Annotated in this window: 86 protein-coding genes, 3 tRNA genes, 3 rRNA genes and 1 pseudogene (2 of these 93 running past the window's edge); 66 read left to right on the forward strand and 27 right to left on the reverse strand. The window is 45.6% G+C overall.

Annotation, left to right across the window (positions count from 1 at the left end):
* Together NQ542_RS15550 and NQ542_RS15555 are read right to left on the reverse strand one after the other, a co-directional pair.
* Positions 1-784, reverse strand: the 5' portion of a protein-coding gene (locus NQ542_RS15550; RefSeq protein ID WP_005635596.1) for a sensor histidine kinase. 503 nt of this gene lie to the left of the window's left edge; only the first 784 of its 1,287 coding nucleotides appear in the window; its start codon is at positions 782-784; its stop codon lies off the left edge, out of view.
* A gap of 12 nt (positions 785-796) precedes the next feature.
* Positions 797-1,483: a response regulator transcription factor gene (locus NQ542_RS15555; protein ID WP_005635597.1), complete on the reverse strand. Its 687-nt coding sequence runs from the start codon at positions 1,481-1,483 to the stop codon at positions 797-799.
* A gap of 171 nt (positions 1,484-1,654) precedes the next feature.
* On the opposite strand from NQ542_RS15555, the gene NQ542_RS15560 reads away from it, so the two are divergent.
* A complete protein-coding gene (locus NQ542_RS15560) occupies positions 1,655-3,295 on the forward strand; it encodes a fumarate hydratase (RefSeq protein WP_005635598.1) in 1,641 nt (546 codons plus the stop codon).
* A gap of 691 nt (positions 3,296-3,986) precedes the next feature.
* Here NQ542_RS15560 and pnp read toward each other — a convergent pair.
* A complete protein-coding gene (gene pnp, locus NQ542_RS15565; protein ID WP_005635603.1) occupies positions 3,987-6,218 on the reverse strand; it encodes a polyribonucleotide nucleotidyltransferase in 2,232 nt (743 codons plus the stop codon).
* 198 nt (positions 6,219-6,416) lie between these two features.
* Between pnp and NQ542_RS15570 the strand changes: the two genes are divergently transcribed.
* The 3 genes from NQ542_RS15570 to NQ542_RS15580 all read left to right on the forward strand — a co-directional run bounded on the left by NQ542_RS15570 (position 6,417) and on the right by NQ542_RS15580 (position 8,673).
* Entirely contained in the window at positions 6,417-7,574 is a 1,158-nt protein-coding gene (locus tag NQ542_RS15570; RefSeq protein ID WP_036724802.1) for a redoxin domain-containing protein, read from the forward strand.
* Between the two features lie 220 nt (positions 7,575-7,794).
* Positions 7,795-8,265, forward strand: a complete 471-nt coding sequence (gene greA / locus NQ542_RS15575; RefSeq protein ID WP_005635609.1) for a transcription elongation factor GreA — start codon at positions 7,795-7,797, stop codon at positions 8,263-8,265.
* A gap of 12 nt (positions 8,266-8,277) precedes the next feature.
* The gene (locus tag NQ542_RS15580; protein ID WP_005635611.1) at positions 8,278-8,673 is read left to right on the forward strand and encodes an HIT family protein; all 396 of its coding nucleotides are present in this window, start codon (positions 8,278-8,280) and stop codon (positions 8,671-8,673) included.
* Positions 8,674-8,894: 221 nt separating this feature from the next.
* Here the strand turns inward: NQ542_RS15580 and NQ542_RS15585 are convergent, their stop codons facing one another.
* The 3 genes from NQ542_RS15585 to NQ542_RS15595 are packed head-to-tail and all read right to left on the reverse strand — an operon-like array spanning position 8,895 to position 11,077.
* A complete protein-coding gene (locus NQ542_RS15585; protein WP_005651456.1) occupies positions 8,895-9,626 on the reverse strand; it encodes a head GIN domain-containing protein in 732 nt (243 codons plus the stop codon).
* Between the two features lie 20 nt (positions 9,627-9,646).
* The gene (locus NQ542_RS15590; protein WP_005635615.1) at positions 9,647-10,738 is read right to left on the reverse strand and encodes a PspC domain-containing protein; all 1,092 of its coding nucleotides are present in this window, start codon (positions 10,736-10,738) and stop codon (positions 9,647-9,649) included.
* 12 nt (positions 10,739-10,750) lie between these two features.
* Complete coding sequence (locus NQ542_RS15595; protein ID WP_005635619.1) at positions 10,751-11,077, reverse strand: PadR family transcriptional regulator; 327 nt, start codon at positions 11,075-11,077, stop codon at positions 10,751-10,753.
* 187 nt (positions 11,078-11,264) lie between these two features.
* Here NQ542_RS15595 and NQ542_RS15600 point away from each other — a divergent pair, with 187 nt between their 5' ends.
* From NQ542_RS15600 to NQ542_RS15610, 3 genes are all read left to right on the forward strand, one after another.
* Positions 11,265-13,100 (forward strand): AMP-dependent synthetase/ligase, encoded by a 1,836-nt coding sequence (locus NQ542_RS15600; protein WP_005635620.1) that lies wholly within the window; start codon positions 11,265-11,267, stop codon positions 13,098-13,100.
* Between the two features lie 76 nt (positions 13,101-13,176).
* A protein-coding gene (prfB, locus tag NQ542_RS15605; RefSeq protein WP_121955699.1) for a peptide chain release factor 2 occupies positions 13,177-14,302 on the forward strand; the annotation gives its coding sequence in 2 pieces (ribosomal slippage) (positions 13,177-13,239 and positions 13,241-14,302; 1,125 coding nt in all).
* Between the two features lie 77 nt (positions 14,303-14,379).
* Positions 14,380-14,453, forward strand: a tRNA-Ile gene (locus NQ542_RS15610).
* 63 nt (positions 14,454-14,516) lie between these two features.
* Here NQ542_RS15610 and NQ542_RS15615 read toward each other — a convergent pair.
* Together NQ542_RS15615 and NQ542_RS15620 are read right to left on the reverse strand one after the other, a co-directional pair.
* Positions 14,517-15,498 (reverse strand): annotated as a pseudogene (locus NQ542_RS15615) (MFS transporter).
* Positions 15,499-15,510: 12 nt separating this feature from the next.
* Entirely contained in the window at positions 15,511-16,080 is a 570-nt protein-coding gene (locus tag NQ542_RS15620) for a hypothetical protein (RefSeq protein ID WP_005635627.1), read from the reverse strand.
* 138 nt (positions 16,081-16,218) lie between these two features.
* Here NQ542_RS15620 and NQ542_RS15625 point away from each other — a divergent pair, with 138 nt between their 5' ends.
* Complete coding sequence (locus NQ542_RS15625) at positions 16,219-17,415, forward strand: DUF4272 domain-containing protein (protein WP_005635629.1); 1,197 nt, start codon at positions 16,219-16,221, stop codon at positions 17,413-17,415.
* Positions 17,416-17,999: 584 nt separating this feature from the next.
* Here NQ542_RS15625 and NQ542_RS15630 read toward each other — a convergent pair.
* Positions 18,000-19,952, reverse strand: a complete 1,953-nt coding sequence (locus NQ542_RS15630; RefSeq protein ID WP_039849806.1) for an SGNH/GDSL hydrolase family protein — start codon at positions 19,950-19,952, stop codon at positions 18,000-18,002.
* Positions 19,953-20,106: 154 nt separating this feature from the next.
* Here NQ542_RS15630 and NQ542_RS15635 point away from each other — a divergent pair, with 154 nt between their 5' ends.
* The 6 genes from NQ542_RS15635 (at position 20,107) to rrf (ending at position 27,290) form a co-directional block, all read left to right on the forward strand.
* A complete protein-coding gene (locus NQ542_RS15635; protein WP_005635633.1) occupies positions 20,107-21,549 on the forward strand; it encodes an MFS transporter in 1,443 nt (480 codons plus the stop codon).
* 659 nt (positions 21,550-22,208) lie between these two features.
* Positions 22,209-23,739 (forward strand): 16S ribosomal RNA (locus NQ542_RS15640).
* 155 nt (positions 23,740-23,894) lie between these two features.
* Positions 23,895-23,971, forward strand: a tRNA-Ile gene (locus NQ542_RS15645).
* A gap of 10 nt (positions 23,972-23,981) precedes the next feature.
* Positions 23,982-24,055, forward strand: a tRNA-Ala gene (locus NQ542_RS15650).
* A 149-nt stretch (positions 24,056-24,204) separates the two neighbouring features.
* Positions 24,205-27,080, forward strand: a 23S ribosomal RNA gene (locus NQ542_RS15655).
* Between the two features lie 99 nt (positions 27,081-27,179).
* A 5S ribosomal RNA gene (gene rrf / locus NQ542_RS15660) occupies positions 27,180-27,290 on the forward strand.
* Together the 16S, 23S and 5S rRNA genes with 2 tRNA genes alongside form the textbook arrangement of a ribosomal RNA operon.
* 197 nt (positions 27,291-27,487) lie before the next feature.
* Here the strand turns inward: rrf and NQ542_RS15665 are convergent.
* Positions 27,488-27,808 carry a heavy metal-binding domain-containing protein gene (locus NQ542_RS15665; RefSeq protein ID WP_005640492.1) on the reverse strand — a complete coding sequence of 107 codons (321 nt, stop codon included), beginning with the start codon at positions 27,806-27,808 and terminating at the stop codon, positions 27,488-27,490.
* Positions 27,809-27,902: 94 nt separating this feature from the next.
* Positions 27,903-30,164: a GH92 family glycosyl hydrolase gene (locus NQ542_RS15670; RefSeq protein ID WP_005640494.1), complete on the reverse strand. Its 2,262-nt coding sequence runs from the start codon at positions 30,162-30,164 to the stop codon at positions 27,903-27,905.
* 378 nt (positions 30,165-30,542) lie between these two features.
* Between NQ542_RS15670 and NQ542_RS15675 the strand changes: the two genes are divergently transcribed.
* From NQ542_RS15675 to NQ542_RS15685, 3 genes are read left to right on the forward strand one after another with little or no spacing between them, the layout of a single operon-like run.
* A complete protein-coding gene (locus NQ542_RS15675; protein WP_005640498.1) occupies positions 30,543-30,938 on the forward strand; it encodes a hypothetical protein in 396 nt (131 codons plus the stop codon).
* Between the two features lie 13 nt (positions 30,939-30,951).
* Positions 30,952-31,230, forward strand: coding sequence for a LysO family transporter (locus tag NQ542_RS15680; protein WP_005640500.1), 279 nt, complete (start codon positions 30,952-30,954; stop codon positions 31,228-31,230).
* Complete coding sequence (locus NQ542_RS15685) at positions 31,227-31,853, forward strand: LysO family transporter (RefSeq protein ID WP_005640502.1); 627 nt, start codon at positions 31,227-31,229, stop codon at positions 31,851-31,853. Before NQ542_RS15680 ends, NQ542_RS15685 begins: the two co-directional genes overlap by 4 nt.
* 536 nt (positions 31,854-32,389) lie before the next feature.
* Here NQ542_RS15685 and NQ542_RS15690 read toward each other — a convergent pair.
* Complete coding sequence (locus NQ542_RS15690) at positions 32,390-35,641, reverse strand: S41 family peptidase (protein WP_005640507.1); 3,252 nt, start codon at positions 35,639-35,641, stop codon at positions 32,390-32,392.
* A 129-nt stretch (positions 35,642-35,770) separates the two neighbouring features.
* On the opposite strand from NQ542_RS15690, the gene NQ542_RS15695 reads away from it, so the two are divergent.
* From NQ542_RS15695 to NQ542_RS15725, 7 genes are all read left to right on the forward strand, one after another.
* Positions 35,771-36,346, forward strand: a complete 576-nt coding sequence (locus NQ542_RS15695; RefSeq protein ID WP_005640510.1) for an RNA polymerase sigma factor — start codon at positions 35,771-35,773, stop codon at positions 36,344-36,346.
* A 221-nt stretch (positions 36,347-36,567) separates the two neighbouring features.
* Entirely contained in the window at positions 36,568-37,554 is a 987-nt protein-coding gene (locus NQ542_RS15700; RefSeq protein ID WP_005640512.1) for a FecR family protein, read from the forward strand.
* Positions 37,555-37,641: 87 nt separating this feature from the next.
* Complete coding sequence (locus tag NQ542_RS15705) at positions 37,642-40,983, forward strand: TonB-dependent receptor (RefSeq protein WP_005640514.1); 3,342 nt, start codon at positions 37,642-37,644, stop codon at positions 40,981-40,983.
* 23 nt (positions 40,984-41,006) lie between these two features.
* A complete protein-coding gene (locus NQ542_RS15710) occupies positions 41,007-42,809 on the forward strand; it encodes a RagB/SusD family nutrient uptake outer membrane protein (RefSeq protein WP_005650780.1) in 1,803 nt (600 codons plus the stop codon).
* Positions 42,810-43,321: 512 nt separating this feature from the next.
* Positions 43,322-43,732: a hypothetical protein gene (locus tag NQ542_RS15715; protein ID WP_005640522.1), complete on the forward strand. Its 411-nt coding sequence runs from the start codon at positions 43,322-43,324 to the stop codon at positions 43,730-43,732.
* Between the two features lie 46 nt (positions 43,733-43,778).
* A complete protein-coding gene (locus tag NQ542_RS15720) occupies positions 43,779-47,018 on the forward strand; it encodes a S41 family peptidase (RefSeq protein ID WP_005640524.1) in 3,240 nt (1,079 codons plus the stop codon).
* Between the two features lie 113 nt (positions 47,019-47,131).
* On the forward strand, positions 47,132-47,656 hold the full coding sequence (locus tag NQ542_RS15725; RefSeq protein ID WP_005640526.1) for a 3'-5' exonuclease: 525 nt from the start codon (positions 47,132-47,134) through the stop codon (positions 47,654-47,656).
* 21 nt (positions 47,657-47,677) lie between these two features.
* Here NQ542_RS15725 and NQ542_RS15730 read toward each other — a convergent pair whose 3' ends face one another.
* The 5 genes from NQ542_RS15730 to NQ542_RS15750 all read right to left on the reverse strand — a co-directional run bounded on the left by NQ542_RS15730 (position 47,678) and on the right by NQ542_RS15750 (position 53,940).
* Positions 47,678-48,865, reverse strand: a complete 1,188-nt coding sequence (locus NQ542_RS15730; RefSeq protein WP_005640528.1) for a dicarboxylate/amino acid:cation symporter — start codon at positions 48,863-48,865, stop codon at positions 47,678-47,680.
* Positions 48,834-50,300 (reverse strand): Na+/H+ antiporter NhaC, encoded by a 1,467-nt coding sequence (gene nhaC, locus NQ542_RS15735; protein ID WP_005640529.1) that lies wholly within the window; start codon positions 50,298-50,300, stop codon positions 48,834-48,836. The genes NQ542_RS15730 and nhaC overlap by 32 nt, the downstream gene beginning before the upstream one ends.
* 92 nt (positions 50,301-50,392) lie before the next feature.
* Entirely contained in the window at positions 50,393-51,088 is a 696-nt protein-coding gene (locus NQ542_RS15740; RefSeq protein ID WP_005640531.1) for an SIR2 family NAD-dependent protein deacylase, read from the reverse strand.
* Positions 51,089-51,265: 177 nt separating this feature from the next.
* The gene (locus NQ542_RS15745) at positions 51,266-52,735 is read right to left on the reverse strand and encodes a glycoside hydrolase family 125 protein (protein ID WP_005640532.1); all 1,470 of its coding nucleotides are present in this window, start codon (positions 52,733-52,735) and stop codon (positions 51,266-51,268) included.
* Positions 52,736-52,746: 11 nt separating this feature from the next.
* Complete coding sequence (locus tag NQ542_RS15750) at positions 52,747-53,940, reverse strand: glycoside hydrolase family 76 protein (RefSeq protein ID WP_005650777.1); 1,194 nt, start codon at positions 53,938-53,940, stop codon at positions 52,747-52,749.
* A 389-nt stretch (positions 53,941-54,329) separates the two neighbouring features.
* Here NQ542_RS15750 and NQ542_RS15755 point away from each other — a divergent pair, with 389 nt between their 5' ends.
* From NQ542_RS15755 to folE, 14 genes are all read left to right on the forward strand, one after another.
* Complete coding sequence (locus tag NQ542_RS15755; protein ID WP_005640536.1) at positions 54,330-54,917, forward strand: FKBP-type peptidyl-prolyl cis-trans isomerase; 588 nt, start codon at positions 54,330-54,332, stop codon at positions 54,915-54,917.
* 14 nt (positions 54,918-54,931) lie between these two features.
* Positions 54,932-55,657, forward strand: a complete 726-nt coding sequence (locus NQ542_RS15760; RefSeq protein WP_005640538.1) for an FKBP-type peptidyl-prolyl cis-trans isomerase — start codon at positions 54,932-54,934, stop codon at positions 55,655-55,657.
* 170 nt (positions 55,658-55,827) lie between these two features.
* Positions 55,828-56,295: an Lrp/AsnC family transcriptional regulator gene (locus NQ542_RS15765; protein ID WP_005640540.1), complete on the forward strand. Its 468-nt coding sequence runs from the start codon at positions 55,828-55,830 to the stop codon at positions 56,293-56,295.
* 96 nt (positions 56,296-56,391) lie between these two features.
* Positions 56,392-57,762: a S8 family peptidase gene (locus tag NQ542_RS15770; protein WP_005650774.1), complete on the forward strand. Its 1,371-nt coding sequence runs from the start codon at positions 56,392-56,394 to the stop codon at positions 57,760-57,762.
* On the forward strand, positions 57,743-59,080 hold the full coding sequence (gene xseA / locus NQ542_RS15775) for an exodeoxyribonuclease VII large subunit (protein WP_005640544.1): 1,338 nt from the start codon (positions 57,743-57,745) through the stop codon (positions 59,078-59,080). The genes NQ542_RS15770 and xseA overlap by 20 nt, the downstream gene beginning before the upstream one ends.
* 37 nt (positions 59,081-59,117) lie before the next feature.
* Positions 59,118-59,306, forward strand: coding sequence for an exodeoxyribonuclease VII small subunit (gene xseB / locus NQ542_RS15780; RefSeq protein ID WP_005640546.1), 189 nt, complete (start codon positions 59,118-59,120; stop codon positions 59,304-59,306).
* Positions 59,306-60,001 (forward strand): 2-C-methyl-D-erythritol 4-phosphate cytidylyltransferase, encoded by a 696-nt coding sequence (locus NQ542_RS15785; RefSeq protein ID WP_036724446.1) that lies wholly within the window; start codon positions 59,306-59,308, stop codon positions 59,999-60,001. Before xseB ends, NQ542_RS15785 begins: the two co-directional genes overlap by 1 nt.
* A 10-nt stretch (positions 60,002-60,011) precedes the next feature.
* Positions 60,012-62,108: an ATP-dependent DNA helicase RecG gene (recG, locus tag NQ542_RS15790; RefSeq protein ID WP_005640548.1), complete on the forward strand. Its 2,097-nt coding sequence runs from the start codon at positions 60,012-60,014 to the stop codon at positions 62,106-62,108.
* A 211-nt stretch (positions 62,109-62,319) separates the two neighbouring features.
* Positions 62,320-63,564: a peptidoglycan DD-metalloendopeptidase family protein gene (locus NQ542_RS15795; protein WP_005650771.1), complete on the forward strand. Its 1,245-nt coding sequence runs from the start codon at positions 62,320-62,322 to the stop codon at positions 63,562-63,564.
* Between the two features lie 142 nt (positions 63,565-63,706).
* On the forward strand, positions 63,707-64,264 hold the full coding sequence (locus NQ542_RS15800; protein ID WP_005640556.1) for a DUF1599 domain-containing protein: 558 nt from the start codon (positions 63,707-63,709) through the stop codon (positions 64,262-64,264).
* Between the two features lie 3 nt (positions 64,265-64,267).
* Positions 64,268-65,548: a BT_3928 family protein gene (locus NQ542_RS15805; RefSeq protein ID WP_005640558.1), complete on the forward strand. Its 1,281-nt coding sequence runs from the start codon at positions 64,268-64,270 to the stop codon at positions 65,546-65,548.
* Between the two features lie 32 nt (positions 65,549-65,580).
* On the forward strand, positions 65,581-66,339 hold the full coding sequence (tpiA, locus tag NQ542_RS15810) for a triose-phosphate isomerase (RefSeq protein WP_005640560.1): 759 nt from the start codon (positions 65,581-65,583) through the stop codon (positions 66,337-66,339).
* A 103-nt stretch (positions 66,340-66,442) separates the two neighbouring features.
* Entirely contained in the window at positions 66,443-66,934 is a 492-nt protein-coding gene (locus tag NQ542_RS15815; RefSeq protein ID WP_005640561.1) for an SPOR domain-containing protein, read from the forward strand.
* Position 66,935: 1 nt separating this feature from the next.
* Positions 66,936-67,529, forward strand: a complete 594-nt coding sequence (gene folE / locus NQ542_RS15820; RefSeq protein WP_005640563.1) for a GTP cyclohydrolase I FolE — start codon at positions 66,936-66,938, stop codon at positions 67,527-67,529.
* 650 nt (positions 67,530-68,179) lie between these two features.
* Here the strand turns inward: folE and NQ542_RS15825 are convergent.
* The 5 genes from NQ542_RS15825 to NQ542_RS15845 all read right to left on the reverse strand — a co-directional run bounded on the left by NQ542_RS15825 (position 68,180) and on the right by NQ542_RS15845 (position 75,057).
* On the reverse strand, positions 68,180-69,388 hold the full coding sequence (locus NQ542_RS15825) for a hypothetical protein (protein WP_005640574.1): 1,209 nt from the start codon (positions 69,386-69,388) through the stop codon (positions 68,180-68,182).
* Between the two features lie 131 nt (positions 69,389-69,519).
* A complete protein-coding gene (locus NQ542_RS15830) occupies positions 69,520-71,433 on the reverse strand; it encodes a DUF349 domain-containing protein (RefSeq protein WP_005640577.1) in 1,914 nt (637 codons plus the stop codon).
* A 174-nt stretch (positions 71,434-71,607) separates the two neighbouring features.
* Complete coding sequence (locus tag NQ542_RS15835; RefSeq protein WP_005640579.1) at positions 71,608-72,843, reverse strand: sodium ion-translocating decarboxylase subunit beta; 1,236 nt, start codon at positions 72,841-72,843, stop codon at positions 71,608-71,610.
* The gene (locus NQ542_RS15840) at positions 72,843-74,753 is read right to left on the reverse strand and encodes a biotin/lipoyl-containing protein (RefSeq protein ID WP_005640582.1); all 1,911 of its coding nucleotides are present in this window, start codon (positions 74,751-74,753) and stop codon (positions 72,843-72,845) included. Before NQ542_RS15840 ends, NQ542_RS15835 begins: the two co-directional genes overlap by 1 nt.
* A gap of 22 nt (positions 74,754-74,775) precedes the next feature.
* Positions 74,776-75,057, reverse strand: a complete 282-nt coding sequence (locus NQ542_RS15845) for an OadG family protein (RefSeq protein WP_070103922.1) — start codon at positions 75,055-75,057, stop codon at positions 74,776-74,778.
* Between the two features lie 182 nt (positions 75,058-75,239).
* Here NQ542_RS15845 and NQ542_RS15850 point away from each other — a divergent pair, with 182 nt between their 5' ends.
* A complete protein-coding gene (locus NQ542_RS15850; protein ID WP_005640585.1) occupies positions 75,240-76,205 on the forward strand; it encodes a tetratricopeptide repeat protein in 966 nt (321 codons plus the stop codon).
* A gap of 194 nt (positions 76,206-76,399) precedes the next feature.
* Here the strand turns inward: NQ542_RS15850 and NQ542_RS15855 are convergent, their stop codons facing one another.
* Positions 76,400-76,543, reverse strand: a complete 144-nt coding sequence (locus NQ542_RS15855; protein ID WP_154647510.1) for a hypothetical protein — start codon at positions 76,541-76,543, stop codon at positions 76,400-76,402.
* A gap of 459 nt (positions 76,544-77,002) precedes the next feature.
* Entirely contained in the window at positions 77,003-78,043 is a 1,041-nt protein-coding gene (locus NQ542_RS15860) for a hypothetical protein (protein ID WP_005640589.1), read from the reverse strand.
* A gap of 218 nt (positions 78,044-78,261) precedes the next feature.
* Here NQ542_RS15860 and NQ542_RS15865 point away from each other — a divergent pair, with 218 nt between their 5' ends.
* The 24 genes from NQ542_RS15865 (at position 78,262) to NQ542_RS15980 (ending at position 100,554) form a co-directional block, all read left to right on the forward strand.
* Positions 78,262-78,489 carry an NVEALA domain-containing protein gene (locus NQ542_RS15865; RefSeq protein ID WP_005650753.1) on the forward strand — a complete coding sequence of 76 codons (228 nt, stop codon included), beginning with the start codon at positions 78,262-78,264 and terminating at the stop codon, positions 78,487-78,489.
* A gap of 1 nt (position 78,490) precedes the next feature.
* Complete coding sequence (locus tag NQ542_RS15870; protein WP_005640592.1) at positions 78,491-79,546, forward strand: BF3164 family lipoprotein; 1,056 nt, start codon at positions 78,491-78,493, stop codon at positions 79,544-79,546.
* 7 nt (positions 79,547-79,553) lie between these two features.
* On the forward strand, positions 79,554-80,432 hold the full coding sequence (locus NQ542_RS15875; RefSeq protein WP_005640593.1) for a DUF1573 domain-containing protein: 879 nt from the start codon (positions 79,554-79,556) through the stop codon (positions 80,430-80,432).
* A gap of 188 nt (positions 80,433-80,620) precedes the next feature.
* Entirely contained in the window at positions 80,621-80,875 is a 255-nt protein-coding gene (locus tag NQ542_RS15880; protein ID WP_005640595.1) for an NVEALA domain-containing protein, read from the forward strand.
* A gap of 387 nt (positions 80,876-81,262) precedes the next feature.
* A complete protein-coding gene (locus NQ542_RS15885) occupies positions 81,263-82,060 on the forward strand; it encodes a 6-bladed beta-propeller (RefSeq protein ID WP_224204192.1) in 798 nt (265 codons plus the stop codon).
* A 93-nt stretch (positions 82,061-82,153) separates the two neighbouring features.
* On the forward strand, positions 82,154-83,152 hold the full coding sequence (locus NQ542_RS15890) for a 6-bladed beta-propeller (protein ID WP_227945699.1): 999 nt from the start codon (positions 82,154-82,156) through the stop codon (positions 83,150-83,152).
* A 296-nt stretch (positions 83,153-83,448) separates the two neighbouring features.
* The gene (locus tag NQ542_RS15895; RefSeq protein ID WP_005640599.1) at positions 83,449-83,682 is read left to right on the forward strand and encodes an NVEALA domain-containing protein; all 234 of its coding nucleotides are present in this window, start codon (positions 83,449-83,451) and stop codon (positions 83,680-83,682) included.
* Between the two features lie 64 nt (positions 83,683-83,746).
* Positions 83,747-84,763 (forward strand): BF3164 family lipoprotein, encoded by a 1,017-nt coding sequence (locus NQ542_RS15900; protein WP_039850169.1) that lies wholly within the window; start codon positions 83,747-83,749, stop codon positions 84,761-84,763.
* A gap of 7 nt (positions 84,764-84,770) precedes the next feature.
* On the forward strand, positions 84,771-85,859 hold the full coding sequence (locus tag NQ542_RS15905) for a 6-bladed beta-propeller (protein ID WP_005640601.1): 1,089 nt from the start codon (positions 84,771-84,773) through the stop codon (positions 85,857-85,859).
* A gap of 27 nt (positions 85,860-85,886) precedes the next feature.
* Entirely contained in the window at positions 85,887-86,078 is a 192-nt protein-coding gene (locus NQ542_RS15910) for a DUF1573 domain-containing protein (protein ID WP_005640602.1), read from the forward strand.
* A 232-nt stretch (positions 86,079-86,310) separates the two neighbouring features.
* Positions 86,311-86,550 carry an NVEALA domain-containing protein gene (locus NQ542_RS15915; protein ID WP_005640603.1) on the forward strand — a complete coding sequence of 80 codons (240 nt, stop codon included), beginning with the start codon at positions 86,311-86,313 and terminating at the stop codon, positions 86,548-86,550.
* Between the two features lie 547 nt (positions 86,551-87,097).
* Positions 87,098-88,171, forward strand: a complete 1,074-nt coding sequence (locus NQ542_RS15920) for a 6-bladed beta-propeller (RefSeq protein WP_005640605.1) — start codon at positions 87,098-87,100, stop codon at positions 88,169-88,171.
* A 334-nt stretch (positions 88,172-88,505) separates the two neighbouring features.
* A complete protein-coding gene (locus NQ542_RS15925) occupies positions 88,506-88,742 on the forward strand; it encodes an NVEALA domain-containing protein (RefSeq protein ID WP_005640609.1) in 237 nt (78 codons plus the stop codon).
* Between the two features lie 105 nt (positions 88,743-88,847).
* Positions 88,848-90,005 (forward strand): 6-bladed beta-propeller, encoded by a 1,158-nt coding sequence (locus NQ542_RS15930; RefSeq protein ID WP_005640610.1) that lies wholly within the window; start codon positions 88,848-88,850, stop codon positions 90,003-90,005.
* 43 nt (positions 90,006-90,048) lie between these two features.
* Positions 90,049-90,294, forward strand: a complete 246-nt coding sequence (locus NQ542_RS15935) for an NVEALA domain-containing protein (protein ID WP_005640611.1) — start codon at positions 90,049-90,051, stop codon at positions 90,292-90,294.
* A 2-nt stretch (positions 90,295-90,296) separates the two neighbouring features.
* A complete protein-coding gene (locus NQ542_RS15940) occupies positions 90,297-91,460 on the forward strand; it encodes a DUF4221 family protein (RefSeq protein WP_005640612.1) in 1,164 nt (387 codons plus the stop codon).
* A 23-nt stretch (positions 91,461-91,483) separates the two neighbouring features.
* A complete protein-coding gene (locus NQ542_RS15945) occupies positions 91,484-93,439 on the forward strand; it encodes a discoidin domain-containing protein (protein WP_005640613.1) in 1,956 nt (651 codons plus the stop codon).
* A 52-nt stretch (positions 93,440-93,491) separates the two neighbouring features.
* Positions 93,492-94,355 (forward strand): signal peptidase I, encoded by an 864-nt coding sequence (gene lepB / locus NQ542_RS15950; RefSeq protein ID WP_005640614.1) that lies wholly within the window; start codon positions 93,492-93,494, stop codon positions 94,353-94,355.
* 13 nt (positions 94,356-94,368) lie between these two features.
* Positions 94,369-96,201 carry an O-antigen ligase family protein gene (locus NQ542_RS15955; protein WP_121955697.1) on the forward strand — a complete coding sequence of 611 codons (1,833 nt, stop codon included), beginning with the start codon at positions 94,369-94,371 and terminating at the stop codon, positions 96,199-96,201.
* Positions 96,202-96,338: 137 nt separating this feature from the next.
* Complete coding sequence (gene rpmH, locus NQ542_RS15960) at positions 96,339-96,491, forward strand: 50S ribosomal protein L34 (RefSeq protein ID WP_005633099.1); 153 nt, start codon at positions 96,339-96,341, stop codon at positions 96,489-96,491.
* Positions 96,492-96,611: 120 nt separating this feature from the next.
* Positions 96,612-97,244, forward strand: a complete 633-nt coding sequence (locus NQ542_RS15965) for a PASTA domain-containing protein (RefSeq protein ID WP_005633103.1) — start codon at positions 96,612-96,614, stop codon at positions 97,242-97,244.
* Between the two features lie 2 nt (positions 97,245-97,246).
* The gene (locus NQ542_RS15970) at positions 97,247-98,326 is read left to right on the forward strand and encodes an RluA family pseudouridine synthase (protein WP_005633104.1); all 1,080 of its coding nucleotides are present in this window, start codon (positions 97,247-97,249) and stop codon (positions 98,324-98,326) included.
* 3 nt (positions 98,327-98,329) lie between these two features.
* Positions 98,330-99,307, forward strand: a complete 978-nt coding sequence (locus NQ542_RS15975; RefSeq protein WP_039849613.1) for a D-alanine--D-alanine ligase — start codon at positions 98,330-98,332, stop codon at positions 99,305-99,307.
* 89 nt (positions 99,308-99,396) lie between these two features.
* A complete protein-coding gene (locus NQ542_RS15980; protein WP_005633106.1) occupies positions 99,397-100,554 on the forward strand; it encodes a 1-acyl-sn-glycerol-3-phosphate acyltransferase in 1,158 nt (385 codons plus the stop codon).
* Positions 100,555-100,662: 108 nt separating this feature from the next.
* On the opposite strand, the gene NQ542_RS15985 is transcribed toward NQ542_RS15980, so the two are convergent.
* The gene (locus tag NQ542_RS15985; RefSeq protein WP_005633107.1) at positions 100,663-104,631 is read right to left on the reverse strand and encodes a hybrid sensor histidine kinase/response regulator transcription factor; all 3,969 of its coding nucleotides are present in this window, start codon (positions 104,629-104,631) and stop codon (positions 100,663-100,665) included.
* 222 nt (positions 104,632-104,853) lie between these two features.
* Here NQ542_RS15985 and NQ542_RS15990 point away from each other — a divergent pair, with 222 nt between their 5' ends.
* The 3 genes from NQ542_RS15990 to rocF all read left to right on the forward strand — a co-directional run bounded on the left by NQ542_RS15990 (position 104,854) and on the right by rocF (position 108,821).
* The gene (locus tag NQ542_RS15990) at positions 104,854-106,086 is read left to right on the forward strand and encodes an MFS transporter (RefSeq protein WP_005633115.1); all 1,233 of its coding nucleotides are present in this window, start codon (positions 104,854-104,856) and stop codon (positions 106,084-106,086) included.
* Between the two features lie 623 nt (positions 106,087-106,709).
* Positions 106,710-107,918, forward strand: coding sequence for an ornithine--oxo-acid transaminase (gene rocD, locus NQ542_RS15995; protein WP_005650729.1), 1,209 nt, complete (start codon positions 106,710-106,712; stop codon positions 107,916-107,918).
* 6 nt (positions 107,919-107,924) lie between these two features.
* Entirely contained in the window at positions 107,925-108,821 is an 897-nt protein-coding gene (gene rocF / locus NQ542_RS16000; protein WP_005633117.1) for an arginase, read from the forward strand.
* Positions 108,822-108,927: 106 nt separating this feature from the next.
* On the opposite strand, the gene tamL is transcribed toward rocF, so the two are convergent.
* Together tamL and NQ542_RS16010 are read right to left on the reverse strand one after the other, a co-directional pair.
* Positions 108,928-111,231 carry a translocation and assembly module lipoprotein TamL gene (gene tamL, locus NQ542_RS16005; protein ID WP_005633118.1) on the reverse strand — a complete coding sequence of 768 codons (2,304 nt, stop codon included), beginning with the start codon at positions 111,229-111,231 and terminating at the stop codon, positions 108,928-108,930.
* A protein-coding gene (locus tag NQ542_RS16010; RefSeq protein WP_039849609.1) for a translocation/assembly module TamB domain-containing protein crosses the window boundary here: on the reverse strand, positions 111,228-115,343 show its 3' portion. Its footprint extends 513 nt past the window's final position; the window shows 4,116 of its 4,629 coding nt (coding positions 514-4,629); its start codon lies off the right edge, out of view; it ends in the stop codon at positions 111,228-111,230. Before NQ542_RS16010 ends, tamL begins: the two co-directional genes overlap by 4 nt.

The following is a 115,343-nucleotide window of genomic DNA, read 5'->3' on the forward strand; positions in this document are numbered from 1 at the left end:
GTGTATGCTTGGTCTTGAACAGTTCTTCCATTTGTTCCTCCGTCAGTTCCGTATTGTCGAGCAGCCATTCGATACGGTTGTTGCAAACGGCAAGTGGTGTCTGAAGTTCGTGCGATGCATTGCCGATAAATTGCTTCTGCTGTTTGAATAGTTGTTCCGAGCGTTCGACGGCTTGGGCTGCTGCTTCGTTCAACCTGCGGAATTCCGGAATACGGGTGTCGTTGGGAACAGGTCCGTGCTGTTTGCCCGGCAAATAACTGTCCAGCCAGTTCAGTAGCGCGTACAACGGGCGCAGGCTCCGATAGAACACCCAAATGCAGACCGTAAGCAGGGTGACCAGTAAAACAATATAAAGAAAGAGAATCCAGTTGGCGACGGCCTCACGTAAATCTTCTTTTTCAAAAGAGGGAGTCGAGACTTCCAGTAGGAAATAATTGTCATCTTTATCGGCGAAGATGGTCCGCAGCACACGTGCCGGTTCAGTCTCTTCCTTTTCCTTTATATATATGTCGGCATCGTAGTATTCGATCGCCGGGTATTGTCTGGCTTCTTCCCTTGTTATGGGACGGATGGAATAGCTGTTGTTACTCCCGTCGTTTTTCGAAGGAAGCTCTTTGCCGGCAAGCGAACGGATGATGATCGTCTCGGAGTAGTCTTCCAGCGCGTCGTCTACTTCATCGTTGATCTCGTCGATCATGGTGAAATAAAAGAAAACCGTCCATACCGTCAGGACGGCTAGCAATGCCAGGGATAGGCGAAGCAATATACGGTAAATCAATTTCATATTTGTTGTGCCTTATTCCTCTTCGTTGATGACTAATTTATATCCGAAGCCATAGATAGAGCGGATTTCAATTGTCGCGCCTGCCTTCTTTAGCTGCTGGCGCAGATTCTTGACTTGTGCATAGACGAAATGGAAACTGTCCGCCTGATCGATATGGTCGCCCCAGACGGCTTCGGCCAGTACGGCCTTGTCAATGATATGGTTCGGTCGGTTGGCAAAATAGAACAGGATGTCGTATTCTTTCTTGAGAAGTTCCAGTTCCTTGTCGTCAACGAATACCCGGAAACTATCTGGTTCGATCCGTAGGTTTCCCAGCCGTAGGGAACGCGAACCGTCGCTGCGTTGTCGTCTCAGCACACTTTTGATACGGGCGTTTAGCTCGGCCAGGTGGAAGGGTTTCGGGAGATAGTCGTCTGCTCCCTGTTCCAGCCCCAGGACTTTGTCCTCGATGGAGTCGCGGGCAGAGATGATGATGACGCTCTCACGCTTCTGCTGTTCCTTGAGCATCTCCAACAACTTCAAACCGTTCCCATCTGGCAACATGATGTCGAGCAGGATACAGTCGTAGCTGTAGTCCGCTATTTTCAGGCTCGCTTCATGGAAGGTGCCTGCCGTTTCCACTACATATCGCTCTTTTGCCAGTGTTTTCTGCATCAGTTCCCTGAGCGAAGGTTCGTCTTCAACTATTAATATCTTCATAAATATAGCCTTATCAGTATCCAAAGATACGAAGTGAATTTAAAATAAACTTGAAATGATCATTTTAAAAAGGCAAACAACCGTCGAATCTCATGATTTTTATATAAGTTTGCCTGTCCGTATCGAGGATACGATTCAAAAACCAATATTATAAATTAAAATACAAACGCTATGGCAACAACTCCTTTCAAGTATCAGGCTCCGTTCCCATTGGGTCCGGATACAACAGAGTATTATTTGCTTACAAAAGATTATGTTTCGGTTTCCGAGTTCGAAGGAACCCCGGTTCTGAAAGTAGAGAAAGAAGGTCTTACGGCAATGGCTAATGCCGCTTTCCGTGATGTTTCCTTTATGCTTCGCCGCTCGCACAACGAGCAGGTGGCTAAGATCCTGAGTGATCCGGAAGCAAGTGATAACGATAAATATGTAGCGTTGACTTTCCTGCGTAACGCAGAAGTTGCTGCTAAGGGTGTACTTCCTTTCTGCCAGGATACCGGTACGGCTATCATCCACGGCGAAAAGGGACAGCAGGTATGGACTGGCTACTGCGATGAAGAGGCACTTTCGTTGGGTGTATATAAAACCTATACGGAAGAGAACCTGCGCTATTCGCAGAACGCTCCCCTGAACATGTACGACGAAGTGAACACCAAATGCAACCTCCCCGCCCAGATCGATATCGAAGCTACGGAAGGTATGGAATATAAGTTCCTGTGTGTGACAAAGGGTGGCGGTTCCGCCAATAAGACTTACCTGTATCAAGAAACAAAGGCGATCCTGAATCCCGGCACTTTGGTCCCCTTCATCATCGAAAAGATCAAGACATTGGGTACGGCTGCTTGTCCCCCTTATCATATCGCAGTGGTTATCGGCGGTACTTCTGCCGAAAAGAACCTGCTGACGGTGAAGTTGGCTTCTACACATTATTATGACGAATTGCCTACGACTGGCAACGAGTATGGCCGTGCTTTCCGGGATATAGAACTGGAAAAAGAAGTGCTGGCCGAAGTGCACAATATCGGTTTGGGAGCACAATTCGGCGGAAAGTATCTGGCACATGATATCCGTATCATCCGTCTGCCGCGGCACGGCGCTTCCTGTCCGGTCGGTTTGGGTGTCAGTTGTTCGGCCGACCGTAACGTGAAGTGTAAGATCAACAAAGACGGTATCTGGATCGAGAAGCTGGACAGCCATCCGGGCGAACTGATCCCGGCAGAACTGCGCGAGGCAGGCGAAGGCGATGCTGTCAAGATCAACCTGAACCAGCCGATGACAGAGATCCTGAAAGAACTGGATAAATATCCGGTGGCTACCCGTCTGTCTCTGAATGGTACGATCATCGTAGGTCGCGATATCGCTCACGCCAAGTTAAAAGAACGTTTGGACCGTGGTGAAGACCTACCTCAGTATATCAAGGATCATCCTATCTATTATGCCGGTCCGGCCAAGACTCCGACTGGTATGGCTTGCGGTTCTATGGGTCCGACGACTGCCGGCCGTATGGACCCGTATGTCGGTTTGTTCCAGAGTCATGGCGGTAGCATGATCATGTTGGCGAAAGGTAACCGTAGCCAACAGGTGACGGATGCTTGCCAGAAATATGGTGGTTTCTATTTGGGAAGTATCGGCGGCCCGGCTGCAATTCTGGCCCAGAACAACATCAAGAGCATCGAATGTGTGGAATATCCCGAATTGGGCATGGAAGCGATCTGGAAGATCGAAGTGGAAGATTTTCCAGCATTTATCCTGGTAGACAACAAGGGTAACGATTTCTTCAAACAGATCAAACCGCGTTGCACTTGCAGCAAGTAAGACGTGCTTTGCATTCATATAAAAAGGGAGGGAGTGAAAAAATCATTCCCTCTTTTTATAGAGAGCCGTTATGTGTAGTCTGATACCTTTATAGATGCGGTTTTCGTTAATTTTTTCTGTTTCGATGGTAATTGTATCGAAATGGATTCTGTATTCTTTACTGGTTATGCTACATATTCTATATAGTATACATTCAGTTTCTGTTGATTATCTCACCCAATTTTACAGCTTCCGTAGCTGATAATACAGATAGTAGTTGCTTCGTCCGTATTTCTTTCAGACCGAATAGGCAAGAGTATGGGTCGGCGGGTCGAACTTGTCCGGTTGGCGTTTGTCCGGAAGCGATGCTTGTCCTTTCCAAAAGGATATAGGCTTGCTTGGAACAGGCTATACCTTTTTTGTTTACAGCCTATATCCTTTTTCCGGATAGGTTATAGGCTATTTTGATTAAATGTTGCGGATAGTTATTGCTTTCTCATTCACCTATTTATTCTGTACTTTGTTTTTTTAATGCTTATAAAAGGTGAAGGCAAGTGTTTTTGGGCCTTCACCCTGGGGGTGCTTGAAATATATGGTATACAGATAGAAGGTGAAGGATAAAAAGAGTGTTGCGTATAAAAAACAACTCCCGTCCCCCAAAATATGGAGCGGGAGCTGTTGGGAAATTATACACGTAGGTGTTTACCGATTCTTAATCCTGACGTTCGCGGCGAGGACCACGGTCTCCACGATCCTGACGGGGGCCACGGTCTCCACGTTCCGATCTCGGACCACGTTCTGGTCTCGGCGGGCGTTCTTCGTAACCTTCTGGTTTCGGCAGCAGCACTTTGTGGGATAATTTGAATTTACCAGTCTTGGCATCGATGTCTACCAACTTGACGCTGATAGTGTCGCCTTCTTTCAAACCTGCCTGTTCAACTGTTTCCAGACGTTTCCAGTCGATTTCGGAAATGTGGAGCAAACCGTCTTTACCCGGCATGAATTCAACGAATGCACCGTAAGGCATGATAGAAGAAATCTTTCCTTCGTAGATTTCGCCGATTTCGGGAACGGCAACGATAGCTTTGATGGAGCGGATAGCGGCATCGATTGTTGCTTTATTCGTTCCGGAAATTTCGATTTTACCCACTCCGTCTTCTTCTTCAATTGTAATAACGGCACCTGTCTTTTCCTGAATACCTTGGATGATCTTGCCGCCCGGGCCGATTACCGCACCGATAAATTCTTTACCGATTGTCATCGTTTCGATTCTCGGAGCATGAGGTTTCAGATCCGGACGAACTTCTGGCTGAGCTTCCATTATCTTGCCCAGAATGTGCATACGGCCTTCTTTTGCCTGTGCCAATGCGTTTTCAAGAATTTCGTATGACAGACCGTCTACCTTGATATCCATCTGAGTGGCAGTGATACCGTCTTTTGTTCCTGTTACCTTGAAGTCCATATCGCCCAAATGGTCTTCGTCTCCTAAGATATCGGACAGGATAGCGTAGTTCTGGCCTTTGTTTTCAGAGATCAGCCCCATTGCGATACCGGATACCGGCTTCTTCATCGGAACACCTGCGTCTCTCAATGCCAGCGTTCCGGCACATACGGTTGCCATTGAAGAAGAACCGTTAGACTCTAAGATATCGGAAATCACACGTACCACATAAGGATAATCTGTCGGGATCATCCGTTTCAATGCACGATGAGCCAGGTTTCCGTGACCGATTTCACGACGTCCCACACCGCGAGAAGCTTTTGCTTCGCCAGTAGAGAACGGAGGGAAGTTATAATGTAATAGGAAACGTTCTTTTCCGTGGTTCAGTACATCGTCGATCATCTTTTCATCGGCTTTTGTACCTAAGGTAACAGTCGAAAGCGACTGTGTTTCGCCACGCGTGAAGATTGCAGAACCATGAGGACCTGGCAGGCAGTCTGTTTCGATCCAGATCGGACGGATTTCAGTAGTCTTACGACCATCCAGACGCTTCCCTTCGTCCAGGATAGCGCGGCGCATCGCTTCTTTTTCTACATCGTGGTAATAGCGGCCGATCATTTCAACTTTCTCGTCTGTCAATTCTTCTTCTGAAAACTGAGCTTTATACTCTTCGACAACTGCTTCGAATGCTTCGGCACGCTGATGTTTGTCGGTGCCGGAGGTTGCAACGGCGTATGCCTTTGCATAACATTTTTCGTGTACATCTTTGCGCAGTTCGTCATCATTGACTTCGTGGCAGTATTCGCGTTTAACCAGTTTACCGCAAGCTTCGGATAGTTCAAGCTGTGCCTGGCACTGTACTTTGATTGCTTCGTGTGCTACTTTGATCGCTTCCAGCATTTCTGATTCTTGAACTTCATCCATTTCGCCTTCCACCATCATGATGTTGTCAAGTGTAGCACCCACCATAATATCAATATCTGCTTTTTCCAATTCAGAGAACGTGGGGTTGACTACGTACTTGCCATCGATGCGTGCGACGCGGCATTCGGAGATCGGTCCGTTGAAAGGAATATCTGATACGGCCAATGCGGCTGAAGCAGCCAGTCCGGCAAGTGCATCCGGCATGTCTTCACCGTCTGCGGAGAATAATATAACGTTTACATATACTTCGGCATGGTAATTGTCAGGGAAAAGAGGGCGGAGGGCACGGTCGACCAAACGAGAAGTCAAGATTTCGTAGTCGGAAGCTTTACCTTCTCTTTTTGTAAAACCGCCAGGAAAACGGCCAAATGCCGAGAATTTTTCTTTGTACTCTACTTGTAACGGCATGAAGTCAACACCCGGGTTTGCATCTTTAGCGGCACAAACAGTAGCCAGCAACACGGTGTTGCCCATACGTACGGTAACTGCACCGTCCGCCTGTTTCGCCAATTTCCCGGTTTCGATGGTGATGGTTCTTCCATCAGCCAATTCGATCGTCTTGTTAATTGGATTAAGCATAATCTTTTTCTTATTTTTCTATCTGTAAAATTGGTGCAAATGTAATGAAAGTTTGTCTGTAAACATGTGAAAATGAAAATAAAAAACATGAGAAAAGCTCTTTTTTATAAAAATAGCGGGAAGATTTAGCGAATAATGGTGCCACAATTGTAAATTAATGTATATTTGCAGCGGATTAAAACAAGAAGTAAAGATATGATGAAACAAATATCCACACGACTGTTGACTGTTTTAGGACTGTGCATGTTCTTTCTCTCAGCTTGTAACAACTCCTCGGATTTCACTGTGAAGGGAGTCGTGGCTGGGGCTGATGGTCAGCTTATGTATTTGGAAAATGTCGGAATCTCTAATGTGGTGACACTCGATTCCATCAAGCTAGCTCCCGGCGGGAAGTTCAAGTTTACGGAAAAGCGTCCTGAGTATCCGGATTTTTATCGTTTGCGTCTGAACAATCAGCTGATCAATTTCGCGGTCGATTCGACCGAAACCATATCCTTCGTCGCTGATGCTGGTACTTTCGCGACTTCTTATTCTGTGGAAGGGTCTGAAAACTCAAAGGCGATAAAGGCGATCACTTTGGCACAACTGGATGCAAACCAGGCTATCAGCCGTCTACGGAAGGAATATGAGGATAAGATGATTTCAGATACGACCTACCGTATGAAGGTTTTGGCTGCTGCCGATGCCTATAAAGAAGTCGCTCGGAAATATATTTATTCGGCGCCGATGTCCACAGCCGCCTATTTCGCTTTGTTCCAGCAGATCGATGGCTTGTTGTTCTTTGATTTGTATGACAGGAAAGATGTCAAGGCATATGGGGCGGTTGCGACCAGCTACAATCATACTTATCCGGAAAGTCCGCGTTCGAAGCATTTGTACAATCTGACATTGCAATCCATGAAGGTCTTGCGTGCGCAACGTCCTGTCGATTACAGCAATGTGGAAACAAAAGAAATTTCATTCCTTGATATCGAATTGCCGGATGTTCGGGGTGAAGTGGTAAAACTGTCTACGGTTGCTCCCGGCAAGGTGGTGTTGATAAACTTTACGGCTTATCAGACGGAATGGTCGCCGGCTTTGAATATGGCATTGGGTGAATTGTACACAAAATACCATGACCAAGGACTTGAAATTTATCAGGTGTCGTTGGATAGTGATTTCCATTTCTGGAGAAACGGGGCCTCTAATTTGCCGTGGGTTACTGTCCACGATCCGCAGTCTGTTTATTCGCAGGTGGCAGGTTTGTACAATGTAAAACAATTGCCCGCTCTTTTCATCCTCGATCGCAAAGGAAACTTGGTTAAGCGTGTCGAAGACGTGAAGAAACTGGAAGCAGACGTAAAAGCAGTACTTTGATTTGTGAATTATAATTTATACGTTGATGAAATCATAATTCATAGGTCCTAACATGTTGTAAAGCACTTCAAAAGGATTTGCGTTCTTAAAAAAGATCGTTTATCTTTGCAAAGTCTAAAAATACAGAGAAAGAGGAGTTCCGGCCAAGCAGTTGGTCGGGATTCTTTTTTTATTATGCAATAATCAATAATAACATTTTAAATAAATAGGAGGATTTAGTATGGCAGTGAGCTATATGACGAAAGATGGCTATGATAAGATTTTAGCTGAAATCAATTATCTGGAAACAGTGAAACGTCCGGAAATATCTGCCCAGATTGCAGAGGCCCGTGACAAAGGTGATTTGTCTGAAAATGCTGAGTATGACGCAGCAAAGGAAGCACAGGGCATAATGGAAGCAAAGCTTTCCCAGTTGAAGGGCTTGATTTCAAATGCCCGCCTGATAGACGAAACCCGTGTTCAAACAGATGAAGTCCAGATCCTGAACAAGGTTAAGATCAAGAACACAAAGAACAATGCAGTCATGACGTATACTCTGGTCTCAGATTCGGAAGCAAACCTGAAAGAAGGCAAGATTGCGGTCAGTACTCCGATTGCGCAGGGGCTGATGGGAAAAAAGGTCGGTGACATTGTGGAAATCAAAGTCCCATCCGGCATGATGAGCTTTGAAATTATGGATATATCGATTTAATAATATAACATTATGGCATCAATATTCAGTAGAATTGTGGCAGGTGAGATCCCTTGTCATAAAGTGGCGGAAAACGAAGAATTCTTTGCTTTTCTGGACATTAATCCGGTTGCTGTCGGTCATACGTTGGTGATTCCGAAAAAAGAAATCGATTATATTTTCGACATAGAAGATCCCATGCTTGGACGTATGATGGCATTTGCCAAACGGGTGGCTCGTGCACAAGAAGCTGTTATACCTTGCAAACGGGTAGGTTTGGCAGTTATGGGACTGGAAGTTCCTCATGCGCATATTCATTTAATTCCGATCCAGAAGGAGTCTGATATGTATTTTGGCGGAAAGAAAATGGAGGTTACTCAGGACGTGCTCGCAGACACCGCTGCACGGATAAGAAATGCCTTTAAATAAATGAGGTAAAGTCTTTTTTGGTAAAAAACTTTATGTATATTTGTAACCGCTTCTTCCTCTGTATGACAATATTGAGAGGAAGAAAGCGGTTTTTTATAAAGATTCATTAGTGGTTTTTACTCATAAATTTGTTAACCTTAGAAGAAAGGCCCCCCTTGTGAAAGGACGGCCTTCTTTTTTTAACACACAATTATTGTTATACGCAATTTTATTTGGGGTTTTTAATCAACTTTGGTTATGGAACCGCTCCCGATAATGCTCTTTTCCTTTATGTTCGGATTTCCTTTGTATCGGATAGTCCCGCTCCCGGCTATTTTGGTGGATATTGCCTTGTTTGCGGTGATTTCGATATGGGTGCTTCCGGCCGCTTTGCAAGTAAGTTCTTCTGTCTCCAGACCGAACGCTTTGATCTTGCTGCTACCGGCGCTTTTAATATTCATCTTTTCTGTTTTACCGCTTAGAGAGACAGTGCCGCTACCCGCGATTTCGCAATCTAAACGGGTGATGGCAATGGAATCGGCTTTTATAGTTCCTCCTCCTGCAAATCTAATTTCCAGTTTTTTGCCGTTGAGACCTTTGCCTAAATCACAATTGCCTCCGCCTGCCATTTTGAACTCTTTCAGTGCAGTCGAGTTGGTTATCACGATAAAGCGGGTGGGGTTGATTCCGGTATGCCTATTTTTGGGGCGGACAACCAACACTTTGCTATCGGTATTGATATCCAGAAGATCCATGATATTTTGGTCTGTCTCGACTTTCAGATAGGGAACGTCATCCGATTGCATATATTTGAAGTCGACGTTTTCTCCCTCGATTTGTATCTCGTCGTAATCCTTTATCGGGATTTCCTTGCTTACGACATTGCCGTCACCGGAAACCTTGTTTATATGGCAGGAGCATAAAAGCCCTGCTATGAGTATGAGTACCAGTATGAATGAATATGATTTTTTCATGATTCTGTTGTTTTTATAGATTATATATTGAAGAAGTTGTACCAGGGCAATGTGCTCCATCCGTTTATTCCGGTCTGGTAGAAGTAGATGACGCACAGCACTACGGATACTAACCATAAGATCAGCAACGTCCATTTGGCCGTATTGGGCAATGGCTTGGCTTTGAATAGTTGCATGCAGATTGCATATACCAGGGCAAAAATAGGAATTCCAATCAGTAGAATGAATCCGATGCATCCCATGATGGCCAATGAAATAGGTGCTCCCGCTATCAGGTTGGCCCCGAACGGCGACAATTGATATAGGAAGCCTGTGCCTCCGGCAATAAGGGCAAAGGTGACGACGACCAATATAAAGGCAACGAGCAATAATGGCGGTAGCAGGATGATTCCGATCAGTATGGCCAGGAATTTGAGGATGAAGCCTACCACACCGACAAACAAGTCCGCCAGTTTTTGCAGAAAGCTTCTCGGTTTGTCGGAACTCATATAATCATTTACATTATTGCTGACCTTCTCGAAGCCATCCGTAACTGTTTTGCCTATGTTTTCGAGGGTGACGCTTTGTCCGCGCATCATCAGCTTGTCGGCTGCGGTCCGGGCCAACGGCATTACCAGCCATAGTATAAGGTATAAGATGATGATCGGTGCATAAGGAATAAAAAGCAGGATGATCATAGCAAGGCGTACAGCCGTCACGTCCCATCCCATATAAGCGGCGATACCACCGGCTACACCTCCCAATACCCGGTTGTCCGGATCGCGCATCAGCTTTTTCGGGCCTCTGGGAATCTCTTCTTCCTGAAAAGCTTGTGTCCTGGCTTCTTCCTTATATTCTTTTTCTTCTTCACCTTCAAACAATTCTTCCGGCTTGCCCATACGCTTGATTACTTCTTCGACATGTTCGATTGTGATCACTTCGTAGCCCAGTCGAACCCGCTCGTTGAATAGTTCGGAGATACGCATTTCAAAATCGTTCATAATCTCTTCCGAACCTTCTTCCTTGCGGAAGTGGATGCGGAGGTTTGCTAGATATTTATCGAGTAGTTGATATGCATCTTCGTCAATGTGGAAAACCGTTCCTCCCAAATTAACTGTCAGTGTCTTCTTCATTGTTTTCTGATTTTAATTGTTTCTGATGTGGTTTATTGTATCATTCAGTTCCTGCCAGGATGTTTCCAGCTCTCCAAGAAATTCTTCTCCCTTCGGGGTGAGCTGGTAATACTTGCGAGGCGGTCCTTGAGTAGATTCTATCCACTGGTAGCTTAACAATTCGCTGTTCTTTAGTCTTGTTAACAGAGGATATAGGGTACCTTCCACTACAATCAATTTAGCTTCCTGTAACTTCTGGATAATGTCAGAGGTGTACGCCGGCTCTTTTTTGAGAAGCAATAGAATACAATATTCCAATGTTCCCTTTCTCATTTGTGATTTTACGTTCTCTGCATTCATTTTTATTTTGTTTTACGCTACAAATATATGCATTGCCTGTGTACTATGCAATACATACTACTATGTTTATCCTAATTTAACATTAATATTGCACAAATCCGGCACTTTTGTGTAAAAAAGGGGCTAATCTCGTGACAAATAGAATAGAAAACCGTACTTTTGCAACATCAATTCAAAACAAAGAATTATGATTTACTACCATTATGCCGAGTTGGTTCATCGACAGGCAGAAAAATATGGCTCCCGTACCGCATTGAAATATCGTGATAATGCAACCGGGAAATGGTTAAAAATATCTTGGAAGGAATTTTCTGAAAAAGTTATGCTTACGGCCAAGGCAATGGCCGAATTCGGGATAGAAGTACAGGATAATATCGGGGTTTATTCACAGAATATGCCGCAATGCTTTTATACGGATTTCGGGGCATATGCGAACCGTGTGGTTTCTATTCCGATGTACGCAACGAATTCTCCGGGGCAGATCGAGTATATAATCAATGATGCTCATATACATACTTTGTTTGTCGGCGAGCAGTTGCAGTACAATAATGCATTCAAGGTGCAGAAAGAATCTCAATACCTGAAGCGCCTGGTGGTGTTTGATCCGGCTGTCAAGTTGAACCCGGAAGACAAGACCTCGATTTATTTTGACGATTTTTTGCGGCTGGGCGATAATGCGCATGCCGAGACAACGGTAAAGATCCGTACGAACGAGGCGGTGCCGGAAGACTTGGCTACCATAATATATACTTCCGGGACGACCGGAGAATCCAAAGGTGTCATGCTCCATCATTCCAATTATTTGGAAGCCATGCGTATCCATGACATCCGCCTCCCGATGGTGACGGATAAAGATCTTTCTATGTGTTTCTTACCACTGACTCATATTTTTGAAAAAGCGTGGTCTTACTATTGCCTGCATAAGGGAGTGACGATTGCGATCAACCAGGATCCTAAAATGATTCAGAAGACATTGCCGGAGGTACACCCTACATTGATGTGCAACGTCCCTCGGTTCTGGGAGAAGGTATATGCCGGCGTGCATGAAAAGATCAACTCGTCATCTTCTACCATGAAGAAAATCTTTTTGGATGCCATCGAGACCGGGCGCAAGTATAACTTGGAATATAAAAATAAGAGCATCCCGGCTCCTTTCGGGTTGAAATTGAAGTTCGAAATGTATAATAAGACTGTTTTCAATTTGCTGAAACGGGTGTTGGGGATCGAACGCGGTCGTTTTTTTCCGGTGGCCGGTGCGCCGCTCTCGGATACGGTCAATGAATTTTTGCAGTCTGTTAATATCCCTATTGTGTATGGTTACGGTTTGAGCGAGACGACAGCAACCGTCTGCTTCTATCCTGAAATCGGATTTCAGTTCGGTTCGATCGGAGAAGTCATGCCAGATGTACAGGTACGGATTGATCCGGAGAATAGCGAAATTCTGGTAAAAGGCAAGACTGTGATGTCCGGTTATTATAATAAGCCGGCCGAAAATGAAAAGGCGTTTACGGAAGATGGTTATTTTCGTACAGGAGATGCCGGAAGGATGGAAGGGAACACGTTGTTCTTTACTGAACGTATCAAGGACTTATATAAGACATCGAACGGCAAATACATCGCTCCGCAAGCGATTGAAATGGTTATGAGCGGCGATCAGTATATCGAACAGATTGCTGTTATCGGTGACCAGCGTAAGTTTGTCAGCGCGTTGATTGTTCCCGCTTATCCATTACTGGAAAAGTATGCCGAAGAAAAGGGGCTGGCTGTCGGTAGCCGGGAAGAACTTGTCCGGAATAAGGAAATCCTTCGCCTGATCGAGACACATATTGAGGAAAACCAGAAGAACTTGGCTTCTTATGAGAAGATCAAGCGTTTCACCTTGTTGTCCGAACCTTTTACGATGGGGTCTGAACTGACGGATACACTTAAGCTCCGTCGTTCTGTCATTCTGAAGAAATACGCAGATCCGATCGAAAAGATGTACGAAGAAGCTTCGAATATGTGGGGTAGTAATCCGGTTTAGATGGGGTAGCTGTGACATTTTGATAGTCAGGAAAATTGAGTATCTTTGCGGGACAAATTTAAAAACAAGAATTTTTATGATCACATCAGACCAACTACACAATGTGTTGGAGCGCGAGCAAGCGCTGAGGGGGTATCTTTGACATAGATGGTAAGACCATCCAGTTAGAAGAAGAAGAGTTACGCACTCATGATCCTGGTTTCTGGGAAGATGCTAAACGGGCGGAAGTCCAGATGAAGAAAGTAAAAGAACTGAAAAAGTGGATCGAACTTTATAACGAGGTTCATGCTGCAGCAGAAGAATTGCAGTTGGCTTATGATTATGTAAAAGAAGGAATCGTCAGCGAAGAAGAAGTTGACGAAGCTTATGGCAATGCCATCCAGTTGGTGGAAAGCCTGGAGTTCCGCAATATGTTGCGTCAGGAAGCCGACCAGATGAGTTGTGTGCTGAAGATCAACTCCGGTGCCGGCGGTACGGAAAGCCAGGACTGGGCTTCCATGTTGCTCCGTATGTATACGCGTTGGGCGGAGGCGAATGGATATAAGATTTCCGTAGCCAACTATCAGGAAGGGGATGAGGCCGGTATTAAAACGGCGACTCTCAACATCGAAGGCGACTATGCTTACGGATATTTGAAGGGTGAAAACGGTGTGCATCGTCTGGTACGTGTGTCTCCTTATAACGCGCAAGGCAAGCGAATGACTTCATTTGCTTCTGTTTTTGTCACCCCGCTGGTCGACGACACGATCGAGGTGAAAATCGATCAGGCTGCCATCTCTTGGGATACGTTCCGTTCGGGAGGTGCCGGTGGGCAGAACGTGAACAAGGTGGAATCCGGAGTGCGTCTGCGTTATCAATTTAAAGATCCTTACACGGGTGAAGAAGAAGAGATCCTGATCGAGAATACGGAAACCCGCGACCAGCCTAAGAATCGGGAGAATGCGATGCGTCAGTTGCGTTCAATCTTGTACGATAAGGAATTGCAACATCGTATGGAAGAGCAGGCAAAGGTGGAAGCCGGAAAGAAAAAGATCGAATGGGGTTCCCAGATCCGTAGCTATGTGTTCGATGATCGTCGTGTAAAAGACCATCGTACCAATTTCCAGACATCCGATGTCAACGGTGTGATGGATGGTAAAATTGATGATTTCATCAAGGCTTACCTGATGGAGTTCGGTGCTGAGGAATCTGCGGAAAAGTAAGATTTCTACTTTAACATTTGCATATCTCGATTATAAATCGTAATATTGCACCCGATTTCAGAGCTACGCTTTGAACAGGTCCTATAGCTCAGTTGGTTAGAGCACCTGACTCATAATCAGGGAGTCCTTGGTTCAAGCCCAAGTGGGACCACACAAAAGGTTTACACATTGAGTGTAAACCTTTTGTGTTTTTAAGTACTTGCCGATTTCCATCTTATGCCGGTGCGGATGTTGCCCTTTTCCGCATGATGGGAGATACTTCCCGGAACGCGTTGATCTTCCTTGCCCAAAGTATGCAACCCAAAGAGCAAGTTGCGCATGCCATGAAGACAATACCCGTCGTGACCATCGTATCGCCCAATCCGACTAAAGGAGATACCAGTCCTCCGAACCCAAAGCCGACTGCACTCGATAAAGCCGAAGCTGTGCCGGCATGTTCACGTTCACATTCCATAGCCAAGGCGGTAGTCGAGGTGAAAGAGAAGCCCATCATGAATAGTAAGGTGATTAGCAATCCCTCGTAAATCCAGAAATTGCAATTTAGGATCATGGCTATACATACGATAATGGAAAGGGCGAGCATGCCTATGCTACTGGCGAGCGTGCTGTTTTCCGGCTGGCGGAATCTGACGGATAAGTCGGCATCCCAATAGCAGGATAATTCCTAATGCCAGTAATACCCAGAAGATCCCTTTCCAGTCAATCCCTTCTGTTAAGCCTCCTCCGATGATCGGAGCGGCTACAGGAGCGACTCCGTTGATTGCTCCGATTATCGCAAGTGTCTTTGCCAACTCTTTACCGGTGAACATATCTGTCGCGACGGAACGGGAGATTACGATACCGCCGGCACCCGCAATCCCTTGTAGCAAGCGCAGTATTGCAAATATCTCGATAGTGGGAGCAAAGATGCAACCTATCGTGGAAATGATAAAAAGATACATGGCTGCCAACATTGGAGAGCGACGCCCATACTTATCACTTAGCGGGCCGAAAAAGATTTGTCCTGCCGCCAGTCCGATCATACTGGCTGTCAAACCTAATTGTACCAATGAAGGTGTTGTCTTGAAATATTCTCCCATCGAAGGCAGGCTAGGGAGATACATGTCTGTGACAAAAGGCCCGAATGCCGTCAACATCCCTAACAGGGTAAGGAGAAAAAACTTGGAGTTTCCATTCTTACTTTGTATGTCAATCATCTTTTTTCTTTTTTATCTGATAAAACATGCAAAAGTACATTCAAACGGGCAAGTACGATTGTTTAAAATATCCGTTTCTTTGGTTATTATCGGTAGCTTTTCAATATCGGATTTCCGGTCGCCCTCTTCGATCTGTTTTTCTTGGTTCGCCCCTTGTTGGAAAATGCCGGTGAAGGTTACTCTGACGGGCAAGCCGTTTGTATCGAGTGTCACCTCTTCTCGGTAATCTATGTCCATTGACGGTTCACCTCCACGGCTGACTTCGTAGGTTTTGTCTCCGATTTTGTTAAAATGTACCCAGGCATGTCCGTCAGCCATATCTTTGGGAGGCGTGTAGAATATGCCGGATAATTCCCCTTCCTCATAACTGAAATGAGTCGCTTGCCCATCCGGATATTGGATCCCGGCAAACTGGTTGCCAGAGTAAATGAATGAAGCGGTAACTAGCCCGTTTGAAAGAAGGACACTGGGCCGCCCGTCTATGCCTGTCAGCTTGATGTCGTCATTATCGCTGCAGGAAGATTGGCACAATCCGTCCATCAATAAGACGGCGGATAGAATAGTCGAAAGTAACTTGTTCATAATAATATCTGGTGTTTGTTTCTAATATGATGAATGGAGAGGAAAAAGGGTGCAGCATTTTCTTTGCGGATGTTTATAATTTGCTATTTTTGTAAAATGCTATAACCATCCGGTGGCTCGGATATAAAAAAGTAAAAAATGGAAAAAGCGAATGTTACTTTGTACACGGTCATCGGAGATTCTAACCGTATCGTGGAAGCAATCCGGGAACGTTTTAAAGAGATGACCAAAGAATTTGTTTGTGAAGACGAAACGATCGACTTGACTTTGCCGGATGGAACACATGTCATCTTCTCGATCAAGCACCGGATGAGCAAGCCGGACTTTATTGCTTCCCATATATCTGGTATGGCCAATTATTTTTCGCAGGTGAAGACGCCATTGGTTGGACTAAAAGAAAATGTCTTGCTCCAGATACGTGTGTTCAACTGTGTGACTGGGATCACTTTCGATCTGAACGACAATGAAGACCGGACGAACTATATCCTGAACCGTTTATTCGAGATTGCCGGAGACGTGAACGGTTTTCTGCTCTATCCGAGCATGCAGATCTTTACCGGTGAAGGGAAACTCCTCTTCTCTGCCAAAGGCGAAAGTCAGTTGACCGAATTTATCCCGGTCGGGAATGCCGATTTATTGGACGGGAACTACCAGGAAGAAACTCAGGCTGATGTGGAAAGACGTTTGCGTTCGATTGCGTTGCTCGAAGAGAAACATATCCCTTATATGGAATATTTGCGTAGTGAAGCATTGGAAAGTGAAGCCCATTTGAGAAGCCGAAAGGAGATGGTGCAACGTGCCGCCGCGTTGTTTGCTGTTGCTGTCTATTCGGAAGTCATGCTTTCGGGAGGTTCGGGACGGGAAGAAGCCTTGTTCTATTTTAATAAGATGGAACAGTTGTACGAGGTGGAATCTTACCTGTCACCGGCCGAAGCTGCTTATATCGATAATCCTGATCCGGAAGAACAGGAATGTATTCTGTTCGGATGGCGCTATGAATGTGCCGGTGTTTTGCTTTGGGCGGCAGGTGTTGTGGATGATTTGCCTTATCCGTCTGAGATTATTGATGTCCCTGTTTTGGCTGCTATTTTCTGGCAACATAAAGGTATCGGTGGATTGCTTTCGAAAGGTTTCTCTCGTTCGCAGTCCGAAATATTGGATGCTGCCGATATTACACTTCGGTATGATTGGGCTTGTGTGGAAGCACGAGTTCATGGAAAAGAAGCTCCTGCTTCGCTGAATGGGGACGTTGTCATGGAACGGCATTATGCTTTTAATTGGATTATCGGAGCGAATGGCGGTGCAGACTGGGATGATATCCAACCGAATACATGATGCTAGATCTATCACGATTTTGAAAATGTCTTGGATGAAGATATCAGTCTTTGCTCTTGATGGCAAATATCCCTTTGTCTCTATGCAGATTTCTTTTGCGAAAACTACCTTTATACTATTATGATTTGTTGTCAATTCATTAAAAATCAATGAGCGTAGAATGATAGATGGTATGAAAGTTGCTTTTCCTATAATCATGCTATCATAAAACAAGCACATTTTTTTCGAAAGCATATGACTTATTTTAAAGTAATTACCTACTTGTCTCTCTTGACATCCGGGTCTCACCACCTTTCATATCCAGGTCCTGCGACTGTACAGATGGGGGTGGAATCTTGTTAAAACGAGGGTATTTGTGAATAGATCTGCCTGTTTTTAGTTAAATTAGTCCGTTTCTTTTGGAAAAATCCCAAAGTGGCAGACAACTATGATTGTGGAATGATAGTAGCATGATAGTCAAATTTGCTACTATCATTCCTATACTTATTGATATTCAATAGATATATTCGAATTATGATAGTATGATAGTCCTTTTCGAAAACTTATGTAAGAAGAAGGTCTTCTTTTTGCCGAATGGAGAATCTTTATCTGCCGTTTACCACGAAATTTCGTATCTGGCATTCCGTTCCCTGTGAGGCGGGGTTCTTCTTTTTCGATATGCGGAGAACCAGTTTGTGATCCGTGTCTTTCAGTTCCGTTTCCAGCATGTAGACCCAGGGAATATAAAGATTGTGGCTCCATTCAGTGAAAGTATCCAGTTCTTTGAACGGGGCGCCGTCGACACTATATTCCAAGATTCCGGCAGAAGGTCCGCTGACGCAGAAAATACCGATCGCTTTCCCCCGGAAATCCAGTGTTAGTCGGTCTCCTGGACGTGTAGCTTCTAACATAGGAACATCGACAAAGCCGTTCCGCTTGCCGGCCTTGTTGTCGGGATGCCAGTTGTCTACTAATTTCCAACCTTTGTTCAAGTGGGCTTTTTCGAGAGCGATGAAGTCTCCGTTATAATAACTGTAGGCATCCAGCGGCTTGGCCGGAATGTCGTGTGCCGCAATTGTCCCTTCCGGCGAAACTCCTTTCCACATCTCGTCGAAAAGATGGCCGATAGCGGCAGCATAAAACTTATGGCCGAAAGGTTTCGGATGAGTGCCGCCGAACTCGTCCCAGGTAAATTCGCCGTTTTGCATCCGTTCGCCGATCTCCTGGCAGAGATTAATCGAAGGAATAAGATAGTGATTCGCCACCCGTTCGTGATTCAGGATAACATCCGGCATCTGGCGGCGGGCGATCATCGGGATAAACGGGTCATAGATGAAATGCAACATGACGATATCCATTTCCGGGTTGCTTTCCAAAGCATGGCGCACTTCCCCTTCCATGCCGCGTACCTGTTCGAGGGCGCTGAATCTATTCGTGTCGTCGTTTACGGCGGCTTCGACAAAAAGAAGGTCGACTTTCCCTTTCGAAAGGATGTCATGTTGCAGGCGGAAGGAACCCGGAGTCGTCCCGGTCGAACCGATGCCTGCTTCTACCCATTCGAACTGTGTATAAGGGAAACGTTGCTGTAGTTGTCGCTCTATCATATTGCGCCATCCGTCCATTTCCGTGATGGAACCTCCCAGGAAGGCAACCCGCGCCCGGCGTTCTTTCTCGAATTTACGGAACGAGTTTTGCAAGCTGCCACGTACATTGTAATGTATATACTTTTCGTACTCCGGCTGCTGGCGAAGGATGAAGTCTACTACCGGTTCCGGATTGTCCAAACTATGTGGATGATGGTCGCACCCTTTCTTTAGGATAACTTCCACCGGACCTCCTGCCGCAAGGTAGCGTGAACGTACGACATCCATGTTTTCCTTGTAGGGGACGGTCTGATCGCTGTCGCCGCATACACTGATGATCGGTATACCTGCGGCTGCAATCGGGGCGAGGTTGTCGATCGGGTTCCCTTTGAAATGTTCCATTCCTGCATCTGTCAGGTTCCATTCCTTCAACAGATCATTCCACAAAGCCGTGTTTTTTCTTCTCGGCCAGCTAAACACGTCGCAAACAGGAGCGTCTACATATATACAAGCCACTTTCTCTGTATTTTGAGCCGCCCAGTTGAAGACGAACAAACCGCCGCGGCTGAATCCTTCCAGCGTGACTTTTTCGGAAAGATTATAAAGATCCGTCATATTCTCATAGAATTCGGTGCCCAGAGAAACTGCCCTTGGACTTCCATATAGATGAGTTACATCGTAATAAACAATGTGGAACCCTTTTTCCAGTAACGCTTTGTCCACACTTGGAAAAGCATCGAAGAACGCCGGACGCCAGATCCACGGATTTCCTTTGGCTGCTTTTTTAGGTACGACAATGGTTGCCTGGCGATCCTTGAAGGTGAAATCGTAGCGGTCGCATCCGTTCCATTCGCCTGTTTTTTCATGGGCTTGGGCGACCAGACCGGTTATCAGGGCCAGAAGTACCAAATAAATAATCTTTTTCATAATAATCATGGTATTTATAAAGTTTACATTGGAGAAACAAACGTACATAAAATGCTTATTTTATGCAAATCAAACCTCTAAGAATCGGAGGTGGGATGTGAAAGAAATAAAAATACTTCGTGTATTCGCACACACAAACTTGTGTAGAACAAAAAAAATGCCTTATATTTGCCCCGTATTATGAAAAACGAATATTAATATCATGAACACATTTCAAAAAGCAAGTGAGAAAATGACAAATTACAGATGGACAATCTGTGCGATGTTATTTTTTGCAACAACAGTGAATTACCTCGATCGCCAGGTTCTTTCTTTGACCTGGGATGAATTTATCAAACCGGAGTTCCATTGGGATGAATCCCATTACGGTACGATAACATCAGTTTTCTCAATTGTGTATGCAATCTGTATGCTGTTTGCCGGCCGTTTTATCGACTGGATGGGTACGAAGAAAGGATATCTTTGGGCTATCGGTGTTTGGTCGTTCGGAGCCTGTCTCCATGCCGGTTGTGGTATTGCAACCGAACATTATGTCGGAATGAATAGTGCAGCCGAATTGATTGCAGCGACAGGAGATGTTGTTGTGATATTGGCAACCGTGAGTATGTATTTCTTTCTGGCTGCCCGTTGTATTCTGGCATTGGGTGAAGCAGGTAACTTCCCCGCTGCTATCAAGGTTACGGCTGAATACTTTCCAAAGAAAGACCGTGCTTATGCGACTTCGATCTTCAATGCCGGTGCTTCTATTGGGGCTTTGGTCGCTCCTATCTCTATTCCCTTGTTGGCAAAAGCTTGGGGCTGGGAAATGGCTTTTATCGTGATCGGTGCGCTCGGTTTTGTCTGGATGGGTTTGTGGGTATTCATGTACACGACCCCGGACAAGAGCAAACATGTGAATAAAGCCGAGTTGGAGTATATTGAACAGGATAAAAACGAAAAAGACGTTGTCGTCGTTGAAGAAGAACACGAGAAGAAGATCGGTTTTTTGCAATGTTTCACGTTCAAACAGACTTGGGCCTTTGTTGTCGGTAAATTCATGACGGACGGGGTTTGGTGGTTTTTCCTTTTTTGGACTCCTTCTTATCTGAATACGCAGTTCGGTATCAAGACCTCCGATCCGTTGGGCATGGGGTTGATCTTTACTTTGTATGCCATCACGATGTTGTCTATTTACGGAGGTAAACTGCCGACGATTTTTATTAACCGAAGTGGAATGAACCCATATGCCGCTCGTATGAAAGCGATGTTGATTTTTGCTTTCTTTCCTTTGTTGGTACTGTTGGCGCAGCCGTTGGGTACGATTTCTCCGTGGTTTCCGGTTATCATGATTGGTATCGGTGGTGCAGCTCACCAGTCATGGTCTGCCAATATTTTCTCTACTGTCGGTGACATGTTTCCGAAATCGGCTATTGCAACCGTTACGGGTATCGGAGGTATGGCCGGTGGTGTCGGTTCCATGATCTTGCAGAAGGTGGCCGGGAATCTGTTTGTTTATGCAGATGCTACTCAGATGACATTTATGGGCTTCACTGGCAAGCCTGCCGGCTATTTCATTATCTTCTGCGTATGTGCCGTCGCTTATTTGATCGGTTGGACTATCATGAAGATTTTGGTCCCGAAATATAAGGTGATCGTTCTTGAATAGTTGACATAGAGAGTATATAGTTTATAAGAGAAGAAGGAGGATGTGCCTGTATGGATGCATTCTCCTTTTTTACTATAGGAGAGCGGCTGCTTTTCCGAATACGTTCAAGAATGACTGGTTGACCAGTGTTTGATTGATTTTGCTCCGGAAAGAAAATCTTTGCGATCACTTAAATCACACTTTTTCGGGCGAAGGTGAAAGGAACTTTTTCCTTTTTATCATGATAATATCCCAATATTTTTTCTTACGTACCTTAAAGATAGAGTATTTGTATCCAGAGCGGAACGTATAAAAAAGTTTTCAAATCATTTGGAAGTTTGTATTAGAAGAATTACTTTTGCACCCGCATTCGAGCGAGAAGGTCGGCAGTTAACATGATGATGGGGTAGTTTCAGTGATAGCGAGGATGAGGTTAGCTAGGCTAAGCGAATATCCGACCATCCGGGGGCTTTGAAAAAAAACTTTCAAAATTTTCCTTGAAAAGTTTGTCAGTTAGAAAAAAGTTCTTACCTTTGCAGCCGCAATCGAAACGATAGCGCAAGTTCTTTGAAAGCATTACATATCAACAAGTAGTACAAGAGACGTAGTAGGAATACTGACATACCGTCAAGACTACATAGACAGATAGAGATTCTGAGCAAAAGGTATAAACAAAATCAACAACGAAGAGTTTGATCCTGGCTCAGGATGAACGCTAGCGACAGGCTTAACACATGCAAGTCGAGGGGCAGCATGATTTGTAGCAATACAGATTGATGGCGACCGGCGCACGGGTGAGTAACGCGTATGCAACTTACCTATCAGAGGGGGATAGCCCGGCGAAAGTCGGATTAATACCCCATAAAACAGGGGTCCCGCATGGGAATATTTGTTAAAGATTCATCGCTGATAGATAGGCATGCGTTCCATTAGGCAGTTGGCGGGGTAACGGCCCACCAAACCGACGATGGATAGGGGTTCTGAGAGGAAGGTCCCCCACATTGGTACTGAGACACGGACCAAACTCCTACGGGAGGCAGCAGTGAGGAATATTGGTCAATGGCCGAGAGGCTGAACCAGCCAAGTCGCGTGAAGGAAGAAGGATCTATGGTTTGTAAACTTCTTTTATAGGGGAATAAAGTGGAGGACGTGTCCTTTTTTGTATGTACCCTATGAATAAGCATCGGCTAACTCCGTGCCAGCAGCCGCGGTAATACGGAGGATGCGAGCGTTATCCGGATTTATTGGGTTTAAAGGGTGCGTAGGTGGTGATTTAAGTCAGCGGTGAAAGTTTGTGGCTCAACCATAAAATTGCCGTTGAAACTGGGTTACTTGAGTGTGTTTGAGGTAGGCGGAATGCGTGGTGTAGCGGTGAAATGCATAGATATCACGCAGAACTCCGATTGCGAAGGCAGCTTACTAAACCATAACTGACACTGAAGCACGAAAGCGTGGGGATCAAACAGGATTAGATACCCTGGTAGTCCACGCAGTAAACGATGATTACTAGGAGTTTGCGATACAATGTAAGCTCTACAGCGAAAGCGTTAAGTAATCCACCTGGGGAGTACGCCGGCAACGGTGAAACTCAAAGGAATTGACGGGGGCCCGCACAAGCGGAGGAACATGTGGTTTAATTCGATGATACGCGAGGAACCTTACCCGGGTTTGAACGTAGTCTGACCGGAGTGGAAACACTCCTTCTAGCAATAGCAGATTACGAGGTGCTGCATGGTTGTCGTCAGCTCGTGCCGTGAGGTGTCGGCTTAAGTGCCATAACGAGCGCAACCCTTATCACTAGTTACTAACAGGTGAAGCTGAGGACTCTGGTGAGACTGCCAGCGTAAGCTGTGAGGAAGGTGGGGATGACGTCAAATCAGCACGGCCCTTACATCCGGGGCGACACACGTGTTACAATGGCATGGACAAAGGGCAGCTACCTGGCGACAGGATGCTAATCTCCAAACCATGTCTCAGTTCGGATCGGAGTCTGCAACTCGACTCCGTGAAGCTGGATTCGCTAGTAATCGCGCATCAGCCATGGCGCGGTGAATACGTTCCCGGGCCTTGTACACACCGCCCGTCAAGCCATGGGAGCCGGGGGTACCTGAAGTCCGTAACCGCAAGGATCGGCCTAGGGTAAAACTGGTGACTGGGGCTAAGTCGTAACAAGGTAGCCGTACCGGAAGGTGCGGCTGGAACACCTCCTTTCTGGAGCTGGAATCTCTAGATTAAGTCCGATGAGGTATGTAGCTCTCTGGTACTACGGTTGAATATGTATATATATATGATCTTAAACTGGAAAGACCAGTATATAGAGAGAAAGATGATGCTGAGATGAAAATTTCAGGCACATAACGGTTGACAGTCCTATAGCTCAGTTGGTTAGAGCGCTACACTGATAATGTAGAGGTCGGCAGTTCAACTCTGCCTGGGACTACCAGTTGAAAAACGGGGGATTAGCTCAGCTGGCTAGAGCATCTGCTTTGCACGCAGAGGGTCAACGGTTCGAATCCGTTATTCTCCACGATAAACTCCGTAAGGGGTAAAAAAAGATCTTTGACGTATTGGACAACTTCAAAAAAGTAAAGTAACAAAAAAATAGAGCAAGCTGAAGATATATCAATCCGACACGGGCTTCAATTTTAGCAATAAAAGGAAGCAGTGTCAGTGATAAAGAAAGTAAGCAAGGGCAGACGGTGGATGCCTTGGCTCTCGGAGGCGATGAAGGACGTGATAAGCTGCGATAAGCTTGGGGTAGGTGCAAATAACCTTTGATCCCAAGATTTCCGAATGGGGCAACCCGGCTGGTAGAAGGCCAGTCATTCCGTAAGGAAGGCGAACGTGGGGAACTGAAACATCTAAGTACCCATAGGAGAAGAAAACAAAAGTGATTCCGCAAGTAGTGGCGAGCGAACGCGGAACAGCCCAAACCGATGATGTTTAGGCATTGTCGGGGTAGTAGGACCACGTTGTGGCAAGAGATTAAGGAAGTAGAACGTTTTGGAACAAACGGCCGTAGACGGTGAAAGCCCAGTATACGACTCTTTAACGAAGCCTAGTGGAATCCTGAGTAGCGCGGAGCACGAGAAATTCTGTGTGAATCAGCGGGGCCCATCCCGTAAGGCTAAATACTCCCGAGAGACCGATAGCGAACCAGTACTGTGAAGGAAAGGTGAAAAGCACCTCGAACAGAGGAGTGAAATAGTCCCTGAAACCGTCTGCCTACAAGCGGTCGGAGCAACGTAAGTTGTGACGGCGTGCCTTTTGCATAATGAACCTACGAGTTACTTTCTCCGGCAAGGTTAAGGGCTTCAGGCCCGGAGCCGAAGCGAAAGCGAGTCTTAATAGGGCGTGATAGTCGGAGTGAGTAGACGCGAAACCAAGTGATCTACCCTTGGTCAGGATGAAGGTTGGGTAACACCAACTGGAGGTCCGAATGGGTATACGTTGAAAAGTGTTCCAATGAACTGAGGGTAGGGGTGAAAGGCTAATCAAACTTGGAGATAGCTCGTACTCCCCGAAATGCATTTAGGTGCAGCCTTTATTTAGTATAGCATGAGGTAGAGCGACTGATTGGATGCGAGGGCTTCACCGCCTATCAAGTCCAGATAAACTCCGAATGCGTGCTATATATTGATAAGGAGTGAGGGCGCGGGTGCTAAGGTCCGCGTCCGAGAGGAGAAGAATCCAGACCATCAGCTAAGGTCCCCAAATAACAGTTAAGTTGAACTAACGAAGTCGGACTGCAGAGACAGCTAGGATGTTGGCTTGGAAGCAGCCATTCATTTAAAGAGTGCGTAACAGCTCACTAGTCGAGGAGTCCGGCGTGGATAATACTCGGGCATAAACTGTTTACCGAAGCTATGGATGTAGAAATACATGGTAGGGGAGCATTCCAACGGCGTCGAAGGTGAAGGATGACCTTTGCTGGAGCTTTTGGAAACGCAAATGTAGGTATAAGTAACGATAAAGGAGGTGAGAAACCTCCTCGCCGAAAGACTAAGGTTTCCTGATCAACGTTAATCGGATCAGGGTAAGTCGGGACCTAAGGTTAAGCCGAACGGCGATACCGATGGAAGAATGGTTTAATATTCCCATACTACTTTATGGAGCGATGTGGAGACGGAGAAGTGAAAGTCCTGCCATCTGACGGAATAGGTGGTTGAAGAGTGTAGATGTAGATTCCTGTAGGCAAATCCGCAGGGAGAGTCGACCTTGACAGTATGCCGCGTGCTTGCACAAGGCAAAATGGACGTAATCAGGCTCCCAAGAAAATCCGCTAAGCATATTCATAAAGTACCCGTACCGTAAACGGACACACGTAGTTGGGTTGAAAATACTGAGGCGCTCGAGTGATTCACGGTTAAGGAACTAGGCAAATTGACCCTGTAACTTCGGGATAAAGGGTCCCTACTGAGAGGTAGGGCGCAGAGAATAGGTCCAGGCAACTGTTTAACAAAAACACATGGCTGTGCGAAATAGAAATATGAAGTATACAGCCTGACACCTGCCCGGTGCTGGAAGGTTAAGAGGAGAGCTCATCGCAAGAGAAGGCTTGAATTGAAGCCCCAGTAAACGGCGGCCGTAACTATAACGGTCCTAAGGTAGCGAAATTCCTTGTCGGGTAAGTTCCGACCTGCACGAATGGTGTAATGATCTGGACACTGTCTCAACCGTGAGCTCGGTGAAATTGTAGTATCGGTGAAGATGCCGATTACCCGCGATGGGACGAAAAGACCCCGTGAACCTTTACTATAGCTTTACATTGAATTTGGGCAATCGATGTGTAGGATAGGCCGGAGACCGTGAAGCAGGTACGCCAGTATTTGTGGAGTCGCCGTTGAAATACGGCCCTTTGGTTGTTTGAGTTCTAACCCGCAGAAGCGGGGACACTGTATGGTGGGTAGTTTGACTGGGGTGGTCGCCTCCAAAAGAGTAACGGAGGCTTCTAAAGGTACCCTCAGACCGATTGGTAACCGGTCGTAGAGTGTAATGGCATAAGGGTGCTTGACTGGGAGACAGACAAGTCGATCAGGTAGGAAACTAGAGCATAGTGATCCGGTGGTTCCGCATGGAAGGGCCATCGCTCAAAGGATAAAAGGTACTCCGGGGATAACAGGCTGATCGCTCCCAAGAGCTCATATCGACGGAGCGGTTTGGCACCTCGATGTCGGCTCGTCACATCCTGGGGCTGGAGAAGGTCCCAAGGGTTGGGCTGTTCGCCCATTAAAGTGGCACGCGAGCTGGGTTCAGAACGTCGTGAGACAGTTCGGTCTCTATCTATCGTGGGCGTAGGATATTTGAGGGGCTCTGACACTAGTACGAGAGGACCGTGTTGGACAGACCACTGGTTTACCGGTTGTACCGCCAGGTGCACCGCCGGGTATCTAAGTCTGGATTGGATAAGTGCTGAAAGCATCTAAGTACGAAGCCAGCCTCAAGATGAGATATCCCTAGAGGGTCGTTGTAGACTACGACGTAGATAGGCTACAGGTGTAAGGGCAGCAATGTCGAAGCCGAGTAGTACTAATAGCCCGAGACTTTCGATCATGTAAGGGTTGATATATCAGCAGGTGGCTGATGCCATATGTTTCTATTAGTTACTTTAGGTAATGGGGTTGTCCAGTCAAAATCTTACAAAGAGGTATTAAGGTGGTTATAGCGTTGGGGATCCACCTCTTCCCATTCCGAACAGAGAAGTTAAGCCCAACCACGTCGATGGTACTGCGTAAAAGTGGGAGAGTAGATAGCCGCCGTTTTTTAGGAGTGAGAGCGAAAGTTCTCCGTGAAGGAAGCCGATTCAGTTTTGAGTCGGCTTTTTTCGTTTCCGGATACTTCTTCTGGTATTATGAAATAGTTCTTTGCTTTAAACTATTGATTTTGATTGCAGAAAATATGGTTTAGTTTTTTTATGTGATTCTTTTTTCCAACTACAAAGAATATTTCATTTTCGGGATTATTGATAGCGTACAGCAGTCCCTGCAGCAGTAACCATTAGCATACTCCCACTTCCTCCAACTGTTTCGTAGTCCAGATCTATGGCGATTACAGCGTTTGCACCCAGTTGTGTCGCATGATCGCTCATTTCTTTTAAGGCGGTTTCTTTTGCTTCGCGTAATACGCTTTCGTAAGAACCTGCGCGTCCTCCGACAATATCCCGGATGCCTGCGAAGAAATCTTTGAATACATTTGCTCCGATGATTGTTTCACCGGATACGATTCCGAAGTACTGGGTAATTTCTTTTCCTTCAATCGTGTTAGTTGTTGTGAGTAACATAGCTTTTTAATTTAATTGTTTAGGGACAAATATAAGATAAAGGGCGAACCAGTGTACTGATCCGCCCTTTGTTTTTATGTTTCTTTATATGAATTTATTTAACCGGTTGATCGGTCATGATAAATTCCAGCTTGCCGCCTTTTATGATGTCGGTGTGGCTGATGAACAGGGTGTCGAGGATTTTGCCGTTCAGTTTAACCTCTTTGATGTATTTGTTGGCTGCACTGTTGTTTTTTACTAAGATCTCGAAAATACCGCCTTTTACATGAATAAGCGCTTTGTCGATCATCGGACGGCCCAATGTATAGACCGGAATTCCCGGAGCGATCTGATAGAAGCCTAACGCACTCATTACATACCAGGCGGACATCTGTCCGCAGTCCTCATTTCCGATGATACCGTCCGGCGCGTTTGTGTAGAAATTTTGCATGATCTGATCCAGGCGCTCTTGCCCTTTCCAAGGAGAATCCGTCCAGTTATATAAATAAGCCATGTGATGGCTCGGCTCGTTGCCGTGCGCATATTGGCCAATCAGTCCGGTGATATCTCCGGAGGCTTCTTCACCATCAACTTGGGAAGAGGTGGTGAATAATGTGTCCAAGCGTGTCTCCAGCTCTTTTTTACCACCGATCGTGGAGATAAAGTTGTCCATATCATGAGGTGCAAAGAAACTCCATTGAAAGGCATTCCCTTCGGTATAATCGCTCTTCATATGGGAAGAATAACGGGGATTGAACGGTGTACGGAAAGAACCATCCCCCATCACCCCGCGCATCATCTTGGTCTCCGGGTCTAAGTAGCGTTTGTAGTATTCTGCCTTTGCCGCATACTCTTTTGCCAGTTCCGTATTTCCTGCTTTAGCGGCGATTTGGGAAATACACCAGTCATAGTAGGCCATCTCTAATCCCCAGGAAACAGATTCGGGAACCGAGTCGGCCGGGACAAAGCCGTATTTCTCCTTATAATAGGGGTGGCGGGTAATCAAATCCAACTCACGTGTTCCTTTGAACTTCTCTGCCAGATCGTTTCGGTAGACAGATGAACGGGCGCCTGCTTCGGCCCAAACGTTCAGATCACCTTCTGCCAGGTCTTTAGTCACTAAATCTGCCAGTACAGAGACTGCCGGATAACCTACCATGCAACCTGTATAGCTGGAAGCTAACGGCCATTTCGGAAGGATCCCTCCTTCTTTATATCCTTGCACGAGCACTTTTCCCCAATCGGCAGCCCGTTCTGGTTGGATAATCGTCATCAATGGATGCAAAGCGCGGAAAGTATCCCAAAGTGAGAAGACAGAATAGTTCACATAACCTGGTTCCGCCCGGTGCACCTTCTTGTCCATTCCTAAATAGCGCCCGTCCACATCCTGATAGGCATAAGGTGCGATCATCGTGTGGTAGAGAGCTGTGTAGAAGTTCACCATCACTTTCGGATCGGAGCTTTCGATCCGGATATCGTTTAAAGCTTTGTTCCAGATACGTGCGGATTCAGCCCGTGTAGCATCGAAATCCCATCCCGGCAGTTCGGCCAGCATGTTTCTCTCTGCACCGTCCGTATCGACAGGAGAGATCGCCACTTTTACATACAGTGGTTTGTTGCTCTCCGCAAATTTGTAATGGAATTTCAGATCGTCTGGTGTGTTGAGACGCAAGAACAGCGAATCTTTCCGTAAATTTCCGTCGATATACTGGTATAGTGTTTCGATCGGCTCCGAGAATGTGATCCGGTAAGAGACAGAATGGAAATGTGCCCATCCCTGCGTCCTGACAGTACCCTCCACCGTCGAATCGTTTACAAAAAGATATTCGTTCCCTACTAACTTATGTCCCCAGTTCGGTTGCAGCACATGACCGAGATCGAGAAGGACACGGCGGTCCTTCGGATTATCGTATGTGTATTTATGGAATCCGACACGGTCCGTACTGGTTAACTCCACATTAATTCCGAAATTGTCGAGACGTACTGCATAATAGCCTGGCGTTGCTTTTTCCGTCTCTTTCTTGAAAATCGCAACCGGTTTGATCGAGTCACCACCGGAGAAAGGTAGGATCGCCACATCTCCCAAGTCGCCGATACCCGTACCTGATAAGTGTGTATGGCTGAAAGCATATATTTGGTTGTCATCATAATGGTATCCGCTACTGGCATCCCAGCCCATGATATGTGTGTCGGGGCTGACCTGTACAAGAGCAAACGGACGGGTAGCACCGGGAAAGGTATGCCCGTGAAAGCCTGTTCCGATAAATGGGTTCACATATTGAATTTCATCTCGTAGTTGTTCCTCGTCGGACGGTTGGTTACAGGCTGCCAGAAGTCCGACCACTGCAGCCTGAAGGAATAGGATTGTTTTCTTCATGTTATATTATCTGTGTTTTATCTCCTAAATGAATGAATCGTTATTTTTGACTTTACAAATATAAAGAAAAAGAACAATATACGTGTATGTCCTGCTTTTCTTCGGGAAAAAGTTCGTAAAATTTGTAACTGTCCCCGTCCTCACTCTTCTTTTGTGACAGAGATGAGAACGGATGAATTCATAAAACGTATTTTGACTTTAAAGGATAACCTGTTCCGGGTTGTATTCCAGATCACGGGAGACCACAATTTGTCGGAGGAGATCGTGTAGGACTCTGCTAAAGATGCATTATTCTATTTATTCTTATCCTGACTACTTCATTTATATTCGATAATGCTTATCTTTGAAGCGCTAAGTCTAATTTAATCCTATTTTATTATGAAGACGAATATGGGAAAAGTATTTACTACGCTTCTTTGTATGATGATGTGTTTATCACTTTATGCGCAGGAATTTACTCTCGGCATGGTTGTTGGTTTGTGGAATTTCTCGGCTCCCGATGCTCCTTACGGTTATCAGAAAGGAACTTGCCAGATCAAGAAAACTGGTGAAAACCTTTCCGCTGTTTTCACGATCAACGATACGGAAATGACCGTGAAGGAAATCAAGAAAGAGAGCGATACCTATAAATGCAATTTCTATGTAGATGGAACCTATGTTTCACTCACTTTCATACAGGAAGGCAAGAATAAACTGACAGGGAAAGCAAATGCAGAAGGTATGGTAATCCCTGTTACATTCACTAAAATAGTTAAAGCTGTCCAAGCGCGATAATCTTTTTTTATCTATGTTTACTGTCATTGGTATTATGTTCGCGGGTATTGCCGCAGGCTATCTTTTGCGCAAAATCGAACTTTTGCAAAAGATCGGCAAACCTATTTCTTATACGATCCTTTTGCTTCTTTTCCTTTTGGGAATATCTGTCGGCGCGAATAAGGATATTGTCGATAATCTTGCCACGTTGGGTGGTCAGGCATTCCTGCTTGCCTTGGCTGGTACGGTAGGGAGTGTATTGGCTGGCTGGGGAGTCTATCGTCTGTTTTTTAAAGAAAGGAGTCGCGGATGAAAGGAAGTCTGATCGTTGTAGGATTTTTTGCGCTTGGTTGCTTGTTGGGATGGAGTGGCTGGCTGCCCGATGTTGTCATTGAAAACGACATTACGGTATATGTCTTATACCTGCTAATGTTTCAGGTCGGGCTCAGTATCGGTAGTGATAAGAAGCTAAAGGATATTCTCGGCAGTATTCGTCCGAAACTGCTTTTGGTCCCTTTGGCTACGATTGCCGGGACACTGGTCTTTTCGGCTTTGGTCGGTCTGTTGCTTACGCAGTGGAGTGTATTTGATTGTCTGGCGGTAGGAAGCGGTTTTGCCTATTATTCTCTTTCGTCTATCTTGATTACCCAATTGAAGGAACCTTTTTTGGGTGTCCAACTCGCTACAGAATTAGGGACAATCGCTTTAATGGCAAATATCATGCGCGAGATTATGGCTCTTCTCGGTGCGCCTCTTTTTGTCAAATATTTCGGCCGGTTGTCTCCTATCTGTGCTGGAGGTGCCACGACTATGGATACGACCTTGCCTGTCATCACTCGTTATTCGGGAAAAGACCTTGTTTTCATTTCAATTTTTCATGGGATTATCGTAGATTTTACGGTTCCGTTTTTTGTGTCGTTCTTCTGCTCGTTTTAGATATGGTTCCTTTTTTGTTGAAATACGTGACTTATTTTGCTTCAAACAGGCAGAAAAAGTGCTGAAGATTCCCGTTTACAGGCTTTTTACACCCGGATGTGAACGGTCTTGACACCCGAGTGTGAATGATATCGAGACCCGGGTGTCAATGGGTTTATCTTATTATGTTATTGAAAATAAGTCATGTGAAGAAAAATGTCGGACAGGCGGTTAATGATAGTATGATAGATGAAATAGGCATCCATCATACCTACTATCATTGCTTGGGTCTATTGATATTCAATAGATAAAAGACAATTAGTGATAGTATGACAGTTAAATGTAACTATGTTTTATCCCTTCTGTTTATGTTCGTAGAGAAATAATGAAGTCATATTATCGGGTGAAGGCAGAACTGGTAATGCTTTCGTTTGGATAAACATTGAATCTTATAAGTACGGCAAAAAGTGAAGGATAAGTACGTGAATTGCGTACGAAAAAGAACGGCTCCCATTCCGTAGCAGTGGATGAGAGCCGCTTTGAGATCGCACATAATATTACTTTTGTACCTCTTTCAACATCTCTTTTACCGCCTCTTCCAGCTGGTGATCTTCGCCTCTTAGCTGTGATTCGGGAGAGTTGTAGACTTCGATGTCAGGTTCGAGTTGTTGGTTTTCGAGATAGCGGCCCTGCATATCTTGCATGCCGACTTGCGGGATACCGAAAACGATTGACGGGTCAATTTGGGTTTCCCACCATACGGCAGTCATCGTTCCCGGTACGGGAGCGCCGATCAGTTTGCCGATTTTCAACGTCTTATATGTCCAGGGAAAACCGTGGGCGTTCGAATAATTGTCTTCGCACATCAGTACGCATGACGGTTTCAGCCATCTGTTAAACGGATCGTTTCCGATGAACTGTCCGCGCGGAGTGAATTTAGCATACAGTTCTCCACTCAACAAAATTGCCAGGTCCTCATGAAGCCAACCGCCACCGTTATGGCGCGTATCGACAATCACGGCTTCCTTCTCGCGGCAACGACCTAACAGTTCGGAATAGGTATCGCGGAAACTTTCGCTGTTCATGCCTTTGACATGTACATATCCGATCTTTCCGTTCGACAGCTTGTCGACCATCTGGCGCTTCTGTTCCACCCAACGTTTGTAAAGCAAATCGGATTGTGTGCCGTAGGTGATCGGTTTGACTTGTTCTTCGAAACGTTCTTTGGTTGCCGGATCGTAAACGGACAGTAGTACCTGCTTGCCGGCTTTGCCGCTTAATAGCGGATAGTAATCTTCTCCACTCTTGATATTCGTGCCGTCTATCTTTTCGATGATGCAGCCTGGCTTGATCTTGGTGTCGGCTTTTGTCAACGGGCCTTTGGCGATTATTTCTTCAATCTTCAAACCGTCGCCTGTGTAATTGTTGTCATAGAAAGCGCCCAAGCTGGCTGTTGCTGGTGCGGAAGATGCAGAGCGGTAGCGTGCACCGGTATGTGAACCGTTTAGTTCGCCCAACATTTCAGAAAGCATTTCTGCGAAATCGTAGTTATTGTTGATATGCGGAAGAAATTTTTCGTATGCCTTTCCATATCCGGCCCAATTGATACCATGTATTTGGGGATCGTAGAACTTGTCTAATACTTGGCGCCAGGTGTGATGGAATATATATTCGCGTTCTTTCGCCGGGCGATATGAAAATTCGGCTTTGAATGCGATCGGTTTCGTTTTGCTGTCCTTGATTTCGATCTTCTTCAACTGGCCTCCCGAAACGAGGAAAATGTTTTCGCCTTTCTTGTCGGGGAACATCGTTCCACCACCGACACCTTTGATCAGTAGTTTGGTGGTGTTCTCCTTGAAATTGTGTTCCCATAGGTCGTAACCGTTTTCGAATGCGGCGCAATAATATAGCTTGTCGCCTTTCTGCGTCAGGACGGCGTCACCTAAGAATGACGAGTTGACGGTCAAGCGCATGATACGGTCTTTACGATTGGCCAAGTCGAATTTAAGCGGTTCGACCGGCTTATCTGCTTTTTCGTCTTTCTTGTCATCGTCTTTATCCTTGTCTTTCTTGCTGTCCTTGTCTTTTTCGTCCTTATCTTTGTCCTCTTTTTCTTCGTCCAACAAAGCTTGTTCCTCTTTGGTGAGGCGGAACTTGTCGTATGCTTCGCCGTCGAAGAACATGATGTAAATATCATCTTCTGCTCCCCAACTGCCATGACTGCGATAACCGGCCCGGTCAGACGACCAGATCATCGCTTTTCCATCCAGCACCCATTTGGCGTTGTTGTCGGAGTAGCCGCTTTCGGTCAGGTTGGTCATTTCGCCGCTGCCGTCCGCTTTCACCAAAACGATGTCCGTATTGTTCCATCCTCCGATCGCGATATATTTAGCGAGGAACCATTTGCTGTCGGGTGACCATTGATAATATTGATCGCCGTCGGCATACGAATAATTATATTTACCATCCAGGACGGTGCGTACCTGTTTGTTTTTCAAATTAATCACGCGTAGAGTCGTACGGTTTTCCAAGAAAGCGACTTCCTTTCCGTCCGGAGAATACATCGGCTGGAAAGAGGTCTGCGAATTTACTACCAACGGTTCTTCTTTCAATTCCTGTGCGTATGTGAAATATTTGTCGTTCTTGCGTACCAAGCTGCTTTGATAAACGCCCCAGGTTTCGCCCCGTTCGGCCGAGTAAACCAATGAGCGTCCGTCTGGGCTGAAATCGAGATCGCGCTCCTGCTGCGGTGTGTTGGTGATTTGTTTGGTAGTTTCGTAGTCGACCGAGGTTACATATACATCGCCGCGCACGATAAAAGCGACTTCTTTGCCATTAGGGGAAACTGCGATATCGGTGGCTCCGCTTGCCTTGAGTTGATGGATCAGGTCGTTCTCCACCTTATCCGAGATGATCTGTACATCCACTTTCTTAGGCTGTGTACCCTCTTTGACCGTATAGATTTCGCCATCGTATCCGTAACAGAGGTTGCCGTTGTTGTCGGAAGTTAGGAAACGGACGGGATGCATGGTATGATTGGTTATCTGCCGGCTATTTCTGCCGGTCAGGTCGTTTTTGAATATATTGAAACTTCCTTTTTCTTCACTCAGATAGTAGAAGGAAGAACCGTCTGTCGCCCATACCGGATTACGGTCTTCTCCTTTAAAGGAAGTTATTTTTTGGAAGGAGTGTTCCCGATCGAGGGTGCACAACCAGATGTCCCGTGTGATGGAAGACTGGTGGTGTTTACGCCAAGGATCTTCATATCCCTTCTTGTCTTGGTATAAGAGTTTGTCACCCTTCTTGTTCAAAGCTAGGCTTTCCATGGCGAGGGAAGAATAGAGTTCGGGGCGCCCTCCATTGATACCGATCCGGTAGATTTGTGGAAATTGCCCGGAGGGGAATTGGCTGTCTTTCGCATCCTGCTGGATCGCGGCCGAATAGAGAATGTGCTTTGCATCACTGAACGTTTCCGGATATTCATTTGCGGAGTGAGTGGTCAACTGTTTCGGGCTGCCTCCTTCCATATCCATGATGAAGATATCGAAATTTCCGTTCCGGTCAGAAGCAAACGCGATCTTGCTGCCGTCAGGCGACCAGATCGGGCGCGTATCGTGAGCCGGATGGGTTGTTAACTGGGTAGCTTTGCCACCGTTTGCCGGAACGGTGTAGATATCGCCTTTGTAAGTAAAGGCGATCGTTTCACCGTTTGGAGAAATTGCCGGATAGCGCATCCATAGCGGATCATTTTCGGCCAGCACGTTTGCCGTAAACAGTAGTGCTGAAGTTAGGATAAATAATGATTTCATGCTTTGCGTTTTTATGGGTGTAAAGATACGGTATTATTATAAAAAAAGATAGAAATAAACTTAATAGTAGCTGTTTAGTAGTTTATTTCTATCTTTACGAACTCAAAGTGAGGGGTGAAAGAGGTGAATATGCATGAAACAGAGATACATAGCAATACTATAGAAAAACTTAAACGTGGTTCCTATGAGGCGTTCGATACATTATATGATATGTACGCGGATTCTTTGTACGGTTTCGCCTTGCTGCATACGAAATCATCTGTCCAGGCGGAAGATATCGTACAGGATACGTTCCTCAAGCTGTGGAACATGCGTGCCTCCTTGTCTGTTGAAGGCTCTTTCAAATCCATGTTGTTCACGATTGCCAAGAACCATGTGATCGATGTTTTCCGCCAACAGATCAACCGTCCGGATTTTGAAGATTACATACGCTTTTGTGAAGACGAACATCTTTTGGATAACACTTCCGTAGAAAAAATATATTACGATGACTTTATCGACAAGCTGGCGATAGCTAAGCAAAAGCTGACCCCCGCGCAGCGGAACATTTTTGAAATGAGCCGTGAAGAGGGAATGAGCAATGCCGAAATAGCCGCTCTTTCGGATATTTCCGAGCAAACGGTAAAGAATCATTTGTCCGCAGCGTTAAAGATTCTGCGTGAGGAACTTCGGAAATATAATTATCTTTTCGCCCTTTTCATATAAGAAAACTTGAGAAGCTTACTTTCCTTTCCCAAAGCGGCTCTTGGAGTTCCAGATAGTTTCAGCGCTTGGAACTAAAAGTTCGTACGGTGAAACAGAAAGTTTCGCTAAAGGAAACTTCGAGCGTATTATAGGGGAAGAAACAGGAATATGCTTTAGAACATATAAAAACGCCTGGTACTTTTTCGGTACTCCTTCGTGTAACTATAAACAAGCAACAAATTATGACCGATTTATTTGATAAATTATATTCTCAATTCTTAAGCGGAAAGACCAACCGGAAAGACTTCGAGGGCTTCAAGGAGTCCTTGAATCATCTTTCGGACCAGGAACTGGCCGAAAGGATGGAAGCGTTTTGGGATGAGAATACGGTTTATCCGTCTATGGAAGTCGGTCGTAAGCGGGAAATTCATCGGAGACTTCGTCTGCAGATACATCCTCCTAAAATCTCCATACGCTGGTCCCGTATCGTGGTGGCGGCGGCCGTGATTGCCGTCTTGTCCGTTACGGCGTGGAACTTTTCTCTTCTGCATGAATTGCAAAATGCGAACTCTTCTTTCTTGGCGGAAGTTCCGGCCGGAGATAAGGTGCAGTTGACCTTGCCGGATAAGAGTTCTGTCAAATTGAATTCGGAAAGCTCTTTGTCCTACGCCTATGTCAACGGAAAGCGTGTCGCCCGTTTGAAGGGCGAGGGGTACTTCCAGGTTTCCAAGGACAGGAAACATCCGTTTGTCGTGCAGGTCGGCAATCTGAATATCGAAGTGTTGGGGACTTGCTTCAATGTCTATTCGTATGAGGAGAATGACTTTGTAGAGACTTCCTTGATTGAAGGCTCCGTGCGCCTCTACGATTCCAAGTCGCCTTCTGAAAGTTTTATCCTGAAACCGTCGCAGAAAGCGATCTATTCGAAAAATAATGGGAAAATCAGTTTTCACAATACAGACAATGTAAAAGAAACCGCGTGGACGCAGAATCATCTGGTGTTCGAATCGGAGAAGTTGGGTTCGGTGTTCCAAAAGATCGAAAGATGGTATGGTGTGCATATTGACCTGCTATGTCCGGAGATTGCGAACGATCAGATTTCCGGCTCTTTTAAGGACGAACAACTTTCGTATGTCATGGAAGCTTTGAAATTTCAATATGGATTTAATTATGAGATCACAGGAAACAATGTTACGATTAATAAGTCTAACCAATTAAAAATAAAATGAGCCTATGAGATGAACAGGTGAAATCTAAGAAAAAGTGTTTTTAAAAATCAATTGTTTAATTCTAACTTAAGTCTATTTATCATAGTCATGAAGAAAGTATTTCGGAGTGCAGCACTCCTGTTTTTGTGTACAACCATGTACGCACAGGACATTTCGCAAACAATGTCAATGAATTTGCAAAATGTCACATTAAAAGAATTTTTTAAGAATCTGGAGGCACAGACTTCTTTTTCGGTTGTTTACCGGGATATTATCCTGAGTGAAAATCCTGATGTAGTCGTTTCTGCTTCCAATCGCCCGTTAAAGGATATCCTGTCTCAGGTACTGGAAAAACACGGCCTTTCCTACAAAGTGAGTAATAAGACGATCGTTATCGTTAAGGCAGAAGCGCAGGCTCCCGTGAAACAGCGAAAAACCAAGAAAATATCTGGTGTGATTACCGATGAAACAGGTCTTCCGGTAGCTGGAGCGAATATCGTAGTCAAGGGAACGACTAATGGGACCATTTCGGATATGGATGGAAACTTCTCTTTAGAGGCTGCTCCGGGGGAGATGTTGGAAATATCCTATATCGGTTTTTTGCCTATGGAAGTAAAGATCGATAACAAGAATACGTTTGACATCCTGATGAAAGAGGATGCACAAGGTTTGGATGAAGTTGTCGTGATTGGTTATGGTACGGTAAAGAAAAGAGATTTGACTGGAGCTGTCGCTTCTGTCAATGCTGCCAAGATTTCAGCTGTTCCGACCTCTACGGCATCGGAAGCCTTGCAGGGACGTATTCCGGGGGTTGTCGTTTCGAACGCCAACTGGTCGCCAGGCTCTACTCCGAACGTGATGATCCGTGGTAAACGTTCGATCACGGCAAGCAATGATCCGTTGTATGTGATTGATGGTGTTCCCGTTACTGGCGGTATTGGCGAAATCAGCCCGTCGGATATAGAGTCGATGGAAGTGTTGAAGGATGCGTCGGCAACAGCAATCTATGGTGCTCGTGGTGCGAACGGTGTTATCCTGATTACGACCAAGCAGGGGAAATCAGGCAAGACTCAGATCGATTATAACGGATATGTCGGGGCGCAGACAATTTTGAACCAGCTCGATTTTTGGGATGGTCCGGAATATGCCGAATATACGCGCGAGTCTTATCGCAATACGAGCAATAATTCGATCCGCTACAACTCGGATGTGGCTTCAAAGGAGCAGGATATGGTTTGTCCGGGATTTACACGTGACCCGTCGATCATGGAATCGGTCATGATGGGTTGGGGTGACGATGGCGTTTACTATCCGTCCCATGTGCGTACGACCCGCTATATGGATCATGTGACCCGCACCGGTATGGTGACCGACCATCAATTGAGTATCCGAGGTGGTGGCGAACGGACGAACTTCTTGGCTTCCGCTACTTACAATAAGAATAACGGCATTTTCAAGGATGAGGATTATGAACGTTATTCGATCCGTTTGAATCTGAACCACGAAATCAACAAATATGTGAAGATCGGGGCGCAGACGCAATATTCGCATGCCATTCAGCAACGCGGGGCCGGACTTGCCAGTGGTTGGCGTTTAAGCCCGTTGGCTCAGTTGTGGGATGAGAATGGCGAGATTATTCCGTTACCAGGGTCTTATAATGTCTACAATACGATGATGGACCTTGTTCCGGGTGCAGTGGACCGTCCTGTGAAAACAACCCGTTACCTGGGTAGCTATTCTCTGGATATCAAACTGCCGGTCGACGGACTGAAGTTCCGCTCTAACCTGGGCCTCGATGCCCGTACCGTACAGGACTACGAATTCTGGTCCGCTAAAACGAGTAATCGTGGCATGGGGACTTCTTATGCGAAGAATGCCGTTGACAAATACACGATGTTTACTTTGGAAAACATGCTTTTCTATGATAAGACGTTCAACGACAAACACACCTTGGGCGTGACTTTATTGCAGTCCATTCAAGAAGACAAAAGGGAAAGTGTGAACGTCGCAATGGAGAATCTGCCGGCCGATAACCTGAAATATTATGATCTGGGGTCGGGCTTGGTGACCAATACGATCGGCAGCGCGATGGTCAAGTGGAATATGGCTTCTTTCATGGGACGTATCAATTATAACTATTTAGGACGTTACCTCCTGACGGTTTCTGCCCGTTATGACGGTTCGTCTCGTCTGGCTGACGGACACAAGTGGGTGCTTTTCCCTTCTGCCGCATTGGCATGGCGTATCAATGAAGAATCTTTCATGTCGAGTACATCCGGATGGTTGGATAACCTGAAATTAAGACTTGGTTTTGGTAAGACTGGTAATTCGGCCGTAGATCCTTACCAAACGAAAGGTACGTTGTCGTTGATTCGTTATCCGTTTGATAATGGTGGAACTCCAACGATCGGCTATGCCCCGAATGCGATGGCGAACAGTCTGTTGACTTGGGAAACGACGGACCAGTGGAATTTGGGTATCGATTTCGGTGTGTTGAGAGGACGTATCAACGGGACGATTGACTTGTATATGCAGAATACACATGATTTGTTGCTGAAACGCCAGTTACCGGTTGTTTCCGGTTTTCCCGATGTGCTATCGAATGTGGGTAAAACGCGTAATAAGGGTATAGAAGTTTCTATCAACTCTATGAACATCAATTCGAAAGACTTCCAGTGGACAACTGATTTGATGCTGTCTTCCAACAAGGAAGAAATCGTTGAACTGTATAATGGCAAGAACGACGATATCGGTAGCAAATGGTTTATCGGCCAGCCGGTGAATGTTCATTATGACTACCGGAAAGTAGGTATCTGGCAGAACACGGAGTCAGATCTTGCCGAGATGGCAAAATTCGCCGCCAACGGTACGGAGTTTGCTCCGGGCGATATCAAGATACAGGATGTGAATGGCGACTATAAGATTACGGATGCCGATAAGCAAATTCTGGGAAACCCACGTCCGAAGTTGATTGCCAGTATGGTGAATACTTTCAACTATAAAGGTTTCGACCTGTCGGTCTTTTTATATGCGAGTTTCGGTGCTATGCTGTATAATGATATTTATGCTGTGGAACATTGCGGACGTAACGGCGGTGTGAAAGTAGACTACTGGACACCGAATAACCCGACGAACGCTTATCCTCGTCCGAGTATTGATGAGGAGCGCCCGATCTACATCACATCCACTTATTATGAAAAAGCGGATTTCTTGCGTGTAAAGACAATGACATTGGGATATACCTTGCCGAAGACCTTGACCAATAAGTTCCTGGTGGAGAAACTGCGTGTTTATTTTACAGCCCAGAATCCGTTTATCTTTACCAATTATACGGGTATTGATCCGGAAGCAGCTAAAGTAAATTCGGCCGGTAACCCTGAAACCAACGGTAGTGGTTTCGGCACTCCGAGTGTCAGTTCCTGGATTTTTGGTATAAACTTGACTTTGTAATTTTAATCTTAATAAATCAAAGAATGAAAATGAAATCTGTATATTGCTATATGCTGGCAGGTCTGATGTTATCTGCTTCAAGTTGCAGTAGTTGGTTAAGCGAAGACGATGCACCGGTGATGTCGTACGATTATTATGAAACGGAAGCCGGTGTAAATGCAGCCATTACGGCAGCTTACGGTTTTCTTCGTTGGGGAGTTGGTGGTGAACGTTTCGATGTATTGACCGAATTAGGAACCGATTTGTTCACGGAAGGGGAAGATGGTAGTAATCGTGAATCGTATAATAAATATGCGACACAGTTGAATCCGGACGACGGTATTCTGTATGAAATGTGGGAAAATCACTACAAAGGGATTAGTGATGCCAATATCGCCATGCAGAAGATTCGGGATTCCCAAGACTTGTTGGAGAGTGTGAAAATACAAAGTTATGCCGAAATGCAATTTATCCGCGCCTATTTATATTTTGATTTGGTGCAGCAGTTTGGGCGTATTCCTTTGGTCACGGAAGGTAGTTTCGAGATTCGGACGGACTTCAAGCGTGCTCCGATCGCTGATGTTTATAATGTTATTATCAGTGATTTACGTAATGCCGCCGAAAATTTACCGGAGAAGGCTTCTGTTTTAGGACGTGCCACACGTTACTCAGCTGCCCATTTGTTGGCGAAGGTTTATCTGACTCGTGGTAGCGCAGTCAAAGATGCGCGTGGTCAGAAAGCGACAGATATGGATAGTACGCTTTATTATGCTGAGCAAGTGATCAACAGTGGAGCTTATGCTTTGCAAGAAAACTTCTCCTCTCTGTGGGATATCAAGAATCAGGGGAACTCCGAAGCTGTGTTTGCCGTGCAGTTCACAACCGAGCCGATGTTTAACGGAGATGGTAACAAGCAGCATCTCTATTGGCTGTCTTGGTATGAAGATCAGCCGGGTATGTTGAGAGATATTGAAAACGGTCGTCCGTACCGTCGTCACGTGGCGACAAAGAAAACGATGGACGATTTATTCGATCGTTTGCATGATTCACGTTTTTATAAGAGTTTCAAATGGGTCTACTATGCAAATAATGTAAGCACGCTGCCTGTTTGGGAGTCGCTTTCTTATGACGGAAACGTCTATTTTACGCCGGATCCTTCTAAAGGGCAAATAGAGGGCGAGTTGAAATTCCAGCATGGCGATACGGCGATTTATTATACGATGCAGGAAACAGGGCTTGCTTCTAATAGTGACGAGATGCGGAAATTGCGTGCAGACTATACTTATTCTTATTTCCCTCGCGAAATGCATTCGATCCGTTATTTTCCGTCACTGGTGAAATACCTTGATCCGAGCCGTCCTTCTGTGTCTGAAGAAAAGGGATCTCGCGAATGGGTGCGTATGCGTTTGGGAGAAACGTATTTGTTGGCAGCGGAAGCTGCCGGTCGTAAAGGTGATTTCGACAAGGCTGCTGAATATATCAATGTGATCCGCAAGCGTGCCGCTTGGGCCGAAGGTGAGCAAAAAGACCAGCAGATCTGGCTTTTCGAAGGTGGAGTGAACGATACGAAGAGTACGTATGATGCACTTAAAGTTTCTCCGGCTGATCTACAAGGTGATTTTATCGAATTTATTCTGAACGAACGCGGACGTGAATTACTGGGAGAAACCAATCGTTGGGAAGATTTGGTTCGTTGTGAACTGCTGTATGATTGGGTGAAGAAATACAATCCGGATGCAATCTACATTAAACCGTATCACAAACTTCGTCCTATCCCGCAGAAACACATCGACCGTCTGAATCCTGTTGGTGAGCTCAGTGAAGAACAGAATGAAGGTTATTATTGATGTCTGTCTTTAGAGATAAAGCGATATAAAAAGTAGGTATTAGTTAAAAGTGGCCGGCTACAATGGAATAGATGATATTCCGCCGTAGCCGGCTTTTTCTGTGTTTTTTCTAAAGAACCTTGAAAAAAGGAAGGAGGAATATCGGATTTTTGAATCTTCTGTTTATCTTTGTCGTGTACAGTAAGCAGGATAAAGCGTTATCGCTGGTACAACTTTGGTGGTGAACACGAAAGTTTATATATTATCTCTTGATTGAAACCTCGAAATTTCTAGATAACTAGTGGATAGTATGTGAATTTTGTTCGCGTTTTTTCTTGTCATGCAAGATGGGTGTTTATGCACTTGCGTATTCAAGATAAAAAACGTGGGTAATTATTGCATACAACTAGTTATAGGTTATTCGAGGTCCTTAATCGAGTGTATGTTGCTAATTCCCACGTTTCTTTATAATAACCATATAATTGGGGAATTGTTGGATATATGGGATTTTTTCAGGTCGAATTTAAGTAAATATGGAATTACCTTTATCTATTTCAAATCTTCAGGAGCAATGGTTGCTATCTTTTTTGAAAAAACTTGATCCTGCCAATATTACTGAGCTTTTTTGGCAATTGCGGCCTTATGTAGTCTTGCATCATGTGGAGTTTAAGGAGTCTTCGTTTTCTTTTTCATCAGTTGGTATTATTAATTTTGTAGATATTGTCGGTTTTGTCCGTAAGAATGATACTTTGGGTATTCTGTTGAGGAACGGCTGTTTCTATTTGTTTTCTGCAGTAAGTAGGGACCGGCAGTGCATATTGGTTTGTGATCCTGAATTTTATAAGCAAACGGGAAGAAGGTTGGGAGGCTGGTCTCTTTTTGTTGCGAAACGGCAATTATTGTGGTGGAAAATAAAGGAATATCTGCATCGGAATATATTTTGAGCTTTACTTTTTTTACCTTTGTCGGTTGACTAAACGATAATTAGGTATGAAGAAGAAACTTATCTTTTCTTTATTGGTTCTGGCTGGTGTCCCTTCACTGTCGATGGCGGTGGACGAAGCGCGTTTGTTGCGTTTCCCGGCTACGAACGGCAATGAGATTGTTTTCTCGTATGCGGGCGACCTCTACAAGGTTCCGGCTACGGGTGGCGAAGCCAGGCGCCTGACTTCGCATGTGGGGTACGAAATGTTTCCTCGTTTTTCACCGGACGGCAAAACGATTGCATTCACCGGGCAATACGATGGTAATACAGAAGTGTATACCATGCCGGTGACGGGTGGAGAACCGCTGCGTGTGACCTATACGGCAACAAACAGCCGGGATGACTTGGGTGATCGTATGGGACCGAACAATATCGTGATGACCTGGACGCCTGATGGCAGTCGGATTGTGTATCGCAACCGCATCAGCGATGGCTTTAGCGGAAAGTTGTTCACGGTGGAAAAGGAGGGTGGCTTGTCTGAAGCCATACCTCTTCCTGAAGGTGGATTCTGCAGCTATTCTCCCGATGGTAAACAGTTGGCTTATAACCGTGTCATGCGGGAGTTCCGTACCTGGAAATACTACAAAGGCGGGATGGCGGATGATGTCTGGATCTATAGTTCCGATAAGAAGACAGTCGAAAACATTACGGACAATCCTGCACAGGACATTATCCCGATGTGGATCGGCGATGAAATCTTCTTTCTTTCCGACCGTGACCGAACAATGAACATCTTTGTTTATAATACGAAGACCAAACAGACGGACAAAGTCACTGACTTTACCGAATACGACGTAAAGTTCCCAAGCGCAAATGGCAATACGATCGTTTTTGAAAATGGCGGTTATATTTATAAGATGGATGCTGGGAGTAAGAAGCCCGAAAAGGTGAACATCACCTTGACTTCCGACAATATTTACGCCCGTAGCGAAATTAAGGATGGAGCTGACTATATTACCGAGGCCTGCCTGTCGCCCGACGGTGAACGTTTAGTGGTGACTGCCCGTGGCGAAGTGTTCAACTTGCCGGTTGAGAAGGGTGTGACAAAGAATATCACCCGTTCGCCAGGAGCACATGACCGCAATGCGCAATGGTCGCCCGACGGCAAATTCATCGTCTATATTTCGGATGCGACCGGAGAGACAGAACTCTATATGCAGGATGCCATTGGAGGCGAACACGTCCAGCTGACAAAGGATAATGACACTTATATCCGCGGTTTTGAACTAAGCCCGGATTCCAAAGCGGTTGTTTATACGGATCGTAAGAACCGTATGAATCTCTTGGACGTTGCTACAAAGAAGGTGACGACCTTGTTGCAGGACCCGATGGGCGAGCCGCGGGGAGTGACTTTTTCGCCGGATAGCAAGTGGCTGACTTATACCCGTACAGGGAACAATGAATATAGTATCGTTTATGTTTATAATCTGGCTGAAAAGAAAGAATACCCGGTGACAGACAAGTGGTATGATTCCTCTTCCCCGGTATTCAGTACGGACGGTAAATATCTGGTTTTTGCATCTGCCCGTGATTTTAATCCGACTTATGGATCGCTGGAATGGAACCATGTCTATAATAATATGTACGGGGTTTATTTGACGTTGTTGTCCAAAGATACTCCTTCGCCTTTCATTGAGAAGGATGCGGAAGTCTCTGTTGCCAAAGAGGAATCAAAGAAAAATACATCGGTTAAGAAGGAGGAGACAAGGAAAGACGAGTTTGCCACTTCTGCTGTCAAGATCGATTTCGATGGGATTACGGATCGTGTCGTCAAGTTGCCGGTGAGTCCTTCCTATTATGGGAATTTTTATTCAGACGGAAACAAGGTTTACTACTGGGGACGTGGAGGTACGAGAGTATTCGACTTGAAAGAGCAGAAGGAAGACGTGGTGGCCGATGGCGCTTCTATGGGTGTCGAACCCGGTAGCAAGAAAGTGCTCTTCTTCAAAGGTGATGCTCTTTATGTGACGGATATTCCTTCGGGAAAGGCAGACTTGGGTGATCCGGTGAACTTGTCGAATATGAAGATTGCGGTCGATTATCCGAAGGAATGGGCGCAGATTTTTGATGAGGCATGGCGGGCTTATCGCGATGGTTTCTATCTAGAGAATATGCATGGGGTAGATTGGAATGCGGTCAAAGCAAAATATCAGGTGCTTGTCCCATATGCCAAGACACGTCTGGATTTGAATTACATCATCGGTGAAATGATCGGCGAACTGAACTGTGGTCATGCATATGTGAATCCGGGTGAAGTAGAACGTCCCAACAGGATAAAGACGGGGCTGTTAGGCGCTGAGATCTCCCGTGATAAGAGTGGTTTCTTCCGTTTGGAAAAGATCTTGCCGGGCGCTTCCTGGAGCAAGTCGTTGCGTTCTCCGTTGACGGAGCCGGGCATTGAGGCGAAGGCTGGCGAGTTTATCGTGGCGATCGACGGTGTGCCGACAAACAGTGTGAAAGACATGTATTCGTTGTTGGTCGGCAAGGCTGGTGTCCCGACGGAGATTTTGTTGAACAGTAAACCGCAGCTGGAGGGAGCACGCAAAACCGTGATCAGTCCGCTGGAAGAAGAATATTCTTTGTATCATTATAACTGGGTACAGGATAATATTAAGAAAGTCGATAAAGCATCGAACGGCAAGATCGGCTATATCTATATTCCGGATATGGGACCAGAAGGACTGAATGAATTCTCCCGCTATTTCTATCCGCAGCTCAACAAGGAAGGGTTGATTATTGACGACCGTGCCAATGGGGGGGGGAATGTTTCGCCGATGATCCTCGAACGCCTTTCCCGTGAACCGTATCGGTTGACGATGCGTCGTGGTTCAGCCCGTATCGGAACTGTTCCCGATGCCGTGCAAGTAGGTCCGAAAGTATGCTTGATCAATAAATATTCGGCTTCCGACGGCGACCTCTTCCCTTGGGGCTTCCGTGCGCTGGGATTGGGCAAACTGATCGGGACTCGTACGTGGGGTGGAATTGTCGGTATCAGTGGCTCGTTACCTTATATGGACGGGACGGACATCCGTGTACCTTTCTTCACAAGTTTCGATCCGAAAACCGGTAGCTGGATTATTGAGAATCATGGTGTCGATCCTGATATCCTGATCGATAATGATCCCGTCAAAGAATGGAACGGTGAAGACCAGCAACTCGACCGTGCCATTCAGGAGGTCATGAAAGAACTCCAGGACCGCAAACCGCTTCCGGGAGTGCCGACACCGAGAGACTTTAGTAAATAATTGACAATTAACAATGGACAATTGGCAATTAAAGAAAGGACAATGAATGCTTTTCTTGATTGTCAGTTGTCCGTTGGATTAATTGTCAATTGACAATTATCAATTAGAAAAGTATGGAACGCTTTGCCGCAATTGACTTTGAGATCGCTAATGGAAAGCGCAGTAGTATTTGCAGTATCGGGGTTGCTATTATTGAGGACAATAAGGTAATCGATTCTGTTTACATGCTGGTCCGTCCCTATCCGAACTTCTACACTCGGTTTACTACTGCCATTCATGGCATAACCATGCAGGATACAATCGACTCTCCCGACTTTGAGGAAGCCTGGACCAGGATAGCCGGCAGATTGCAAGATATCCCACTGGTTGCCCATAACAGTTCTTTTGACGAAGGTTGCCTGCGGGCAGCTCACGAAGCCTATGACCTTGCCTATCCCAAATATCAGTTTTATTGCACCTGCCGTTTGTCGAGGCGCATGTATCCTTTCCTGGCTAACCACCAACTACAGACTGTTGCCGCTCATTGCGGATACGATCTGACCTATCATCACCATGCAATGGCTGATGCTTATGCCTGTGCTCATATCGCGGCAACCATGATGCGGGAAAAGGGAGTCGAAAGGCTGTGTGATTTATGACGAGGCAGATGTTTGAGAAGCCTACGGCTGACTTGTCCCAGTCTTTTGCTTGCCGGCGATCTTGTCTACCACAACTGCAATCGCCCCGTCGCCTGTCACGTTGCAAGCAGTCCCGAAACTGTCCATCGCGATGTAAAGGGCGATCATCAGCGCCTGTAATGTCTCGTTAAACCCTAACATGCTTTGCAGTAATCCGAGTGCTGCCATGATAGCGCCACCCGGTACACCGGGAGCTGCTATCATTGTGACCCCTAACATCATGATGAATCCGGCAAGAGAAGTGAAGGTGACAGGTTCGCCTGACATATACATGATTGCCATCGCGCAGGCGGTAATCTTCATCGTGCTACCTGCCAGATGGATAGTAGCACAAAGGGGAATGACGAAGATTGCGATGTTCTCCCGCACCCCGTTCTTGACCGCCTGAGCCAATGTTACAGGGATGGTGGCGGCTGAGGATTGTGTCCCCAGTGCGGTCGCGTAAGCCGGAAGCATATTTTTCAGTAGCCGCAACGGATTTTTTCCACTCATGCTGCCGGCAATCGTAAACTGGATAAGTAATAGCAACACATGCAGGACAAATATCACGATTATCACTTTCAAGAACATGGTAATCACGCCCATGACTTGCCCGCTCACCGTCATGTTCAGGAAAATGCCGAAGATATGAAGTGGCAATAAAGGGATGATAACCGCCTCGATCAGTTTCGTAATGATTTTCTGGAAATCGGAAAAGGATTCGCGCAATGTTTCCCCATTAATATAAGACAAGCCAAGCCCGATGGTGAAGGATAGAAGCAAAGCTGTCATGACATCCATCAAAGGTGGCATGGCGACTATAAAATAGGGTTGCAACATGAAGTCTTCGGGATTTTCCATTGCTGTTAACTCCGTGTTGACCGGTAGGATATGTGGGAAGATTGCCGAACTGCTGAAATAGGTGAAGAAACCAGAGAAGATAGTTGAGCCATATGCGATCAGTGCGGTCAAGGCCAGCAATCTGCCGGCCCCTTTGCCTAATTCCCCGATGGCTGGTGTCACCAACCCTAGAATAATGAGTGGGATCGAAAACGACAGGAAGTTGCCGAACAAAGAATTAAATGTAACAAAGATGCGGGCGATCCCGCCGGGCAGGAACTGCCCGAATACAACGCCGGCTGCGATGGCAATGACAACCTTAGCCAGCAACGACACTTTTAGCTTTTTCATTTTTCCTTTTTATTTTGAACCCGATCGCAGCAATCGTGATGCTCATCAACGGGCTGATTAGATTAAAGAAACAATAAGGAAGGTAGATGAATGTCGCAACTCCGAGGATCGTTGCCTGTGTCATACCGCAAGTATTCCACGGGATTAGTACGGAAGTGACGGTGACCGAGTCTTCTACCGTACGGCTCAGCAGACGGCTTTCGTATCCTTTCTTTTCATAAATATCCTTGAACATATTTCCAGTCAAGATGATGGAAATATATTGGTCGGCCGTACAGATGTTGAGGAACAGTCCCGATGCGACAGTCGACGTTACCAGCCCGACTGTCCGTTTCATAAAGCGCAGAAATACGGAAGTGATGCTGCCCAACATTCCGCTTGCCGCCATCGCCCCGCCGAAGCACATGGCACAAAGGATCAGCCAAATCGTATTCATCATGCCTGACATGCCTCGTGTGGCAACCAGGCTATTCAGTTCCGGATTTCCGGTTTTTATGCTTGTACTGCCGTAAAATGTCATTAATAGGCCCTTAAAATTGGATTGGATGTTTCCTACTGGTAAACCGGAAATTTCCAGCAACAGGTGTGGCTGGAAAATCAGCGCGAACATGCCAGCCAATGCTGCCGAAATGAACAGCGTGATGATCGATGGAACTCTTTTCGCAATCAGGATGCCAGTGACGACCGGTACGATCAGCAGCCACGGTGTGATATGGAACGTATTGTTCAGGGCGATCGAGTACTGTTCGATCTGGTCTGTTGCCGTCGCTTCGTGTGAAAGACCGGCTACCGTGAAGATAACGAGCGTGATCAACATAGAGGGAATTGTTGTGATCATCATGTAGCGGATATGTTTGAAAAGAGGTGTGTCCGTTACCGATGAGGCAAGGATGGTCGTATCGGAAAGTGGAGATATCTTGTCCCCGAAATAGGCCCCCGAAATGATCGCCCCGGCAATCCATCCGTCGGAGAAGCCTTGTGCCTGTCCGATACCTAAGAGGGCGATCCCGATGGTGGCAATGGTAGTCCATGAACTTCCCGTCATGACTGAGACGACTGCACAAATGATACAGGTCGATGCCAGGAAGAAACTAGGATGAATGATCTGCATCCCGTAATAAATCAAAGTGGGGACGACACCACTTATCATCCAGCTGCCCGACAACGCTCCAATGATCAGTAAGATGATCAGAGCTGTCGCAACGCCAGTGATATTGTTGATCATCGCCAGCTCCAGCGCCTTCCAGCGTACTTTGCTGTAGGTCATGGCGATCAGGCAGCAGATGGCGGTAGCGGTAAGTAACACGATCTGGCTGCCGCCACTAAGGGCATCGCTACCGAATATGCGTATTGTCACAAATAAAAGGGTTACCAATACAAGTATGGGAACCAAGGAAAGTAAGGGCGAAGGAATCTTCGTCGGATTATGCTCCATTCTCAATAATACTTAATTCTATGTGTTTACTTTGCAAATTTAATAGAAAAGCTCTGAAGTGTTTCTATTATGTAAGTGATTTTAAGAACGTATTAATGATTTTGCAGTAATAACTCCTTCAATTCTTTCACCCCTTCCGATGCTCCTTTCCGTATGAAGCGGATATCGTTACGATAGGCTTTTACCTCTTTCGGGTCGATGAGGTAGATTGTCTGGCCGTGGCGTACGTAGTTCAGTAGTCCTGCCGCCGGGTATACGTTGAGCGAAGTCCCGATCACCACAAAGATGTCACAATCTTCCACTAGTCGGATTGCAGGGTCGATCATTGGAACCGCCTCGCCGAACCAGACGATGAAGGGGCGGAGTTGTACTCCATGAGGATCCTTGTCCCCGATATGCAGGTCTGGATTTTCTGGCGAAATATCGTATGTCGTATTCAGGTCACGAATGGAGCAAGCTTTCAGCAGTTCGCCGTGCAGATGGATCACATGGCTGCTTCCCGCCCGTTCGTGCAGGTTGTCGATGTTTTGTGTAATGATATGGACGTCGAATTCTTGTTCCAAGTCGGCAAGTCCGATATGTCCGGCATTAGGTTTCGTGTTCAGTAATTCCCGACGTCGTTGGTTATAAAAGTTGAGTACCAGTTCCGGATCGGCAGCAAAACCTTCTGGGGTTGCCACATCTTCCACCCGATATTTTTCCCATAGTCCGTCCGAGTCACGGAAAGTCGAAATACCACTTTCGGCGCTCATCCCGGCACCGGTCAGTACGACTAATTTCTTTTTCATAAGGCTGTTGTTTTATATTTTTTACAAATATAGAAAAGAAAAATTATTCCGGTTTCCCAACATTCTCTGATTTTAAGTAGCGGAGTGGTGTATTAGGATGTTTTTATATATAGTTCGGGCATGAATTTTATGTAATCCATGCCCGGATCAGTTCTGTTCGTAAGCGATATTTATCTGTTATCCTAAATTGTTCAGAATATCGACTTTGCCTTCATTCACCAAACGGTAGATCATTTCACCGAACAACGTGTTGACCCAGGCGAACCAGGAACGGGTAAACTTGCTCGGATCATCCTTATAGAACGATTCGTGCATAAATCCTGTATCTGCATCCGTGTCGCGCAGCATCTTGACGCATTTGCGGATTTCCTCGTTGTCGTGTGTTGTATTGCAGCGCATGATGATACTCATCGGCCAGATATATCCGAAACCGATATGCGGGCCGCCGATACCTTCGCCTGCCTTGCCTTGGAAAAAATAAGGATTTGCATTGCTGAGTACCAGCTTGCGGGTGTTCAGGTAGACTGGATCGTCCATGTCCACACAGCCTAGATACGGTAGCGCGAGCAAGCTCGGAACATTGGCATCATCCATAAATACATGGTTGTAGAAACCATCTACCTCGAATGCATATACTTTGCCATATTCAGGATGGTTGACAATACCGTATTTCTCGACAGCAGCCGCTACCTCATCCGCCAATGAATCGCAACGACGGGCAAAATCGTTATCATTTTTGATCTCGCGCATCATCTCGGCTAACTGGCGGAGTGACGTGATGGCGAACAAGTTTGACGGGATCAGGAATCCGAACAGAGTCGCATCATCTGACGGGCGGAACGATGAAACGATCAGGCCGACTGGATTGACCGGACTGCCCCAACCGTCGTTTAGTAAGGTATCGCCTTGGCGGTCTGTCTTGCGTCTGAATTGATACGGACCGAGGTTGTCCTTACGCTGTTGTTCGATAAAAGTTTTGTAAATGCTCTTCATCGCTTTGTCCCAATCGGCATCGAAAGGGGAAGTTTCACCTGTTTTCTTCCAAAAATGGTAGGCGAGGCGGATCGGATAGCAAAGTGAGTCGATTTCCCATTTGCGCTCATGCAATTCCTTTTTCATATCAGTAAAGTCGCTTTCCCATTCACTGCCGGTCGGTCCTTCGTTGAAGCCGTTAGCATACGGGTCGATGTTGATACACCAGGTCTGGCGGTTGATGACGCCGGCAAGCATGGTTTTCACTTTCGGGTCGTCGTTGGCGAACTGGATATGCGGGAATACCTGTGCCGATGAGTCACGGAGCCACATGGCGTGGATATCACCGGTCAGGACGAAGGTGTCGGGCTTACCATTCACCATCTTGTGTTCGCAAGTCGTATCCAATGTATTTGGAAAACAGTTTTCGAACATCCAGGCGAGCTTCGGGTCTTTCAGCTTGGCCTTTGTGGTGGCGATCGCTTTCTCTACGGCTTCGGATGTGAATTGCCGTTTGCTCGGTACCGGACGTTTACAGACATATTGGGTGGTGGAAGCAGCCCCGGCTAATTTGTCGTCGGCTTTTTCAGCCATACGGGCAAATGAGTGCTGGCCAACCATAAGGCTTGCCAACGAAAGGCCGCCTGTTTTCAGAAAGTTTCTGCGTGTTGTCATCTGTTTGTTATTTATTTGATGTTATTGATTTCGGAAAAAAGTTCGACCATGCAGGCGTTATCCAACAGCCATTTATGCTCTTTGGTCTTGATACCGGTCCAATCGTTGTCGAGGAATCCGTTTACGTCGCGGGTATGATCCCATGCATAACGTGCGTTGTCCGCCATCGTCCGGATATATTCGGGATTATGGTCTACCTCATAGAGGGCAGTCAAGCCACGCAGCAGGATCACGTTGAACCAAGGGCTGGCGGTGTAGAAGCGGGTTGCCGTACCGTCTACGGCTTTGCGCACTTCGGTAAAACGTTGGTAGGCGCCTCGGGCGGTTTCCTGTGCGTCTTTCAGATAGGCTTTGTCGCCTGATTGCTGGTAGAGCAGGACGCCGGCTTGTATCATCTGTCCGCTGTTGTAGGTATATTTTGCCTTGTCCACGCTTCCGTCCAAGCGGACATTATCCCAATAAACGAAATCTTCCGGATCGCGGAGGCTATTCTTGGTCCAGTCGTATGTCTTCTTGGCCTGTTCGAGATAGGTATTATCTTTCGTCAGGTTATATAGTTTCATGCAGAGGACGGCTGCGGGTGCATTGGAGCATGTGTTCTTGGACGTTTTCTTTTGCTCGCACCAGTAAATGCCGCCGCCCAGTACATCGTCCCATCCGCTGTATATATAATTGTATAGTGTCTGTGCCTTTTCCAGATATTTCTTATTTTTCGTCAGTGCGTACAAGTCGCAGAAATCGATCGCCAACCAGTCGTTGTCATCATAAAAACGGTCGCTTTCCCCGTTGAACATCGGATAGCTCTGATAACAGAACGGTTCGCGTATATTATCCCAATATTGTTCCAGCCCCGGCAGAATCCTTTCTTCCAGCACTTTCAGATATTTCTTGTCTCCTGTTGTCTTATAAAGTGCAATCCCTCCTGACAGCATCCCGGAGTAGGGCCAGAGGAACGATACCTCCTGATTGCGTTTCTGCTCGGCCCCTTCCGCCAGATATGTGACCTGATTGTCGGGATTGGCCGGATACGTTTCTTGCAACAATCCGTATTTTTCGACGTTATATTTGTCCAGGATGTGGGTGAACATGGAATCGGCGATAGCGAGGTCGCGACCGGTAGAAACAGTCTCTGTTGTGTATTGGCAGGAGGTCGCTCCCAATAGGCATCCGCAAAGGGATAAAATCGAAAATAATTTTTTAATCATGGTCTAATAGAATAAGTTATTTTTTTTGCAAAGATACTATTCTTTTGAAAAAACGAAACTCTGATGGTATGCAAATACCGCTGAGGTTTGTTTTTGTGTACAGCTTTCGTCTTTATGATCAAAATTACACTACCATTCCTTCTTTCTTTTCTGAGTTAATAGGGTATCTTTCGAAAATTATTTGCTATGGTGATATTTTTTAATATTTTAATTGATAGTAAATCTCTCTTTTGGACTGTTGAAATGACTGAATGTGGGTTCGGATAGTCCCGATGTGAGACTATCATGTCTAAGATGAGTTATCGTTACATAAAAAAGTCTTCTTGTTTGGTGTTTATGTGGTTAAAAGCATTACATTTGTGGTTCATAATTAGTTGAAAAGAAAAAGAATGGATAAGATTAGTTACGCACTTGGCTTAAGTATCGGGAATAATTTCCAGAACTCGGGCATTAATAATCTTCAGGTTGAGGATTTTGTAAAAGGGTTGAAGGATGTGCTGAATGAAGCACAACCGGAAATCAGTTACGATGAAGCAAAGCAGGTTATCAACGACTACTTCATGAATCTTCAGAAAGAAAGACTGGAGCTTAATAAGAAGGCCGGAGAGGAATTCTTGAATATCAATAAGGGAAAAGCCGGAGTCGTTACGTTACCCAGTGGTTTGCAGTATCAAGTGTTGAAGCAAGGTGAAGGAGCCAAGCCGACTGCTTCCGACAAAGTAAAATGCCATTATCATGGAACATTGATCAACGGAACGGTATTTGACAGTTCTGTACAGCGTGGCGAGCCCGCTGTGTTCGGAGTGTCGCAAGTGATTCCGGGATGGGTGGAGGCGCTGCAGTTGATGCCGGTAGGTTCTAAATGGCGTCTTTTTATTCCTTCCAATCTGGCCTACGGCGAGCATGGTGCGGGCGATGCGATTGAACCGAACAGCGCATTGGTTTTTGACGTTGAATTGTTGGACATAGTAAAATAACATAATAGAGAAAAATGAAAAAGATTAGTGTATTGGTTGCTACAGTGATTGTAGCTATGGGTATTACATCATGTGGTGATTCACACAAAAGCGCATCTCTGAAGACTGCCGCAGATAGCGTGAGCTATGCCATCGGTATCAGCACAGGTGCAGGTTACAAAGAAAATTTGAAGACTTTGCCGGGCGATCCTGCTAACGTTGATGATCTGATTGCCGGCTTTATCCAGGCTATCAAGGGCGATTCTTCCGCTATGAAGATGACTCCGCAGGCTGCTCAGGCTTATGTTCAGACTTACTTCATGGAAGCCTCTGCAAGAGATGCCAAGAAGACGAAAGAAGAAGGCGAAAAGTTCTTGGCTGAAAACAAAACGAAGAAAGACGTTATCACGACTGAAAGTGGTTTGCAGTATCAGGTAGTTACGGAAGGTAAAGGTGCAAAGCCGACTGCCGACGATAAGGTGAAAGTTCACTACACTGGTACTTTATTGGACGGAACTAAATTCGACAGCACGATGGATCGTGGCGGTGAACCGGCAGAGTTCCCGGTTGGCGGCGTAATCAAGGGCTGGACGGAAGTGCTGCAGTTGATGCCGGTAGGTTCCAAATATATCGTTTGGGTTCCTTCTGAGTTGGCTTATGGCGAACGTGGCGCAGGACAGGATATCAAACCGAACAGTACACTGAAATTCGAAATCGAGCTGCTGGATATCGTAAAAGACAGCACTGCTGACAAAAAATAATAAACTGTCGTTTTATACCGTAATTGGCGGGCGAAATATGTTAAATAGCATTTTTCGCCCGCTTTTATTATTTATTTCATACTTTTTTCTTTCACAATGATATAGTATTGAAATTAATTATATACTTTTGATACATTAAATCTAAAAAAGGAAAGTAAAGTAAGTAAGCAATGGAGAAGATAGACAAACTGGACCGGCAGATATTGAACATTATTTCAAAGAATGCCAGGATTCCTTTTAAGGATGTGGCCGAAGAATGCGGTGTTTCGCGTGCTGCCATTCATCAACGGGTACAACGCATGATTGATATGAATGTGATCGTTGGGTCAGGCTATCATATTAATCCGAAGATTTTGGGTTATAACACATGTACTTATATCGGTGTAAAACTGGAACGAGGTTCGATGTACAAAGACGTGGTTCCCGAATTCGAGAAGATACCGGAAGTGGTTGAATGTCATTTTACGACCGGACCGTATACGATGCTGATCAAGTTATATGCACGCGACAATGAGCATTTGATGGAGTTGCTGAACGCACAGATACAGGAAATACCGGGTGTGACCGCTACGGAAACGCTTATCTCGTTGCGCCAGAGTGTAAAGCGTGAAATCCCTATTTGTGATATTTCCGAATAAGAGAAGATAGAATATATGAGCCCGGCCTCGAATGAGTTGCCGGGCTTTTTTATATGCCATACAATTTATATTTTTGCAGAAAAAGATAAAGCAACAATGTCAAAATATTTGTCCATACTGTTTCTTTGTTGTCTTCCAACCTGGTTATGGGCGGGGGAGAATTATCGTTTTCGTGTCTATTTGAAAGACAAAGGGGATGACGGCTTCCGGGTGGAGGAGCCCGAAGCCTATCTTTCCAGGCAAGCGATCGAGCGGAGGGCAAAAAATGATATCGCTGTGACGGATGCTGATTTTCCCATATCCCGGTCATATATTGCAATGTTGTCTGAGACAGGTGCGACCCCTGTTGTGCAAAGCAAATGGTTTGCGACTGTCGTGGTGGAAAGTCCCGATAGTACGGTGGCTGAACAGTTGCAACAGCTGGCAATTGTTGATTCCGTCAAGTGGATTTGGAAAGGGAACCTGCGGGTTCCGGCCGAGGAAAAGTGGGAAGATCGTTTTGTGTCGGAGGATGAACCGCTACATAATGAATATGGCTATTCCTATAAACAGATCAAGATGCTGAATGGTACTAAATTACATGAAGCAGGTTTTCGGGGTGAAGGAATGCGGGTGGCCGTAATTGATGCCGGTTTTATGAATGCGGATCGGGTGTCGGCTTTCGATTCGCTCAGGTTATTAGGAACGCACAATGTCGTATTTCCTGGTAAAAGTGTGTTTGTCGGGGACGATCACGGGACAAAGGTCCTTTCCTGTCTCGCCGCCGATATTCCGGGTGTGATGGTCGGGACTGCCCCGAAAGCCTCTTACCTGTTGCTTAAGAGTGAGGACAGCGATTCCGAATATCCCGTCGAGGAAGACTATTGGACTGCCGCTGTTGAATATGCGGACAGTGCTGGTGTGGACGTGATCTCTTCGTCGCTTGGGTATTTTGCTTTTGATACGGATGAACTGTCGTACGACCAGGATGCCTTGGATGGTAGGACCGCTATGATCAGCCGAGCGGCTAACTTGGCTGCCGATAAAGGGATACTTGTCTTTTGCAGTGCCGGTAATGAAGGAAGCGGCGATTGGGAAAAGATCACGTTCCCATCAGACGCAGGCGGGATCTTTACGGTCGGTGCGATAGATGAAGATAAAAAGAAAAGCGGTTTCAGTTCCGTTGGCTTTACTGCCGACGGGCGTGTGAAACCGGATGCCGTAGCATTAGGTACGAGTAGCTGCGTAATTGGGCCGGACGGCAATGTCAGGTATGCGAACGGGACCTCTTTTGCCACGCCTATCCTTGCCGGGATGGGAGTTTGCCTTTGGCAATCATTGCCGTGGTTGAATAACAGGGAGATGATCGAACTGCTGCATCGCTCGTCCAGTCAATATAAACATCCGGATACGGAGTTAGGATACGGTATTCCCGATTTCTATAAAGCATATAAGAAGGAAAGGAAAAATGGGGTACGGTCAAAATAATCAGAATCAGGAGCGGCAGGCGTTTTCTTTGCTGGAGCTGAACAACCGGGTGAAAGGGGTTATCCTGAATGCATTCCCGGAGACGTGCTGGGTGCGTGCCGAGATGAGTGACGTGCGTACGAATGCAGCATCTGGGCATTGTTATCTGGAGTTTATCGAAAAGAACGCGATAACCGGCCAGCTGGTTGCAAAGGCACGCGGTTCCATCTGGGCGAAAACATTCCGGATGCTGAAACCTTATTTTGAGATGGAAACCGGGCAGATATTTGCCTCCGGGTTGAAAGTATTGGTGAAAGTGTCGATCGAGTTTCACGAACTTTACGGGTATAGCCTGACCGTGCTGGATATCGATCCGGCCTATACGTTGGGAGACATGATCCGGAAACGGATGGAAATCATCCGGCAATTGAAGGAAGAGGGCGTTTTCACACTGAATAAGGAATTGCCGTTGCCAACGTTGCCGAAGCGGATCGCTGTCATCACTTCGCCAACGGCTGCCGGATACGAAGACTTCCTGAACCAGTTGGCAAACAACAAGGCCGGCTATCCTTTCTATCCGAAACTGTTTCCGGCTCTTATGCAGGGCGAACGGACGGAAGAGTCCGTGATTGCGGCATTGGACCGGGTGTACCGCCATGCCGACTGTTTCGATGTGGTCGTGATTATCCGGGGCGGTGGTGCTACTTCGGACCTGAATAGTTTTGATTCCTATCTCTTGGCGGCAAATTGTGCACAATTCCCGCTTCCTATTATAACCGGTATCGGGCATGAACGCGATGACACGATCTTGGATATGGTAGCTCATACACGGATGAAGACACCGACGGCCGTAGCCGAGTTCCTGATCGGGCAGATGGACAAAGCTGCCGGGGAGGTGGAAGAGTTACAACAGGACGTTTGTTCGTTGGCAACTGAGATCCTGTCCAGGCAAAAGAACTTCCTGCAATCATTAGGAAGTCGTCTGCCTGTCCTGGCAATAAACCGGATCGAGCGGAATCGTTCGCTTCTCCAACGGATAGGTATGCAATTGCCAACGGATGCCCATGCATTTCTAAACCAGTGGGCATCGAAGTTGGAAGCGATGCAGGTGCGTTTGGCAAACCGTGCGGAGAGTAGTTTGGCAGAGCGGAGCCGTTTTGTCCAGTTGACCGAACAGTTTATCAAGATGGCTTCTCCCGACTATGTATTGAAGCGGGGTTACAGTTTGACGCTGAAGGACGGCAAGATCATCAAACAGGCTGACGGACTGGTTGTCGGCGACGAATTGATAACCTGTTTTGCAGACGGTGAAGTACGTTCGAAAGTACTGAAGAAATAAATCATAAATCAAAAATCATAAATCAAAAACCCCCATCATGGCAGAAACATATAATGAAGCAGTAGAGAAACTCCGTAAGATCGTTGCCGATATAGAGAATGGCGATCTGGACGTTGATATTCTTTCTGAAAAGGTAAAGGAAGCGACCCGATTGATCAAATTGTGTAAGGAGAAACTTTACAAGGCAGACGAGGAGGTCAAGAAAGTTTTGGAGGAACTGGAATGATGAAGAGATATGTCTTGATAGTCGCCGGAGGTCGCGGGCTGCGTATGGGAAGCGACTTGCCGAAGCAGTTTATCCCGATGGAAGGAAAGCCAGTCCTGATGCATACGTTGGAGGCTTTTCACCGCTGGGACGCGTCTGCCGGTCTGATCCTGGTGCTTCCGGAAGATCACCAACCTTATTGGAAGATGCTTTGCCGGGAGATCGGTTGTAAGGTGCCGCACCGGATAGCGAACGGAGGTGAGACGCGTTTTCATTCCGTCCGGAACGGATTGCATTTCCTTTCGGATGAAATCGGAAATCTGTCTGGAGGGGATGAAAAGACGTGGGTCGCCGTTCATGATGGGGTCCGTCCTTTTGTCGCTCCCGAAGTTATCGACCGGTGTTTTGCCGAGGCTGAAGTGTCGGGTGCTGCTATCCCGGTTGTGCCTGTGGTTGATTCTCTCCGCGAGTTTTCCGGCGGGTCGAGCCGTCCGGTCGATCGTTCGCGTTATCAGGCGGTGCAAACCCCGCAGGTTTTCGATTATGATTTGCTTTTGAAAGCGTATGAACAGCCTTACTCAGAATTGTTTACCGACGATGCTTCGGTTGTGGAGGCTTGGGGGCATACGGTCAAGACTGTTCCGGGAAACCGGGAAAATATAAAGATTACGACTCCGTTCGATCTGTTGGTGGCAAAGGCGCTGCTTGCAAAATAAATATTTGTATATGCTCGATCTCGACAAACGTTCCATCATGTATCTGCCGGGCGTCGGCCCGAAAAAGGCGGAGATATTGCAGAAGGAAGCCGGTATTTCTTCGTATGAAGACATGCTGTTCTACTTTCCGTACAAATACATTGACCGTAGTCGTTTCTACAAGGTGGCAGAAGTGACCGGGGATATGCCTTATATACAGATGAAAGGGCGTATCTTGTTTTTCGACACGGTAGGTGAAGGGCGTACAAGGCGGTTGATCGGGAAATTCACGGATGGGACGGGCACAATCGACTTGGTCTGGTTCAAAGGGATTAACTATGTTTTGGACAAGATCAAGACTGGCGTTGATTATATCGTATTTGGCAAACCGACCGAGTTCGGGCATATCTATAATATTCCCCATCCGGATATAGACCCTCTGGATCAAGCGGATAAGGTTGCCAACGGGCTGACACCGTTCTATAATACGTCCGAGAAGATGAAAAAGTCGTTCCTCAATTCGCGGGCGATTCAGAATTTGCAGTACACTTTGTTGAGCGGTTTGAACTGGACGTTGCCTGAAACTCTTCCTCCGGATGTCTTGAACCGTATCCGGATGATGTCGTTCCCGGAAGCGATACGGAATGTGCATTTTCCCGAATCGGTCGATAAATTGCGGAAAGCGCAATTGCGCCTTAAGTTTGACGAACTGTTTTTCATCCAGTTGAATATTCTCCGCACTTCCAACCTGCGCAAACTGAAGTTGAGAGGGATTGTCTTTCCTTCCGTTGGAGATTATTTCAATACGTTCTATAAAGAATATCTACCTTTCGAACTGACGAATGCGCAGAAACGTGTTGTTCGTGAGATTCGTGCCGATATGGGAAGCGGGCGTCAGATGAATCGCCTTTTGCAGGGAGATGTGGGAAGCGGGAAGACTTTGGTCGCTTTGCTCTCCATGCTGTTGGCGGTCGATAACCATTGCCAGGCTTGTATGATGGCGCCGACGGAGATTCTGGCAACCCAGCATTATGCGACAGTCATGGGGTTCCTGAAAGATATGGATATAAAAGTGGCCTTGCTGACCGGCTCAACGAAAAAGAAGGAGCGGAATAAGATATTGCCGGCTATCGCGAGCGGGGAGATCCAACTCGTGATCGGGACACATGCTTTGATTGAAGAAACAGTTGTCTTCTCCTCTCTCGGTCTGGCGATTATAGACGAACAGCACCGCTTCGGGGTGGAACAGCGTTCTCGGTTGTGGACGAAAAATGCGGTTGTCCCTCATGTCCTGGTGATGACCGCGACACCTATTCCCCGTACGCTTGCCATGACTTTATACGGCGATCTGGACGTCTCGGTGATCGATGAGTTGCCACCCGGACGCAAACCGATCCAGACCGTGCACCGCTATGATAACAAGAAAGCGCAACTTTACGACTTTCTCCGTAAGGAAATCGGACAGGGCCGGCAGGTCTATGTCGTTTATCCTTTGATCGAAGGCAGTGAGAAGTTGGATTATAAGAACTTGGAAGAGGGGTTCGAGACATTCAAAGAAGTTTTCCCTGAATATAAGGTATGTATGGTTCACGGAAAGATGAAAGCGGCCGACAAAGAGGCGGAAATGCAGAAGTTTATTTCCGGCGAGGCGCAGATATTGATGGCGACGACCGTGATAGAGGTTGGCGTGAACGTGCCGAACGCTTCCGTGATGGTCATCGAAAGCGCCGAACGTTTCGGTCTTTCCCAGTTGCATCAGCTTCGTGGACGGGTGGGACGTGGAGCGGAGCAGTCATATTGTGTGCTTGTCTCTTCCTATAAACTGAGCAACGAGACACGCAAGCGCTTGGAAATAATGGTGAGCAGCAATAACGGATTTGAGATTGCCGAGGCCGATTTGCGTCTGCGGGGCCATGGTGATCTGGAAGGGACGCGTCAGAGCGGAGAAGGGATAGACCTTAAGATCGCGAACTTGGCAGCCGATGGACAAATCCTTCAGTATGCGCGTGATATAGCTCAGGATGTTTTGAACGAAGACCCCGATTTGTTATCCGAACCTAATCGGATATTGAACGAACGCCTGAAAACTCTCTTCGCAAAGAAGGTAAACTGGGGAATGATCAGCTAATATGTTGTGAAACATGTTTTGTTTTAATTGTGTGTAAATCAAAGGGTAAAAAGTTCGCTTTTGCTTTTCTTTGGTTTCATTGCGGAAATTTTTCGTTATTGAATTTTGCCGGCTTATCCAAAATTACGAACTTTGACGAGATAACGGTGGAATAAACCATTCTATATCATGATTTTTCATCGTGAAATTACTGTCGAAAGTGATAAGAATAATGAAGATACGAGCATTACTGTTTATTTGTTGTACCACTATTCTGGTATCAGCTGTTGAAGCTAAGATAAAAGAAGATGAAGGAGCTCCGAAGCAAATCGTTCATATTGAAAAGATGGATAAGCGTGTTTCCGAATTGATGGCAGACCGTGTTAATATCCGGAAGAATATGGAACTGAAGGAACTTGCGACCCTCAGCGAGATCGAAATGGAAGAAAAGGAGAACTTGATGTTTCCCGCTGATGAATTGTACGGGTCCAATTGGGAGAACCGTTGGGTTGATCCGTTTCGGGGAGCTGCGAAGGTCAATTTTCCGGATTCGTTTGCGATAGACTGTTCCTCCTTTGTCTATCCTATCGCCATTGATTCTATGGCAAGGATCACCTCTAAATATGGTCCCCGTCGTCGTCGTATGCATAAAGGAATAGATTTGAAGGTGTTGAAGGGCGATACGATCCGTGCCGCTTTTAACGGTAAGGTTCGTATCAAGGCTTTCGAACGTCGCGGATATGGCTATTACGTGGTGCTTCGTCATCCGAATGGATTGGAAACGATCTATGGACATTTGTCTAAGATTTTGGTTGAAGAAAACCAGATCGTACGTGCAGGCGAGACGATCGGATTAGGCGGTAACACGGGACGATCTACCGGTTCTCATCTCCACTTTGAAACCCGCTTTTTAGGACAAGCCATTAATCCGGCTGAAATCATTGACTTCGAAAATGGCGTCCCTCATCAGGATACTTATGTTTTCCATAACGTAAAAATCAACGGGCGCAGAAGCAATATCTATACTTCTTCTTCCGATCGGCTGGTTTATCATCGTGTGAAATCGGGTGATACGTTGGGCAAGATTGCCCGAATATATGGAACCAGCGTGAATGAATTGTGTCGTCTGAACGGTCTGAAAAGCACGTCTGTCTTGCGGATCGGACAGTCTATTCGTTGCAGTGCCGGCGCGGTCACCTCTGCTAAAGCCGGAACGTCGAAACCGGCTGCTTCTGCTAGCGTAAAGCAAACCGTGAAGACTACGGTCGCGGCAGATGCTGCAGCTGTCGCTTCTATCAACCAGACTTCTGATGCCGGGCGGCAAGAGGCTACTCCGGTTTACCATCGTGTGAAATCAGGCGATACGTTGGGGGCTATTGCCGCTAAATATGGTACGACAGTCTCTAAGCTTTGTGAATTGAATGGCATTACGAAAACGACGATTCTGAAATTGGGCCGTTCGCTTCGCTGTTCTTGATTAAGAGTTGGCTGATATGATATAAAGGGCTATTCGTTATGTGCATACGGATGGCTCTTTTTATTTCCGGCTAAAGTAGCCTCTCTTTTGGTCAGATATGGATTTATCCGTATCTTTGTACGGATGTAAATGCTAAGAAAGTATGGCTGATACGAAGGAACAATTCGAAAAAGTAATATCCCAATGCCGGGAACTGTTTGAAAAGAAGTTGAAAGATTACGGTCCCTCGTGGCGAATCATGCGTCCGCAGTCGCTGACCGACCAGATATTTATTAAGGCAAACCGGATTCGCAGCCTTGAGATAAAAGGAGTGAGCATGGTGGATGAAGGTATCCGTCCTGAGTTTGTCGCAATCGTGAACTATGGGGTTATCGGCTTGATACAATTGGCAAAAGGATTTGCCGATACGACGGATATAAGCAATGAAGAAGCGCTGGCCTTGTATGATAAATACATCACGGCAACCAAAGAGCTGATGTATGCCAAGAACCATGATTACGGTGAGGCATGGCGCGGCATGCGTATCAGTTCCTATACGGATCTGATCCTGATGAAACTTTATCGTACGAAGCAGATCGAGAGCCACGGAGGCAAGACGATCGTGTCCGAAGGCATCGATGCCAACTATATGGACATGATCAACTATGCGTTATTCGGCCTAATCAAGCTGGAGTACGGAGAAGAAACAGTTGAAAATTGAAAGTTGGAAGTGAAGAATAAGAATGCCGTTTTAAAGATATTGGCAGAATTGTGCCGCTTGCTGATCGGAGTTGTATTTATCTTCTCCGGTTTTGTCAAGGCGGTCGATCCGATGGGCGGGGCGATCAAGATCGGTGAATACCTGGCTTCCTTCGGACTGGATATGTTGCAGCCTTTTACGGTATTGTTGTCTTTCAACCTTTCGGCAATCGAGTTTGCGCTCGGTGTCTGTATGCTGCTGGGAGTGTACCGGCGGTATGTCTCTTTTCTTATCTTGATATTTATGGCGTTTATGACGCCGTTGACTTTGTATCTGGCCCTTTTCGATCCCGTATCGGATTGCGGTTGTTTTGGGGATGCGCTGGTGATCTCCAATTGGGAAACGTTCTTTAAGAATATCGTACTCTCTCTTGCCGCTATTGTTACGTTTATTTATAACCAGCGCTTGTTCCAGTGCTTTACTTTCCGGGCATATTGGTTTGTCGCTTTGTATGCTTACCTGTTCGGTGTCGGTTTCGCTTATTATAATTACAATCATCTGCCTGTAATCGATTTCCGTCCGTATAAGATCGGTGCGAATATACCGAAGTTGATGGAAATGCCCGAAGAGGCTCCGCAGGATGAATACAAGTACACGTTTGTGTATGAAAAAGACGGCGTGAAGAAAGAGTTTTCGCTTGAAGACTATCCGGCAAACGACAGTAGCTGGACATTTGTGGATTCGAAGACGGAATTGGTCAAGAAGGGCTATCAGCCTCCTGTTGCCGCTTTCAATATTTACAATGGAAAGGGAGATGATGTGACGGAAGAGATCATCGGAAACCCCGGTCCGGTTTTGCTGCTTGTCGCTCCGAAGCTGGAAGAAGCGGACGACGAGCAGATGGATGAGATCAACGGCGTGTATGACTATGCGCTCGAACATGATATCCCGTTCTATTGCGTGACAGGTTCTTCGCCGGAGGCGATCGATACCTGGAGCGACAATACAGGGGCCGAATATCCTTTCCGGATGGCGGACGAGGTACTGCTTAAGACGATTATCCGTTCCAACCCCGGTCTGGTGCTGCTGAAAGGCGGTACGATACTGGGCAAATGGCACTACAACGATATTCCGGCTGAGGAAGAGGTCAAGGCGGTTATGGATCGCTGCTTGGACGAGAGCAATATAAAAAGTAAAGAAGATGGGACCCTTGCAACCAACCTATTGACTTTTACCGTACCTTTGCTGCTTGTTTGGATGTATGACCTGCTGCGTTTCAGACGCAAACGGAAAGAAAAGAAATAACTATTTGTATTACATATTTAATTAATTAAGTCATGAGAAAGAATATTGTTGCAGGAAACTGGAAGATGAACACTACCCTTCCTGAAGGTCTTGCTTTGGCAAAAGGCTTGGATGAAGCTCTTAAAGGTAAAACTCCTAACTGTGATGTGATCATCGGTACTCCGTTCACTCACTTGGCAAGCGTTGCTGCTGCTATCGACACGAACAAGATCGGTGTTGCTGCTGAAAACTGCGCAGACAAGGAGAAAGGCGCTTACACTGGCGAAGTTTCTGCTGCTATGGTTGCTTCTACAGGTGCAAAATATGTGATCCTGGGCCACTCCGAAAGACGTGCTTACTATCACGAAACTCCGGAAATCCTGAAAACAAAGGTTGAATTGGCTTTGGCCAACGGTCTGACTCCGATCTTCTGTATCGGTGAAGTGCTGGAAGAAAGAGAAGCCGGCAAGCATTTCGAAGTGGTAGATGCTCAGATCAAGGGCTCTTTGTTCGACCTGTCTGCTGAAGACTTCGCTAAGATCGTTCTGGCTTATGAACCGGTTTGGGCTATCGGTACAGGTAAAACCGCTACATCCGACCAGGCAGAAGAAATTCACGCTCATATCCGTGCTACTCTGGCTGCTAAATATGGTCAGGAAATCGCCGATAACTGCACGATCCTTTACGGTGGCAGCTGTAACGCAAGCAACGCTAAGGAACTGTTTGCTAAACCGAACGTAGACGGTGGCCTGATCGGCGGCGCTTCTTTGGCTGTCGATAAGTTCATGCCTATCATCGAAGCGTTTAATTAATTGATAATTGGCAATTGGCAATTGACAATTATTCCGGGGAATTCACCGGGGAGTATATTGTCAATTGTAATTGTCAATTGTCAATTGTCAACTGTCAATTGATATGAAATATATCTTGTCTTTATGTATATTGCTTGGTGCATCTGCTTTGTCCGCTCAGACGGATGGCGGTGGACAGGTGGAAGACATCATTGACGCCTTGCAGGAAAGAGTTCCCGGAAAGGGGACTGTTACGGTGCGCGGGTCGGATGCTCTCCGTAACATGCTCGGCAAACGGCTGCATGGTGAGGGGGTCGAAAAGACTGATAGCGCGGCCTTTCTGAAAATACAAGGCTATCGTACACAAGTGTTCTCCGGTAATAACCAGCGTAAATCCAAAGATGAGGCTTTCCGGAAAGAAAAAGAAATTAAGGAACTTTTCCCTGATGTCTCGACTTATGTGACGTACAATGCTCCGTTCTGGCGTCTGCGTATCGGTGATTTCCGTTCGCATGAAGAGGCTTATCACATGCAACGTCTTCTGATGGATGCATTCCCGGCCTATAGGAAAGAGATGTATATCGTTAGGGAAGAAGTCAAAATCCCATTGAATTGAAATGAGTGAAGAAGTAAACGAGAAGACTTTGCTGGCCCGCGAAGAGCTGGCCGGCCATTATAAAAGTATTATCAATCTGCTTGGTGAAGATGTAGACCGCGAAGGTCTGTTGAAAACGCCCGAACGTGTAGCCAAAGCCATGCAGTTCCTGACCAAAGGATATCATGAAGATCCGGCAGCCGTGCTTCGTGGCGCCATGTTCAAGGAAGAGGACTACAAGCAGATGGTGATTGTAAAGGATATCGATTTCTTTTCTCTTTGTGAGCATCACATGTTGCCCTTCTTCGGGAAGGCCCATGTCGCTTATATCCCTAAAAAATATATTACGGGGTTGAGCAAGATTCCCCGTGTCGTGGATATCTTCGCCCGCCGTCTTCAGATTCAGGAGCGATTGACCATGCAGATCAAAGACTGCATTCAGGAAACGCTCGATCCGTTAGGCGTGATGGTCGTGATCGAGGCACAACATATGTGCATGCAGATGCGTGGTGTCGAGAAGCAAAACTCCTTGACTACAACCTCCGACTTCACCGGATTCTTCCAGCAGGCCAAAACGCGCGAAGAATTTATGAATCTGATCAAACATAACCGGTAACGATGTCGAAGATAAGAGGACAGGTCGGCATGAGTGTCGGTGTTCTTCTGCATTTCTTTATTTTGTCATGTTTGGGGGGGGGGTAAACAGACTTTTCGCCATGATTCGCGAATTGCCTTCACCGCTTATGTTTGCTTTCATCGGAGAGCAAGCCGGATTTGGTGCATCCCATTTAAGTGACAGTAGCCGTGTTTCTGTTGCAAAACAGCCTAATCATTAACCTTTTGCCCTTGGTCGAATATGTTTTCGCCCTTGGTCGAAAGCCTTTTCGACACTTGTCAAAAGCCTTTTCGACACTTGTCAAAAGCCTTTTCGACACTTGTCAAAAGCCTTTTCGACTAAGGGCAAAAAGCAAAGGAATGGTAGCTTTTGATGTAATTGATTGTTTGTTTGCTTATTAGTTAGGGTTGTTGCACTTTTATCTTTCACTTAAATATTGTGGATGTAGTGCAGGGAGACATGACTAACTTGAACCAAGACGAGACACTGGGTGAAGCCGAATCTTGTTTTCTCCATAAACTTATTTTTATCCTCCGATTACCCTGTGAAGAACGAACGCTATAAACAAAACAAGCCCCTGAGGACGGTAATTGCCTTCGGGGGCTTCGTCGTATATTAAATACAGGATTAAGGAGGGGGGGATGTTAGAATCAGAAAACCAGTATGTAGGCCCTGTATTTGGTTTCTTTTGTGACCGGGCAGAGAGAAATATATCCTTCTTTTATTTTCCCGTCTTTCATTTCAAGCGGATAAGCCTTCTTCATAAAGCAATGTTGCTCGTAGGCTTCTCCCGGTTTGCTTGTGTAAGTGATGCGCATGTCACCCCGGGCGTTGGGAGCCAGGTATTTTTGGCTGATGCGCAAAGCTACCATCCCCATTGTGTAGCGCATGTTCACTTCTATGCAGGGATGTATGGCGAATTCGCCGTTTGCTTTTTTGCGGTAGACCAACATGTCCACGCCCAAGTAACCGGTATAGATGTTTCCGTATATCTGCCGGATCGCCTCTCCGACAGTTTCTTTCAGTTGCTGGAATTTGTCTCCGAAGTTTTCAACAAAGAAGCTTTCCAGATATGTCTGTTCGCCCAATACATTTCCGGAATAAGCTCCTTTCTTTTCAGCTCCGAATACGGAAAGCCCTTCATAGCGTATGTTCCCGTTTCCGTCTGAATAAAATTCCATCGCGAAATCCTGGTATTTGTCCAGTGCACATTCTATGCTGACACATCCCTGTTTGTTCAGTGCCCCTTCGATCCAGGTACGGTCTTTTGTAGTCAGTTTGCGTTCCGGTAGCCAAAGCAGTCCCCTGCCGGAAGATGAATAGGGAGTCTTCAGTATGAAGGGAGCATTCTGGAGGATCAGGTATTTTTCCACTTCTCTTACTTTTTTGCAGAATTTAGGTGATACCGGTACATCCATATCAGGTAGGAGTTCTCGTATTTTGTCCAGACATTCGGCAGCAGTCTGGCGGCTTGTCAATCGGGTATATTCTTCTTTCCATTCCGGGATCGTAAGGTTCAGGTTACCGCTTTTCCGCAGTTTTTCAAAAAGAGAATGGCTATGTGGGGAAAGTCCCCAGGGGGTTGCTTGCATTTCGGGCAGGCTGTCCTTCTGCTTTTCGATTTCCTTGCGTGAGATTAGCTTGGCAAACGGCCTGAACTCCTTCGGTTGTAAGGAGAAGAAACGAGGTGAAACGATCTCTTCGGTAAAAACAAAATCCTCCGGGTCTGCATACCAGACGGGAAGATAGGATAACTCCTTGATCATCCTCTGCACGTTTGCAGGCGGAGTGTAATTTTCAGAGCCTTGTAGTATGGCGGTTTCGTGTCCTGGGTTAAAAAAATGTATTTTGGATTTCATACTATATGTATATAAATAGGGATATAAATGAGGCACGGATTACACGGACTGCACGGATTAATTATTTTTCTTTCCGTGTGAATCCGTGTAATCCGTGCCTAATTTATATCAGTTTACGGGATTTTTCCGTTTTATTCGAGGTTCTCGTCGATGGCATCTATCTTTTTAATGATGAGTGCCATTTCGTCTTTTAGCTTGTCGATCTTGCGTTCCATCTCTTTGAGCAAGCCGCCGCCGCCTTTGGAAGAGATGCTTAGGAACCCGATGTTGTTTTCGTAAGTTTGAAGTTCGTTCTTCATCCGTTCGTACATGCGCATCAGTTTTTCCCGTTCTCCGTAAAGTTTCCCTTTCCCCCGTTCGCCGTTGCTCATATCGCTGAGACTATTGCGGAAAGTCTGCATCTTGCGGTCGTTCTGGTCGACTTTAAGACGGTCGAACTGTTTGTCGACAGCTTCGTGATATTCCTTGTAAATCTTGTCTTTTTCTTTAAAAGGGACATGGCCGATAGCGTTCCATTCTGTCATATATCCTTTCAAGGTAGCAAGTGCTTCGTCATGGTCGGCTTCGTCGATTGTGTTGATCTTTTCGATCAAAGTCTTTTTAGCAGCTAAATTCGTTTGCTCCACGCTCTTTTGGGAAGATACATTCTTGTTCTTCTGTTCGAAGAAATAGTCGCAAGCCGTGATGAAGCGCTTCCAGACGGCATCGGAATGTTTGCGGGCTACCGATCCGATCGTCTTCCATTCTTTTTGCAAGGCGATCATCTTTTCGGTTGTGCTCTTCCAGTCCGTACTGTCTTTCAATGCTTCGGCTTTTTCACACAAGGCTTTTTTCAGTGCGAGATTCTTTTCCATCTCGTCCTTTATATTCTTGTAGAATTCGCTTTTGCGGTTGAAATAAACGTCGCAGGCTGCGCGGAAACGTTCGAATATCTTCACGTTCGATTTCTTCGGGGCGAAGCCGATCGTTTTCCATTTGTCCTGCAAGGCAATTACTTCCTTATTTTTTTCTTCCCAATCTTTGAATGATTTCAAAGCCGGGAAATCGATGTTTTCTATCTGTTCGCAAATGGCTGTCTTGGCTTCCAGGTTTTCCTGTTCCTTCGCTTTCAATCCTTCGAAATGCTCCTGATGGCGTTTGTTGATGATTGTGGAAGCGGCTTTGAAGCGGGACCAGAGGTCTTCGCGCAGTTCTTTCGCTACCGGACCGATTTCGCGCCATTGCTGGTGTAGTTTCTGAAGCTGATGGAAAGCGGATATGACATCCGGTTCCGTTTGCAGTTTCTCGACGGTTTCGCAAAGAGCCGTTTTCATTTCCAGATTCTTCTTGAAATCGTAGTCGCGGAACTGGTTGTTTATTTTGATGATATCATAGAACATCTCGCTGTATGTTTGGTAGTTCTTCCACAGTTCGCTGACGTGTTCCTGCGGAACGGCTTTCACTTCTTTCCATCTTTGCTGGATGTCCTTGAAATCATTATATAATTTGTTGAAATCTTCCTGGCTTTCGATCAATGCTTTCAGCTGGTCGATCAGTTGGAGTTTCAAGGCATAATTGGCCGCTTTAACCCGTTCTTCCTCGGCAAGGATGGCAGCCCGTTTTTCTTTGTAGACGTTGAGCAGTTCTTTGATCTTGCTTTCGGTTTCGTCTTCGGGAGCGACAAAATCCTTTTCTTCACCACCGGCTGTGAGGAATGCTTTCTTCAATTCGTCCACTTCGCTCCGGTGGATTTTGTAATAAGCCTGTTTGAGTGCTTCCACCTCGTTGCGTGTCGCGTCTGCCGCCGCTCCTACCAAACCGGTCAGTTTCTCCAGAATTTCTTCTTTCGACAATTTTCCCGTAGTCGCAACGGTTTCTTCACCTGCCGCAACTTCGTCTGTTTTGACTTCTGCTTCAGATGTTTCTTCTGCTGCAACTTCAGCGTCCGTTGTTTCGTTTGTTACAACTTCCTCCGCCGTGTTTTCCGGTGTTGTTTCCGGAGCCTTAGTTTCTTCCAATTTGCCGTTTTCTTCAGTTGGCAAATTAGCTTCGTGAGTGTCCTTCATATTCAATCGCATTTAGGAAAAGGATAAATGTATCCTATATCAAGTCACAAATTAAAGTAAATATTTTGGGATTACAGCATTTGGAAGCAAATAATTTGCAGGTAGATGTTAAATTAGGCACGGATTGGAGCAAATTCCATGAAATCCGTGCCTAAATATAATCCGTGTTTGAAATTATCCTAAGAACGAGATCAATACGCCTGCGGCTACGGCAGAACCGATAACGCCGGAGATGTTGCTGGCCATGCAATATTGAAGCACATGGTTCTTGGGGTCGTATTTCAATGCTATCTCATTTGCCACGCGGGATGCCATCGGTACGGCGCTCAGTCCGGTTGCTCCGATCAGCGGGTTGATTTTCTTCTTTGTGAAGAGGTTGAACAGTTTGACGAAGAAGATGCCGCCCGCTATGGAAAGGGCGAATGCAAGGAAGCCTCCGATTACGATACCGATTGTCGTGAAGTTCAGGAACGCCTCGGCTGTCATGGTCGCGCCGACCGATAATCCTAAAAAGATGGTCGCTGCATTCATGATGCTGTTCGATGCTGCATCGAACAGGCGGAATGTATTGGTTCCGATCTCTTTGACCAGGTTACCGAACATCAGCATACCGATTAATGGCACTGCACTCGGCACGAACAGGGCCACTACCGTCGTCACTACGATTGGGAAGATGATCTTCAAGACACGCAAATTTTTGATTTCCGTGGTGGACGGGTATTTCTTTTCCTGTTCCTTCATATTGATGGATAGCTCTTTCTTTGAACAAAGTAGCTTGACTACCAGTGGGATGATAACCGGAACCAGCGCCATATAGGAATAAGCGGCAATCGCTATCGGTCCTAACAGATGGGGGGCCAGTTTGATGGTCGTGAAGATGGCAGTCGGTCCGTCCGCTCCTCCGATAATTCCTAAAGAAGCTGCTTCTTTAGGCGTGAATCCCATCAGGATGGCTACCAGCAGCACGGTGAAAATACCCAGCTGTGCCGCCGCCCCGAATATGGACAGACGCAGGTTGCGCAGCATCGGCCCGAAATCTGTCAACGCCCCTACACCCATAAAGATGATAGGAGGAAGGAACCCAGTCTTGATCAGCATGTAGTAAATGAAGTTCATCAGCCCCAACTCATGCGCGATGTCATGGAGCGGCATCTCCCAAATGTTCTTCATCACTCCGTGCACGTTGATCATGCCGTTTTCGTCGGCCTGTATCACCCCCATATCGCCTCCGGGGAAGTTGGCAAGCAACACGCCGAATGCGATCGGTACGAGCAGCAGCGGTTCATACTGTTTTTTGATACCCAAATAAAGCAGTATGAACGCAATGGCATACATGATCAGAAACTGCGGTTCAGCAATGATGTTGCTGAACGCAGTCATCTCATATAGATTTTGAAATATTTCATTCATTATTGTATCGTCATTAGTACGTCATCTTCAGAAACCGCATCGCCGGAAGCTAGGCAGATCGCAGTGACTGTTCCACTAAATTCCGCACGTACGGCATTATATGTCTTCATGGCTTCCACATAGCAAAGCACATCGCCTTCCTTTACGACATCTCCTACTTTTACAGGTGTGTCGGAAGCACTTTTCACGAGGAAGAATTTGCCTTCCAGCGGCGAGAGCACTTCTTTGCCGGTACCGGCAGGAGCAGCAGTGGGGGCGGGTGTCGCGGCAGGAGCAGCCTGTGTTTCTGCCGGGACGGCATTCGCTGTGTCTCCGAATGCTACGGTTACCTTGTAGGATTGGCCGTTCACATCGACGGTCATTACTTGCGGAGTTGTCGGCATAGCCATTGCCATACTGGCCGGGGCAGCTTGTGAAGGAACGGTGGCAGGCTGGGCGGCTGTTTGCTTCTCGGCTTTTCTCTTGGCTACGTCGGCTTTGAATTCCACTTTGGCTTTTCCTGAACGGTAGGCTTCATACTGTGCCGGATGCATCGCATATTCGAAGAGTTCTTCGTCGTCTTCGCCCGTTTCCCATTGTTTTTCGTTCATCAGCTTGCGATACTTGTCGAGCGCGTCAGGATAGTTGTCCTGCGGGTTGCCTTCGAAGAATTTGCGTCCTTCGGCTTTCGCCTTCTCGATGATTTCCGGAGCCAACGGACCCGGCAGGCGTCCTGCCTTGCCTAAAATCATGTCCCAGATATCGTCGGCGATCATGCTCCAGCGGGCCTTCCCTTTCTCCATCTGCATCACATTCATGAGCGCCAGGTTCTTCACATACTGGCTGAACGGAGTCACTAATGGAGGGTAGCCGACACGCGGCCATACATAGGCAACTTCATCGAACAGCTTGATCAACAGCTGGTCTTGGCTCATGAGCGGCTTGTTGTTCTTGATATTGTTCTTGTTGATTGTCTCCAGGTTCTTTTCGAGGTCTGACATCAGGCTTCCCATCATGCCGCCTGGCAGGCCCGGACCGATCAGCAACGAGTTCATCAGGCGGTTCTTCGGGCTGATATACAAGCCGAGGAAGTCATCCATGAATTCCTGGATCAGGCTGCGGACTTTCATATAAGCCTTCATGTTGATTTCCGGCACTTTGTAGCCGGCGTCTTTTAACATCGCCTGCACGGTCAGCAGGTCCGCATGGCCTGTACCCCATGAAAGCGGTTCCATGCCAACGTCGATGTAATCGCAACCGGCGTTACATACTTCTAAGATCGAAGCCACGTTGAATCCGGGACCGGCATGGCTGTGATACTGAACCGGAATTTCCGGATGTTTTGCCTTGATGTTTGCTACGATCTGCCCCAAAGAATGCGGACGGCCGATGCCGGCCATATCCTTTATACAGATTTCATCCGCTCCGAGTTCGATCAGTTCCATCGCCATCTTGGTGTAATATTCGACCGTATGGATGGGAGAGTGGGTGATGCACAACGAGCATTGCGAGATCATCCCTGCTGCTTTCGCATATCGGATGGAAGGAGCAATGTTGCGTACATCGTTCAATCCGCAGAATGTGCGGGCGATATCTGTCCCCTGTGCTTTTTTTACCTGGTAGAACAACTGGCGAACGTCGTCAGGTACGGGACTCATACGCAGGCCGTTCAGCGCTCGGTCCAGCATGTGGGTTTGTATGCCGGCCTCATGGAACGGCTTCGTCCATTCGCGTACGGCTCTGTTTGGGTTTTCACCGAATAATAAGTTTACTTGTTCGAATCCTCCGCCATTGGTCTCTACGCGGGCGAAGCAGCCCATCTCGATAATGGCTGGCGCTACCCGTGTTAGCTGGTCTACGGTGGGAACATATTTTCCGGCAGATTGCCACATGTCACGGAAGACCAAACTAAATTTGATTTCTCTTTTCATGATATTTTATGTATAAATGCTATTATAATTTCTCGATCTTAACGACTTTGCCTTTTCCACCGGTCATAACACTTACAGCCGATACGATTGCGGCAGTAGTCTGGTTCGTGATGCCGGCAGCCGGTGTGGATGTAGCCGTCTGTCTTTGTGGTGTCACTTGTTTTTTGACAATAATCTCTTCGGGCGCATATTTGTTTACCAGTACGATCAGGCCCTTCCCAAGATTGATAACGATCAGTAGGATAGCAAAAACAGTTGTCATTCCTACAATCATTAGCAAAAGTCCAGTTTCTATGTTTTCCATACTCATTAATTGACGGGAAAGCGTGCGGTTGGTGTGGCTGGCACAATCCTTCCCAAGTTAAAAATTCTGCTACAAAATTAGAAAAATGTCTGAAACTCACTTATGGATTCTTCATAAAAAATATGAAAAGGGTTCGGACTTTTCGTATCTTTGCCTCCCTGAAAACAATTTGTAATTAAATCATGGGAAACTTCTTTAAATCACTATTCTCTTCTTCTAAGGCTGCAACACCTGAAGAGGAAAAAAGCAAGAACGATCAGAAAAATTTCGATATTCTGAAATACGACGGTGTCCGCGCCCAGAAAATAGGACAGGTAGCGTATGCCATCAAATGTTTTACTGAAGCGTTGAAGTTGCAGGAGGATTTCGAGACGATGACTTATCTGGTTGCTGCCTATACGACGGCGAATAAGGCGGAAGAAGCTCTTGAGGTGCTGAACCGCATGGTGGAACTTGAACCGGATCATATCAATACGCTTCTGACACGTGTGAACGTGCTTTTCATGCTGGACAAGGATGCGGACGTGATTGCCGATTGCCGGCATATTCTCGAACTGGAAGAGACGAACCATTTGGCCTGGTTCCTGATGGGAAAGGCGAAGCGGACGACTTCCGACCCCTTAGGGGCTATTGCCGACCTGACGAAAGCGATCGCCTTGAAAGAAGATTTCACGGATGCCTATCTGATGCGTGCCCGGATATTGTTGTCGATGCAGCAGGCAACCGAAGCGCTTCCCGATGTGGAAAAGGCCATCACGCTGGCTCCGGAAGAAGAAACATCCTACTTGCTACGCGGCCGTATCCATGAAGCGATGGGCAATATTGACGCTGCTGCGGCCGATTACCAGAATGTGTTGGAGTTGAATCCGTTCAATGACGAGGCGACGTTGCTCGTCGGCCAGCTCCTGATCACGCAGGAACGTCTGGATGAAGCCATTACTTTCTTCAACGAAGCGATTGATCTGAAACCCGATTTCGGCAAAGCATACGCCGAACGGGGCCGTGCCAAGAACCTGAAAGGAGACAAGGATGGCGCCTTCGAAGATCTGAAAAAGTCCATCGAACTGAATCCCGAAGGCGACGAAGCCCGGAAGCTGGAAGGGCAGCATACGAATTTCAACGATATGTACAAGGGCGGGATCTTCTGAGAAGGATGATTCAGATTTTACAATAACCCCCTGTTTTTTCTATTTCAACCCGGAAACCGAACCTTTTCGGGTTGTCTTTTTGTAAGCGGGCCGGAACATTTTGTGACGTGCAGACAGCACGTTTGCGCGGTTCGTCTCCGGTACATGTGTTTTTGTCAATCCGAATCTTGTTTTCCTTGACAATCCGGAAAACCTTAACTTCCGGAGAGTCGAATATCCGGATCCTGCTTGGGGATGGTGCAGGAATATGGAACGTATAAAGAGCCCGGTTTCAGGGAGGCCGGCAGCCCTTTCGTGACGACCGTCTTCATCGCGCTGGCGACCGTCTTCGTTGCCATGACGACCGTCTTCATGCAGGGTGAACTGCGCACTTCAGAGCCATGAAGACGGTCGTCATGGGAATTTTCTGCGCATCTCGCGGAAAATACCTCCGGAAATGTTTGTTGCCGCTGCTGGAGAAACCTTTTGGAAAGGTGGTTTTGACAGCTTTTTTCTTGTTTCTATGGGCATTTTTTACAATATTCCCAGGTTTCCCCGATATTTTTACCGGTTCAGCGTCAGGTCGGTTTCTCTAAAAATAAAACTTATTGTCATCCCTGGCTTATTGTACGGTTTTTCAAAATACCCGTTAGTCTGAATCGAAACTGTAGCGCATGAAATTAGGATTTCTACCCCATATTTTTTAAGAAACTCGTGTTTTTGCAAGATGTTGAACAACAGAAAAATACAAATATATGCCTTTTGAAGGGGGGTATTGTGCGTTTTAACGTCTTTCGAAGTCTGGTGTTCTGTGTTTCTTAGATCTCTTCAGGATTACTTATTATAAGCTGATAGCCGGTTCCCCGACAAGATTTGATTTGGATAAATGGCATAGGGGCCAAGCTTTCCCGCAAGCGCACAATAGCAGCAGAGACCGCATCGCGTTCCGCTTTACCGATCTTTTCCTTTTTTAAGGCATTTCCGAGGATTTGTGAATAGATAATTTGAGGTGCTATCACTGATTGTTGAGAATTAATCAGATGAGTAAACAGCTTCAGGCCTTGCCCGCTTAAAGTCACATGTAGGTTTTTGTATTTCAAGATGCCGCTTTTCTTGTCGAACTGTAATCCGAAAGGTAAGGTCCCTTCTTTGGAAAAAGAACGGACAAAAGCGACAACCGGCTTTTCTACAATTTTTGTTTCTACAACTTTCTTTTCAAGCAATACCGCGTTTAGTTTTTTTATTCCCCATTTATAACTGCCGTATAAAATTCCGACAAATAAACCATAAAAGAGTAAAAAGAGAAGGATGGAATCTGCCCGTTTTAAAACAAAGGAAAGCGGAATTTGCATAAATGCTTGTAATTCTATATTGTCTTCTATATTTTTATTCTTCCGATATATAACTGGCTTCAAAGCGGTAGCTTTTTTCATAAAAAGGCTATCGGTGTAACTTATCGTTGTTTTCTCTTTACGCTTACAACGCACCGCTGTTTGTGTTTCCATACCTAAATCTGCAAGTCTGGCGCGAAAAAGGCTATCCAGGAAAATCCGGTTCGGATCATTCAGAGACAGATAGTCCTGGTCACACCATCTTTCTTTTTCTTCATAGGAAATAGAGTCCGATAATAATAATGCCCCTCTATTAGTTTTTATCGGTATGGAACCCAATCGGGTGTTCATTTCTTTACTGATAGCATCTTGAAAAGTAGCAGAGGCTTCAGTGAAAATCTTTTTACGGCATGAAAGGAATCCATGCCAGACCATTATCAAACAAAACAAAGTCATACACATATATAATAATATGCATAGTCTTTTAAAAAAAAGGATTTTGTCTGTATGTCTATTCTCTTCTTGCATGTTGCAAAAATATAAAAATGGACATCTATATAGGCTTTTCTCTTCAGATATATGTAATTCAAGTCCGAAGAAAACCTACAGAAAACCTACAGAAAACCTACAAGAAGTCAGGAAATGGCATTCTATTTATCTGTTTAATAGCGAATTGTGAAATATGTGGCACAAACCTATTGACATCCGAATTATATATCCCTACATTTACCTCAAAAACAAAAGTTATGAAAAAAAGAGTTTCAGCAGTAGTAATTGTTTTGGTTTGTTTGGGTGGAGTTGCTTGTATCAAGACATTGTCGACATCATCTGTCGGCTTGCCTCAATTGGCATTTGATAATATTGAGGCTTTGGCGTCCGGTGAGAGTAGTGCTTATAGGTGTTACGGGATAGGCGATGTCGACTGTCATGGTGATAAAGTTGATAAGATGTATAGTGGCTATAGTTTAAAATGACATGAGAATCTTCCTATACATATTATTAATAGGAATAAGTACATTAATCTCCTGCAGTGGTTCACCCGATCCTCTTTACCCTCGGTATACAACTTTTCCTGATGAGAAAATAGTAGCCACGCAGGAGATTTCTATTGATTCTGCCTTTTTCCGTTATCCCTACCGGGTAGCGGTAAAAGACAGTATCGCTATCATCATGGATTTACATAATGACAGCCATTACTTTTACGCTTTTACTTATCCGGAGTGGAAGCCGATCGCACCGTTCGGAAAGCGTGGAGAGGCCCCCGGAGAAATGCTTTCGGCAGAGATGTTCCAGTTTTCTGCATTGGATTCAGTCTGGACATTGGATGCTAACCGGATGCTGATCACGCGCTGGTCTGTCTCTCCGACGGGCAAGACCGTTTTGCGCAAAGAGGAAATAAGATTAGATAAAACATTAGTTCGCTCTTTAGATTTTTATCGTACAGATTCAGCCTTTCTGATCACAAACTACTTAGGTGATTTTCGTTATCACAAAGTCAGTCATAGTGGTAAACCGATCAAAAACATAGGTAAAATTCCCACCGAAATCAGCTATGAGCAAGATATTCATCCCGCCTTAGCACAAGCTTGGCGTAGCTTTACCGATTACAACCCGAAAAACGGGATATACGCAATGGCGACCCAATTGGGAGAAGCCCTTGAAATATACAATCTAAAAACTCAAACTCATAACGTTATATACGGTCCTGCCGGAGAACCTCAATTCATTGCAAAAGGAGGCGAAGGATTCCCGACCGGCATCAAAGGGTTTGTGGACATACAAGTCACAGACGATTATATTTATACCGTTTTCGATGGGATGTCCTGGAAAGAGCGGGACAAATTTTACGAACGCGGCATGTCTGCTCCCAAAGGAGGCCATTTCCTTTACGTGTTCGATTTGGCAGGAAACCCGGTTCGAAAATATACGCTCGACAAAAATATCTTGGGCATCCATATCAATGAAAAAACAAACATCGGAATTGCGACCTGCGCGGAAAGCGATAATCCGATCGTGACATTCAAATTATAACAAGAAAATGAAACAACTGCTCTACATATTATTCCTATTATTTTTGTTAGCCGCTTGCCGGGAAAACAAGAAAGATCAATTTGCCCGTCTGGTTCAGGAATGGCAGGGAAAAGAGATCGTGTTTCCGCAGGATATGGCTTTCACCCGTTTCGTCACTGAGCAGGTGGAATACCGGATACCCGATGCAGAATATAAAGTGCTGATTTATGTCGATTCAACAGGTTGCATCAGTTGCAAATTGCAACTGCCGAAATGGAAAGAATTGATCGCCCATGTCGATTCGGCAACAAACGGCAGCATCCCGTTCATCTTCGTCTTCCAGTCGAAAGACGACCGTGAGTTGCGGTACATCCTGAAACGCGACAACTTCGACCGTCCGGTCTGCATCGATCGGGACAGCCGATTGAACAAGTTGAACCGATTTCCGCAAGATATTACATTTCAGACTTTCTTGCTTGATAAGAATAATAAGGTGAAGGTGATCGGCAATCCGGTGCATAACTTGGCTGTCAGGGATTTGTATTTGAAACAGATGACCGGGAAAATATCACCGGGGCGCGACCGGATCAAAACGACGGCAAAAGCCATAAACAGCGAAGTAGACTTCGGCGCATTTTCGAAATCCGAAGAGAAAACGGCTGTTTTTGAAATAGAAAACACGGGAGACAATCCCCTTGTCATATTGGATATCAGTACCACTTGCGGTTGTACGACTGCAAACTATGACAAACACCCAGCGAAGCCGGGAGAGCGGCTTCGTATTGAAGTCAGGATGACACCGAAAGACACAGGCTTTTTCGATGAAATCGTCACACTTAAATGTAACACAGCAAGTCCTGTCAAAGTAAAAATAAGAGGGCAAGTTCAGGAAAGGGAGCCTGCCTGAAAAGCCTCAGAAACTACGACGGCAAGCTCCCCGAAACCCCTTAGAAAGGAGGTGTATGATGGTAATATAAACCGGACAAAACAGAATGATGCAAGTTCAGTACATCATTTGGCTATCTTGATCCTCTATAGAAAAGGTAAAGGTAGAAAATTTACTGAATTAAAAACAATAAAACAAAGGTACGAAAAATGAAAAAGCATATATTTGGAGCAGCACTTTTAGTAGCAATAGCAGTGGCTGCTGGCTGGAATTACCAGCAAAATAAACAAGATGTTCAACTCTCAGACTTGGCGCTGACGAACGTGGAAGCGTTGGCCAGTGGCGAAGGGAGTGGTGACTGTAAATGGAGAACTGGACATAGCTCCGTAACCGGTTGGATCGCAATATGTGACTCATACGGTGTTGGATATTCATGCTCCTGCGGAGATATAAAATATTATTAATTATCAGAGGGAGGTAACTTTTGCGAAAAGTTACCTTCTATAGAATATTCCATTTGGATTATGATAACAAGAATACGACTCTTGCTTTTTATATACTTGTTCTGTACAAATAGTATTAACGGTATTTTATCTCCCTCCCGTGTGGAAAATACCATTCAAATGGACATGAATCACTACCAAAAAATCACATTTGATAGTTTGATTACAGACATTTCCTGTACAAAACTAAGTAATACTGTATTTGATTTTTGTACAAATATGGTTCAATATAAAGATTTCCTATACTTTATGGGAAGTACTATGGCTGGAAAAAATGTATATATATACTCTAAGTCCGGAAAGTTCATAAAGGAAATTACATTTTCGGATGCCTTAATAGTCAATTCCATGTGTATTGTTCCGGAATTGGAGGAGTTGTGGGTCGTGAGCAGATTCAAAATTATCAACAAGTTCAAACTGGATGGCGCACCGGTCAAAAAAGTGTCTTTGCCTTTTCCTTGTGCCGCCATCATACCGACCGCAAAACAAGATTTTCTGGTTTATTCGGGAGGAGCCAATACAGAAAGAGGACACATTGAAGGACACTTTATGGCTCTCACCGATTTCAAGTCTATCCACAAATTATATCTGCCCAAATGGGGGAAAAAAGAATGGTTGTTCGCACCTTATAATTTATATACGACAGATGCTGACGACATTTTGATTCTCCCGGATAACACAGACACAATCTATAGATATGATACTTCCGAGAAGGAGATACTCCCATATTATAGTCTTGATTTTCATGGAGAATTTCTAACCAGAGACAAGTATCCCAAAGAAGATGCGGGAATGGCTGAAATAATCGATAAGAAAAAATACATCCATAACTGTTATAGCTTTTATTTCGCTTCGGATTATCTTTTTTTCAAGTTAATGGGGAAAAGGGACGATTTTTGTGCTATCCGGTGTAAAGACAATATCCTCTTTTCTTTCGACCGTCTTTTTGACAATTTCAGATCCAAATATGTGAATCCTTTTATCGGTTCAGATAAAAACAATCTTTATTTGCTTGTTCGCGAGAATGACCTTGCCGGTCATTACTTAAATATTAAATGCACATACCCGGCTATCCGGAAAATGTTACCCGGATTATTAACCACTGGGAACGATTGGATTTTACTAACGATTAAAATAAAGGAATAAAAGATGAAAAATATCACCCAACAGTTCTTTTTTATATGCTTGGTTTGCGTGCTTTTGAGCTCTTGCTCAGATCAAAAGGCAACAAAAATTGCTTTGATAGCGGATTTATCTCCTGAAGAATCCCGGCCGACATGGACGGAGTTGTTTTCTGATCGCTACGAAATTACTCTGCTGGAAACGACTTCCGGCAGTTTGATCGGGCAGATTGATAAGATCAGGAAGTTTCGGAACCATTATTATGTTTTATCCTCTAATGGCAAAACAATCCACCATTTCGACAAGGATGGAAAATTCGTATCGTCTTTGAACAGGCAAGGACAAGGGCCGGAAGAATATCCCCGAATAGAGGATTTCGATGTCTGCGAGGCAGATGGTAAAACTGAAGTATGGATTTCGGACAACAAAAGCCTGAAAGTATATGATGCTACCGATTTTTCTTTCAAAAGAAAAATTTCCTATCCATTTGTAATCCACAAATTTAAAAAGATGGAGAACTCTCATGTCCTGCTTGTCACCGGACAGAACGAAAACATTTTGACGTTGGTAGACAAAGAGGGGGAAATTATTGCCGAATATTTGAAAAAAGAAATACCCTACATCATGTTCCGGCCGGTACAATTTGCGGCTTATGGATCCAGTTATCTTTTCCAGTTAGGTATTTCAAACACATTCGTTTCATTCAACCCGCAAACTGAGCAATTCCAAATGGGACACTATGCCGGAGGAAATGAGTTTCTCACCGAAAAGCAGTTGTTGGAAATGTTTCAAACACACGGTATCGATTTTATCCTTGAAGCCAATAAATGCTCTTACATCAACAACATGATTTCTTTAGGGAATATAATCTGGCTACAGACACATCAGGGTGGAAAAAACTACCTGACAAAAGTAGAAGAAGGACAAAAGGTCTCAACCCAATTCTCATACGGGACAACTCTTTCCACTATTTCTGACGCAGAGAGCGATGACAGCATATTATTATATATCACGCCCGACCGTCTTTCGGAACACCCCGAAGATGTGATCGACAAATTTGGCAATAAGATTATTTGCAATATGGAAGATAATCCTTATATATTAGAGTTTTTTTAATGAATAATCATCTTAAATAAAGGAGGAGCAATCAGAAAAGATAGAAAGAAAGTAAGACAGTCAAACTATAAATATCAAGTAAAAAGAAAGGAGTCTCTGCCTACCGCCTCACAAACGTTAGCAGAAACTCCCGGACTTTTCCTCATTCAATAACAAATAAAGAAGGAGGTAACGGCAAAAATAGTAAATTTGGAGTAAAGAAAAAAGGGTTGGGAATCACCTGTTCCGGGAAAAGATACCGGGTGAAAGAGCCACAATTAATAATAAAATGATAAATCCCTAAAAATAATAATAAAATGGGGACAAAAATTTTGGGCGTAATCGCTTTTGCAGCGATCGCCGCCGCAGCAGCAGGCTGGAACTACCAGCAAAATAAACAGGAGGTTGAACTTTCTGACTTGGCGTTGGCTAATGTAGAGGCTCTTGCTAGAGGTGAGAGCGGAAGAGATCGTTGTGACGACTTCACTACAATGACTTGCTTGTCAAATGGACATACATATTATAACATGTATCCTGCTTGCGGTTTATAATTTATAAACTATAGGTGCTGCTTAAATTTAACAGGGCAGCACCTTTTCCTAAAACGACATGATCATGAAAAGTCTATTCATTATTATTCTATGCTTTCTTTTCACCTCTTGTAGTGAAAACCAGTATCGCATTTTCACATTACCTGAAGAGACTCCTGTCAGCGGGGTTGACTATCCCTATGAACTCTTTATGAATTATCCTTGGTCAATAGATATCATAGATGATAAATTATTACTCTTTGCCACTAAAGGTGACTACTTTATGCGAATAGTTGATGCTAATAATGGCAAAGAGATTAAACAAATTGGTCTATTCGGTGGCGGACCTAAAGAATTTGTACAACCCGTCTATTGGGGAAAAAATGGTAAAGATGTATATGTTTATGATGAAGCAAAAATGTACCTGAGGACATATTCATGGCATGAAATCTTAAATGCGGAAGAATTACCGGAAGCGAAAACAATAAACTTGAAAGGTAATGAGAAAAATATCTTATTCGGCAAGGTACTTAATCAGGATTATTTTGTAGGTTCGGTCGTCGTTGGTATGCCCCATCCTATAATTATACTGGATAAAGAGTTGAACACAATCGGGAACATGGGGAATATTCCGGATAAAGACCATCAAAGTGAAGCATTAGTTACTTATGGAGGTTCAGTCAGTTCGTATGGAAATAAGTTCGTGTCTACAATGGCATCATTTGGCTATATCGCCTGCTATGAGCAACAAGCAGATGGCACTTGCAAAATATTATGGGATGCTTGTGCAGAACAACCAATCTATAAGAAAGACCAATTAGACCTGACTCTTTTGAAATTAGGTTTTGCAGATGTGAAAATGACAAAAAATTATATCTTCTGTAGTTATTTCGGGCAAAAATATGATCGGGACAATCGGAAAAACATAAAACCCAGAAACATGCTGGTGTTTGATCATCAAGGCAATTTACTGAAAAACTTACGTTCGGAAAGAAGTTTAGCCCGGTTCACCGTTTCCGAGGACGAAAAAACAATCTATGCCGCGACTGAAGAACCGGAAGTGGCGATCATACGGTTTGATATTAGTAACATTCTGAAATAACAAGTTTATGAAAACATGGATTCTTCTCTTTTGCCTGCTGTTGGCTTCCTGCGGAGGTCGACAAGCACAATTTTCCGATCATGAGGACTTTTACTGGATAGACTTTCGTCCCTTAGTCAAGAATGAGGCATTGGAAGTGGGTTTGAATGAATGGGGGACAAACCCTCGATACGTGCAATTGGAAACCAACGAATTCATTCAGATCAAATTCATACAAAGGGTTATTTTGGACGGTGATAAATTCTTAGTAGTTCATTCGGACAGATTATCTCTATTTGATAAAGATGGGAAATACCAATATGACATCGGGGAAAAAGGAGAAGAGGAAGGAGAATATTTCAGAATGGGTGGTGTTGTTTTGCGAAATGACACACTGTTTGTCGTAGATGGGAATTATGATTTCACACTTTACAACTGGCAAGGAGAATATTTAGGAAAGTGGTTTCAGCCCAAAATACGGCATACAATGAATTTTTTCCTCGTTCCCAATACGGACCTATTCTTAGGGCATGTAAATAATTTTACCGGGCAAAAGAAAGTTAGGTTCGTCTTTTTCCGGGACACAACAGCCATCAAAACGATTCCGGTTACGGAAAAACTCGAACCGGCATCACCAATGGTCGTATATAGCATACCTACTGAAATGAAAGCGTTTGACGGGCTTGTCCCCGCCTTCAAGGAAGTATTCAACGACACGATTTACCAAGTCGATGAAAGCTTGAATTTGGTCCCTTATGCTGTAGTCGAGTTAGGCAAATACAAGGCGACCAAAGAAGCCATGTTTGCTTGCACGGCTGAACAACTGATGAAAAAATGGGACTTCTTCAACGGCAAAATTGCGCTTGCTGCAACTGGAGAGAAAGACGGTATCATTTATCTGGCTCACCATGATGTAACTGATCCGTACACTTACAGCTATGACAAAAATACCCAACAAACGTTTTATCAAAAGGTCATCTATCCGGACAATTCTTACGGATTCAAGGAAGGAAGTACTTTCGTGCCTCATTTCATATCGACAGACGGGAAATATCTGATCGATTACGAAATACCCGAAAACGGGAATAATCCTGTGATTGTCCTTGTCGAACGTTAATAAACAATTCATACCGTCCATGAAAACATGCTTCTTATTCATGATATTAAGTATTCTGACCTCTTGTACAATTGGAAAGAACTGCAACCGGGAGAGAGCGGAACGATCACGGTCAGCTACGAAGCGGAACAGCCGGGCGATTTTTACCGAACGGTAGACATTTATGGGAACATTCCGAACAACTCGCTGATGGTGAGTTTTATCGGGACAGTGAAATAAAATAATTAACGGGGAAAAGAAAGGAGTTCCTGCACACAGAACCTTGCAAGTCTAAGCAGAAACTCCCCGATTTTTCCTCATTCAATAACTAATAAAGAAGGAGGTAACGACAAAAGTAGTAAATTTGGAGAAAACAACAAAAGGGTAGGAAATCACCCGTTCCGGGAAATGGTACCGGACGAAAGAACCACAATTAATAATAAAATGATAAATCCCTAAAAATAATAATAAAATGGGAACGAAAATTTTGGGCGTTATCGCTTTTGCTGCAATCGCCATAGCGGCTGACTGGAATTACCAGCAGAATAAACAGGAAGTTGAACTCTCAGACTTGGCATTGGAAAATATTGATGCGTTAGCAAGAGGAGAACATGGACCGGATTGGGGACATAGTAAACTCGTTTATGAGCCAAATGGTTGTTGCAAAGATGATCCTTACTTAGATTGTTCTGGAGCATACAGTCCTTGTTGATAAAAATTATGCCAAGAGGCCTTAGAGCCTGTTTAAATTTTGCATTTGTTGGTTGTGAGAGTTGTATTGAGGATGTTTTTCTGTAGGAGATGCCGTCTTTTTTGTTGAAACACGTGACTTATTTTGCTTCAAACAGTCAGAAAAAGTGCCGAAGATTCCCGTTTACAGGCTTTTTACACCCGGATGTGAACGGTCTTGACACCCGAGTGTGAATGATATCGAGACCCGGGTGTCAATGGGTTTATCTTATTATGTTATTGAAAATAAGTCATGTGAAGAAGAATCTTGGACAGGCGGTTAGTGATAGTATGATAGATGGAATAGGCATCCGTCATACCTACTATCATTGCTTGTGTCTATTGATATTCAATTGATAAAAGGAAATTAGTGATAGTATGACAGTTGTTTTTCAAAATAATCCTATAATGCAATAAAGCAGGCCGATGAGGGCTATGCAAAATTTATTTCAGAGAAATTTAAACAGGCTCTTAATCACGACTCTTGGCATGTTAAAACATATTATCAAACATTTACATACGGTATTGATATGATTTTAAAACAAATACATAACATCAGCTTGGTCCTATTATTAATTTGCTCATCTTGCATAGACACTAAAGTCGATTCTATATTTATCAATTTAGAGCATGCAGAGAGTAGCATAAACTATTCTTCTATATTTGAACGGGTTGAATATATTAATTTAGATGCAGGAGAAGAATGTTTATTATCAGGAATCAAAAAAATCTATTTTGATTCAGATACACTTATTTTTCAAGATTCTAAAAATGAGGGAGTTTTCGTTTTTAATTTAAAAGATCATAAACTGGTGAGTCACATCAATAGGATTGGTCAAGGGCCAGAAGAATATCATAAAGACAATGCAATAGCTGTTGATTCTACTTCGAATTTAATACATATCTATGATATGATGAATTTCAAAGTCAATGTTTATACCTATAAAGGAGAATATGCATATTCATATAAAATAGAATATTTTATGAGAGATTTTGCATGGATGGACAATCTGTTATTAATCATACAACCTTGTATAAATAAGGTGTATAAGAGAAACGGTGTTTGGCTTTACAAGCCGATCGAAAAACAAGAATCTTTGCTGTTAGAGCATGATGGAGATGATCAGTCTTTTGAATTTATGTCTACCTATATCGAACAATCAGAAAATAAAATTTACTATTACGATCGAAACGACGATTGCATCTATCTTATAAACAATAAATCCATTTCCAGACTTTACAAAATAGATTTGAAGCAGAAAGTGCCATTAGACATACGAACTGCATCAAATCAAAATCCCAAAGATTTAAATATGAAATCAATGATGTTTGATTTTGTTCCCTCTCCTCATTCTGTATTGTTATGCTATTTTATGTTTGGAGAAAAAGAGAATCCATATAGGTATGTTCTAATTAATTCGAAAACAAAAGAAACCATCATATTTAAAAAATTTATAAATGATATGGATGATATTCTTTTCGCTGACAATAAGACATTCTGTATTAATGATCAATCATGGTGTAGGCTCTCTCAACAATCCGAAGACAGTGAAACAGTACAGTTGCAAATTATGTATTTAAAGGATCAATTTGTTCATCATTAATAAAATGAGCAATAATCATGAAACATTATGGAACAATCAAGAGAATTCTATCGAACAGAATAGACATATTAACTCGCTGATGGTGAGATTTATCCGGTAAAATAAAGCAATTAACAGGAAAAAGAAAGGAGTTCCTGCCTACAGCCTCACAAACGTTAGCAGAAACTCCCGGACTTTCCCTCATTCAATAACAAATAAAGAAGGAGGTAACGGCAAAAGTAGTAAATTTGAAACAAACGACAAAAGGGTTAGAAATCACCCGTCTCGGGAAATGATACCGGGTGAAAGGTTCAAAAACAAACATAAGTCTATAAATTCCTAAAACAAAACGAAAATGGGAAAGAAATTTTTTGGCGTAATCGCTTTTGTTGCGATCGCCACCGCCGCCGGCTGGAACTACCAGCAAAATAAACAAAGTGTTGAATTGTCGGACTTGGCATTGGAGAATGTCGAGGCATTGGCAAGAAATGAAAGTGGAAAGAACAATAAGGCATTGGCTCAAAAGGCGAATGGAGAATACTGTTGTACTCCTTTAAACGGTAATAATTGTACTCAATCACCAGCTTGTTAGAATGTTAATATTAGAGATATGTCAGAATTTAATTCGCAAATAATGTCTTATAAGATAAATTTGGGCATATCTTTTTGAATACTTCTAATCATCAAATTATTTCAAATGAGAAAGTCTATTTTTTTTCATGATCAACAGAGAGTCTGGCTCCTTGTTTGTTGGGTCTTTATCACATTCGGTTGCCTTCCTGAGGAACAGAGGCTTACATCCGTTCCTGCCATAGAAGTAGACATAGCTTCAGATACAGAGTTGAAATTGTCAGAATACTTTGAGAATTTTCGAATGCTCAAGCTTCCGACGGATACTCTTATGGGGAAAATAGAGAACATTAAGTGTGAAAATAATAAAATTTATATCTCTGATGGACTAACTCTTTTTGCTTTCTCCGAAGAAGGAGAATTAGCCCTTTGCTTAGAGAAAAGAGGTGAAGCTCCAGATGAATATTCTGGGATTTCAGATTTTGTGATAGACGGTGAAAATATTATAATATTGGACAGGAATCAACAAAAAACAATAACGTATGATCATTCAGGAAATAGTATTTCAACATTTCATCTCAAGTACTATGCACAAGCTATTTCGCCGATAGTGAATAATACATTTTTTTTATATAACGGATTTGATACAAGTCACAAATTGCATCGGATTAAAAATTGGAAAGAAGATTCCGCATTTTTAGAAGTAGATAAAAACCAAACAGGATACTTGTTCATATTCGCTCATCACAATTTTTATCAAGATCATGATTCTATTTATTTTTTTCAACCGATCAATGATACTATTTACAAGTCTGTTGAAGGCGGAAATATGAATCCGTTCCTCCATATCGACTTTAAAGGGAAAAATATACCTACATCTTTTTTCAGTGATAAGAAATATGAAAACGTTAAAGATTTTTTCGACAATTTGAATAAAAGATCTTATGCCTATGGTATTTATAGTTTTATAAGGGATAAGCGATTCACGATGTTCGGTAGTTTCTATCAGAAAAATAAAAAATTGACATTATTCGACCATAAAAATAAATCATCGAATACTTTCGGTACAATTAAAGATGATGTTTATTTCAAGGGTTTGACGATCCCTATATCTCAATTTATTTATCATGCAAATAAGGATGGTTCTATCGTTGTTCCATTGGAAGCCTATTCTGTAGTTGAATGGCGAAATACATACACACCGTCTGAGCCATTCGGAAGTATAATCAATACAACAAAGGAAGATGATAATCCATTGCTTTTGATCTTCGATTTCAAACAGTAGAACCAATCACCATAAGTTTATAAATCCCTAAAATAAAACAAAAATGGGAAAGAAATTTTTTGGCGTAATCGCTTTTGCAGCGATCGCCGCAGTAGCAGGCTGGAACTACCAGCAAAACAAAAATGAGGTTCAACTCTCTGACTTGGCATTGGAAAATGTCGAGGCTTTAGCTTGGGATGAGAATAAATCAAACTATCATTTGTTTCCATGTCCATCAAGTTCCGGAAATGAATGCCGTTTTAAAGACAGTGAACGTCCTGAATGTTATGGTCCAACGTATTGTAGATAACCATGTACAAATTACTATTTCATTATTTATGCATAATTTGCATTAGTATATCTTGCTCTCAGAGAAGAGAAAATATAAAGACCGTTGATAATGACTTAGTTGAAATACAGAAGGAGGAACTTTTTTTCCCTCCTTCTGACGTATTACAACTAAAGTCCTATTATTTGTCTTCTTCGGTACAAGTAGGTGCTAAACATATATTGATTGGATATAACCATAAGGAACATGCTTTGGATTGTATCGATCTTCTGGAGAAAAAAATCATTCAAATTCCGTTACAAACAAGTGGTCCTAACGCCATAACTCGTTTAACTGGAATTTTTGCATATCAAAAAGACTCCATTTGGGTTGCTGATGAATCGGAATCCGTATTCCTGATTGATCCGAAAGGGAATGTGTTGAAACGTATTCAAATCCGTAATTCTTTGCAAGAAGACGAGGAATTGATCATAAATACGAATCATGCTATGTCTACAATTCGTTTGTATTACAATGCCCTGCACCAGTCGCTGCTATGCACGGTAAAAGATAGGTCTGTTTCGCCACCCCGATTCAAAGTAAAAGAAATTTTCCTCGAAGAAAACCAAAAGGTAAAAACTTTCAATTTATCTCCATCTATTGCGGAACCAGACATAAGCAAAGGGTATGCGAACATGAGTGAACCGAATGTCAACTTTCGGGATGATTACATTTTATATAATTATCCGATAGAATCACATCTCTACAAGATCGATTTGAACACAGGATCTGGAAAAATGTACAAAGCTGATAGCGATTACACTTCCAATAAAGCTCAAAAGTGTAAATCCAAAACAGATTATACAGAATGGCAAAGACACGGATTTGAAAATCCTCATTTTTTTGATATCATGTATCTTCCGACATGTGATATGTATGCCCGTTTGCATGTGGATGCCATTGATTTCGGTAAAAACGAAAACCTGGAATTATTATCCAGAGAACGGGATTTTTATTTATGTCTGTTTGATAATGAGCTTAATAAAATAAAAGAAATCAAACTGCCCATAAACACATTCAATCCTTATACAGGCTGGTGTCAGCTTCATGATGGAATCCTTTTTTTTGTAGATAAAATTACAGATCAAGAGATTTCCGAAGATTTAGAAGTGCATATCTTTCATCCTGTCATGATAAAGAATGATTGAAATATAGTTTCTCCCCTAAAACAATGAATATGAGATTGCAATATAAAACAACTACAAAATATCTGTTTTTTTCGTTGCCTTTCTACTTGATGCTTTTTGCTTGCGGCTTACAAATAACCGATGTGGAATACGCTCTGCGGGAAGCCGGAGAAAACAGAGGGGAGCTTGAAGCGGTTTTGTCGCACTACGCAAAACTGGATGATCGGCAGAAACTGGAAGCAGCCCAATACCTGATTCGATACATGCCTTACCATACTTCTTATGATAAAGGCATTGAGGACTATTATCACGCCATTGATTCTGTCGTTGCTTTATCAGAAGACAAACTTGAACAAGAAAAACATATCGAATCGCTTCGTCTTAGATTTGAAAGTAAATATAAACAGAAACGGGATATAGAGGTTATCACTTCGGAGTTTCTTATTCAGTCAATCGATGAAGCTTTCAAACAATGGAGAGAATGCGAATGGGCCGAACATCTGGATTTCGAACAATTTTGTGAATATCTATTACCTTATAAATGTTTTGAAGGGCAGCCGCTTACCGAATGGAGGAATGCCTATTACGATATTTGTAAAGGAGATATTGATCTGGCATATTTGTGTGACGAGTATAAACGAAATCCAATTTTTGCAGCAACAGAAGTGAATAACCAAATGAAAAACACACCTCAAAGTTTTGGATTATTAAAGACACTTCCGATTTATGATCCTGATATCATACTGAAACTTCCTTTTTCTAATTGTGCCACGTATTGTTTAGGGGCTGTCTTAATCATGCGTAGTAAAGGAATTCCTGTCGCTTATGATTTTACGCCCAATTGGTCTACAGGTAATAATGGACATTCTTGGAATACAGTTTATACAACGCGTTTTGGAAACTTGGAGTTTGCGCCCCATACGACAGATCCGGGCACAGTTCATTATCCATATTTGAAAGTCCCTAAGATTTTCCGCAATGTGTACAAACCCAATGAAGAGTATCTGAAAATCGCAACTGAGAAATATATCCCACCCAAACTCAGGAATATGTTTATACAAGATGTTACCGCTGAATATATGCCTACGATTGACATACGTATTTCGTTGCAGGAATCATTGAAGAGTGGACAATCTCCATTTATAGCCATCTATGATGGAAATAATTGGACTCCTGTCTATTGGGGGAAAATAGCTGGTAGTCATGTGGTTTTCGAAAGAATGGGACTGAATACCTGTTATATCGCCTTGGCGTATGACTCTAATGGCAATGCTATTCCGATCAGCAAACCGTTTTTGGCTTCTGCTTCGAAGCATATCCAATTTATAGAACCAGACACTTCAGCTTTTCGTACGATCAGATTGAATCGAAAATATCCTTTGGGAGACAATGTATTTTCTATTAGAAAAAAAATAACAGGAGGTATTATCGAAACTTCTGAAAACAGGGAATTTGATCATACAAAGAAAATAGCGGAATTACCTCAAGGGAATTTAACAAATGGCACAGTGTTTCTTGATAAAAATGCCGAATATCGATATTGGCGTTTTACATCTTCTGATACAAGTCAGTGTGACATGGCTGAAATTTATTTCTATGATGAACATGATTCGATCATTCAAGGCAACATTATCAAATGTACAAATTCGATTTTTGATAAAAGCAACAACGCAGCTAATATAGCAGATGGTGATCAATTGACAAATTTCAGTGCCAAAGGAGAAGATTGGGTCGGTTTTGATTTTTGCCGGCCAGTAAATATATCCAAAATTTCGTATATTCGTCGTTGTGATGGAAATTCTATTCAGCCAGGATTGGAGTATTCTTTATATTATTGGGATAATAATAATTGGCAACTTATCAATACCAAAATAGCGAATGATGTTTTTATCGAATTTGAAAATGTGCCTCAAAAAGCCCTTTTGGCCATTAAATGCTCGCAGGGAAAGCAACAAAGAATATTCGTTTGTGATGAAGATAATAAAATTGACTGGTATTGATTGTAGCAACCTGAATATAAAATGATATATTTTTTAATCTAAAAGATAGATTGTGAAACGATGGATTAACATATTATTGAATCTATTTCTCGCTTTGGTGGTTCTGATCGCCTTTTGGCTCTTCTCTCAAGTCTTCCTCCTCGCCTCCTTCCGCATCCCCAGCGACTCGATGGAGCCGGAACTGGTCGAAGGGGATTTCGTGGCGGTCTGGAAACCGACGCTCGGCGCACGGCTGTTCGACCTCAACGCGACGCTGCGGCTGGAACAGACCGAGATACACCGCACACCGGGATTTCGGAAAACAAAGCGGGGCGACGTGCTGGTCTTCAACTTCCCGCATCCCAACGGCTGGGACAAGATCGAGATGCATATCCTGAAATACTACATCAAACGGTGTATCGGATTGCCGGGCGACACGCTTTCCATCCGGAACGGAAGGTTCCGGATAAACGGCACGAACGAACCGCTCGGGAACATGGATTCGCAGGAACGCATCGGGCGGACGTTGCCGGGAGAGTTTCCGGACGGTGTCTATAAGGCATTCCCGTTCGACTCCGTCATCAGTTGGAACATCCGGAATTTCGGACCGCTCTATGTCCCGAAAGCCGGTGACAAGGTCGAAATGAACCGGGAAAATTATCTGTTATACCGCAAGCTGATCGCATGGGAACAAAAAGCGGAAATCAACTATAATGATTCAACCGTTTTCCTGAACGGCGAACCGATACGGGAATACCGCTTCTTGAAAAACTATTATTTCATGGCGGGTGACAAAGGCCTGAACTCGCAGGACTCGCGCTATTGGGGCTTGTTGCCGGAAGAATATATCGTCGGCAAGGCGGCATTTGTCTGGAAATCGGTCGATCCGTACACCGGGCAGTTCCGCTGGGATCGGTTCATGAAGAAAATCGAATAAAAAACGGATAAGCATGGAAATAAAATACACCGGCATGGAACTCAAATTGCATAGGCATGGAATCCGGACTGCACTGGCATCCGTTTTCGGGGCGATGCTGATCGCCACGCCGTTCGTCGGCGACAGCGCATTGGCGAACGGCATTGTGACGGGGAAAGTCTTCTGGTTCCACCTGTCGATGGCGCTGATGGCGATCGGGACGGTTGTGACGGCATGGCCTGGCGGGAGGAAAAGCATCCCGTTTGCATTGCCGGACGGATTGTTGCTCCTCTTTGCCGGGATCACGCTCGCGACATACGACTGGCAGCTCGATCCCGAACCCGAAAAACTGCTTTTCGGCGGGCAGTTGGTCGTGTTGTGGTTTCTGTTGCGCTATTTTCTTACAGAGGCTCCTTGCCTGAAGTTCTTTTTCTTATTTGTGCTGATGCTCACCGGACTGGTCGAAGCCGTCTGGGGAATGCAGCAATTGCATGGCTATGCCTATTCCAACCATTCGCTTTTCCGGCTGACGGGTTCTTTCTTTAATCCGGGGCCTTACTGCGGGTACTTAGCGGTCGTGCTGCCGGTTTGCCTGTGGACGGCGTTGCGGTTTCAAAAGGGGATGCATTATTTCGGTTGGGTATGCGCCGGAGCTATCCTGATTGTCCTGCCTGCCGGAATGAGTCGGTCGGCGTGGATGGCGGCGGTCGTGGCTTGCGGATGGGTGTACTGGACGGAACGGATCGGATGGGAGAAGACGAAAGCTGTATGTCGAAGGTATAAGAATGCTACAATTCCTTTTATTGCAATTGTGGCGATATTGGTGGGATGTACCATTGCCGGGGTTTACGGGATGAAACAAGATTCGGCGGACGGGCGATTGCTGATGTGGAAAGTGACGGTGAAAGCGATTGCCGGACAGCCGCTTGCAGGAACGGGGTTAGGCGGATTCCCGGCGGCATACGCGGAGGCGCAAGGCGGGTATTTCGCAACAGGGAACGCAACAGACCGGGAGAAACGGGTGGCGGGATGTCCCGAATATGCGTTCAACGAATACCTGCAGATCGGGCTGGAACAGGGGGTCGGAGGGTTGATCGTGTTCGTGGCATGGCTGGGGAGCATGGCGTACTATGGAATCCGGAACAGGCAGCAGGGAACGGCCGGTGGCGTGTTGGCGTTAGCGGTGTTCGCGGTGTCGTCCTATCCGTTGCAGTTGCCGTCGTTTTGGGTGGCGTTGGTGTTTTTGGGGGCGATATGCGTGACGGAAGATGGGACGCGGACAAGATCATCTGCCCTATCCGTATCACCGGTGTGCCATATTACGATGATAAGTCTGTTGTCGCTTGCCTCCGTCTGTCTGTTCATCTTGCAGAAAGGGCAATATGAGGCATATAAACGATGGGGACGGATGCAGATGATCTACAACAACAAGGCGTATGAATCGGTTGCGGAAGATTATCACGAGCTGCATGACAAGTTGAAGCATAAACCGGAATTTTTGTTTGAAGAGGCGCAATGCCTCAGCAAGACGGGACAACACGCCGAAGCGATACGGGTGCTGGAACGGGCGAAGCGGCTGAGCGGAGACCCGATGATCCGGTACATGATCGCCAAAAACCGGCAGACGCTCGGAGATTACCGGGAGGCGGAAGAAGAATTGCTTCAGGCTATCGGGATACTGCCGGAGAGATTGTATCCATATTATTTGTTAGCCAAGCTATATGCAGAGCCGGAGTTCTACCAGGTGGATAAATTGCGGGCTGCCGCCAGTGTCGTGCTGTCCAAAGAACCGAAGGTGGAAAGTACGGCAATCCGGGAAATGAGGGAAGAAGTAAAAAAGATAATAGACAAGGGTGACTTTGATTGAATATTCTATTTGTGATTAAAAGAGACTCTGTATAGATAAAGTTTTTCTTGCAACTCTTTGTTTATTAAAAAAAAGCCTCTATCTTTGCAGCCCAAATTGGTATGAGAATAAGATAATAATAAATAATATACAGAAAGATGAAAAGAACATTTCAACCTTCCAACCGGAAAAGAAAGAACAAGCACGGCTTCCGTTCAAGAATGGCTACAGCTAATGGCCGCAGAGTATTAGCTTCTCGTCGTGCTAAAGGAAGAGCTAAATTAACAGTTTCTGACGAATACAACGGATAATTCTTTCCGTTTGAAGATTTTTCATAAAGAAAGTAGAGGTTTTTACTAAAAAGCCTTTACTTTCTTTGTTTTAACGGCTTTGTTTTCTACTTTTGATCCGCCGACAAATACAAGATAGAAATGAAAGACTTTTTGGTTAAACTGATAAAAAATCCGTACGTCTTAAATCTGTTGCTGGCTGTGGTCGTGGCATGTGCTCTGGTGTTCGGAACATTGAAGTGGCTCGACTCGTACACCCGGCATAATGAGGCTGTGGTAGTGCCGGATGTTAAAGGATTGGGAATGGAAGAGGCCGCCGAATTTTTCAAGAATAGTAATCTGCGCTATAACGTGATCGATTCCGTCTTTTCAAAAGACGTGAAGCCCGGTGCGATTGTCGAGCTGGTCCCGATGGCCGGTTCGAAGGTGAAGGAAGGACGTATCGTGTTTGTTACCGTAAATGCGCTCACTTCGCAGATGGCGACAATCCCGGAAGTGGAAGACCTTTCGTTCCGGCAGGCTTACGCCATTCTTCGTGCCCGCGGGTTTGAAAAGATCGAGATCGAATATGTCCCCGGTGATTTTAAAGACTTAGCTCTTGGTGTCGAGCTGCACGGGCGTGTTTTGCAGAAAGGCGAGCATGTACCGCTGACCGCTCCGTTGGTGTTGAAGGTCAGTAGTGGGGATGCTGAGATGCCGGTCGACTCGCTCGGACTACCGGATGACAGCGTGCCGGTCGAATCGTTGGATAGTGAAGAAGAAAACTGGTTTTAACTATGGATGAGTTTTTAGACGAAATGGATGATGAACAGGTAGACGACCTGTTACAACCGGAAGAGGGTGAAGATAAGGCTCCTCAACTGTATGAACACTTCCGCTTCGTGGCCGATCGCGGGCAGTCGTTGTTGCGTGTGGATAAATTCCTGGTAGACCGGATGTTCGGTGCTACGCGTAACAGGATACAGTCGGCTGCCGATGCCGGTTGTATCATGGCAAACGGCAAACCGGTGAAAAGCAATTACCGGGTGAAACCGGAGGATGTTGTGACAATTATGATGACACGACCTCCGCGGACTTTCGAGATTCTCCCTGAAAATATCCCTATAAAGATCGTGTACGAAGATGACGATCTGCTGGTGGTCGACAAACCGGCAGGGTTGGTCGTACATCCCGGACACGGAAACTATACCGGAACGCTGGTGAATGCCCTTGCCTGGTATTTGAAAGACGATCCTACCTACGATCCCAATGATCCTGCCCTGGGACTCGTCCATCGTATCGATAAAGATACATCCGGCCTGCTGGTTGTCGCCAAAAAGCCGGAAGCGAAAGCACACCTCAGTATGCAATTCTTCCATAAGACAACCAAGCGGGAATATCGGGCCTTGGTGTGGGGGATCGTGCGTGAAGACGAAGGACGGATAGAAGGCAATATAGGCCGTAACCCGCGTGACCGTATGCAGATGACGGTTTTCCCAGAAGGCGACCAGGGAAAGACGGCGGTCACCCACTATTCTGTTTTGGAACGTCTAGGCTACGTCACGCTGGTGAAATGCCGTCTCGAAACCGGACGTACGCATCAGATACGTGTCCACATGAAATATATCGGGCATACGCTATTCAACGACGAACGTTATGGCGGAAACGAGATCCTGAAAGGAACAACCTCTTCTAAATATAAACAGTTTGTCGATAACTGTTTCGCCATTTGCCCGCGGCAGGCACTCCATGCCAAGACGCTGGGTTTTGTTCATCCGACTACAGGCGAGGAAATGTTTTTTGATTCCGAAATACCTGCCGACATGACTGCGTTGATCGATAAATGGCGCGTATATGCAAATACTAAAGAATTATAGATGATGAAAAGGAACATTGCTATTGTAGCCGGAGGCGATTCCTCCGAAATCGTTATTTCATTAAAAAGTGCGGAAGGAATCTTCTCTTTTCTTGATAAAGACAAATATAATGTATATATTGCCATCGTAAAAAGAGACGAATGGGCGGTAAAACTTCCCGGCGGGGAACACACACCAATAGACAAGAATGATTTTAGTTTCCGTGAGAACGGCGAGATCAGACATTTTGATTTCGCCTATATTACGATCCATGGAACTCCGGGAGAAGACGGACGTCTGCAAGGATATTTCGATATGATCGGAATGCCGTATTCTTCTTGTGGTATGTTTGTAAGCGCACTTACATTCAACAAGTTTGCCTGCAATCATTATCTGAAGGGATTCGGTGTCGATATTGCCCATTCTATACATTTGTTTAAAGGACAGACTGTGACAGACGAAGAAGTGGTCAGTCGTTTGGGGCTTCCGGTCTTTGTGAAGCCGAACGACGGCGGCAGTAGTTTCGGAGTGACGAAAGTGAAAGAAGCCTCGGCTATCCAGCCGGCGATTGACAAGGCTTTCAGTGAAGGTCGGGAAGTGGTCATCGAAAGTTTTATCGACGGGACCGAGGTTACATGCGGTTGCTATAAGACAGCCGATAAGGAGGTGGTGTTCCCGCTCACCGAAGTCGTAACGGATAACGAGTTCTTCGATTTTGACGCCAAGTATAACGGACAGGTACAGGAAATAACGCCGGCCCGTATTTCTGCAGAACAAACAGAAAAAGTACAACGCGAGACATCGAGGATTTACGACATATTGGGGGCGAAAGGTCTGATCCGTGTGGATTATATCATTCCGGCGGACGGTGAACCAAAATTGCTCGAAGTCAATACGACTCCCGGTATGACGGCAACCAGTTTTATCCCACAGCAGGTACGGGCTGCCGGTCTGGAGATGAAAGATGTGATGACAGATATTATAGAAAACGAGTTTAACTAATTGACAATGAACAATTGCCAATTGCCAATTATATGAGAAACGAATTGTCGATTGTCAGTTGTCCATTGTCCATTGTCAATTATAAAAATATGGAAGTTCCTATTAATGATTTTGACGATATCCGTCCGCTGAATAACGACGAGGTGAAAGACGCGATCGAATCGCTGATAGCCAACGAAGATTTTGAGCGGGCCTTTCGGTATATAAATCCGGATGTGAATTGGAAAGAGTTTTCAGAAACCATGCGTTCCTTCAAGACAAAGGAGGATTTCAAAGCGAAGTTGGCATATGAAGCGGTAATGATGGTGGCAAATAAAACCACTTTCTCACTGACGATTTCCGGTCGTAGCCGTTTGCCGAAGGACAAAAAGCCTTGTACCTTTATTTCTAATCACCGCGATATTGTATTGGATGCCTCTTTTTTGAACGTCATGCTGTATGATGTAGGGTATGGAATGACACAGGTTGCTATTGGTAATAACTTGTTGATCCGTCCGTGGATCGAAACGCTGGTTCGTTTGAACAATAGCTTCATCGTGAAACGCAATGTCCCGGTGCGCCAGATGTTGGAAGTGAGTAAAGTCCTTTCCGCTTATATCCGTCGTACGATCACGGAGACGAAAGAATCCATCTGGATCGCGCAACGTGAAGGTCGTGCCAAGGATTCGGATGACCGTACCCAGGGCAGTATCTTGAAGATGCTGAACATGAGTGGTGACAAGGATATCCTGTCAAACCTGATGGAATTGAATATTTTTCCGGTTGCAATCTCGTACGAGTTCGATCCGTGCGATTTCCTGAAAGCAAAGGAGTTTCAGCAGAAACGCGATGATCCGGACTTTGTGAAGAGCCAGCGTGACGACCTGTTGAGCATGGAAACCGGTATCCTGAATAACAAGGGACGTGTTCATTTCACCTTGACGTCGCCGATTAACGATCAGTTGGCGCAATTGGATCCGAATATGGAAAAGAATGAGTTGATCGCCGCTATCGCCTCCATTATCGATAAGGAGATTTACAAGCACTATCGTTTTTATCCTTGCAACTATGTTGCCTATGATATGCTGACAGGCACACGCCGTTTCAGCGAACACTATGGATTGAAAGATAAAAAGCAGTTTGAAGATTATCTGCAAGGTCAGTTGGATAAGATTGTATTACCGAACAAGGATGAAGCATTTTTGCGTACGAAAATCTTGGAAATGTATACGAATCCATTGAAGAATTTTTTTGCTAATCAGGAATAAGGTCAAACGTGTTTCATCACGATCTTTCAGGCCCGGATTTCACATCGTGTGATTCGGGCCTGAATTATTTCTGTTAGTAAGTTGGATTTTGTTTAGGCACACCTTTTTCTATTTATTCTCTTTCGCATAATTCGACGGGCTCATACCGAATTGCTTGATAAAGGCGGACCAGAAATAAGACTGGGAGCTGAAGCCTGTAGCTTCCGAAATCTCATAGATCTTCATATTCCCCTGTATCAACAGCTCGGCAGCCTTTTTCAGACGGCTTATCTTGATTAACTCGTTAGGAGTCAGGTCGGAGATGGCACGGATTTTCCGGTACAAGGTCGGGCGGCTCAGGTGCATCAGGTCTGCGATCATATTTACATCTAAGGCTGGATTGCCGATATGCTCGTTGATGATCTCGTTCAGCTTTTCCAGAAAACTTTCGTCCGCTTTGGTATAGGCCATCGATTTCATATTCGCTATAGGAGAGTTGAAATAGAATTTGCGTATATTGTCGCGGTTGGAGATCAGATTGGAAATCTGCGCCATCAGCAGGTTGGTGGAGAAGGGTTTGTCCAGGTAAGCGTCGGCTCCTAATTCCAGACCTTCCAGGCGTGACTGTATGGTGTTTTTGGCTGTCAGCAGGATGACCGGGATATGGCTGAATTCGATCTCCGTCTTTACCTCTTTCAAAAGGGCGAAGCCATCCATGACAGGCATCATCACGTCGCTGATGATCAGTTGAATGCTGTGTTTCTTTAATAACGTGATTGCTTCGGCTCCGTTTCCGGCTATCTCTACATTATATAACTGGTTGACTTCATCGGCGATGAAAACGGCCATTTCTTTATTGTCTTCGACGATCAGGATCGTCGGGCGCGATTCGTCGTGGACGAATTCTATTTTTTGAGGTACGGTTTGCGTTATAGCCTCTTCTTCTGTCTGCTTGATGGATTCGGGCAGCTTGACGGGCAAGGTCAGGCGGAACATCGTCATGAATGGGCTGTCGGCAAAAGTCTCCAACTGCAAGCTACCGTGGTGCATCTCTGCCAATGAACGTGCCAAGGGCAATCCAAGCCCTGTCCCCGGTTTATCCGTAGCGCCTTCTTTCACCCGGAAGAAAGGTTCGAATATTTTTTCCTTTAATTCTGCAGGGATAGGAGTGCCATCGTTGATAAAGTCTATCGTGAATGTCTCATAATCGGGAGAAAGTTGCAGGCGTATAATGATGCTGCCGGATGCATATTTGATTGCGTTTGTAAACAGGTTGCTGAATATCTTTGTGATCGCTTCTTTATCCACGAACACGTACAATTCCGGCAAAGACAAGTCGAGGTTCAGCAACAGGTTGTGTGCCGTTGCCGATTCTTGGAACCGCTTGGCTGTATCGTTTAGGAGCGAGACGATCTCCGTTCGGACGAAACTGAGGCGGTATCCTTCTATCTCTGTTTTGCGGAAGTCCAACAATTGGTTGACCAATGACAGGAGGCGGGATACATTTTTATCCATCAACGTAAGCGACTTATTCTCTTTTTCCCCGATCTTGTCGGATTTCAGGAGACGTTCGAGCGGGTTCTTGATCAGGGTGAGCGGCGTACGGATCTCATGAGCGATATTGATGAAGAAATCGATCTTGGCCTGATACAGTTCCTTCTCTTTCTGATCTTCGAACAACTGCATGTTGTAGGCCATTGCCCGTTTGGTTTTCCGGCGCCAAGACCAGAAGAAGCCGACGATGATGGCGAGAGTGACGACAATATAAGAAGCATATGCCGGAGTCGATGCCCACCAAGGGGGCAAAACGGTAATATTCAGTCGTGTCGGAGTGTCGCTCCAGTTGTTCGACAGGTTGGCAGCCCGTACCTCGAAGGTGTAGTCGCCCGGATGTAATTCAGCGAAATAGACCGTGTTGCGTTCTCCGATCGGAATCCATTCCTTGTCCATATTTCCCATCCTGTATGCATACTGGATGGATTTAGGGGCGATGAAGTTGAGTGCGGAGAAGTTGATGCTGAATGTGGATTGCTTGTAGGTCAGCGTGATCTTCTTAGCCTCTGATTCGGCGGAAGAGTTGATGATGCGTTTCTCTCCGGCTTCATTCTGGATTTCGAGGCTTCCCAAATGGACGTTCATCTTCTCGGCTGCCGGGATTACTTCGGATGGCTTGAAATGGATAAAGCCTTTGACCGAACCGAAATAGAAAGTCCCTTCGTTGTCTTTGAAGGCGGAGTTATCGTTGAATTGGCGAGTGATGAGTCCGTGGGATTCCGTGTAGGTCGTGATCTTACCGGTTCCTGTTTCCAGGCTGACCAGTCCGTTGGCCGTACTGATCCATAAGGTTTCGTTTTCGTCAGGTAGGATGCGGAAAGCAACATTGCTCGGCATACCGTTTTTGACGGTGTAATGTAGGGATTCGCCGGTTTGGAAGTCGTATTTGATAACCCCTTCTACGGTAGCAAACCACATATTGCCGTCTTTGTCCTCGCAGGCGTCGTTAACGAAATTGTGGCGCTGGGTGTTCAATTTGTCGTACGGCAGATACATGCCGGTATTGCTGATCGGATTATAATAGAAACTGCGGTTGAACATGCCGGTCCAGATTCTTCCTAAGCGATCTTCGTAAATGCAGTTTACTGCGAAAGGAGGAAATTGCGGGGCATACAGGAAACGGTCGTTCAGGAAGTCATATTTATAGATACCGTCATCGGTCCCGACATAGACTTGTCCCTCCTGCAATACTTTGATGCAGCGGACGGTGCTGTTCTTTACCGTCAGCGAGTCTTTCAGCAGGTTGTAATGCTTGATGACCTTTCTCGTCTTGATATCCATCAAGTCGATGCCGTGGATAACGTGTCCGATCCAGAGCCGGTCGCCTGATGCAGCCAAGCCTCGGATATTGGTGTGCGACAAGCCGTTTCCCCCCGGAACCGGCTGGTAGTTGGTGAATGTCCCGGTTTTCTTTTCCAAGCAGTTGATGCCCGCATCTTCCGTCCCGACCCATATATTACCGTATATATCGGTACAGATATCGCGGATTACTTCTCCTTTCATCGAATATTGCCCGTCCCAGGGATAATGCACATGGAAAGGGCGGAAAGGGGAATAGTAGTTGAGGCCGTTTTGGTGGAAACAAATCCAGATGCCGTTCTCCCTGTCTCGGCAGAATGCAGAGATGAAATGGCTCGATAAGGCGTATGGGTCCAATGGGTCCTGACGGATACGGGTACACTCGCCGGTGTTGACCTTATAGATAAACAATCCGGAGTCTGTCCCGATCCACAATTCGTCCTTGTCTTTTTCGAGGAAGCTGTTGATCAGGATCGTAAGCTGGTTGATCTTTTGAATGTTCAGATCCTGGTAGTCGCGTGTGGCCGGATCGAATATCTTCACGTCGTCATGCTCGAAAGCGATGTAAATGCGATCAGTCGTAGGAGAGGGATATAACATGGAAAGTTTCCGTGGCGTGTTCGGGGATGAGTGGGCGAATACATTATAGGACTCCATCGTCTCGTCTTCCGGATTCAGCAATGAAATCAACCCGTCCGAACTCCCGATCCAGATACTGTTTTCGCGGGTAATGCAAAAAGAGGTGTAGCTTTGGTTGTCTTCCGGAGCGAAGATACGGAACTGGCTGTCCTCCGTATTGAACCGGATCAGGTTACCGTCCATCAGTATCCATAGTTTATTGTCTTTGTCGAACTGGAAGATGTCGATCCCTTTGTCTGCTGTGAAAGGAATGTGCCGGAACGATTCCTTTTCATCGTCATACTGATATAATCCCGAAAGCGTCCCTACCCACAAGTCGCCGTTCATGTCGCACCCCAGGCATGTGATCCAGTTGCTTCCCAATGTCTCGGTTTCGTCGGGGTCGTTACGGAATACTTTGAACGTATATCCGTCGAAGCGGTTCAGACCGTCGCGTGTCCCGATCCAGATATATCCTTTCCTGTCCTGCACGCAACAAGTGGCCATATTGTCGCTGAGTCCGTTTTCGACCTGATAATGGCGGAAAAGATAGTTACTGTCGTCTGCATATGTCCGGGTGAGACAAAATATGAATAGGATGGATAAGATTAACTTCAGATGTTTCATATATGACTTTGCTATTATGGGCGAAAGATACTGAAAAATGTATTATGGATTTCCTTTTATTGTGTCACGGATTTCATAAATCATCTCAATAAGGGTGATAACGGCAGAGAATGAGATGAATACGGAAAAGATTGCAACAAGGTCAAACAAACCGGCCGTGGAGGAATCGATACATTTGTACCATGTGAAACACAGGTAATAAAAACCTTTTATTCTAATAATATGAATACTCTTACTACAAAACAAGGAATCGGAACGAAGGTTCAACTCTGCACAATGATGTTTATGCAGTATATGCTGAGTGCAGTCTGGTGGGTTCCTTTAGCCGCTTATCTTTCCCATACGCTTAAATTGGAAGTGTATCAAGTCTCGTTGGTATTAAGTGCGATGGCTATCGGTGCGATGGCATCCTCTTTTATCGGCGCGATAGCCGACCGTTATTTTGCCGCAGAGAAGATCTTGGCTGTATTGAATATACTGACAGGTGCCTTTTTGCTTCTGGCTGCCCAGCAGACATCATTTGTTCCTCTTATGGCATGTGTCGTGCTGGCCATGCTTTGCCATATGCCGACACAGAGCCTGACCAGTACGATCGCCATGAGCCATACGCCTTCGGAACAGTTTCCGCGTATCCGTATGTTCGGTTCGGTAGGATGGGTAGCTTCCGGTATCTTCAGCGTGATCGCCCTTCATGTGATGCATTTATCCGCTTTCGATGATACGAACCTGCCGATGTATTGTGGCGCCGCTGTCTGTTTCGTGGCTGCGCTTCTGAACTTGCGACTGCCGCACACCCCGCCTTCGGTCGATAAGAGTGCCGGTATCTCGGTGATGGATATAACCGGCTTCAGCGCTTTCTCCCTGATGAAGGATAAGAATTACCGGGTTTTTATGATTCTGACGTTCTTGGCTATCATCCCGTTCAACTTGTACCATGTATATGGTTCGATGATTCTCGCCGACGAGCATGTGCAGAATATAACGGTGACGCTGAACCTCGGGCAGTTGGCCGAAATGTTTTTCCTGGTCATCACCACTTCTATACTGATAAAGTCGGGGATTAAGAATACCTTGATCTTCGGTATGATCGCTCTCGTGGTCCGGTATGCTTCGTTCTATATCGGTGCGGAGACCGGTCTGCAATGGTTCTATTATATCGGGATTATCGTACACGGGTTGATCTTCGGCCTCTTCTTTGTCGGTGGCCAGGTCTATACGGACAATGTGGCTCCAAAAGAAATGAAAGCACAGGCACAGGGTTTGCTCTTCTTCCTGGTGTGGGGCATCGGCTTCCTGATCGGGACGCTTTGGAATGGCTGGCTGATCGGCCTTTTCCGTGACGGGGATAAATGTGATTGGCCTGTCGTCTTTGCCATCTCGACCCTGTTCTCGTTCGTCTTGTTGATCCTTTTTGTCTTTTTATTTAAACCGGTAGCATTAAAGACTAATAAATAGTAAAGAGTAGTAAAGTAATAATTTTATCAAACCCTTTTAATTCTCAAGATCAAATATATTATCACACGCCAGATGTAATGCGGGCTGTCCAACAACTTTGGATGGCCCGCTTTTATTGATGGGAATTAGCTCCGGGCACTTATTTTTCCTTTTTCATAGTTACTGTTTTTTTATTTGTTACGTGATCTACAAATATGTATATTGTATTATTAATTAATCAACAAATACACAGGTATTAACAGCATTACTACCACTCCTTTACTTTTCGCCCTTAGTCGAAAAGGTTTTTGACCCGTGTCGAAAAGGCTTTTGACCAAGGGCGAAAAGGTTTTCGACTAAAGGCAAAAGGTCTATGAGCAGGCAGTTTGACAATAGTAGCATGGCGATTGTCACTTAAATAGAACCTTCCGGGGCCCGACTTTATCCCTGATGGAGGCAGACGTAAGCGGTGAAACTCCTTTTACTACCGGCATTCATCTGTCCGATGCCGACAGAAAGGAATGACACTGGCGTATGTTTCTTAACATACTCTTTTGGGTGACATAATGTTAGCCTTATTTCTTATCTTTGAGACAAGGACGTAAGAAACGCTTACAGTCTGCTAATTTTAAATCTGAATGAAGATGAGACCGGAAGATTACATCACCCGTGAGGGGAAGTTTGGTGCGCACAACTATCATCCCCTGCCTGTCGTTCTCCAGAAGGGAGAAGGTGTTTATGTTTGGGACGTGGAAGGAAAACGATATTTTGATTTCCTGTCCGGCTATTCCGCCCTGAGCCAAGGGCATTGTCATCCGAAGATCATTAAGGCACTTACCGACCAGGCACAGCAGTTGACACTAGTGTCGCGTGCTTTCCATGCCGATATTTTAGGAGAGTACATGGAGTTTGCCTGCAAGTTCTTCGGGTATGACAAACTGTTGCCGATGAACACCGGAGCCGAGGCGGTCGAAACGGCTCTGAAGCTGGCGCGGCGCTGGGGATACCGGGTGAAGGGGATAACCCCTGAACATGCGAAGGTCGTCGTCTGCAGCGAGAACTTTCACGGACGGACGATCACGATCATTTCTATGAGTACCGATCCCAGTTCGTATGCGGACTTCGGGCCTTATACGCCTGGTTTTATCAAAGTGCAATATAATAATGTGGCCGAATTGGAAGAGGCATTGAACGATCCGGACGTAGTCGGTTTCTTGCTGGAACCTATACAAGGGGAGGCTGGCGTGGTCGTCCCCGACGAGGGGTATTTGCGTAAGTGTTATGACCTCTGCCGGCAACATAACGTCCTCTTTATCGCCGATGAGATCCAGACGGGTATCGGACGCACCGGTAAACTGCTTGCCTGTGATTATGAGAATGTCCATCCTGACATACTGATTTTAGGTAAGGCTTTATCCGGAGGTGTCACTCCTGTCTCGGCGGTCTTTGCCGACGATGAGATCATGTTGACGATCGCTCCGGGTGAACATGGTTCCACCTATGGCGGTAACCCGTTGGCTGCCCGTGTAGCGATAGCTGCCCTTGAGGTGGTGCGTGACGAGCATCTTTCGGAGAATGCTTTCGAAATGGGTATCCTTTTCCGCAGTGAAATGGAGAAGATCGACAATCCGATGATCCGCCAGGTGCGTGGAAAAGGACTTTTGAATGCTGTTGTCACTGAGCCGCGAGGTGGAAAAGCGGCCTGGGATATCTGTTTGGCACTGAAAGAAAAAGGATTGATAGCCAAGCCAACGCACGACCATATCATCCGTTTCACTCCCCCGTTGGTTATTGACCGGGATCAGATGATGGAGGCTATTGGCATTATTAAAGATACGTTCGCTCAATTTTGATTGCCTATGAAGATAAATGTGATAGGAGTACCTCTCAATTTAGGGTGTGACCGCGAAGGTGTGGAGCGCGCTCCGAACCATCTGCGTGAACGGGGCCTGATGAGGATTATCCGTAAAAACGGACATCGGGCCTTCGATCTGGGTAATCTGTATGTTCCTTTGGTTTCGGAGGCGGATAAGTTTGCCAGAGGGCGGAGCTTGAAATATCTGGATGCGATTGTCGAAGTCAATAATAACCTGGCAGAGCTGGTCTACGACACGTTGCGCGGAGGGGCTTTCCCTTTGGTGATAGGCGGAGATCATTCGTTAGGGTTGGGCAGTGCGTCAGGGGTGGGAAAGAGCTTTGATGATTTCGGTATCATCTGGTTGGATGCGCATGGCGACATCAATACGAGCGAGACTTCTCCCAGCGGCAATATTCATGGGATGCCGCTTAGCGCCTTGATGGGGATGGGGAGCGAAGAATTAGTCAATATCTATGCGCCCGGCAATAAGGTGAACCCGCAGAATGTCTTCCTGGTCGGGACCCGGAGCCTGGATGAAGGGGAGCAGGCTTTGATCGAGCGTGAGCAGTTAAGCGTTTATACGATGGACATGATCCACCTGAAGGGTATCGGTTTTGTTGCCGAAGATATCAAACGGAAGCTAAAGGAACGGAAGATACGGAATGTCCATTTCAGCATAGACGTGGACAGTATCGATCCCCGCTTTGCACCCGGTACAGGGACACGCGTGTGCGAAGGGTTGATGCCGGACGAGTTCAAGGATTTCGTCGAACATATACTATTCACCAATCTGATCAAGTCGATGGATCTGGTCGAGCTGAATCCCGAACTGGATGTGAACGATCAGACAACCAATCTATGCTTGGACATAATCGATTATATAACAGCCCGTTTGTAAGCGGATTCTATTGTTGAGAATGGGACTTGGGGTTCCTCGTAGAAGAAACTGTCTTGAAACTCCAAGAGCCGTTCTTGAAGCGGCAAGCATATCCGAAACCGTTTCTTTAGAACGGATAACCGATTGCCAGATGGACGCCCATGCCGTCTTTGAAGTCCGGAATATTGTAATAGCCTTTCTTTCCCGTATCGTACGGTACGTGCAAGCCGATTCCCCAATCCAGGCGGATAACGAGGAAGGTCAGGTCGTAGCGTAGTCCGATACCGGTTCCTAAAGCCAGGTCTTTCAGGAAACGGCCCCATTTCAACTGTCCGCCGGGGCGGCTTTTGTCGTAGCGTAGCAGCCAAACATTACCGGCATCGAGGAAAGTTGCTCCGTGCAGATCGCCCAAAATCGGGAAACGGTATTCCAGATTGGCTTCGAACTTGATGTCACCGGTCTGATCCAAATAGCCGTATTTTGAGTCGGTCGGGCGATAACTGCCCGGTCCGATGCTTCGGATCGTGAAAGCCCGGATACTGTTGGCACCGCCTATATAAAATTGTTCGCTGTAAGGTGTCGTGATCGAATTGCCGTAGCTATATGCGACTCCGGCCATCAGGCGTCCGACCAGGTGTTGCTTCTTTCCGAGATAATAGTTGTATCGTATTTCGCTCGTCAGTTTGGCAAACTGGGCGAAGCGGTTCCCTAACAGTTTCTTATCCCGTTTGTTAAAGCTCTTACCGGCGATGGCATAGGCACCGTCGAGAATAAGGCCCGCCTGTGTGATGGAAGACTGCCACCAGAGATGGTTCTTTTTGGTAGTGATGGGAGAATCGTCATACGTGTATGTATAGCCCATCGACGGGATGAACTGGTTCTCGAGGCTTCGCCCCAACGCCTTGTTGACATCTACGATGGAGTCGAATTCATGCGTCGTATGCTGCAACAGCGAGTAGGTCAGCTTGAACGGCGTCACCGAATGGTGGCTGGTCGCCGATGGCTGGAACTCGTACGAGGCGCTTCCGCCGAATGCCAGCATCTTGAAGAATTTGGCACGGTTCAACTGATCCGCATAGATACGGAAAGAGGTACTGGAAGGGTATTTCGTATCATGCTTTATCAAACTGGGGAAAAGTACCCGCGGGAAAGTCAGCGTACCGCTGATACCGAACTCCCAGCTGTTGATCGCCGAGCTGTTGCCCGAAACCCGTTTGCCGGTCTGCCATTCGTAAGAACCGCGCATACTGACGCCGAATGTCTCCCCTCCTCCGAATATATTCCGTTTGGTAACGCTGAAAATGGCGCCCGGTCCTGTCTGGTCATTGCTCTTGGTAGTCACGTTCAGTTCCAGTTCTCCATCCAGAGGAAGGTCGTAAACGGTGTTGATCTGCAAGTTCAACGTATCGCAACGGCGGGCGGTATCTTTGGGGATATATTGCATTTCCGAATAACGGAAAATGCCGAGACGGGAGAAGCCGGTCTGGGTCTTTTCCTGCTGTTGCTGCGAATAGAGATCGCCGGGGCGGAATTTCAGCCGGTCGTACAGCACCTTCGGACGGACACGCAACTTCCCTTCGTAAAAGATGGTCATATCTTTATACCGGATGGAATCTGTCGGTGGCTCGTTGTTGTAGCCGTTCAGGAATACCGATATGTCGCCTATCTTCCAGGGGCGCAGTACGGTGCGTGGCAGCCCTGGCTTTGTGGAGATACGGAGCGCTACCTTTCCGGGATTCATGATCGTATCGGCCTGGTAGCTGATAAATTCGGGACGGAAATAGTAATACCCGTTGTTACGGAGTAGGGAAGATATGCGTTGGCGTTCGGCTTCGAGTTGTACGACATTGAAATTATCTCCGTCGCGCAGAAGCCGGTCGCCGATGTTGCGCTGGACGAGTGTGTCGATGCGATGCCGTAGCCGGACGTAAGCAATGCTGTCGTATGTGTAGGCATTGTTCATCTCCACCTTGTAGCTGATCTTTGCCTTTTTGGGGTTCTTGGGGTCCGGTTCCACCTCGTAGGAAGTAGCTCCGTTGAAGTATCCATATTCGCGAAGCAGGTTATAGGCTACCTTTGTCCGGACTTCCGGATTGACCGTGTTGATGAAGACGGGTTTGGATGCCAGTTTATTGAATATCCATTTACCCACTTTTCTCTTTCTGTTCACGAATGCATTGTACATCCATAGTCCGAACGGCAAAGGGATACGGATAGATGAACTCCCTAGCAGGGCGTTATTGGGCGGATAGGCAAGAGCGGCCTCTATTTCCGTCAGCGCCTCTTCCCCTTCCTTGCTTTTGTCCTCGTTCGTCACTTCAATCTTCTTGATTCCCGTATATAAAACTTCCCCCTCCGGCAAATTCTTCGTTGTTGAGCAGGAAGCAAGCAGGAATAACGAAATATATGCAATATATTTGATGTGTTTCATTTTTTCTCTTCTGTTTGTTTGTCATCCGTTACCGGTTTGGGCTTGTTTTTTTTAAAGATGAAGAGTTCACGGAGGTGAAGCATCTTTTTGCGCAGGACGATACCGGCACCGGTTTCTGTGATCTCGCCTTCCAGCAGACTCTCGTAGTTCTTGTCGTGGAAGAGCTTGATGTAGCGGGTTCCGCTGCCGTCGAGACGGTATTCGATCGAAACGTTGTCGATGAACTGCTGCGACTGTCCGGCGTTGACATCCTGTCCGGTCGAAACACGTCCGCCCAGTATGATACTGATCCGGTCGTTGTAGAACCGCTTGGCGAAGCGGAAGGAGAAGTCTGTCCGCTCCCCGCCCGATCCTGTGCCGTTCTGGTCGTACTGCTCCATGCCCAAAGTGATATCCACGGACTTCAAGGCGCTACCCGCGATATTGTTGATCTCGCTTTGCAGGAAGCTGTTCAGGGCAGCTCCCATATCGAGGCTCGGTTTCTTTCCGCCGCCGCCGACATCGCTCATGTTGAGGTACATCCCTGTGACAAGCATCGTAACGGCGATCTGCGAGCGTTGTCCTTCGCCCATCTTGTCCAGCTCTTGTTGCATGGACTGGTCTTCCGGTGCGGAGAGGATAAATTGCAGTTGCAGGTTCTCCAACGTCTGTTTGATCGCCACACCGACATTGAAGGTGACCAGACGTGAGCTGCCGTCGTCCTGTGTGACGGATGCCCGCATCCGTTCGGTTGCTGTCAGGTTCAGCATCGGGTCCATCGGGTTGCCGCTCCACTGGACGTAACTACCGTCCTGTATCGTGAACTCCTTGAGCGGAATAATCGGCATGGCATATTTTACCATGCCTCCCGAAAGTGTATAACGTCCGTTCAGGATCATTTCACCCTGTGTCGTATATTGGAATGACAAGTCGCCCCCTCCCTCCAGTTCCACACGGCTCGATTGGTCGGGGGTGATATCTGCGTTCAGACGGACGGCCTGGTCGATCCGGATCGTCATCAACATGTCCAGTCCGCCGATGGGCAGAGGTGCTTCCGGCCGGTGCCGGCGGGTCAGCAGCGTATCGGAGAAATCGGTAAAGGTCACAAGGTCTGCTAAGCGGTCTTGAGCCGTGAGCGGGGATTCCTGCATCACGTAAGTGACATTTGTCCCGCCCAACAGTTGTAAATCTCCTCTCATGATCAAGGCGTTGAGCGGCCCCTTGACAGTCGAGTTGAGGTTGACAAGCAGCTTGCCGTACACCATGCTTTCCTTATTGCGTTTCACATTCAGCAGTTGCATGTCGTGGGCTGTCAGTTTCAAGTTTGCCGTCATCCGGGAAAGATTGTGAATGTCGATCGTTCCGTCGACTACGAACGGATTGGTCCCCGATGCATAGATGTTGTATTTGTCGAAACTGATCAGATTATTCTTGATCTTGATATCCTGCTTGTCGAAACGGAAGGAAGAACCGACTGCCGTGACATATACCGCCGAGCTGTCCATTCGCACATACCCGTTGACGGCAGGGGCCGAGGTGGTCCCGGTTATCGCCAGTTCCCCTTGCAAGGCTCCCGTCAGTTTGGCCATCTTGTCCGGAATGAACGGGTTTACCATCTCCAATGGCAAGGCGGTGATGTTCATATTTCCGTCCAGATAATCCGTTTTTCCCATTTTGTAATAGGCATTGATCGCCGCAACCTCGTTACGGTCGCGGAAAAGGTGCATGTCGACCTGATGCTCCTTGTCGCTAAGTGGCAGGTAAACAGTGTTGAACATCAGTTCACCTACCCGTCCCCCTTCATAGAACAGGCTGTCGATATGAGCGTCCGCCACAACCATGAAGCTGCTGTCCGAAGGGGCATACTGCAAGTCGGCGCTAAGCATTCCTCGCATGGAAGGGAGGTCCGGGAATCCCTTCGTGATCGCATCTAGGTCTATCTGGCTTAGCTCGGCATGGATTTCTTCCATTCCTTCTTCTCCGGCAAGCGAGTGAATCCAGAGCGAAGCATTGTTTTCACCGGTCAGCCGGACATCGGCGGCAATATCCTTTATGTTGCGGTACAGGATATAATTATCGGTATTCAATTTAAATGTACGGAAAGCCAGTATCGGGTCTTCCGGGAAAAGATGCAGGCGCAATCCCTCTTTTTCCTTGTCGACACGAGCCCCTAACCGGATACCGGTTTTACCTTGGCCGTCGGTATATTTCAGTTTGGCATCGACAAAAGTGTTGCGGAGCTTTCCCAGCAAGCTGGCGGTGAAAGGTTGTTGTTTCCTGTATTTTGTCTTGATGACTTTCGTGTCGTACAACAAGCCGAGCGAATCCTGCCGGACAATGAGGCAGATCGTGTCGATCCGTGTTGTGTCCTGCATCAGGTTGAAGAGATCGGCATCGAGGAAGAAACCCTTTTCCGGTGAAGTGTTGGCTTCGATATTCAGGTTGTCGAAGGTAATATAATATTGTTGCAGGATGTTGTAGATCGGATTATCCTTACCGGCTGTGATTTTCAGGTCCATATCCGGGAGGAGAGGACGGAAAGATGGAATGTCGATCATCGAATCGCGTTCTAGCTGTTGGGTGAGACCTTCGTTTATTTTCGTGAACTTATCGGTCATCGTCTCGATATCCGCATTTCCGGTCAGGACGATTCCAAAGTCTCCGGCGTGGAAAGAGACGCGGGTAGTGTCTTTATCGCTGTGAGCGTGTAAAGTCAATGTTTTCGGGTGGAACTTACCGGTCGGATTTATCAGTTCCCAGTTACCGAGGGTAACGTACACTTGGTTATTTTTTCCCATGTCTGTTTCCGCCTCTGCGAAAAGTTGGAAGGAGGTCGCCAGCGAATCATTCATAAAGTGCATGCCGTACAGGTCCAGGTTTTGCACGTCGGCGATTAGCATCGCATTCACTTTCTTCTTGTGGAGGGTTGCATTGAGCGACATATCCATCTTCGCAAGCGGATAATGGCTGAGCAGGTCGAATTTCAACAAGTTCTTTTCCAGCGAACCGTCTAACCTTACGTCGGATACGGCGTATGCCCCATACTCGATATTCGTAATCTTCCCCTCTAATTTAGCCCAAGTGGAAACGTGGAACGGATCATACCCTTTCCCCTCAGCACGGAACGAGGCGGCCAGGTGGTAAAGGGAATCTTTGGGTAAGAAATTGGTTGGTTTCAGGCTGTCGATCTTCAGGTCAGCCAAGTAAGACGCTTGTACGGGGTTATAACGTGCAGTCAGTCCGACCTTGCCTTCGCCTTGCGTGAGCAAAAGGTCGGCGCGGTACTCTTGGTTTTGCAAAGTCGCTTCCCCTTTCAGTTTCATTACCGGAAGGTTATAGCGTGACCGTTCGGATTCCGGTAGCATGCTGAGCACAAAGTCAAGATTCCCGGTTTGGGCATTCAGCTGAAACTTACCCGAACGGCGGATACTGTCTGCCACGGCTCTCATTTCTCCTGTGATATTCAGATTGAAGATGCCAGGCAGTTCGCCTTTCAGCTGGCGCAGCCGTAAAGCAGCCAGGTTCCCTTCTATTCCGGCTGTCAGGCTGATTTCTTTTTGGGGATAGGCTTGTTTGAACTCCTTGGGAAGAGGACCGGCAAAGATAAATACATCTTCTTTTCCTACCGAGGCTGTCAGCAGGCTATGGAGCGTACCGCTCGGTGTATTGTCGAACGTATTCCAGGGAACGGTTGCCAGCAGGCGGATCTCTGAGTAAGGTGTTTTCAACAGAAGCCCCGGAACCTGTATCGTCGTGCTGTCACTGCTGATGTCTCCGGTCAGTGAACTGAGCGTCAAACCCGAGCGGTCATTAGCAGAAAATTTTTTGATCCGTGCACTGATGTCCCTGCCTCCGTACAAAAGCGAATCGATCCGGATATTCACATCGTTCAAGGCTATATGTGCCGGATCGAAACCCGGTACCGGGTCACTATAGCTACCGTCGTAGTTCAGGGAAGAGCCGGACAGCAGAAACTGGGATGCACTGTAGCGTGCCGATCCGAGGTCGACTATCCCGTCGGTTAATCCAGCCTTTTCGATATAGGTCGAAAGACGCAGCGAGTCGCCCGGTATCTGCATGGCAAACGCTACCCGATCCAGGTCGATTTGATCCAGCATCAATTTCCAGTTGAC

The organism is Parabacteroides merdae ATCC 43184 (assembly GCF_025151215.1).
Lineage (GTDB): Bacteria > Bacteroidota > Bacteroidia > Bacteroidales > Tannerellaceae > Parabacteroides > Parabacteroides merdae.

What these genes read in the sequence shown, in the direction of transcription:
- recG (WP_005640548.1), top strand. Translation starts at nt 60,012, where the DNA reads ATGCTCGATCTCGACAAACGTTCCATCATGTATCTGCCGGGCGTCGGC.
- NQ542_RS15570 (WP_036724802.1), top strand. Translation starts at nt 6,417, where the DNA reads ATGAAACAAATATCCACACGACTGTTGACTGTTTTAGGACTGTGCATG.
- NQ542_RS15680 (WP_005640500.1), top strand. Translation starts at nt 30,952, where the DNA reads ATGTTTACTGTCATTGGTATTATGTTCGCGGGTATTGCCGCAGGCTAT.
- NQ542_RS15585 (WP_005651456.1), bottom strand. Translation starts at nt 9,626, where the DNA reads ATGAAAAAATCATATTCATTCATACTGGTACTCATACTCATAGCAGGG.
- NQ542_RS15785 (WP_036724446.1), top strand. Translation starts at nt 59,306, where the DNA reads ATGAAGAGATATGTCTTGATAGTCGCCGGAGGTCGCGGGCTGCGTATG.
- xseB (WP_005640546.1), top strand. Translation starts at nt 59,118, where the DNA reads ATGGCAGAAACATATAATGAAGCAGTAGAGAAACTCCGTAAGATCGTT.
- NQ542_RS15670 (WP_005640494.1), bottom strand. Translation starts at nt 30,164, where the DNA reads ATGAAGAAAACAATCCTATTCCTTCAGGCTGCAGTGGTCGGACTTCTG.
- NQ542_RS15895 (WP_005640599.1), top strand. Translation starts at nt 83,449, where the DNA reads ATGGGGACAAAAATTTTGGGCGTAATCGCTTTTGCAGCGATCGCCGCC.
- tpiA (WP_005640560.1), top strand. Translation starts at nt 65,581, where the DNA reads ATGAGAAAGAATATTGTTGCAGGAAACTGGAAGATGAACACTACCCTT.
- NQ542_RS15580 (WP_005635611.1), top strand. Translation starts at nt 8,278, where the DNA reads ATGGCATCAATATTCAGTAGAATTGTGGCAGGTGAGATCCCTTGTCAT.
- NQ542_RS15855 (WP_154647510.1), bottom strand. Translation starts at nt 76,543, where the DNA reads ATGGCAACGAAGACGGTCGCCAGCGCGATGAAGACGGTCGTCACGAAA.
- rpmH (WP_005633099.1), top strand. Translation starts at nt 96,339, where the DNA reads ATGAAAAGAACATTTCAACCTTCCAACCGGAAAAGAAAGAACAAGCAC.
- NQ542_RS15935 (WP_005640611.1), top strand. Translation starts at nt 90,049, where the DNA reads ATGGGAAAGAAATTTTTTGGCGTAATCGCTTTTGCAGCGATCGCCGCA.
- NQ542_RS15625 (WP_005635629.1), top strand. Translation starts at nt 16,219, where the DNA reads ATGGAAAAAGCGAATGTTACTTTGTACACGGTCATCGGAGATTCTAAC.
- NQ542_RS15900 (WP_039850169.1), top strand. Translation starts at nt 83,747, where the DNA reads ATGAAAAGTCTATTCATTATTATTCTATGCTTTCTTTTCACCTCTTGT.
- NQ542_RS15875 (WP_005640593.1), top strand. Translation starts at nt 79,554, where the DNA reads ATGAAACAACTGCTCTACATATTATTCCTATTATTTTTGTTAGCCGCT.
- NQ542_RS15740 (WP_005640531.1), bottom strand. Translation starts at nt 51,088, where the DNA reads ATGAAAAAGAAATTAGTCGTACTGACCGGTGCCGGGATGAGCGCCGAA.
- NQ542_RS15765 (WP_005640540.1), top strand. Translation starts at nt 55,828, where the DNA reads ATGGAGAAGATAGACAAACTGGACCGGCAGATATTGAACATTATTTCA.
- NQ542_RS15815 (WP_005640561.1), top strand. Translation starts at nt 66,443, where the DNA reads ATGAAATATATCTTGTCTTTATGTATATTGCTTGGTGCATCTGCTTTG.
- NQ542_RS15705 (WP_005640514.1), top strand. Translation starts at nt 37,642, where the DNA reads ATGAAGAAAGTATTTCGGAGTGCAGCACTCCTGTTTTTGTGTACAACC.
- NQ542_RS15700 (WP_005640512.1), top strand. Translation starts at nt 36,568, where the DNA reads ATGACCGATTTATTTGATAAATTATATTCTCAATTCTTAAGCGGAAAG.
- NQ542_RS15800 (WP_005640556.1), top strand. Translation starts at nt 63,707, where the DNA reads ATGGCTGATACGAAGGAACAATTCGAAAAAGTAATATCCCAATGCCGG.
- NQ542_RS15885 (WP_224204192.1), top strand. Translation starts at nt 81,263, where the DNA reads ATGTGTATTGTTCCGGAATTGGAGGAGTTGTGGGTCGTGAGCAGATTC.
- NQ542_RS15830 (WP_005640577.1), bottom strand. Translation starts at nt 71,433, where the DNA reads ATGAAGGACACTCACGAAGCTAATTTGCCAACTGAAGAAAACGGCAAA.
- NQ542_RS15945 (WP_005640613.1), top strand. Translation starts at nt 91,484, where the DNA reads ATGAATATGAGATTGCAATATAAAACAACTACAAAATATCTGTTTTTT.
- nhaC (WP_005640529.1), bottom strand. Translation starts at nt 50,300, where the DNA reads ATGGAGCATAATCCGACGAAGATTCCTTCGCCCTTACTTTCCTTGGTT.
- NQ542_RS15635 (WP_005635633.1), top strand. Translation starts at nt 20,107, where the DNA reads ATGAACACATTTCAAAAAGCAAGTGAGAAAATGACAAATTACAGATGG.
- NQ542_RS15795 (WP_005650771.1), top strand. Translation starts at nt 62,320, where the DNA reads ATGAAGATACGAGCATTACTGTTTATTTGTTGTACCACTATTCTGGTA.
- NQ542_RS15940 (WP_005640612.1), top strand. Translation starts at nt 90,297, where the DNA reads ATGTACAAATTACTATTTCATTATTTATGCATAATTTGCATTAGTATA.
- NQ542_RS15845 (WP_070103922.1), bottom strand. Translation starts at nt 75,057, where the DNA reads ATGGAAAACATAGAAACTGGACTTTTGCTAATGATTGTAGGAATGACA.
- NQ542_RS15965 (WP_005633103.1), top strand. Translation starts at nt 96,612, where the DNA reads ATGAAAGACTTTTTGGTTAAACTGATAAAAAATCCGTACGTCTTAAAT.
- NQ542_RS15870 (WP_005640592.1), top strand. Translation starts at nt 78,491, where the DNA reads ATGAGAATCTTCCTATACATATTATTAATAGGAATAAGTACATTAATC.
- NQ542_RS15985 (WP_005633107.1), bottom strand. Translation starts at nt 104,631, where the DNA reads ATGAAACATCTGAAGTTAATCTTATCCATCCTATTCATATTTTGTCTC.
- NQ542_RS15825 (WP_005640574.1), bottom strand. Translation starts at nt 69,388, where the DNA reads ATGAAATCCAAAATACATTTTTTTAACCCAGGACACGAAACCGCCATA.
- NQ542_RS15920 (WP_005640605.1), top strand. Translation starts at nt 87,098, where the DNA reads ATGATTTTAAAACAAATACATAACATCAGCTTGGTCCTATTATTAATT.
- NQ542_RS15720 (WP_005640524.1), top strand. Translation starts at nt 43,779, where the DNA reads ATGAAGAAGAAACTTATCTTTTCTTTATTGGTTCTGGCTGGTGTCCCT.
- NQ542_RS15715 (WP_005640522.1), top strand. Translation starts at nt 43,322, where the DNA reads ATGGAATTACCTTTATCTATTTCAAATCTTCAGGAGCAATGGTTGCTA.
- pnp (WP_005635603.1), bottom strand. Translation starts at nt 6,218, where the DNA reads ATGCTTAATCCAATTAACAAGACGATCGAATTGGCTGATGGAAGAACC.
- NQ542_RS15905 (WP_005640601.1), top strand. Translation starts at nt 84,771, where the DNA reads ATGAAAACATGGATTCTTCTCTTTTGCCTGCTGTTGGCTTCCTGCGGA.
- NQ542_RS15590 (WP_005635615.1), bottom strand. Translation starts at nt 10,738, where the DNA reads ATGAAGAAGACACTGACAGTTAATTTGGGAGGAACGGTTTTCCACATT.
- NQ542_RS15850 (WP_005640585.1), top strand. Translation starts at nt 75,240, where the DNA reads ATGGGAAACTTCTTTAAATCACTATTCTCTTCTTCTAAGGCTGCAACA.
- NQ542_RS15690 (WP_005640507.1), bottom strand. Translation starts at nt 35,641, where the DNA reads ATGAAATCATTATTTATCCTAACTTCAGCACTACTGTTTACGGCAAAC.
- NQ542_RS15880 (WP_005640595.1), top strand. Translation starts at nt 80,621, where the DNA reads ATGAAAAAGCATATATTTGGAGCAGCACTTTTAGTAGCAATAGCAGTG.
- NQ542_RS15955 (WP_121955697.1), top strand. Translation starts at nt 94,369, where the DNA reads ATGGAAATAAAATACACCGGCATGGAACTCAAATTGCATAGGCATGGA.
- NQ542_RS15630 (WP_039849806.1), bottom strand. Translation starts at nt 19,952, where the DNA reads ATGTACGTTTGTTTCTCCAATGTAAACTTTATAAATACCATGATTATT.
- NQ542_RS15970 (WP_005633104.1), top strand. Translation starts at nt 97,247, where the DNA reads ATGGATGAGTTTTTAGACGAAATGGATGATGAACAGGTAGACGACCTG.
- NQ542_RS15910 (WP_005640602.1), top strand. Translation starts at nt 85,887, where the DNA reads ATGCTTCTTATTCATGATATTAAGTATTCTGACCTCTTGTACAATTGG.
- NQ542_RS15695 (WP_005640510.1), top strand. Translation starts at nt 35,771, where the DNA reads ATGCATGAAACAGAGATACATAGCAATACTATAGAAAAACTTAAACGT.
- NQ542_RS15755 (WP_005640536.1), top strand. Translation starts at nt 54,330, where the DNA reads ATGGATAAGATTAGTTACGCACTTGGCTTAAGTATCGGGAATAATTTC.
- NQ542_RS15710 (WP_005650780.1), top strand. Translation starts at nt 41,007, where the DNA reads ATGAAAATGAAATCTGTATATTGCTATATGCTGGCAGGTCTGATGTTA.
- greA (WP_005635609.1), top strand. Translation starts at nt 7,795, where the DNA reads ATGGCAGTGAGCTATATGACGAAAGATGGCTATGATAAGATTTTAGCT.
- NQ542_RS15770 (WP_005650774.1), top strand. Translation starts at nt 56,392, where the DNA reads ATGTCAAAATATTTGTCCATACTGTTTCTTTGTTGTCTTCCAACCTGG.
- NQ542_RS15730 (WP_005640528.1), bottom strand. Translation starts at nt 48,865, where the DNA reads ATGAAAAAGCTAAAAGTGTCGTTGCTGGCTAAGGTTGTCATTGCCATC.
- NQ542_RS15860 (WP_005640589.1), bottom strand. Translation starts at nt 78,043, where the DNA reads ATGCAAGAAGAGAATAGACATACAGACAAAATCCTTTTTTTTAAAAGA.
- NQ542_RS15560 (WP_005635598.1), top strand. Translation starts at nt 1,655, where the DNA reads ATGGCAACAACTCCTTTCAAGTATCAGGCTCCGTTCCCATTGGGTCCG.
- NQ542_RS15600 (WP_005635620.1), top strand. Translation starts at nt 11,265, where the DNA reads ATGATTTACTACCATTATGCCGAGTTGGTTCATCGACAGGCAGAAAAA.
- NQ542_RS15835 (WP_005640579.1), bottom strand. Translation starts at nt 72,843, where the DNA reads ATGAATGAAATATTTCAAAATCTATATGAGATGACTGCGTTCAGCAAC.
- NQ542_RS15975 (WP_039849613.1), top strand. Translation starts at nt 98,330, where the DNA reads ATGAAAAGGAACATTGCTATTGTAGCCGGAGGCGATTCCTCCGAAATC.
- NQ542_RS15555 (WP_005635597.1), bottom strand. Translation starts at nt 1,483, where the DNA reads ATGAAGATATTAATAGTTGAAGACGAACCTTCGCTCAGGGAACTGATG.
- NQ542_RS15685 (WP_005640502.1), top strand. Translation starts at nt 31,227, where the DNA reads ATGAAAGGAAGTCTGATCGTTGTAGGATTTTTTGCGCTTGGTTGCTTG.
- NQ542_RS15980 (WP_005633106.1), top strand. Translation starts at nt 99,397, where the DNA reads ATGGAAGTTCCTATTAATGATTTTGACGATATCCGTCCGCTGAATAAC.
- NQ542_RS15840 (WP_005640582.1), bottom strand. Translation starts at nt 74,753, where the DNA reads ATGAAAAGAGAAATCAAATTTAGTTTGGTCTTCCGTGACATGTGGCAA.
- rocD (WP_005650729.1), top strand. Translation starts at nt 106,710, where the DNA reads ATGAGACCGGAAGATTACATCACCCGTGAGGGGAAGTTTGGTGCGCAC.
- NQ542_RS15725 (WP_005640526.1), top strand. Translation starts at nt 47,132, where the DNA reads ATGGAACGCTTTGCCGCAATTGACTTTGAGATCGCTAATGGAAAGCGC.
- rocF (WP_005633117.1), top strand. Translation starts at nt 107,925, where the DNA reads ATGAAGATAAATGTGATAGGAGTACCTCTCAATTTAGGGTGTGACCGC.
- NQ542_RS15750 (WP_005650777.1), bottom strand. Translation starts at nt 53,940, where the DNA reads ATGATTAAAAAATTATTTTCGATTTTATCCCTTTGCGGATGCCTATTG.
- tamL (WP_005633118.1), bottom strand. Translation starts at nt 111,231, where the DNA reads ATGAAACACATCAAATATATTGCATATATTTCGTTATTCCTGCTTGCT.
- NQ542_RS15865 (WP_005650753.1), top strand. Translation starts at nt 78,262, where the DNA reads ATGAAAAAAAGAGTTTCAGCAGTAGTAATTGTTTTGGTTTGTTTGGGT.
- NQ542_RS15915 (WP_005640603.1), top strand. Translation starts at nt 86,311, where the DNA reads ATGGGAACGAAAATTTTGGGCGTTATCGCTTTTGCTGCAATCGCCATA.
- NQ542_RS15595 (WP_005635619.1), bottom strand. Translation starts at nt 11,077, where the DNA reads ATGAATGCAGAGAACGTAAAATCACAAATGAGAAAGGGAACATTGGAA.
- NQ542_RS15990 (WP_005633115.1), top strand. Translation starts at nt 104,854, where the DNA reads ATGAATACTCTTACTACAAAACAAGGAATCGGAACGAAGGTTCAACTC.
- NQ542_RS15665 (WP_005640492.1), bottom strand. Translation starts at nt 27,808, where the DNA reads ATGTTACTCACAACAACTAACACGATTGAAGGAAAAGAAATTACCCAG.
- NQ542_RS15760 (WP_005640538.1), top strand. Translation starts at nt 54,932, where the DNA reads ATGAAAAAGATTAGTGTATTGGTTGCTACAGTGATTGTAGCTATGGGT.
- folE (WP_005640563.1), top strand. Translation starts at nt 66,936, where the DNA reads ATGAGTGAAGAAGTAAACGAGAAGACTTTGCTGGCCCGCGAAGAGCTG.
- xseA (WP_005640544.1), top strand. Translation starts at nt 57,743, where the DNA reads ATGGGGTACGGTCAAAATAATCAGAATCAGGAGCGGCAGGCGTTTTCT.
- NQ542_RS15930 (WP_005640610.1), top strand. Translation starts at nt 88,848, where the DNA reads ATGAGAAAGTCTATTTTTTTTCATGATCAACAGAGAGTCTGGCTCCTT.
- NQ542_RS15620 (WP_005635627.1), bottom strand. Translation starts at nt 16,080, where the DNA reads ATGAACAAGTTACTTTCGACTATTCTATCCGCCGTCTTATTGATGGAC.
- NQ542_RS15675 (WP_005640498.1), top strand. Translation starts at nt 30,543, where the DNA reads ATGAAGACGAATATGGGAAAAGTATTTACTACGCTTCTTTGTATGATG.
- NQ542_RS15925 (WP_005640609.1), top strand. Translation starts at nt 88,506, where the DNA reads ATGGGAAAGAAATTTTTTGGCGTAATCGCTTTTGTTGCGATCGCCACC.
- NQ542_RS15745 (WP_005640532.1), bottom strand. Translation starts at nt 52,735, where the DNA reads ATGACAACACGCAGAAACTTTCTGAAAACAGGCGGCCTTTCGTTGGCA.